We start from the raw sequence: 115,343 nt of genomic DNA on the forward strand, positions 1-115,343 counted from the left end.
AGCGAACCAGTCCCGAGCGAACCAGTCCCGAGCGAACCAGTCCCGAGCGAACCGGCCCCGAGCGCCCCTTCTGCATGCGTACCGGCTGCATGCGTACCGGCTGCATGCGTACCGGCTGCATGCGTACCGGCTGCATTCGAGTCAGTTCCCTGAAGCCCGAATCCCTCCGAGCCGGTCGTCTGCCGCCCAGTTGTCTGCGGCCCGGTCTCCTGCAGTGAGGTTCCCCGGGCGGCACGGATTTCCTCGGCCTGGCGCTGGCGCCGCAGTTGGGCCCGCGTCGGGTACGGACGGGATTCCTGGGCCGCCGTCACCGGGTCCGGACGAGCCTCGCCCCGAGGCTCCAGTGCCCGGCCCGCCTCAATCGGCTCCGGCGCGACCGACTTGGAAGAGCCCGGTCCGGAAGCGAATGACCCGCCCTGAACCGTTGGCGTCCAAACCTGCTCCGGCTGAACCGGCTCGACCCGAGCCTCCTGGGCCCAGGCCGCTTCCGTCGGCTCCGGCACACCCGGACCCGATGTGGCCGACCCACCCGGAGCCGCACCACTCTGAGCCTGCTCGGTCCAGACCGGATCGGACAGAACCGATTCGCCTCGCGGTTCCGGGACCCAGGCCCCCTCGGCCGGCTCCGACGCAGTTGGTCCGGAAGAGCTCGGACCGCTCTGAACCGGTGCGGCCCAGCTCTGCTCCGGCTGGACCGACCCGGTCTGCGACCCTGTGTCCCAGGCTGCTCCTATCAGTTCGGGCGCAACCGGTTCGGGTGCGACCCGTCGACCTCGGCCCGGTTTCTGCTGCACCGGTTCCTGCTGAATTGGCTCGGTCCGGGGCTCCTGGGCCCAGGCTGCCTCCGCCGACTCCGGCGAGAGCGGTGCCGACGTGAGGGGGGCCGTCCAGACCGGCGCGGGCGGTCCGGACGTGAGCGGATCAGCCCAGACCGGCTCCGACAGAACCGGCTGGTCCTGAAATCCCTTGTCCTGAAGTGCTCCCACGGCCTCCGCCGCAGATGGTCCGGACGCGACCGGATCAGCCCAGACTGGCTCCGACAGAACCGGCTCGTTCTGGAATGCCTCGTCCCAGAATGCTCCCACCGGTTCCGGCGCGACCGGTCCAGATGCGGCGCTCCGGCCCTGAACGGGTTCCTGCTGAGCCGGGTCGTCGTGAGCCGTCTCGTACTGGACCGGCTCGACCAGGACCGGCTCGACCAGGATCGACTCGACCGGAATCGGCTCGCTCCGGTTCGGCCCCTGCTGGTTCGGCCCGAGTTGGTTGGCTTCCGGCTGGGCCGGATCCTGCTGGGCCGAATCCGAATAGGTTTGGTTCTGCTGGATTGCTTCGCCCACAGGCAGTCCCGGACCTTCTACCACCGGGACGGAGGCCGTGATCGGGTCGAAGAAGGTTTTCGATTCTCCGTCCCGGTGTCCCCGGCGCCGCGGCTCCGGAACTGGTGGCATCTCGAAAGTCTCTGCCCTGACTGGGTACTCGATCGGGGCATTGGCACCGAACGGTTCGTCCAGCGACAGCGGGCCGGCCAAGGTCACCGGCTCAGGCAGTTCTTGCACCGGGATCTCCGGACGGGTCTCGCGGTCGTCCTCCAGCGACGCCCGGTCGGCATATCCCTGCCGCCCTATGTAATCGGGCAGGTCGGTGTGGTCATCGTAGAACGAGTATTCGTCCTGGTCGGGCACCACCACCGAAGGGAGAGGGGCCTCGTCCGTAATTTTGATCTGTGAAACCGTGCCCGGCACAAAGGTGCCCTCGGGCAGCCCGACCGTGATGAGCACGCCACCGCCGACGGCCTGGGCCAACTGCACCGTGCAGGGCACCTGCCGGGCGAGCCGGCCGGCCACGAAGAGTCCTAGACCGAGCGAGCCGATCTCGGCGGTCGAAATACTGGGATCGCTCAGGCTGCGGTTGGCCGTCTCCAGATCGGCGGCGGAGAAGCCGGGGCCGGAGTCTTCGATCAGCACCCGCACCAGGTCGGCGCCGGGCTGGGCCTCCGCCTGGACCCGCACCTGCACGCCACCGGCCGGGAACGCATAGCCCGTGGCATTATCGAGCAGCTCCGAGAACAGGTGCACGAGGGGCAGAGCGAGGTGGGGGCGCACGCCGTGGTCCACCTCCGCCGACACAGTGACGCGGGAGCCGTTCTCGATCTCACTCACCGTCACGGCGAGCACCTCGGAAAGCGTGGTGGCACCGGGAATCCGGCGGTCCGGATCCTCGCCGGCCATGACCATGAGAGACTCGCCGTTGCGGCGCAACCGCATGGCCAGCTGTTCCAGCCGCGAAATGGCAGCCACCCGGTCCGGATCATTGCCGGCATCGCTGACGGCCAGCTGGTCGAGACCGGCCAGCTGACGGGCAACCAGCGTCTGGTTCCGGCGCGCCACCTCGACCAGCAGTCTGGTGGGCGGACCGGATGTGGCGGTCGCGGAGGAGTTCTCCGGGGCGGGCTCGGGCCTGAGGTCGGCCGAGGGGTCGGGCCTGGCCGGCAGCTCGGAGCGGGGATCCCACCCGGTGGCGAGGGCAGGTTCGCCGAAGGGCTGGGTGAAGGGTCCGGTGGAAGATTCCGGCAGCGCCGGGTCGGGCAGGGGGTCGTAGCCGAAGACGGTCGCCGGCGCATCGGGCTCCGGCGTCGTGGCCAGGGGCTCGGCCGGGGGCATGACCGTTCTCGGCAGCCTGGACTCGAAGTACGGCACCTCCACCGGCGCCGGACCACGGGTCAGCCCGGGCCCGAGGGTCAGGGTGAGGAGCGTCAGCACCAGGCAGAGGCCGAGGATCGCGAGGAGGACAGTGCGCGCGGTGCCGTCGTTCGCCATGGCCACGCCCAGGGCACAGACCACGTCGAGTACGAGGACCGGCAGCGCGAGTAGTCCGAGCAGCCGTCGTTCACCGGTGTGGGGCACCGTGAGAGTTTCGGCGCGGGCGGGCCGGTGATTAAGTCGCAGCGCAATCGCCATTCGATCACGCACCGCGGTGGGACGATCACCCGCCACGCGCAGAACGCTCATGCTCAGCTCCACGATCCGGAGCACCTGCGGCCGTATCGTCCTACTTCATGAAGGCCGTGGTCATCACCGAGTTCGGCGAGCCCGACGTGCTCCGCGTCCAGGACGTCCCCGATCCCACCGTGCGGGCGGGCGAAGTGCTCATCGATGTCGCCGCCGCCGGCGTGAACCGGGCCGATCTTCTGCAGCGGGCCGGCCATTACCCGCCCCCGGAGGGTTCCCCGGAGTGGCCCGGCATGGAGGTCAGCGGAACGATCAGTGCGGTCGGGGCCGACGTCGACCACTGGACGCCCGGCGACCAGGTGTGCGCCCTGCTGACCGGCGGTGGCTACGCCGAGCGCGTGGTGGTGCCGCAGGGGCAGGTCCTGCCGGTTCCGAAAGACGTCGACCTGATCGACGCGGCCGCGCTGCCCGAGGTCACGGCCACGGTGTGGAGCAACGTCTTCATGGCGGCGGGCCTGCGGCCGGGCGAGGTGCTGCTCATCCACGGCGGCAGCAGCGGCATCGGCACCATGGCGATCCAGCTGGCCACGCAGATCGGCGCGAAGGTGGCGGTGACCTGCGGCACGCAGGAGAAGCTCGATCGCTGCCGGGATCTGGGCGCGGAGATCCTCATCAACTACCGCGAGCAGGACTTCGTCGAGGCCGTGGCCGAAGCGACGGGTGGCCACGGCGCCAACGTCGTGCTCGACAACATGGGCGCCTCCTACCTGTCACGCAACCTGCGATCCCTGGCCTACGGTGGCCGCATCGTCGTGATCGGCATGCAGGGCGGGGCGAAGACTGAGCTCAACTTGAACCACCTGATGTCCCGCCGGGCCGCCCTGATCGCCACCACGCTGCGCGCGCGGCCGGCCGACGAAAAGGAAGCGATCATGGCGAGCGTCGGTCAGCACGTGTGGCCCCTGCTCAGTTCGGGTGTGGTGAAGCCGGTGATCCACACCCGGCTGCCGATGACCGAGGCAGCGCAGGCGCACCGGATCATGGCGGGCTCGCAGCACGTCGGGAAGATCCTGCTGACCACCTGACAGCGAGTGGTTGCCATAGCGAACTGCGACCACGGGACAATCCTCACCCCTCACTTTCCGTAGCTAAAGTTGAAGGCTGAACAGTTTCTCTGTGCAGCTATGACCGAGCTCACTTAACAGCGAGTTAGGGCTCTTCATCGGCCGAGCGGACGATCCGGACCAGAACCGAGCGGTGGAGATCCGGCCCGTCGGAGGCCGAACGCCTCGCGCGGGACCCTCCGGCAGGGCACGATGGAGGAATGACCAGCCAGCCGCACCCGTCTGCCGATACAGGGGACGTAACCGACATGTCCGACTCGGACCTGGACGAATCGGCCGGTTTTCCGGACGAGCGGGTCGTCGTGGTCACGGCGGAGGGCATGGCGGTCACCGGGCCGAGCAACCGCGAGACCAACCCTGCGAACCAGATCGAGCAACCCGCCAAGGTCATGCGGATCGGCAGCATGATCAAGCAGTTGCTGGAGGAGGTGCGCAGCGCTCCCCTCGACGAGGCCGGCCGCGCGCGCCTCGCCGGCATCCACGAGCGGTCGCTGAAGGAGCTGGAAGACGGCCTGGCCCCCGAGCTCGTCGAGGAGCTCCGCTCGATCGTTCTGCCGTTCGACAGCAGCACCACCCCGACCGATGCCGAGCTCCGCATCGCCCAGGCCCAGCTCGTCGGCTGGCTGGAGGGGCTGTTCCACGGCATCCAGACCGTGCTCTTCGCCCAGCAGATGGCGGCCCGTACGCAGCTCGAGCAGATGCGCCGGGCCCTGCCGGGCGGCCCCGGCCAGGTGGCACCCGAGGGCCTGCCGGGCGCTCAGCAGGCCGGCCCCGGCGGCACCGGTCAGTACCTGTAGACGATCAGGGTCGGCCGGCAGACAGGGAACGAAGGAATCGCCGTGAGGATGCTCGACTGGATCCGGACGCCGGTCATCGGCACGGCCCCCCTCGGTCACGGTGTGTGGCGCCGCGTGCACGATCGGTTCGCACGAGGTGTGCGTCGGTACCGGGCGGTCATCGACGTCGTGCCTTCGCGCCCGGTCCGCATGGAACTCGCCGAGATCGGTGAAGACCTCGACGAGATCCTCGAACTCGTACGGGAGGCCTGTGAGCACGCCCAGGCGGCCGCGCCCAGTGAGGGTCCCGACGTCCCGGTCGGCCCCGGCGACGTCTATCTCGACGTGCACCGCCGCCTCGCCCGCGCCGCCACGCTGTGCGGCCGGGCATCGGAGTCGGCGATGATGACGCGCGTCGCGGTGCGCATGAAAGACGCGGACGGGGTGCGCGACCACATCGACGCCGCGCGCCGCACGGTGAAGCAGGTGCGCGAGATGGTCGAGGGCGCGGTTATCTAGCGCTTGCTCTGGTTCCGGGCCTCACGCCGGGAGCGGGGCTGGGCCGGTGGCCGCTCCTGGGCGTCGTAACCGTCGAAGAACGGGTGGTACACCTCTTCGGCGTCCGGTTCCGAGATCAGCGAGGGCTGACCGTAGGCCGGGGTGGCGTGCCGGGCCATACCGGTCGGCGGGGTGCGGCGCGGCACCGCGTTCGGGCCGGTGACAGCCCGGATGGCCCCGGTGATCGGGTCTTCCACCGGGAACGGCCGGGACGGTGCGGGCTGGACCGGCTGAACGGGCCGGGACGGCTGAACGGGCCGGGTCGGCTGGACCGGCTGCGGCTGAGCTCGCTGGACGGGTTGCGGCCGGGCGCGCTGCACCGGCTGGGTAGCCGGGACGGTACGGATCGGCTGGGAGGGCTGGGTCGGCTGGATCGGTGCGGGCGCCCGGACCGGATCCGTCCTCGGGAAGCCGGCGATGGCTCCCGTGATCGGGTCAGCCGCCCGCGGCGTGCTGGAGACTTCCTGCTCCTCCAGAACCAGCGCGAGCGTGGGGCAGGCCGCGACCGCCCGCTTGGCGTTCGACTGCACGCCCCGGGTCACGGCCCGGTCGGCCAGGATCGGGTAACCCCACTCGTCCAGCGTGATCAGCTCAGGAACGAGCTCGGCGCACAGGCCGTGGCCCTTGCAGGCCGGCCAGTCCACGCTGAGCCGTCGTTCCGCTGCCATACCGGGAAATCTACCTGCCGACCTTGTGGTCCAGGCCGGTCAGCAGGGCCTCGATCACCTGAGCGACCCCGTCCTGATCACACGGCGGTGCCTGGCGTGACGCAGCGGCAATCGCGTCGGGGTGCCCCCCGGCCATGGCGTATCCGGTTCCGGCCCAGGTCAGCATGGGAATGTCGTTGGGCATGTCGCCGAACGCGATCACCTCGTCGGCCTGCACCCCCAGTTCACCGGCGAGCCAGGCCAGGGCCGTTGCCTTGGTCACTCCGGGGGCCGAGATCTCGAGCATGTGGGCGAGGGGGTCGGAGTGCACCACCTCGGCCAGGTCGCCGAGGGCGCTCCGGGCCAGCACCAGCAGCTCGTCGGAGTCCAGCTCGCCGTAGTGCTCGGCCGCCTGCTTGCACAGCACCTTCACCACGGTCGGGGAATCGAGCAGCAACTGGTCCAGCGGAGCCGCCCGGGCCTCCTGGGCCGCCGGGTGCACAGCCACGTAGCCGGGCTCACGGCGGTAGCCGTTCAGGGTCTCCAGGGCGAACGCCGCACTTGGGATCGCCTCCCGCAGACGCCGGGTCACCTGCACGACCGTGGGCAGGGTCAGGGCCCGGCTGCTGACCACGGTGCCGGTGGCCAGGTTCAGCACCACCGCGCCGTTACCGCACAGGGCCAGGCCCTGGTGGCCGGTCATTTCGACGATCGGCTCCATCCAGCGCGGCGGCCGGCCGGTCACGAACACCACGTGCACACCCAGCCGCTCACAGGCGGTCAGCGCGGCCAGGGTCCGTGACGAGATCCGGCCGTCCTTACGCACGATCGTGCCGTCGAGATCGCACGCAACCATTCGCATGCGCACATCCTGCCTTGCCCGGCCGGGTGCGCGAACGTCGAGGCGGGGCCACATCGTCCGATGGCTGGATCCGGGGACCCATGGCCTACCGTTCTGGCCATGAACGGCGTGGACGGCGTGACTGGCCCGGAAGACCCCGACGGTTTCGAGGGCTCGGAGATCCTGGAAGGCATGGAAGCCCTGGAGGCTCTCGAAGGCCTGATGGGTCTGGAGAAGGAACGCGAGGTGACCGTCTGGGCCGAGGGCACGCTCACGGTCACGGCCACCCTGGAAGAGGGCTCGCTGGTGATCCTGGGGGAGGACACCGACGCGGCCGGCCTCTTCGGGGAAGACGTGTCGCAGTACGAATACGGCATCACCGTGGCGCCGAGCGACGTGCCCGCCGTACTCGACGCGCTGGACGTGGCCGAGGGCGTCGACGTGCTCGACGCGCTGGTGCTGCGCGGGGAGGACCTGGTGAAGATCGGCGAGGCGGGCTGGCTCGAAAGCATTGGCGTGCAGGCCGAGTTCTGGTCACGCATCAGCTGAGACCCTTGCGGTCAAGGGGAAGCGCCGGGCGGGCACGACATCCTTCGCCACGCCGCCCGGCGCCGAGGCCACCGGCACCGGGCCGGATCCGCAGGGCCCGGTCCTCGCCTCGCCGGACACCCCCGCGGCGTCCCGGCCGGTACCCAAGCTAGGCGCCGACCGATCGGCCGGCACGCCCCACCTTCCGGGGACATCAGTCGTCCCGGAAACCCTCACCGTCGTGCAGCAGACCGTCCTCCACCGCGCGCCGGTGCAGGGCGATCTTCGTCCGGGCCTCACGTCCGGCGTGGGCGTACTTCTCGCGCACCCGGGTGAGGTAGGTCTTGGCCGTTTCAACCGAGATGTCCAGCTGCCGGGCAACGGTTTTCAGCGGTAGACCGGAGGCGTAGAGCACCAGCGCACGGCGTTCCTGCGGGCTCAGGGCGGGACCGGGCTCACCGCGCTCGTCGGCCACGAGCATCGCCGCCAGGGCCGGGGTCACATGCCCCTCACCTCGTGCGGCCGCCCGCACCGCATGGGCCATCTCGTCAGCGTTCTCGCTCTTCGGCACGTATCCCAGGGCCCCGGCCGAGACGCACTCACGCACCCGGCGGGGGTCGGAGAAGGTGCTGACCACCACCACGGCCACACCCGCCGCCGACAGCTCGACGATCTTGGCGCTGGCCGGCACGTCGTCGCCCAGGTCGATGTCGAGCAGCACCACGTCCACCGGGAACCGGGGATGCCGCACCAGTTCCCGGAACTCGGTGACGGCGATGACCACGTCCAGGTCGTCGGCCCGCGTGGTCAGCCAGGTGGTGAGCCCGTCCAGCATCAGCCGGTGGTCGTCCACGATGGCGACGCGGGTGCGCCGCACCGGGTGCTGCCGTGGGATCGGCGGGAGACCGGCGAGTTCCAGCCGGTCCCGGTGCTTCACGTGGAGCTCTCCGCGGCCTGCCGCCTGGCCTTCTCTCAGCCGTCCCACCTGATCGCGCTCGTCCACCCCGCCCTCACACCCTCCCGTTAATCCCGGCCCGTCCTGCCGAGCTGACCGGTGACCTGAGCCCATCATGCCGAGTGGGACGCATGGTTCCGGCCGGCCAGATCGGGAGAGTCTGTGCACGACCGGCCGGTTCAACGCTGCGTGGGGATACCGGATCGGGAGCGCCCGGACAGATGGGGTCAGATGGCCGACGTGCTCACCCAGCGGTGAACGCCGCTACGCATCTGCCGACGGGAGAGGCCCCCGAACATGCGATGGAGTCACTGTTGGCCGCCACGCCTGAGGCGACGACGCCCCGTCCCGGTAGTGTTCCCCTGATCGTCGTCATCGCTGTCGTGCTCGGCCGTGGCCCGAACCGGCCGTCTACCTGCTGGTCATCACCGGTCAGGAGATGTCCGTGGCCGACGTTCCCCCGGTGACCCCCACTCGATCGCCAGGGACCGGGCCGCGAACCGGCTCGTCATCGTGCTGCGCGGCGACTTCGACCTGCCCACGGCCAAGACCTACGCCAGTGAGCTGAGTGCGGCCTTCCGGGAGAACAAGCCGGGCTGGAAGGCCATCTGCGACATGAGCCGGCTGGGCGCCACCACGGTTACACCACCACCAAGCCGGAGGCCGTGGCCATCCTGGCCGAACAGCACTGACAGAGCCCCAATTGAGGACGACCACGGCAGCTGCCGTGGTCGTCCTCAATTGGGGGTTTCAGTTCAGAGCCGACAGCTCGACGTCGGTGAGCAGACGCGAGCGGATCAGGAAGCGCACACCGTGCGGAGCCTCCAACGAGAATCCCGCCCCGCGGCCGGGAACCACGTCGATGGTGAGATGGGTGTGCTTCCAGTACTCGAACTGGTGACGGGACATCCAGACCGGGATCTTCTCCGCGTCGAGGGGAAGCTCCGCCAGCAGTACGTCGCTGTCGCCGGTGATGAAATCGCCCAGTGGGTAACACATCGGGGAACTGCCGTCGCAGCAGCCGCCGGACTGGTGGAACATCAGCGGGCCGTGCTGCTCGCGCAGGGTGTGCAGCATCTGGACCGCGGCCGGGGTGAAGGCCACCCGAGTGTGCGGGTCGTCTTTTCCCCCATCGGCCAGTTCGGCCTCTACCGAGGCACTTTCAGTCATGTCCGCCACCTCCTTGAGCCAGTGTCACCCCGGAACCGGCTGCCGACCATCCCACGTGGACATGGCCGGCAGCCGTTCCGCCCCGGGCGCGGGTCCGCAGTCCCGCGCCCCAGCACCCCGGTCCGGCCCAGCCCGGTCCGGGGTGCGCGTCTCGTCGATCAGAAGAAGCCCTGCTTGTCCGGCGAGTAGCTGACCAGCATGTTCTTCGTCTGCTGGTAGTGGTCGAGCATCATCTTGTGGTTCTCGCGGCCGATGCCCGAGCCCTTGTAGCCACCGAACGCCGCGGCGGCCGGATAGGCGTGGTAGTTGTTCGTCCACACCCGGCCCGCCTGGATGCCGCGCCCGAATCGGTAGGCGGTGTTGATGTCTCGCGACCAGACACCGGCGCCGAGGCCGTACAGCGTGTCGTTGGCGATCTTCAGCGCCTCGTCCTGGCTGTCGAACTTCGTCACCGAGACCACCGGCCCGAAGATCTCCTCCTGGAAGATCCGCATCGAGTTGTCGCCGGTGAAGATCGTCGGCGTCACGTAGTAGCCCCCGGACAGCTCACCGCCCAGATCGGCCCGCGTGCCCCCGGTGACCAGCGTGGCGCCCTCGGCCTTGCCGATCTCGAAGTAGGACAGGATCTTCTCGAGCTGGTCGTTACTGGCCTGGGCCCCGATCATGGTTTCGGTGTCCAGCGGGTTGCCGGCCACGATCGCCTGGGTGCGCTCGGTGGCGTCGGCCAGGAACGAGTCGTAGATGCTCGACTGGATCAGCCCGCGCGAGGGGCAGGTGCAGACCTCGCCGGAGTTCAGCGCGAACATGGTGAAGCCCTCGAGCGCCTTGTCGTAGAAGGCGTCGTTCTGGGCGGCGACGTCCTCGAAGAAGATGTTCGGGCTCTTGCCGCCCAGCTCCAGGGTCACCGGGATGATGTTCTGGCTGGCGTACTGCATGATCAGCCGGCCGGTCGTGGTCTCCCCGGTGAAGGCGATCTTGCTGATCCGGGAGCTGGAGGCCAGCGGCTTGCCGGCCTCCACGCCGAACCCGTTGACGATGTTGAGCACGCCGTCCGGCAGCAGGTCACCGACCAGGTCGATCCAGTGCATGATCGACGCCGGGGTCTGTTCGGCCGGCTTGAGTACCACCGCGTTTCCGGCGGCCAGCGCGGGCGCGAGCTTCCAGACGGCCATGAGCAGCGGGAAGTTCCACGGGATGATCTGCCCGACCACGCCCAGCGGCTCGTGGAAGTGGTAGGCCACGGTGTCTTCGTCGAGCTGGCTGATCGAGCCTTCCTGGGACCGGATCGCACCGGCGAAGTAGCGGAAGTGGTCGATGGCCAGCGGCAGGTCGGCGGCCAGCGACTCCCGGATCGGCTTTCCGTTGTCCCAGGTCTCGGCGACGGCGAGCGCCTCGAGGTTCTGTTCCATCCGGTCGGCGATCTTGTTCAGGATGTTCGCGCGCTCGGCGGCCGAGGTGCGGCCCCAGGCCGGAGCGGCGGCGTGTGCGGCGTCGAGGGCGAGCTCGATGTCCTCGGCGGTTCCGCGGGCGATCTCGCAGAAGATCTTTCCGTTGACGGGGCTGGGGTTCTCGAAGTACTGACCCTTGACCGGGGCGACGCGGCGGCCACCGATCCAGTTGTCGTAGCGCGAGGCGTAAGTGGTGGGGCTGCCCGGCTGGCCGGGCGCTGCGATGACAGCCATGGATACCTCCGTCACTTCTTCGGGCCGTCGTTGGACCGAAGCTGGGGCCGACGCTAGGTGGCGGGAGGTTGCAGCAACGTTGCGGACTGACGTTGTCTTCGGGCTTCCGGGAACGGGCCCTAGCTCAATCGGCCGAGTCGGGCCCGGGCGAGCACCAGGCGGGGGGATCCGGCCGGCAGGATCCGGACCAGGGTCTGCCAGGCCGCGGCGTCGTCGCTGCCCTCGGGCAGGTGCACCCAGCGTTCCAGTACCGCGGCGCTGCCCGAGGCGAGCACGGCCTCTCGCACCTCGCAGACAAATTCGTCGGTCATGGAACGGATTCCGGGGGCGTCCGAGCCAGGGAGGGGGCTGCCGGTGAACTGTTGCAGGGCCTGCTGCACCCGGCCTTCGGCGAGGGCCTCGCGCACCTGGGCGATATCGGTCTGGATCGGCAGGTTCAGCCGGTAGGGGCGGGACGAGAGCAGGGACGGGCCGAGAACCCTTCGCAACCGGTTGATCTCGGCCCGCACGGTGATCAGGTGCTCACCCTCGTCGTGCAGGGCGACGTCGATGGCCTGGGCGGAGAGGCCGTGGGGAGCGCTGGCCAGCAGCCAGACCAGCTCGGTGTGGCGTCGGGAGAGGTCGACGCTGCGGCCGTCGAACTCGAGCGTGCCGGCCTCGGCGCCCAGCAGTCTCAGGGTGGCGGCGGGTTTTCGGGGCGCCGGCATAACGGCGACCGGGGTGGTACGCAGTTGCAGCCCGGCCTCCACCGCGGCGGCGCAGGCCCGCACCAGGGCCAGGGTGCGAGGTCCGGCGACGTCCGGGCCGCCGGTCAGGTCGATGACGCCGAGCAGGTCACCGGTCAGCGGGTGGTGCACCGGCGCGGCCACACAACTCCACGACTGCACGCCCAGACCGAAGTGCTCGCCCGCGCTGATCTGTACCGGGCGCCCGAGGGCCAGCGCGGTGCCGGGGGCGTTGGTGCCCGCGGCCCGTTCGCTCCACAGTGATCCCTCGACGAACTGCATGTTCTCGGCCCGGCTGCGCAGGCGGTGGTGACCTTCCACCCACAGCAGCCGGCCGAGGGCATCACCCACGGCCACGATGTGACCGGCCTCGTCCGCGTCCTCGGTGAGCAGCCGCCGGATCAGCGGCATCATCGCGGCGAGCGGATGGTTGGCGCGGTAGTCGGCGAGCTCGTTCTCGGGCATGTCGACAGGCGCGGCCTCGGTCTGCGGATCGACACCGAGGGCGAGCGAACGACGCCAGCTGTCGGCGACGACCGGCCGGATCAGGTCCGGCAGCGGTGAGGTGGGGGCGGCGAGGAAGTTCTCGTGGACCGCCGCCAGCGCTCCGATCCGCTTCATCGAGGACATGTCGCCGATAGTAAGTGAGCTATCTCACCAGCGCATCAGCCTGGTCAGGACATTTTCCCGTAGCGCGCCGACCGGTGCTCAGGTCTCTTGGGTCCGGGGGATCTCGGCCCGGGTGAGCACCCGGTCGACGAGGCCGTAGTCGGCCGCCTCGGAGGCCGTGAACCAGCGGTCGCGGTCGGCGTCGGCCTCGATCCGCTCCAGCGGCTGGCCGGAGTGCTCGGCGGTGAGCCGGGCGAGCTGCTGCTTCATCTTGATCATCTGCTCGGCCTGAATCCGGATGTCGGTGGCCGAACCCCCGACGCCTCCGTGCGGCTGATGCATCATCACCCGGGAGTGCGGCAGGGCGAACCGCTTGCCCTTGGCCCCCGACGTGAGCAGGAACTGCCCCATCGACGCGGCCATCCCCATCACCGTGGTGGAGACGTCGCAGCTGATGAACTGCATGGTGTCGTAGATGGCCATGCCGGCGTCGACGGATCCGCCGGGAGAGTTGATGTAGAGCGAGATGTCGCGATCGGGGTCCTGGGCCGCGAGCAGCAGCAGGGACGAGCAGATCTGGTTGGCGTTCTCGTCGCGCACCTCGGATCCGAGCAGGACGATCCGCTCGCTGAGCAGGCGGGTGAGTACCTGGGCGGTGCCGGGCACGGTGGCGGTTTCATCGGTCATGCCATCACCGTCGGCCCATCCGGTGCCCGGCTTCCAGCGATTCGGCCGCGGGGAGATCTGCTGCGGGCAGACGGGCCGGAACTCAATCCGGGAGCCGTTGCGCCGTAGGCTTGGGGGCAACCGCCTGAGGAGGGGTGCCATGCTGTTGCGAGGCCTGATCGGGACCGTTCTGCGCCGGATCCGGCTCGGCCAGGAGCGCACCCTGCGCGACGTCGCCGAGGCCGCCCGGGTGTCCGTGCCCTACCTGTCCGAGGTGGAACGCGGCCGCAAGGAGGCCTCGTCCGAGTTGCTCGCGTCGATCTGCGGGGCGCTGGGCCTGGACCTGATGGATCTGCTGGCCGAGGTCCGGTTCGAGCTGGAGACCGAGCGTCTCGCCGAGCTGGCGTCGCAGCCGCGCGCCATCGGGTTCTCCGCGCTCTCCCAGACCGAGCTGGCCCCGCGTCCTTCGTTGTCGGGGTCGGGTGGGGCAGTTCTGCATTCGGTCTCGATGGTGGCTGCCTGACATATTGAAGACGCGTGGTCACGGTGTGGCGGCGCGGTCCAGATCGTCGAACTGTCGCCGTAGCTGGTGGTACCAGGCCCGGCGGCGGGGGTTCTCGCCGTCGACCGGGGGCAGGCCCAGGGCCAGGATGGGATCGGTCACCGCGTAGGTGGCACGGTAGGCCAGCAGGCTGGTCGCCACGTCCATCCAGGCCCGGGTGTCCTGGGCCGCGGGCATCGGGCCGAGCACCGACGTGAACCAGCTGGGCAGCAGGGCCCCGCCGCCCACGGCGTCGGCGATCCGCACGCGTAACCGGTTCTGCAACGCCGACCAGGCCTGTTCCCCCTCGGTCACCACGTCGGCCACCGCCACCTGGTTCTCCTCGTCGGCGGCGAGCAGCTCGGCGGCCTCCAGCGCCGGGGCGGCCAGGTCACGCATGCGGGTGCGGGTCTCGGTCATCCCCGTCACCGCGATCTCGAACTCCTCCGCGGCCGCGACGTGCTGCGGCGCCTCGCGGTGGGAGTCGGCCAGCACCTCCGAGGTCGCGAGCACCACGTCGCGGTGATGAGCGTGCTGCCGCAGGGCCGCGGCGTGGGCGGCGACGGCGGCCTCCAGTGAGGAACGGCCGGCCGCTTGCAGCAGCCCGGCCTTGGCCAGGTGACCCTCCTCGGCGATCAGGGCCAGTTCCAGCTCGCGCCGGTCCAGGGCGTCCAGCTCGACCTCGGGAACCTCGGCCTGCAGGCGGATGTTGCGCTCCAGCCATTCCACCCGGGCGTTCAGCCGTTTCACCAGCGCAGCCAGGTCTTGCGCCGCGAGTTGTGCCTCCAGCGAGCGCCTTTCGACCCGCTGCAGGGTGCTGTTCACCTCGTCCAGCGACGAGGTGAGGGTGCCGAGGCGGTGGGGCAGGCCGGAGATCGCCTCACCCAGGTCTTCGACGTCGTGGCGCAGCTGCACCACCGCGTGATGGAGCTCGGTGTCGGGTGCGGAGCGGGGCTTGATCACGGCCATGATGTCAGCGAAACCTCCTGGGCAGGGCCCCGATCCGGACCGGTGTCTGCTGGGCGTGCCAGATTCCCGCGGCCATGGCGACCATGCCGAGGAACACGACGAACGCCGGTAGGTGGGCCGCCGCGCAGAACGCCGTCAGCAGGGCTCCGGCCGCGACCACCACCGCGCCGGGCCGCAATGTCTGGTGCCGGTCGCCCGGCGGGTGCACGGGCATCCGCAGCAGCAGCCAGGCCGCTCCGGCGCCGGCGATGCCGGGTAGTACCCACCAGCGCGGCAACTCGGTCACCAGGGGGCCGGCCAGCAGCGACAGGGCGACGGCCGCGACCACCAGGCCCGACCAGCGCACGATCAGCAGGCTCTGGCGGCGGGGCCCGGCGTCGAGCAGCAACGGCAGGCGGCGCTCGTAGCTGATCAGCTCGCGGGTGGCCTCGATGACGGCATCCGTCGCGTCCTGGAGGCTGGGTCTGGGGTCGGGGGTTTCTTCTCCGGCCCGGTCGTGCAGCAGCCGGGGGCCGCTGTCCCCGCTCACGCCGTGCCGGGGGCGGCGGTGGTGGCGGGAGCCGCCTTCCAGCAGGTCACCGGACTCGGCGTGGCGCAGATCGTCGTCCTGCGCGGGGTTGTCCTCGTACGCGCCGTCGCCGTCCGGCCAGTCGTCCTCGTCCCCCACGCCCGCCTCGACGAGGCGGGCGTCGGTGAGGTCGATGCCGTCGGTGAGGTCGATCTCGTGGACCTCGTCGGCCGGGTCCTCGGCGTCCGGTTCCAGCTGCTCTTCCTGCGGGTCCGGCCCGACCCGCACGCCCTGGCTGATCGCGCGCAGATCGGCGAGCCGATCGTGGATGCGCGCCTGCAGGACCGCGACCTGCTCCTCCGGGTCAACCCCCATGACACCGACGGTAGCCACCGCGAAGCGCAAAGTCAGCCAGTGACCACCACGGCGTACTGACCGATTCCAAGAAGTCGTCCACCGTCGACGAAGCTGTCCTTGAGCATCAGGCTCGTCACCCGGCCGTCGGCCGGGTCGAACTCGATGTCTTTCACCTTGCCCAGCGGATGACCGTGCTCGGTCAGCACCCGCCGCTTCAGCACGTCGAGCTTCTTGCCCGAGCGGGTTTTCAGCTCTTCCGGCGGCTCGGCCAGACGCTCCGCCGAGTTCACGGTGAGCGCGTCGGGGCCCAGGCCGGCCAGTGCGCCCCACAGCAGCACGCTGCCCGGACCCGCGCTCTTGCGGATCCGGAAACCCACCACCGTGCGCGAGACCGGATCGATGATCGGGGCCTCGACCCGGCCCACCGTGGTGGCGGTGGAGGTGTCCATCACCGGGTTTCCCGAGATGTCGCTGAACCTGATCACTGCGGCGGCTCCCCGGTGGTCTGTGCTTCGGTACGTCCCTCGACCGGCCCCTCAGCCGGTGCTTCGGCCGGTACTTCGGCCGGGCGGACGGCGTGCGGGCCCAGGCGGGCCCGGAACTCCTCCACCGCCGCACCGAAGCCGGCCAGGTCGTCCCGGATGAAGTCGATGGCGGTGTCGGGCAGGATCAGCGCCTCGCCCGAGACCGAGAGCGCGTCGGGCAGCGGTACGAACTGCCGGCGCGGCGCTGTCTTGTCGCTCGGCTGGATCTCGTAACCGACCGCGTCCGTGCTCTTCTCGTTGACCGAAAGCACCACGTCGGTGACCGTGCCGAGGCTGCGGCCGCCCTGCGTGAGCACGACCGAGCCGAGCACGACGCCGCCTGCTCCCTCCAGTTCGCCGTCGAAGGCGCGCTGGTCGGCGAGGTGGCTCTCGTCCACGATCATCACCGCGGCCGGGCCCAGACCGTGCACGTTGGCCCAGGGCAGCGTCTTCTTCAACGGCCCGGCGAACATGCCCCGGCCGTTCAGGGTGAAGCCCGCCAGCTCACCGGACAGCGACGAGTAGACAACGTCTTTGATCTGAGCGATGTCGTCACCGGCCAGCGTGACCACGGGTCGCTTCACCAGGTCGGCGGCGCGCAGCAATACGCTCACGACCGGCCTCCCGGCGGGTTCCCGGGCCGGGTGCCGCGCGAACGCTGCGCCAGCACGCTTCCCTTACGCCTTCTGGCTTGGATGCCGTAGAAGACCGCCGTCAGCAGCACCAGCACCCCCAGAACCAGCACGAGCCACTGCCATACGTCCACGGCGAACTCCTATCTCACCGGCGCAAACACGCCATGGACCCATGCTGGCGTGATCCGTTCGTCCCGGCATCCCGAAGAGCCGGCTCAGCTGTTGATCCCGCCGTCGGAACAGAGCAGCTGCCCGTTGATCCACTCACCGCCGGGCGAGCAGAGGAACGAGACCAGCGAGGCCGTGTCCCCGGGCTGCCCGAGGCGCCCCGCCGGCGTCTTGGCCGTCAGGTCGTGCCGCAGCTCGTGGCTCATCCAGCCGGTGTCGATCGGCCCCGGATTGATCACGTTCGCGGTGAGCCGCAGGTGAGCCAGCTCGCGAGCCGCGGCCAGCACGATGCGGTCCAGCGCACCTTTACTCGCCCCGTAAGGCAGGTTGAACGTGGTGTGATCGCTCGTCAGGGCAATGATGCGGGCGCTGCCGTCGGGCCGTTCCATCCGCTGGGCGAATTCGCGCACCAGCAGCCACGACGACCGGGTGTTCACCGCGAAGTGCCGGTCGAAGCTCTCCACGCTCGTGCTCAGCAGATCGGAGTCCACCGATTCGGCATGGCACATCATCAGGACCGTGACCGGGCCCATCCGCTCGTTCACGGCATCGAAGACGTCTCCCGGAGTGCCGGGCAGGCTGAGGTCCGCCTCCACCGCCAGCGTGCGCGCCCCCGCCGCCCGCAGTTTCTCCCCGAGACGCTCGACGTCCGCGGTTTGCCTTCCCCAGGGCATCCGCTCGTCGTAGGGCGACCAGTGGGTGGTCGCCACGTCGAAGCCGTCCGTGGCCAGCCGCACCGCGATGCCCGCCGCGATCCCGGCGAGCCGTCCCGCCCCGGTGACCAGGGCAACCGGCCGCTCGTGCGCGTCGCCGGACCCTGCGTCCCCGGGCGTTCCCTCGTCCTCCGTCACGAAACCACCTCCACCACGATCCTGTCCGTGGTCGCGGGAGGTGGCGAGCGAATTAACGCTCGAGCAGCTTCTCCAGCACGTCGGCCAGCCCGTCCTCTTCCACCGTGCCGGTGACCACATCGGCGTGCGGCTTCACGTCGTCCGTCGCATTACCCATGGCCACCGCCTTGCCGGCCCAGCCGAACATCTCGATGTCGTTGCGGCCGTCGCCCACTGCGAGCGTGGCGTCGGCGTCCACCGCCAGGCGACCGCGGATCACCTCCAGGGCACTGGCCTTGCTGACACTGTTCGGGGCCAGGTCGAGCCAGGCCGACCAGCCCACGGCGTAATTCACGCCGTTCAGCCCGATCGAGCGGGTCAGCTCCAGGAAGTCGTCGGACGTGTGCTCGGGACTGCGCACCACCACCCGGCACGCGTTCTCTGCGCAGAGTTCCTCGAACGTGGCCACCCGCGTGTACGGGCCCTCCAGCTCACCGGGCGGGAAAGGAGCCGTGAGCAGGAACTCCCCGGAGCCGTTCTCCAGGGCGTAGAGAGCCGTGGGCAGGTGCTCGCGCAGCAGGGTGAGCACGCTGGACGGGTCGAAGGTCACCGTGTCGGACACCTCGTAACCACCGGGTGCCATCGGGTCGAGGCGAAGGGTCACGGAGCCGTTGCTGCAGACCGCCCAGCCGTTGACCAGACCCAGTCGATCGAGCACGGGAACGGTCTCGTACAGCGAACGCCCCGTCGCGATCACCACGTGCACACCCAGGTCGGCGACCGCGCGCACGCTCTCCCGGACGCGGTCGGTCAGACGCTGGTCGTGGTCCAGGATCGTGCCGTCGATATCCAGCGCCACCAGCTTCGGAGCCCAGATGTCGGCTGGATCGGTTCGGGGACGGTTCTCAATAACGTGGTCTGTCATCCGCAGAGTTTACGCGCCCTCAGGTTACGGTCCGGGGTCGATTGATGACCATGCCAGACAAGCGCAACGTAAACAGCGTGTCTCGTCACCCCGCGTCTGGGCGGGCCCACGCTCGATCCCCGGCTAACGTGCACATCATGTCGATCAGCAGCGATGTCCTCAGGGACGTCGTTCTCATCGCCGTTCTCGTGATCGCCGTGGTGGTTCTCATCACGCTGGTCCTGACCCGGCGGCGTCTGCTCTTCCGGAGCCGTCCCACCGAGAACCTGGACGGTGCCAGCGAAGCCCCCCGGGCGGCCGTGGTCGTGCACGGCAAGAAGGTGGACGACCACGATGCCCGCCGGAGGCAGATCGAGGTGCTCTCCGGGCGTCTGGGCTGGCGGGCGCCGGTCTGGCTGGAGACCACCATCGAGGATCCGGGGCGGGGCCAGACCCGCAAGGCCGTGGCCGACGGGGCCTCGGTCGTCATCGCCTTCGGTGGCGACGGCACCACCCGCGTCGTCGCCGGATCGCTCGCCGGTACCAACGTCCCGATGGGTCTGCTCCCCGCCGGCACCGGCAACCTGCTGGCCCGCAACCTGGGCGTCCCGCCGAACCGACTGGAGTCGTCCCTCCACATCGCGCTCACCGGACGGAACCGCACCATCGACATCGGCCACGTCGAGATGGCTGATGCCCCCGGCGCCCCGCCCCGCGAGGAGAGCTTCCTGGTGATGTCCGGCCTCGGCTTCGACGCCGAGGTCATGGCCACCACCGCCCCCGAGCTGAAGAAGAAGATCGGCTGGGGTGCCTACGTGATCGCCGGCGCCGGGCGCCTGCGAGGCCGCCGCACCCCCGTCACCATGCGGGTCGACGACGGCCCCGTCCAGCAGCGCAAGATCCGCGCCGTGGTGGTCGGCAACGTCGGCATGCTCCAGGGCGGCATCCAGCTCATGCCCGGAGCGCTCCCCGACGACGGCTGGCTCGACGTCGTGGTCGTCTCCCCCCGCGGCATGACCGGCTGGCTGCCCGTGGTCGGCGCCGTACTGACCCGCCGCAACCACGCCACGGTCGAGCACTTCCGCTGCCGCACGATCGAGATCCACGCCGACAAACCCATGTTCGCCCAGCTCGACGGCGACCCGGCCGGCAAGGCCCAGTCTCTCAAGGCCTGGGTGGACCCACTGGCCCTGATCGTGCGGGTCCCGGGTTAGAAGCAGCCCATTGAGGACGCGCGTCCCCCACTCCCAGCGCAACCCGGGGTCAGTGGGGGTGGCCAATGAGGGACGCCCGCCCCTCACCTCCCAGCCTCCCAGCCTCCCAGCGCGTGATCGTGTGCACTTGTTGCGGGCAGGCCGCAAAGAGTGCACGCGTTGACGAGGTAGCCGGCGGGACCAGTCGCTGTCGGCCGGCGCAGTGGCCATGAACGTTTCACCGGCTGCCCCCTTCACCCCTTCGTTCGTGATCATGCAATCCCCCAGCCCTCACTGAGCCCAGCCTCATGCGGGTTTCGGCTGTCGACTGCGCGCAAGATCCAGCCCCGCTCACGCCGAGGAGCCGCCCCCGCCCATGCGCAGGTAAGCCACGCCCGGGGCCGAGCCATAGGCCCCCACCTGCGTGTGGAAGTGCGCTGCGCGCTGGGTCAGGCGCTGGGTCAGCTGCGCGCGGAGCTCAGTTCTCCCTCTGAGGTCGGCTCGCTGCCCTCGGCCGGCAACTGCTGTTTTCGGGCGACGAGGAGCCACAGGGCCAGGAGGCTCAGGACGGCCCACCAGCTGTACGAGTTCTGGACGATGCGGGCGACGGCGTTGGGGACCTCGTTGCCGGCCAGCAGGTTCGCGCCCCACCAGGGCATGCGGATCCACAGCAGGACGGCACCGACGAAGGCCACTGCGGCGCGACGCAGGTCACGGCCGTCGCCCAGCAGGGCCCCGATGACCACGACACCCCAGTGCATGTGGTGCACCCAGGAGACCGGCGAGATCAGGTAGGCCGCCATCCCGACGACCGCGACCACGGCCACGGGCTCACCGAGCCGATCGAAGCGGCGGGCGAGGGGTAACGCCGCGACCAGTACCGCGACCACGAGCAGCAGGTTGACCGCCGTGAAGGCCAGGCTGCCTTCGGGCGGGCCGATGCGCAGCAGCACACCGCGCAGCGACTGGTTGGACGTGCCGCCGTTCGGGCCGAGCCGCCCGGGGTCGAGCAGGGCGTCGGTCCAGTAGGTGGCCGAGGCCGGGGGCAGCAGGAACCAGGACACGATGGTGACCAGGGCAGCCGTACCGACCGAAGTGGCGAGCACCTTCCAGCGCCGGGCCACGGCCCAGTACAGCCAGAACACCCCGGGTGTCAGCTTCACCGCGGCGGCGAGCGCCACGCCCACGCCGCTGCCCCCGGCCCAGGAGCCGTCGACCCGCGACCGACGGGTGACGTCCCACAGGCAGAGGGCCACGATCACCGCGTTGACCTGGCCGAACCGCACCCCGTCGGAGACCGGCAGGAGCCACACGCCGCCAGCGGCCAGCACGCCCTGCGCCAGACCGGCGCGGTGGCCGAAGCGGCTCAGGAAGAGCCGGAAGGCGATACCCACCGTCCACCACAGCAGCGCGCACTGCAGCACCGTCCAGATCCAGCCCACCACCGAGAACGGGGCGATGAGCAGGGGCAGGGCGGTGAAGGCCGCGAACGGCGGGTAGGTGAAGGGCAGGAACTGCGGCTGCACCGTGCGCACGTCGTAGAGGGGGAAACCGGTGACGATCGCCCGGGCACCCTCGCGGTACACCTCAAGGTCGACCTGCCAGTTCTCCCGGGGGTAACTGACCAGGTAGTGCCAGGCCAGGGGGAGGGCCGAGGCAGCCAGCACCAGGAGCCCCAGCACCAGCCAGGGCCCTTGTCTGCGCAGCGATCCAGCCGTGTTCACGGAAGAGATTGTGACCTGCCCCTCCGACATTCTCCGCACCCGCCTGTTCAGAGGCCTTTCCCGACCGTTCCATCCAAGATCATCTTTCCGGGAGGGTGCGGGGGTGATCCGGACAAGCCTGTCGGTGGGGGCCCATACAGTTGCCCGGGTGAGATTCGGACTGCGGACACGGTGGGCTGCCCTCGGCGTACTCGGAACGGTGATCGCCGGGGCGGCGTCCACCGGCACCATGGCGTCGGCGACAGCGGCCGTCGCGACCGACCCCGCCTCGACCAGCACTGCCACCACCGACACGGCCGTGACCGGCCCCGTCGTCCTGCTCGGCACCGGCGGCCTGCGCTGGAACGATGTCACCGCCGAGCAGCCCGCTCTGCAGAACCTTCTCGACACCGGCTCCAGCGGCTGGCTGGCCGTCCGCAGCATCCGTTCCACCACCTGCCCCACCGACGGCTGGCTGGCCGTCTCGGCCGGGGCCCGGGCCGGTGACGCCGACGTCGCCAGGAACCAGCCGCTCTGCCGCGACCCCGAGCTGACGGTCACCGATCCGGGTGAGGCCGCCGGCGTCACCGGGTGGCGCCGGTACGTGCAGCAGGCGGCGAACGACGACTACGACGCGCAGCTCGGCCTTCTCGGCGACACCCTGGCCGCGGCCGGCAAGAAAACCGCCGCGGTCGGTGCCGGGGCGGCGATCGCCCTGGCCGGCCAGGACGGCCAGGCTCCGCACGTGTGGGCAGGCGGTGCGGGCAATGCTTCCGGCACCGGCGATCCGAAGGCCCTGGCCTCGGACGTCGACTCGGCGCTCGCGACCGGTCCGGACCTGCTGGCCGTCGACCTCGGCACGATCGTCGACCCGGCCCAGCAGAATGACAAGTGGCCCGCGCTGACGGGTAGTTACGGCGCCTCCCGCGCCGATCAGGTCGCCGCGCTGGAACTGCGGCTCGAAGCGGTGCTGGCCGAACTGCCCACTGCGGCAACGGTCTACGTCGCCTCGCTGGCCGACTCCGGCACCAAGTCGGAGCTGCGGCTGCTCGCCGCCAGCGGCTCGGTGCCGGGTGGGGGCACCTACGCCGACTCGCTGCTCGGCAGTTCCTCGACGCGGCAGGACGGCCTGGCCCAGACCACCGACCTGTTCCCGACGCTGGTCTCCGCGCTCGGGGTGACCGCCCCCGACTCGGTGGTCGGCTCGGTGGTGCGCCCCGCCGCAACGGGAATGAGCGACGGCGACCGCAACCGCAAACTGCTCGACCTCGACGAGGCCGGCACCGCGGTGAACCCGATCGTGCCCTACTTCTTCATGGGCCTGATCATCGCCCAGGTGCTGCTCTACCTGGTGGTCACGCTCGTGCTCCGCAGAAGGTCGCGGAGCCCGGAAGAGGCCCTCGTCGCCTCCCGCCGGGTGCTGCTGCTGCGCTGGTTGCGCCGGGTCGCCGTGGTGTTCTCGTGCGTGCCCGCGGCCACCTTTCTGGCCAACCTGGTGCCGTGGTGGCGCTACGAGCACGCGGGCCTGGCGCTGACCGGCGCGGTCGTCCTGTTCGTCGTCCCGATGGCACTGATCGCCAATCTCGGTCCGTGGCGGCACACCCTGCTCGGCCCGATGGGCGCGGTCGGCGGCATGACGATGCTGGTGCTCGGCGCCGACGTGATGACCGGCTCGCACCTGCAACTGTCCAGCATGATGGGCCTGCGGGCCGTGGTGGCCGGCCGCTTCTACGGCTTCGGCAACCCGGCGTTCTCGGTGTTCGCCACCGGCGCCCTGCTGCTCGCCGTCGCCGTCGCCGACACCCTGGTGCGCCGGGGCCGGTCCCTGGCGGCCGCCGCGGCCATCGCCGTCGTCGGGAGCGCCGCCACGATCATCGACGGTATGCCGGGCTGGGGCAGCGACTTCGGCGGGCCACCCGCGATCATCCCGGCCTTCGCCGTGCTGGCTCTGCTGGCCTACGGCATCAAGGTCAACTGGCGCCGCGCCCTGATCATCACCGGCGGCACCGTCGCGGTGATCATTCTGCTCTGCGTGCTCGACTGGCTGCGGGGCCCGGACGACCGCACCCACCTCGGCCGTTTCGTGCAGACCGTGATCGACGGCGACGCGTGGCCGGTGCTCCGGCGCAAGGCCACCCAGAACCTGCGCATCCTGTTCGGCTCGTACCTGAGCGCCCTGCTGCCGGTCGCGGTGGCCTTCGTGGTACTGGTGCTGGCCCGGCCGGTCTCCTGGGGCGTGCGGCCGCTGCAGGTGGCTTACGATCGCTCGCCGGTCCTGCGCTCAGGCATCATCGCCTTCGGCGTGATGATGCTGATCGGGTTCGCGATGAACGACTCCGGATCCTCGATCCCGGCCGTCGCCGCCACCGTGGCCCTCCCCTTGCTCATCGCCGCCAGCGTGCGAGCCCTCGAGCTGGCCGACACCGACCCTCCGGTCCAGCCCACCGAGACCACATCGGAGCCGGAGCCCAGCAGAGGTTAGTCGGCCACGGTCGGCCACGGTCGGCCACGGTCGGCCACGGTCGGGTGACTTCCGTGCGCCCCGATCGCACGGAAGTCACCCGATCATGGATGTGGGCCCGGGCGGGCGCCGGTCCGGTTCAGGTCAGGTCACCGCGCCATGGCGTGTCGCGGCGCCGCTACCGTGATGAGGTGCCCGGCCACGGCCTGGGAGGGTGCCGGGTGGGCCCGTTCTCTGGACCGTCCCCAGGTCGGATGCCGTCGGACGCGGCCAGATGTGGTCAGCCGAAAGCTGGATGCCCCGCGGCGGCATGGGACAAACGCGCAGCGGGTAAGCATCGGTCCGCCGTACCGACCTGGGTGCGATGGCGCCGGGATCAGACAAGCGTCATCGTTCATGATCATGCAGCCCCCGACCCGGCCGGGAAGGAACCCATCCCGCCGGGACACTTGGCATGATCACGAACGGACGAAGAGGAAGGTCAGGGCTGGCCGTTCTTGGTTGCCCGCCGCTTCCTGGGGAGCGGGGCGGGCACCGCTTTCTGAACGTTCGATCTCTGGGCAGCCGTGGTCTGGGTCGTCTTCCTGGCTGCCACGGTCTTCCTGGCGCCCACGGTCTTCTTCGCGGTCACAGCCTTCTCGGCCGTCGTAGCCTTTTCGGCCTTGCCAGCAGCCGGAGCCTTGCGAGCCGCCGGAGCCTTGCGAGCGACCGGAGCCTTGCGAGCGACCGGCGCCTTGGCCGCCGTCTTCTCCGCGGGCGCCTTACGCGGGGCCGGAGCCTTCGCTGCCGCCTTCTCCGCGGGCGCCTTACGCGGGGCCGGAGCCTTCGCTGCCGCCTTCTCCGCGGGCGCCTTACGCGGGGCCGGAGCCTTCGCCGTCTTCCTGGCCGCCGGCGCCTTACGCGGTGTGGGAGGCGCGACCACCTGCTCGGCCGGCTTCTTCGCCGCGGACGCCTTGCGCGGGGCAGGGGCCTTGGCCGTCTTCTTCGCCGCTGAGGCCTTGCGCTGGGCCGGGGCCCTCACGGCCCTCTTTGCCGTGGAAGCCTTGGTGACCTCGGTGGCTGCGGGTACCGCCTCGTCCTCAATTCGGTTTCCGCCCCGCCAGAACGTCAGAGTCGCCCCGCTGGCCTGCTCGACGAACAGGCCACCGTTCGCGGCCTGGGAGTTCAGCAGCTCACGCAGTTCCGCCTCGAACTCGGTGAACCGGTCACCGAAGAGGTGCGGCGCGGAGTACGAGAGCGAGAACACCGACGCGATCACCTCGTTCACTGTGCGTACCCGCGTCATTGCGTAGGGCACCTCGACGACCGTGGGCGAGCCGAAACCGGCCGCGGCGAAAATCTCCCGCTCGGTGCCGAACGCCTCGGTGGGACGCACGCCCTGCCCTGCCCTCAGGTCCTCGCCCAGGTAGCGTGCCACGAGCGAGCGCACCTCTTCCCACGGCGGCTGCGGAAAACGCAGGGAGGTACGCGGGGCGGCACCGGTGCCCCTGTCGGTGATGGCGCCGAGATGTACCACCGCGCCGCCGGGTTCGAGCATCCCGGCGACCGCCCGGGCCACCGTCTCCTGATCGAGCCAGTGGAACGACAGGGCGAAAGTAATGGCCCGGAACCGGCCGAGGTCGGCGGGCAGCTCTTCCGCACGCATTTCACGCCATGAAACCGACTGCATCCGCGAAGATTTGGAAGCGAGGCGACCGGCCTCGATCATCCCGGGATCCGCGTCCACACCGATGACCTCGCCGAAATACCTGGCCAGAGGCAGGGTCAGCGAGCCCGGACCGCAACCGACGTCGAGCAGGCGCCCGGTGCCGTCCAGAGCAAGGTTTTCCCGGATCGCCTGCACCACACCCGGCGGGTACGGCATACGCCCCGCCGAGTAGTAGTCGGCACTGCCGGAGTAGAGCGACGGATCCCATTGCCACACGGTCATTCCTGCAATCTCATCATTCAGCTGAACCGACGTCGAATTTGCCCACTGGTGACGCAGAGCGGCCGTGCTCGACGTCGTCCATCGTTGACTGCCCTTCTGAACGCCGGAATTCTTTCCAGCGCAAGCAGGTCCAGGCCAACACCGTCACTACGACGGCAAGTTCCAGCCAGGGCGCCACGGACCGGCGGAAGCCCAGGGTGATCGCTTCCACCGGTTCGGACATCCCGACGACCCGGCCCGGAACATAGGCCACTACCAGCACGAACAACCGGGCGAGCAGGGCCCCGTCGAGCAGGGTCGGTGTGAGCAGCGCCAGTGGTGCCCACACCATGCTGTCGTACCACGGCAACGAATAAGGCGTCGTCAACAGCCAGCCGACGCCGAGTGCCAGGGCCGCTCGCGCCATCGAGGCAGTCTCCGCGCCACCCGAAGCGCCACCCGAAGCGCCACCCGAAGCGCCGGCCGGGTAATCAGCCGGGATTCCGGTCGGCACCTCCCGCATCCGACGCAGCAGGAGCAGCACGAGAACAGCCCCCAGGCCCATCGCGACCGGCCCGATCACGTCCCGCAGACCGCTCCCGAACACCGGGTCGAGCTCGTTGGTGAGCAACCTCCAGGGCGAGGCCAGCGAGACCTGACGACTGGCCTCGTGCAGCCGGTCGTAGGTGTGAGGGCCACTCCACAGGTGGGCCGGTACCAGCACGGCCAGACCGGCGAGCGCCATCACCCCCAGGTGCCGGGCGAGCTGGGGCAACGGCCGGTGCCGCAGGCCCCAGAGGATGGCCAGGGCGAACAGCCCGATCGTGACCTTGCTGCCGACCGCCGCCCCGATGAGCAGCCCGGCCCAGACCGGACGGGTGGACGCCAGGGCGAGGGCCCCGATCGCGAAGGCGACGGCGATCACGTCGAGATGGCCGCCGAGCACGACCTGACCCAGCAGCAGCGGGTTGAGGGTCCAGAGGACCCAGGTGCGGGCCCGGGCCTGCGGGTTCCCACGGGTCAGCCGGTCGAGGGTGAGGGCGACGGCGAGGAAGGCCAGACCGCAGATGATCTGCCAGAACCAGACGGTGAGCCGCAGAGAGCCGTCCCCGGCCCAGGCGGCCAGAACCTGGGCGGCGGTCGAGACCGGCCCGTAGACGCTGGGGGTGTGCTGCCAGGGCGGCTGGATCGCCCCGGCGACCGGGTCGGTGCCACCGCGCCAGGTGCCCGGGTCGACCACGTAGGGATCGTCACCGGCGGCGGCGATGCGGCCGTAGGCCAGGTAGGAGAGGTGGTCGGCGGAGCCGAGCGGCGGCAGCACGGTGAGCAGGAGCACGGCGGCGCCGGCCGCGACCAGGACCGCGCGGGGTGACAGCCAGGTCAGGCCGGAGCGGACCGCGAGCAGCCCGGCCCGGATCGCGACCGCGCCGAGCCCGGCGGCGATCGCCAGGACCACGCTGACGAGGCCGGAGCCCGGGTGCAGTCCGAGGTCCCAGGACGGGTACCAGGTGGCCGGGCCCAGGCCCGGGACGGCGGCCGAGTCGCCGGCCACGGCGACTCCGGCCGGCAGCAGTACGGACAGAACACCCGCACAGCAGAAGACCAGCCCCGGGGGCGGCCGTCGCCGCGTGGATGACACGAGGCAATCGAATCAAACCCGGCCGCGCAAAACTGCCTTTGGGCCGGTCCAGGTCGAAGCCGACCGGAGGAATTGACGGAAAGTTCAGCTCGGCGTGGCGGAACGCACACGCCCGATCACCCGCCGAGAGCTTTGCGGGCCAATCGGGATGCCGGGCGGAAGATCTTGTTGATCACCGGTATCCGGCGGGTGCGGCGTTCCAGCAGGGCCAGGCCGACATCGCGGTACTGACCGGCGCGGTGCAACTGACCGCGGAGGTCAGATCCCGTGACCCGGTGGTGTAGTTCGCAGGGCACCTCGATCACCCGGTAGCCCGCCCGGAGCACGTCGATGGTCAGGCCGGTCTCGACCCCCCAGCCGATCGCCAGGGGCAGGGCGGAGTCGAAGGCCGCGCGGTTGATGCAGCGCGTGCCGGAGAGCGGCTGGGTCGGCGTCCACCCGGTGGCCTGCCGGATGCCCTTGCGGGCCAGGCGCACGACCTTGCCACTGCCCCCGCCCGACGTGGCCTGGGGCGGGATCAGGGAGATGGTCATGTCGGCCTCACCGGCGAGCACCGGCTCGACGATGGTCGACGTCGCGGCCGCGCTGGCCCCGAGGTCGGCGTCGATGAACAGCAGGGCACGTGGCTCGTTACTGGGAACGGCGGCGTCGAGCACCGCGGCCCGGGCCGCACCGGTCTCCATGGCCGCGGCCTTGCCCTGATTGACCTCGTGGCTGACCACCTGCGCCCCGGCTCTGACCGCGATCGCCGCGGTTCTGTCGACCGAGCCGTCGTCCACCACAATGACCAGATCGGCGCCGGGGAGCGCGAGCGCTGCCTCCACGGTCGCGGCGATCCGGTCGGCCTCATCCTTGGCCGGAATGATGACGGCGAGGCCACCAGGCACTGTCACGTCTGCCACGCCTCCAGAGGCTATGGGGTGCACCAGGCCGGAGGGAATCCGGACGATGAAGCTCACACCGTCCGGATTCCCTCGCGATCAGCTGGGATCAGCGCAGGGTGACCTGGCGGGACACCACGCCCGCCCGGGCACGGCGCTCGTCGGCGGTCAGCGGCTCGGTGCGGGCCATGGCCTCACGCAGCCGCTCGGAGAAGGCCACGATCGGCTTCTCCAGCTCTTCCGGCTCGGTGTCGTCGGCGAGGTCCCAGACCGGCACGATCAGGCCGCAGGCCCGGAACGAGCCGACGTACTTGGTCTCCGGCAGCAGCGCCGACTCACCCGCGGCGTGCAGGCGGGCGATGCCGTCGAGCACCTGGGTCTCGTCGTCCGGCAGCACCCAGCGCAGGTGGCGGCGAGCACCCATCTGCACCCAGTAGGCGGCCTCGACCGAGGTCAGGCGCCTGGTCGGCACGGCGGCACCGTTGGCCTGCTCCAGCGACTCGCGGACCTCCGGGGTGAGCTCGTTGTCCTGGGCGAACCAGAAGTCGAAACCCTCGTGCACCGTGACGTCGAAGCCGCCGGAGAGGTCGAGCACGTCCTGCAGACGCGGGCCCGGGCCGGGCAGGTCGCTCTCGGCGACCGGGTTGCCGGCCTCCAGCTCCCGCGCCTTCAGCAGGGCGGCGGCCAGGTCACGGCTGGCGTCGCCGGAGCCTCCGCCGGTCTGCAGCCCGAGCAGCACCGTGCCGTCGGCGCGGTGCAGTGCCGGCCAGGCCATCGGCAGGATCGAGGCGACGGTGACGGTGCCACCGCCGAACTCCTCCTGCACCGGCACGACCGCGGTCGCCGCCGGCACGATCTCACGCAGGGCGACCCAGTCACATTCCCCGGCCAGGCCCTCGAAGGGGCGCACGGCCACTTTCATCGCTTCGATCCGGGCTGCGCGCCCGTGACACGCCTTGTACCGCTTGCCCGACCCGCACGGGCAGTCCTCGCGACCACCGACGACCGGAATGTCACCGTCGATGACGGTGGTGGCGGCGGATCCGGTTCGGCGCTGCTTCTTTCCCATGACCGGCGAGCCTAGCGATCCGTGGTGGCGATCAGGTCGTCTAAGCAAAGCTAGCTATGAAACTAGACAGCCGTAGACACGTTCATCGACCACCAACTGAATGATGGACGCCAACCCGCTCACCTCGTCCGGACGCCCGGTGCACCGCCCCCGTCCGGATGCGCGAAGATGCTCCGCCGGCTCAAGCGCAAGATCACTGGGAGAAGATCGTGAACGGCTTGCACGACCACTGGGTCGAGATGCCGGAATGGACACCGGGACGCGAACTCTGGGCGTTCTACCTGACCTTCGCCGAAGCGACCGACCTGCACGCGCGGATCGCCCACGACCAGGCCGCCCTGGCCCGGGTGCCCGGGCTGGACATGATCCCGCGGGCCCGGCTGCACCTGAGCGTTCAGGGCATCGCCTTCCGCGACCTGGTGCACGACGCCGAGATCGAGCGGCTGTCCCGGACCGTGGCCGCGGCGGTGGCCGGACGCCGGCTGCCCCGCCTGTACGCAGGTCCCGCGATGAACGACTACGACGCCGTCGGGCTCCCGGTCCACCCGGCGCAAGACCTGGTGGCCCTGCGCGACCTGATTCGCCTGACCGCAGCCGACCTGATCGGTGCCGAGCGGATCTACCAGCTGCCGGAGTCCGAGGGCGGGTTCATCCCGCACATCAGCATCGCCTATGCCGACCAGGAGATCTCCGGCGCCGATCTGGCCGCCGGGCTGGAGCGGACCAGCCCGGAGATGACCGCGATCGACGCCGGCCACCTCTCGCTGGTCGCCCTGCGCCGGGCGAACAAAGCCTGGTCGTGGGAGCGCGAGGCCCGTCTGCCGTTCGCCCAGCCCAGTCCGGTGCCGGTGAGCTAGGCCGGGACCAGCATCGAGGCGAGGGTCTTCCTGGTCTCGGCGGGCTTGTTGGTGATCAGCACCGAGGCCCCCGCGTCCAGGCAGACCCGGATCTGCTCGGGGGTGTCGACCGTCCACACGTGCAGCTCACGCCCCCGGGCCCGGATCCGCTCACCGAAGCGCGGGTTGAGCGCCAGCATCTCCACGTCGGGCGCGATGGCCACCCCGGCGGGCACCTGGCCGTCGATCATCGCCACCGGCATCCGGCGTTCCACCAGGTAGACCAGCGGAAGAGTCGGGGCCAGCGCGTGCATGCGGCGCACGGCGAGAGCGCTGAAGCTCATCATCCGCACCGGGGAGGGCTTCTCCGGCGTGTGCCGGTCCCAGCCGAACTCCTGCAGCAACCGGGCCAGCTTGCGCTCGACCAGGCCGCCGTAGCGGGTGGGGTGCTTGGTCTCGACCGCGATCTGGACCGGCCGGTCGAGGTCGGCGACCACCGAGAACAGCTTGCGCAGGGTCAGGAGGTGCGACCGGTCCGAGGTGTCCACCACGTCCGGGACCTCGGTGCCGTAGTCACCGTGCTCCTGCGAGAGCTTCTTCCAGGATCCCCAGTCCAGGCCCTCGAGCTGCGCGAGCTCGAGGGTGGAGACGATCCCGGTGCCATTGGAGGTCCGGTTCACGGTGCGGTCGTGCACACACACGAGGTGGCCGTCGGCGGTGAGCCGAATATCGCATTCGAGCGCGTCGGCACCTGCCTCGATGGCCTGGAGATAGGCCGCGAGCGTGTGCTCGGGCTCTCGATCACTCGCGCCACGATGTGCGACGACCTGGGGCCGTAGCGAAGTCACGCAACAAATTTGCCACAAGATCGGGCTTTGCGGGGGGCGGAACCGGGCGGGTTCCCAGATGCACAGGAACTGATCGCCGCCCGTTTGCCGGATGGTCGAACTCTGTAACACCGGCGTTCCCGGCCGGTCTCGCGACCGGCCGGGAACCACCGACGTGGTGAGGTGCTACCGCAAGAAGATCAGGCCTTCTTGTTGGCCTCGATCTCGAGGACGAGCTTGACCTTGTCCGAGATCAGGAAGCCGCCGGTCTCCAGGGCGGTGTTCCAGCTGATGCCCCAGTCGCTGCGGTTGATCGTCGCGGTGCCGTCGAAGCCGGCCTTCTGCGTGCCCCACGGGTCGGCGGCGAGGCCGTTGAACTCCCACTTGATCTCGACGGGCTTGGCCACGCCCTTGATCGTCAGGTCGCCGACCAGGACCAGGTCGTCGCCGTCCAGCTTGGCCGAGGTGCTCTTGAACGTGATCTTCGGGTTGTTGTCCGCGTCCCAGAAGTCGGCCGAGCGCAGGTGGCCGTCACGCTGCTCGTTGCCGGTCACGATGCTGGTCGCGTCGATCTCCAGGTCGGCGCTGGAGGCCTCCGGGTTGGCGGCGTCGATGGTCGCGGTGCCGGAGAAGGTGGCGAAGTGGCCACGGGTCGTGGAGACCATGGCGTGCTTCACGGCGAAGCCGATGGTGCTGTGGCCCGGGTCGATCTCCCAGGTGCCGGTCAGCTCAGCGGGGAAGTTGCTCATCGGAAATACCTCACAGGTCGTCGGTTCGATCGGAGTGGAGCGGCGGTGCTGGTTGAACCCTAGATGATTCAACGTTCATCTAACTACTCCACCACGGAGAAATTCCCGCACTTGGCCGAACGGTCAGGTGAAGGACACGTCGCGGACGCGCCGGAACCGATCACGCGCAAGGATCTACCCATGACCGTCGCTCCTGTGCGTCCGCCGTCCTCCCCCCGGCTGGCCGGCTCGGCCGAGGCCGATGAGCGCCGCCGGGTAGCCCTGCGCCGGATGAAGACCGTCGCCACCACGTTGCTGGTGATCGCCGCGGTGATCTACGTGGCCACGCTCAAGCAGGACGGGGTGCTCGGCTTCGTCAATGCCGCGGCGGAAGCAGCCATGGTCGGCGCTCTGGCCGACTGGTTCGCGGTCACGGCTCTGTTCCGGCACCCCCTGGGCCTGCCGATCCCCCACACCGCGCTGATCCCGACACGCAAGGATCAGATCGGCGAGAGCCTGCAGGAATTCGTGGCCGACAATTTTCTCTCCGAAGAGATCGTTCGGGAGAAAGTCGGCCAGGCTGAAGTCACCCGGCGGATCGGGGCCTGGCTCGCCGAGCGGGAACACGCCGAGCGGGTGGGCGCTGAGCTGGCGACGGCCGGGCACGGCGTGCTCAGCGTGCTGCGCGACGACGACGTGGCGGCGATGCTCGAGCAGGTCGTGGTGCCGCGCGCCGCCGACATCCCGGTGAGCCCGCTGGCCGGTGGCCTGCTCGACGGGATCCTCGACGACGGCGCCCACCGCCGGCTGGTCGACCTGCTGGTGGACGAGGGCCGCTCCTGGCTGGAGATCAACCAGGAACGAATCATGCTGCTGGTCACCGAACAGGCGCCGGGCTGGACCCCGCAGTGGGTGGACAACCGCATCGCCCGCCGCGTCTACGACGAGATGTACCGCTGGCTCAGCGAGATCTCCGCCGACCAGCAGCACCCGGCCCGCCAGGCTCTGGACGACCTGCTGCGCCGGCTGGCCCGCGACCTGCGCTCCGACCCCGGGACCCAGGCCCGGTTCGAGGCGATCAAGATCCGCCTGCTCGAGCACCCGGAGCTACGCAAGGCCACGATCGCGCTCTGGTCGACCGTGCGCCGCATGCTGCTCGAGGCCCTCGCCGACCCGGTCGGTGAGCTGCGCCGCCGCATCGTCGACGCGCTGGCCGACCTCGGCGTGCGCCTCTCCACCGACCGGGAGCTCCAGGCCCGCCTCGACACCTACGCGCAGGACGTCGTCGGCTACGTCGTCCGCAATTACGCGGACGAACTGGCCACGGTGATCAGCGAGACCGTGAAGCGGTGGGACGCGGTCGACGCCTCACGGCGCATCGAACTCCACGTGGGCCGCGACCTCCAGTTCATCCGGATCAACGGCACGGTGGTCGGTGCCCTGGCCGGCGTGGCGATTCACACCTTCACCATCCTGATCTCGTAAAGCAGCTAAAGCAGCTAAAGCAGCTAAAGCAGCTAAAGCAGCTGCACCACACCACTCCCGATCGACGCATAACCCGCAGCCACCACCCGGGAGGTCTGGACCGCGTCCTCTGCTGTGGTGGGAGCCGTTGCCTCACCGGCTATCTCACGCAACAAGGCACGCATCGGCCCGGCGAAGGCGTGCGGCGTCCAGCGGGTGCTCACCGGATAGGGCAGCCAGCCGTCGGTGGGCAGCACGCGACTGCTGAACTCCAGGGTGACGGGCTCGGCCCGCAGGTCGACGCGGATCGAGCCTTGTGCACCGTCGATGCGCATCCGGGCCCACCGGTCGCCGGTGGTGTTCTCGTGGTCGACGGCCACCAGGGCCCGGGCTCCGGAGGCGAAGGTCATGGTGGTGGTCGTGCGAGTCTCTCCGGTCACGCTCTGGCCCGGGCGGCGGCCGGCCACGCAGTACACCGTGGACGGGCTCCCGAGCAGCGCGCGCACGGTGTCGAAGTAGTGGACCGAGTGGTACATCAGGTCGAGCTGAGGGGACTGCGCCAGCCCCGGCCGGTCCGGCCAGTCGGTCCTGCCGCTCACGTCGACCGTGACGGCCGTGACCTCTCCGATCCAGCCCGCCTCGGCGATCGCCCGGGCCGCGGCCATGCCCTCGCTGTACCGCATCTGGTGATTGACCACGAGCGACCGGCCGGCGACGCGCGCGGCAGCGGCCAGGTCGACGGCCTCGGCGTGCACCAGCGCCAGGGGATTCTGGGCCAGCACGTGCTTGCCCGCGGCCAGGGCGGCCCGCACGATCGGCGGCTGCTCAGTCGGCAGGACGGCGACATCCACCACCTCGATGGTGTCGTCGGCGAGAACATCCTCGAGCGTGAGGACGCGCCTCAGCCCGAACGCTGCCCGCGCGGCATCCGCGCGGGCCGGGTCCCGATCGCAGATACCCACCACCGGCAGCCCGGCCGCGGCATAGGCGGGCAGATGCCCCGCCCGGACCACGGCCCCGGCGCCGATCACGGCGATGCGCCGGTGCAGACGCCCGGGGATGGAGAGGTCACAGGCCTGGGCGATCGGCTGGAGCAGGTCGATCAACGCGGATCTCCACTTCACTGAGTGCTACTCGGCTGCCTGCCTGCGCAGGTACCGACCGAAATGTGGCACAGTGAAGGAGATTCGGCCACGTTCTCCGGAATAGATGAGGCCCTTCTTGATCAGTGAATCACGAGCGGGTGACAGGGACTGGGGTTTTCGGCCCAGCAGCAGGGCGATCTCGGAGGTCGCCACCCCCGCGTCACCCATCGACAGACTGGACGGCAGGTCGGCGGAGACCTCGGCCATGGCCCGCAGGTACTCCCGCTCGGACGGGGTGGCGCGCTCGTAGCGGGAGCCGAAGAAGCCCACCGCCAGCTCGGCCTCCGCCTCCGGGGCCGCCACCTTCACGTCGTCGACGGTGATCGGGGTGCGCGGGGCGACGTCCCAGGTCACCTTGCCGTAGGCCTGGATGAAGTACGGGTACCCGGCGGTGACCTCGTACATCTGGGCCAGGGCCTCTTCGGTGAAGTCGGCGCCCTCTTCCTGGGCGGGTGGACGAAGCGCCTGGGCGGCCGCCTGCGGGTCGAGTCGGTCGATCCGCACGTATTTGAAGAGCCTCTCGGAATAAGACTTGCTGGCCGAGAGCACGGCGGGAATGTGCGGCAGACCGGCGCCCACCACGACCAGCGGCAGACCCTGCTGACCGAGCTCGTGGCAGGCGGCGCACAGGGCGGAGACGTCTTCGGGCAGCAGATCCTGCATCTCGTCGATGAACACCGCGATCCCACGACCGGCCCCGGCGGCCACCCCGGCAATATCGGAAAACAGTTCCACCAGGTCGATCTCGATATCGCCGGAATCAGCCCGACCGGTGACGGCGGGCACGTCGATGCCGGGCTGCCAGCGATCCCGCAATGCCGTGCGACCCTTGGCCGGCGGGGCCGGTTCTTTCATGGCGAAGGATTTCAGAATGCCCAGCACGTGGTTCGTATCGTCTTTGTTGGCGGGCGAGAGCTCCCGCACGGCCTGGTGCAGGGCGGCGGCCAGGGGGCGGCGCAGCGGGGTGTCGGGCCGGGCCTCCAGCTTGCCGGTGCCCCAGCGCCGTCGCACCGCCGCCGAGCGCAGGGCGTTGAGCAGCACGGTCTTACCCACCCCGCGCAGGCCGAGCAGCACCAGGCTGCGCTCGGGCCGGCCTCGGCTGATCCGTTCCAGCACCACGTCGAAGCTTTCCAGCTCGGCGTCACGACCGGCCAGCTCGGGAGGACGCTGACCCGCGCCAGGGGCATAGGGATTACGCACCGGATCCACGATCCGAGCGTATCCAGCTGTCTAGGTCAATTCCTAGAACAAGCAATAGCGTTTTATGGGTATTTTGAAAGGAGATGCCGTAATCTCGGGCGATGGGGCGGGGACAGGGCACCATTTCCGACGGCGTGCGGGGCGCGATCCTGGCCCTGATCATCGGCATTCTTCTATTTGCCGGCAACGACACGCTTCTCGCGCTCGTCGCCGGGCTCGCGCCGCTGGCCTTCACCGGCCGGGAGAACCGCCAGAACCGCACCGGCACCGACGAACTCGAGGAATTTCGCGAGCGGCTCCACGTGATCCAGTCCGATGCCTGGCGCCGTCGGCGCCCCGGCCGCCGGGTGGCCGCCGACGACTGGTGGGGCATCGCCGACGTGCCGGTGCCCCTGCTGAAGGAACGCACCGACACCCTGCCCCCGGAACCCCCGGCGGCGCGGGACCGCAAGAACCCGGTGCGGCTGCCGAAGTTCTTCCGCTCGATCCCGAAAATCGTTCCGGGACAACCGAAGATTCTGGAAGACGCCGAACCGTACGACTTCGAGGAGTTCGAGCCGGAGAGCGTGCGACCGGTGCTGGAGGCCCTGGCCGGGGGCCGGTACAACCTCGTGCTCCGCGGGCCCCAGAACTCGGCCAAGACGGGAACGCTGCTCGGTTTCGTGCTCGCCGCGCAGCAGATGCGCAACGAGGACCGCAGTTTTCCGCTGGCGATCCGGGTGAGCCTGGCCGGCTGGGAAGACCACTGGCGCGAGCACCCGACCGGGCCGGACTCCCAGCCCGGCCTCATCGACTGGATCAAGGTGCGGTTCCGCGACGACTACCCCGGTCTCCTGGAGCACGGCGCACCGGCCGACGACCTGCTCGATGCCCTCTGGCGGGACGACAGCCGGGCGGGCGGCAACACCGTCGTCCTGTTCGTCGACGACATCGACCGGATCCGGAACAGCTCCGTGCGCGACCGGATCATCGCGGAACTCGGCACCCGCACGGCGCTGCTCACGCACGCGGAGGATGCCGATCCGGACTTCTGGCCCGGCCGCTGGGTGACGCTCGACCTGACCCGGCCGACCCTGGCGTACGCCCGGGCGGTGCTCCCGGGAGAGGTGTCCCAGGTACCCCGGCGTATCTACGAGAGTCCCCGGCTGCTGCGTACTCTCCGGAGTGCCTACCCGAAGTCCGAGGACCTCGGGCAACGCCTGGAGACCCTGAACGAGAAAGACCAGGAGAGACCCGCGAGAAGCCGGTACAACGGCGGGGCCGTGGACGAGTTCTGGAAGGGACTGATCCACGAGGGCTGGGAGGCCCGCCCCCAGCCGGCCGGCCCCCGGGACCAGACCTGGCACGCCCGCCTCGGGCACGGCCTGGCCGCCGTCGGCCGCCCGGTGATCCACTGGTTCACCATCCGGTGGTTCATCACCTCACCGCCCCCACCGGCCCGCCGGAGCGCCGAGTCACCGGCCGTCCGCACGCTGAAGTGGGTCGCCCGGGCCGGCCTGTTCGAGAACACCCGGTTCGCCTGGTGGGAGGTTCCCCGCCGGGCGGCCCAGGAGCCCGGGACGGCCACGCCCCAGCGCCTCTGGACCGCGAGCATCGACAAGGGCCGGCCGTTCCGGGGCGGCCTGCGGATCCAGGCCTGGCGGGCGGGGTCCGGCCGGCCGCTGATCACCGCCGCCTACCGGCGACTGCTGTGGCGACGCGCGCTGTCGGCGACGGCCTGGGCGATCGGCACCTTCCTGGCCGGTCTGCTCGTCATCGCTGCCTGCCTGTGGCTCGGGCTGGTGCAGGGCTACGACCGGGCCAGCCACGGACTCCAGGGAGCCGGCGTCCTGACCTGGTCCGACGTCGCGCAGTGGGACTGGCACTCACGCCATGCGCCACTCACCAATCCCCTCTACCTCTCCGCGTCCGTGCTGTTCGTCGTGGTCCTGACCGTGTTCGGGCTGGCCCGGTTCGGCGACGAGTTCGAGCACAGCGACGGCGGCCGGCCGCAGATCATCCGGCCGCGCCTGCCCGGGGGCCGGCAACTGCGCGAGATCGCCCGGCTGATCCCCCGGCCCAGCGCCGTTCTCCTGGTTCTCGGGATCGTCTCGGCCGTGGTGCTCCAGGTGATGAACTCCGGCCTCAGCGAACAACTCTGGACCGGAACGACCTTCTCGGCGCTGTTCGTCTCCCTGCTCGCCTGGCTGCACTGGTGCTCGCAGGAGGGCGACAACCTAACCCCCACAGATACTTTCGCCAGCGACCGGAGATCCACCCGAGTGGTGGCCAGCACCCTGGGGATCGCCATGGTCGCGAGCTCCACCACGCTGGCCTGGTGGTTCACCTCGCCCGGCCACGTGCCCACGCTCGGCCAGTGCCTGTGGATCAGTGGCGCCGCCGCCGTGTCCGTCGGCCTGGCCCGCGGCTTCCACCTCGGCGCGGGCATGATCGCGCCCATCCTCTTCCCCCTGCGCGAGGGATTCGGCATCGGCTACGCGCACCGGATGCGGATGCTGGAGATCAGCCTGCGGCGCATCGACGACCGGCGGGCCGCGTACGACGCCGCACTGGCCCGGCGGGCCCAGGACCCCGACCCCTCGGAGGCGGCGGACGCCGCCCGGCGGGAGCTGGCGCCCCTGACCGTCATCTCCGCGTTCGACCTGAACCAGCGGGCCTCGTGGGACGACGAACGCCACCGCGGCCTGGTCCTGCGGCACGTGGGCTCACTGATCCGGCTGCGCGACGTGACCCTGGAGCGGTACCTGGCCCCGGAGGGGAAGGCCCCGGAAACCACGCGTCCCCGCACCTCCCGGTGGCGGCAGGCGATCATCTTCGTCTCCCTCCTGACGGCCGTTCTCAGCCTGACCGGGACCGCGGCGGTGGTGGTTCCGCGAGCCCTCTGCGCACCCTTCCAAGACACCTTCCAGAACCCGGTGCGGTCACTGAACACCGTGCCCACCGCACAGACCTGGCTGGAGAACGGCCAGTGCGTCGGCTTCGACACCCTGGTCGGAGACGGCAACCAGTTCGACAGCACGATCGAGCCCAACGGCGCCCCGGAGGCCGAGCGCGACGAGATCCTGGCCCGCATCCAGAAGCAGAACGCCGCGATCCCGTCCTCCCAGCGGGCGGTGAACGTGCTGTTCCTCGCGCCCCTGAGTCGCACCCCGGAGAGCAAGTCCATCAATGCGCTCTACCAGTTGCGCGGGGCCCAGGCCGCCCAGTCCGACATCAATGCGGCCGGGTCGGTGTACGTCCGGCTCACGATCGCCAACGTCGGTGAGGACTTCACCTCCGGCCCCGCGGTCGTGCAGATGATCGACCGCCAGTTCCCGTCCGATCCCCGTGACCCCAACTCGATCAAGGCCGTGATCGGGATCGCCCAGAGCCGGGCCGCGGCCCGGGAGGCCCTTGCCCAGTTCGACGACGTCACGATCGTCGCCAGCAGCGTGAACGGCAACGGCATGCGGCACGGGCTGGTCAAGGGTCAGGACGTGGACCTGGGGCAGTACTTCGTCAGTGTCGCCCCCAGCAATCTCGACGTGGCCCGGGCCCTGCTGTCGGCACCGGCCCTGGACTGGGCCGGGAAGGCTCTCGGGCCGAAGGGTTCCGGCCCGGCCCAGCGGCCGCTGAAAATCATTCTCGACGACCGGGACACCTTCTTCAGCAACGATCTGGCCAGCTCCCTCGAGTACGTGGGCGAGACCCAGGACACCGCGGGCTTCGCCCGGCCGATCCGGGTACCCCTGCGGGAGACCGCCTCCGACCGCCAGTACGACGATCTGGCCCAGGACCTGTGTTCTCCCGAGAATGCCCAGACGGTCTGGCTCTTCGCCGGGCGCGGCAACCAGCTGGCGCGGCTCGGTGAGTCGATCGGGAAAGGCTGTACGAACACCCCGACGATCCTCGCGGGCCCGGGATCGCTCAGCGCCATTCAGGCCACCACCCCGAAAACCATCGGCTACCTGGCCAAGACACGCTTCTACTCCCTCGTCGCCCAGGTGTCGGGCAAGATCGAGCAGGGGACGACGTGGTCGGCCGGGGTGGCCCGCCGCGGCGACGAGGCCACCGGCTGGGCGGCTCTGGTCGAGGCCTACCGCCGGGTGGCCCCCTCCGACATTTCCGGGTGCCCGGATCCGGTGAGTGAGGTACCCCAGATCAGCGTCAGCATTCCCGGCGATCCGGACCGGGACGGGCACAACACCCTGCAAGCCAGCCCCTGCACCCCGGAGCCCACACCGATCTACCTGTGCCCGGTGCTGGCCAAGGCACCGGTCGCCACCTTGTCCGGGGGGAAGAACGACTGCCTGGAAGCCCCTACGGCAAAGCCTGACGCAGCGTCCCCGGCCCCATGACCAGCGCTTCTTCGGGCAACCGGGCCCGCAGGCCCCGGTCGGCGGTGGCCACCAGCGGGATCCCGCCCTCGGCGACAATCTGCTCGGCCACCACGACGATCGTGCTGTCCCCGTCGGCAGTGGCCCGGATCACCTCGACCGGCTCCGGACCGGTCGCCCCCTTGGCCTTGCCCTCGACGACGGCGAGAATGCGCCTGACCGAAACGCTTTCGCCCTGCACGGAGAGGTCGGTCACCGAGGCCAGCTCGCCCAGCAGCCGGGTGGCCGCGCCGAGCCGGTCGCGCCACCAGCCGTCCGGCCGGCTCCCCATCACGTTGGCCACGTCGACGAGGAGCACCACCTCGTCAGTCATCACACAGCGCCCGGGCGGTGGAGAGGATGCGCAGTTGCGTCAGTTCCACGAACTGTGCCGCCGGGCCGGACGGGAGCGGACTGTCTTTCGCCGTCACCCGGGCCAGCCGGCCGTCGAACCCGGCCTCCAGCACGCCGGTCACCAGGGCCTCGGAAACTCCTCCGCTGCGTCTGGTCTCGTCCACGATCAACAGATTCCCGGTGGCCGAAGCGGCGGCGATCACATCGTCCATCGGTAGAGGAGCCAGCCACCGCAGATCGACCACCCGGCAACCGATGCCCTCACCCTCCAGCTCGGCCGCCGCGCGCAGCGCCAGGCGCAGGCCGTTTCCGTAGGCCGCGATGGTGAGGTCGTTGCCGGAGCCGTGCACCACGGCCCGGCCGATCGGGGCGTGCAGCGAACCCCACTCCGACGGCGGCGCGTACGGCGCCAGCCAGGCGTCGTCGCCCTCGACGGTCAGATGCCGCAGGTGGTACAGCGCAACCGGTTCCAGCATCACGCTGACCGTGCCGTCGGCCTCGGCCGCCGCCAGGCAGGTGCGCAGCAGGGCCGGGGCCTGGGCCGGATGGGCCGGGCAGGCGATGACCAGACCGGGGATGTCGCGCAGACCGCCCAGGGCGTTGTCCACGGCGACCGCTCCACCGAACCCGTCCTGGAAGCCGAGACCGGGCGCGCGCAGCACCATCGGGTTGCGGTAGGCACCGTTGGAACTGAAGGCCAGCGTGGCCACCTCGGCCCGCAGCAGTTCCTGCGCGGCGTGCAGGTCGTCGAGGCCGAGCTCGACGATCGGCAGCTGACCACTGACCGCGGCACCCATCGCCAGCCCGAGGATCGACGCACCGTGCGGTGCGGTGTCGGTGACCTGCGCCGGGCCCAGTCGTGTCTGCAGCCCCCGGGTCACCCCGTGCACGCCGCCGGCCCGGGCCACGTCACGACCCATCACCACCACCCCGGGATGCGCGATCGCGGCATCGAGCAGGGTGCGGTTGATCGACTCGGCCAGGGTGAGCGGGCCCTCCTTCTCGGGCAGCCGGTTCTCGAAGGCGGCGGCCCGCCGGTCGGCCGCGGGCTCACGGGCCGCGGCCATCCCGACCACGGCCGGGCGCCGCGGGGAGAGCGGTGCCATCACCTCGGCCGAGCTCCCGGGCCGGGCCCGGTGCGTGGCGTCTTCCAGCGCGGAGGCCACCCGGTCACGCAGGATCAGCAGCCGGTCGGCGACCTGTTCCCCGGTCATCACGCCGTGACGCACCAGCGCGGTCATCGTGGCCACGAGCGGGTCGCGCTGCCGGTCTTCGGCAATGCGCTCGTCACGGCGGTAGAGCTTCTCGTCGTCGGCCCCGCTGTGCCCACCGATCCGGACACACGACAGATGCAGCAACACGGGACGCCGGTGCGCACGGGCCGTCTCGACCGCGCGGCGCGCGGTCGAGAACAGGGTGGCGGCGTCGCCCGCGGTGTCGGCGTGGAAGTACCGCAGCCCTTCGCGGTTACTCAAGGACGCGTGGATCCAGCCGGGTGGGCCGGAGGTGGAGTAGCCCAGTGAGTTGTCTTCGCAGACCAGCAGCAGCGGCAGCGGCACACCCTGTTTCGAGGCCCAGCAGGCGGTGTTGATCACACCTAGGGCCGTGCCGTGCCCGGCGGTGCCGTCACCGAAACTGGCCACCGCCACGGCGTCGCTGGGCCAGTTCAGCCGGCCCCCGACGATGCGCGCCCGGTCTCGGGGCTGGCGGCCGATCGCCCAGGCCAGGCCGAGGGCCCGGGGCAGGTGGCCGGCGGTCGTCGTGGGAGACGGCAGCACGGCGACGTCCGGGTGCGCGGGGGTCGGGCGGCGTCCACCGCCCGCGGGCTGGTCGACACTGCCGGCCAGGCCCCGCGCGACCGCGGCGATGCCGTCGTCCAGACCGGCCGACGCCAGCCGGGCCAGGTAGAACGCGGTCGAACGGTAGTGCGGGAGCACCGGGTCGTTGCTGCGCAACGCCATGGCCACGGCGGCGTTGCCCTCGTGCCCGGCCGAGGCCACGGTGAAACTGCCGAGCCCGGCGGCGGCCATCCGGCGGGCGGCCACGTCGAGCCATCGACTCGCGGCCTGGGCCTCGAACAGGTCGGCCAGGTCGGCGCGCAGGGCCTCGACCGGCGCCTCGTCATCGGTGCCGTCGACGGGAACGATCACGTCGTCGTCCGCCGGCTCGACCGGCTTCACCTCGTCGAGGGGGATCAGCGACGAGAGACCTTCCAGCACCGCTCCCAGGTGGTCCACGAGTTCAGCCCCCGGCCCGGGTTCCCCCAGGTCGGTGACCGTCCTCAGTGGACCTTCCTCAGCGGACCGTGGGTGCTTCACCGGTGTCGCTCACCATCTCGCGGCCCGCCGCCTGCCAGGCCCCCATACCGCCGCTGACGTTGACCGCCTCGAAACCGTTCTGCTCGAGCCAGGCGACGGCGCGCGCGGAGCGGCCGCCGGACCGGCAGATCACGTACACATCGCCCTCGGGCAGGTCGCCCGTACGGGCGGGGAGCTCCATCAGCGGGATGTGCACAGCCCCGCTGATGTGCCCGGCCTGCCATTCGTCGGGCTCACGCACATCGACGATCGCGGCTTCGGCGGGTACCTGGGTGGCGTCCACCGAGGGGACCTGCGACGGGAACATCGGTTACCTCCTGAGGGCACCGGAGGAAGTGCCCGGCATCGATCGGGTCCGTTCATCCTCTCAGGTGGGAAGCACCGATCGGCACGCCACCGGCGGCCTGTCGGCGGGGCGTCGGAGCCGGTTCCCGGCAGAACGGCCTTGATATCCGGGCAAACCCGGAATCCGGAAACCCGGGGAACCCCACCGTCACCAACCGCGTCCAAAAGCAGACGTACAGCTGACACGCCACCGAACCTTTCCGGCAGACCGCGCGAGGCTCACGCACGAAAGGATGCGACCGTGGACCACCAGCGAACCGCCCGCCCGAACATCACCGACCGGCGCCGACCCCGGCCCGGCCCCCTTCTCCTGGCCGCTCTGCTCGCCCTGGTCGCCGTTCTGGCGACCGGGTGCGCCTCCGACTCCGACAGCGGCACCGTGACCCCGCAGGATGCGCCCGGTCCGGCCACCGACCTCACGATCAAGGTGACGGACGGCAAGACCACGACCTGGAGCCTGACCTGCGACCCCGCCGGTGGCGACCACCCGGACGCGTCGGCGGCCTGCGCGACCCTGGAGAAGAGCGGTACCCAGGCCCTGGGCACCCCCGCGACCGACCAGATGTGCACGCAGATCTTCGGTGGCGAGCAGACCGCCACGATCACGGGTACCTGGAAGGGCAAGGCCGTCAACGCGTCGCTGAGCCGGAAGGACGGCTGCGAGGTGGCCCGCTGGGACCAGCTCGATCCGCTGCTCCCGAAAACCTCCGGCGCACAGGCCCGATAAGCAACCCTTAGCCCCTTCCACCCCTTGACCAACTTCCGAACCTGTTCGAAAAGGGGCGTTTTCGAACAGGTTCGGAGGGCATATGGTTTCCACACCATGGGGTCGTCGGCGACCGTCAAGCCGCGACGATTCACCAGGGGCGGCCGGCACACACGTGCCGGCCGTACACCAGCTCAGTGGGGGCACCATGTCCAGGTCTCGTGCGGCCTGCGGGCTTGTCGCGGCCGCAGCGGTTTCCGGTCTTCTCGTAGCGGTTCCGGCGTCCTCGTCGGTCGCCGCGGCGACCGACTGCCCGACGGCGTTCCCCACCGCCGACGCGGTCGACGGCGTGACCGGCACCGGGTACACGGTCGAACGAGGCACTGATACCGACGAGTTCACGGCCACGGTCCTGGGCCGGGTCAGCAACGGCATCGCCCCCGGCGTCGACATGATCATGGCTGAGGTCGACTCCCCGGCCCTCGAACGGGCCGGCGGGGTCTGGGCGGGCATGTCCGGCTCACCCGTCTACGCCTCCGACGGCCGGCTGATCGGATCGGTCTCCTACGGCCTGGCCGCATCGTCGAAGATCGCGGGTATCACCCCGGCAGAAGACCTGCTCGCCCTGAACGCCACCGGCGGAGCCGCGAAGGTCAAGGTCTCCGGCTTCCGGGCCGCGCGCCTCGCCCAGACCGGCAAGGTGTCGAAGGCCCTGGCGAGCGAGGGTTTCGAACGCCTTCCGGTGCCGGTGAGCGGTTCCGGCCTGGCCCGGAAGAACACCGGCCGGTTCCTCAGGAGCATCAGCCGCACCAGCGGTATGGCCGTGCAGCCGGGCGGCGCCTCGATCAGTGTGAAGGCCACGTCGTCGCCGAGTGAGATCTTCGCCGGGTCGAATTACGTGGCGGCCCTGTCGTACGGCGACGTCTCCCTCTCCGGCCTGGGCACCACCACCTACGTCTGCGACGGCACCGCGATCGCGTTCGGCCATCCCTTCCTCAACGCGGGCCGGGCGGAGTACGGCGTGCACCCGGCGACCGCTGTCTACGTGCAGGCCGATCCGGTGAACGGCCCGTTCAAGGTGGGCAATCCGGGAGGCGTGGTGGGCACGGTCACCCGCGACGGCACGATCGGCCTGCGCAGCACGCTCGGGCAGGCTCCCCAGCACCAGTTCCCGATCACCACGTCACTGAAGAACGAGGACGGCAAGACCGTCACCGGCCAGACCGTGGGCGTGTACCAGCCCTACGCCGCCGACATCGCGGCCCTGCACCTGCAGAGCGCGATCGTGAAGGCCAACGGCTCGCAGGGTGCGGGCTCGGCCGCGGTCAGGATCACCGTGAAGGGCACCCGGGCCGGCGGAAAACCCTTCACCCTGAGCCACAGTGACCACTTCGCCGACACTCTCGATGTCAGTTTCACCGCGGCCGACAGCATCTACTACATGCTCACGCAGTTGCTCGGGCAGTCGTACGAAGACGTCAGCATCACCAGCATCTCGGTGACGGGGTCGGTCGCGACCACCGTGAAGCAGTACCGCGTCACCCAGCTCGAGGTGAAGAAGCACGGCACGTGGCAGATGCTGAAGGGCATGCAGAAGGTGACCGCCGGCGGCACGATTCCGCTGCGCGCCACGCTCACCGCCTATCGCAGCACCCAGACCGTGACGGTACCGCTCACCGTCGCCGTACCGAAGAACAGCCGCGGCTATGTCGGCACTCTCACCCTCTCCGACGGTCTGTCCGCCACCACGCCGGACCAGGAACCGAATTCCCTCACCTCCCTGATGGAGCAGATCAACGCCACACCCCCGAACGATGCCGTGGTGAGCCGGATCGATCTGGACACCCCGACCGGTGGACTGGTGAGCAGCGTGCGCAGGACGACACTGCCGGGAGCCGTGAGCACCTACCTCAAGATGGTGCCGGTAACCATCAAATGACCGAATAGTTGATGACGAAGGGCCCCGTTCTTTTCGGACGGGGCCCTTTTTCATCGAGACATGACCGAAAGGAGTGTTCCCTTGCCGCTTTCTGGGGCCTTAGAGTTATCGACGCAACTGGGGGGTTGCAGCACCGCGCTTGCGCGGGCGGCCCTTCAGGCCTGCCCGGCACAGTGGTGCCGGGCAGCTCTCGGACAAGTGGGGGCTCCATGTCCATTCCTCGCATCAACTCCCGGGCGGCCTGCGGTGTCATCACGACCGCGGCCGTCTCCGCTCTCCTGGTAGCGCTTCCGGCCGGAACCTCTTCGGCCGCGCCGACGTTGCCGGACAACTGCCCGACGGCACTGCCCACCGACCAGGCGGTCGACGGGGTCGCCGGTACCGGCTATACGGTCGAGAAGGGCACCAAGGCAGACGCGTTCACCGCCAAGGTGCTGGGCCGGGTGACCGACGGCATCGCGCCCGGCATCGACATGATCATGGCCGACCTCGACTCGCCCGCCCTGGAGCGTGCGGGCGGCGTGTGGGCCGGCATGTCCGGGTCGCCGGTGTACACCGCGGACGGCAAGCTGATCGGGTCGGTCTCGTACGGCCTGGTGACGCCCTCGAACATCGCGGGCATCACGCCGGCCGAAGACCTGCTCGCCCTGCGCAACGACCCCTCGAACGCCCGGCGGGCAGCGACCCGGGCGAACGCGAAGATCGCCGTGCCGGGCCCGGTGGCCGAGCGGATCGCCAAGACCGGTGAGGCCACGAAGGTCACGGCCGGTAAGGGCTTCCAGCGCCTGGCGGTGCCGATCAGCGCCTCCGGCCTGGCCCCGAAGAACACCCAGAACTTCCTCAAGGACGTCACCAAGGACAGCGGCATGGCTGTCCGGGCGAGTGCGGGCAAGTCGAAGTCCGGGGTGAAGTCGTCGCCCAGTGAGATCACCGCCGGCTCGAACTACGCGGCGGCCTTCTCGTACGGCGACGTCTCGCTCTTCGCCCTGGGCACCACCACCTACGTCTGCGACGACACCGCTGTCGCGTTCGGCCACCCGTTCCTCTCGGTCGGCCCGTCGGACTACAGCGCGCACCCGGCCGAGGCCGTCTACGTGCAGCCCGACCCGGTCTGGGGCCCGTTCAAGGTGGGTAACCCCGGCGGCCCGGTCGGCACGGTCACCTGGGACGGCACCAGCGGCATCCGCAGTACCCTCGGCCAGAACCCGGAACACGAGTACCCGGTGACCACTTCACTGGTCAACGACCAGGGCAAGACCGTCACCGGCAGCACCACGGGCGTCTACCAGCCGTGGGCCGCCGACGTCGCGGCGCTGCACCTGCAGGCCGCGGTGGTGAAGGCGCTCGGCGCGCAGTCGCAGGGCTCGTCCGAGGTGAAGATCACCGTGAAGGGTACCCGCGGCGACGGCAAGAAGTTCAAGATCACCCACGACGACTACTTCTCCGACAACTACGACATCAGCTACGCGACCGCCGACAGCCTGTACTACCTTCTGTACCCGCTGGTTTCGCAGCCGTTCGAAGAAGTGAACATCACCGGCGTGAAGGTCACCGGCAAGGTGTCGACGGCCGTCAAGCAGTACCGGGTGAGTAGCGTTCAGACCAAGGAGAAGGGCAAGTGGATCCCGCTGAAGGACGTGACCGGCGTCGCGCCCAACGGCAGCATCCCGGTGCGGGCCACGCTCAGCGGCTACCGCAACGGTGACACCGTCACGATTCCGCTCACGGTCTCCGTGCCGAACGGAACCAGTGGCTACACCGGCACTCTCACCGTCTCGGACGGTCGCAGCGTCTCCAGCGAGTACAAGGAGCCGAACTCGCTCGACGAGCTGCTGACCCAGCTGAACCAGACCCCCTCGGGCAACCAGCTGGTGAGCCAGGTCGATCTGGACTCGCCGGAGGGTACGAAGGTGACCAGTAAGCGCGACGCCGAGGTCAACGGCGCCATCGCCTACTACTCCACCCAGGTGGCCGTCACCGTGAAGTAGAACCCCGCAGGGAGGCCCCGTTCCGGACCGGAGCGGGGCCTCTCGCTATTTCAGCAGGCGGGACATCCGGCGGTCGGCGAGGATCTTGCCGCCGGTCTGGCAGGTGGCGCAGTACTGCAGGGACGAGTCGGCGAACGACACCTCGCGCACCACGTCACCGCAAACCGGGCACTTCTCCCCGGTCCGCGCATGCACGGCCAGGCCTGCGCGCTTGGCATCTTTCAGTTCCTTGGCGGGCTTGCCCGCCGCGGCGGCGATCGCCGTGCGCAGCGTGTTCTGCAGTGCCTCGTACAGCGCGGTGACCTGATCGTCGCTCAGCTTGGCGGCCATCGCGAAGGGCGACATCTTCGCGGCGTGCAGCACCTCGTCGCTGTAGGCGTTGCCCACCCCGGCGATCACGCTCTGATCCCGCAGCAGCCCCTTGACCTGCTGGTTGCGGCCGAGGATCAGGGCGAACACGTCACGGGTGAAGGCCTCGTCGAGCGGATCGGGCCCGAGGGTGTGAATGCCGGGCACCTCGTCCGGCGTGCGCACCACGTAGATGGCCAGCCGTTTGCGGGTACCGGCCTCGCTCAGGTCGAAGCCGGGTGTGGACTCGTCGTCCGGATCGTCGAGGTTCGGCGTGAAGCGCACCCGCAGGGCCAGCGGGCTCTTGCCGGGCTTCAGCATCGCCTTGGGCGCGGTGTCGCTCCAGCGCAGCCATCCGGCCCGGGCCAGGTGAAAGATCAGGTGCAGCCCGTCGACGTCGAGATCGAGAAACTTGCCGTGCCGGTTCACCCCGGTCACGGTGAGCCCACCCAGCGCGGTGGGTGGCGGGTCGTAGGTCTTCAGGGCGCTGATCGCACCGATCTCCACACCGTTCACGGCACGCCCCACCAGCCGTTCCCGCAGGAATCCGGCGAGGGCCTCGACCTCCGGCAGCTCAGGCACGTGATCCAGTCTGCATCGACGCACCCCCCGCTGTCGCCCCAACCCTCTCCGTGATCAGGCAAAGTGCCCCCGGCTCAGGACGGCAGCCGGCCTGGGCAGATGAGAACTCTCTCATCCGGCTCTCATCTGCTCTCCCCCTCGCGCCGCGAGGGTGGCTGTCATGCGCCCACGTCACTTGCTCCTGCCCGTCGGCCTGCTGGGCGCGGGAGGTCTGGCCGTGGTCGCGTTCGCAGCTTCGGCATCCGCCTCCGGTGACACCGACGGCCTGAACACCGACCTGGGCCCGGCCGTGGTCGCGAGCCTCGACGCCTCCGCCGACCCGACCCCGGCCAACGGCAACGTCACGCCGGTCAGCACGCCCTCGGCCACCTCTTCCCCGGATGACGACGACTCCGACGACGGCGACGATCACGCCGACAAGGTGGGGGTGGCGGAGCCCCAGAGCGTGGCGGACGATGACGGTGAGAACGAACCCGACGAGAACGAGCCGGACGAGGACGACCCCGATGAGGACGAGCCGGACGACGACGAACCCGACGAGGACGAAGACGGCCCGGACGACGGCGACGATGATGGACGATGACCGCTGTGACCTCGCTGTTTCCCGACCCGCGCCGCGGTTCGGCCTGGCGTCCCACGATCGGGGTACGCACCCGCATCCTGGCCACCGTGCTCGTGCTGACGGCGCTGGGCATGCTCGGGGCGGGCATCACGATCGTGCTCATGCAGCGCGCCTCCCTGAATGAACGGGTGAACGAGGCGCTGAGCACCGAGGTGCAGGAGTTCCGCGACATCGCCGAGCCGGGCAGCGGCGTCCCCACCGACCCGTCCACGGGCAAGCCGTTCACGTCCGTCGGGGCCCTTCTGCAGTCGGCTCTTCAGAAACAGGCTCCCGACCGGGACGAGACGTTCCTGACCATGGTGGGAGGTCGTCCTCAATTCGTGCCCTCCAGCGAGCGCTTCGTGAACCTGGAGGAAGAGCCGGCGCTGGTGGCCGCCGTGGCGGCCCTGCCGGTGGACGCACCGGTGCGGTTGCGGGAGATCGACACCCGGGCCGGGCGGATCCGTTACGCGGCCGTGCAGGTGTCGGTGGGTGGCGAGAGCACGGTGGGCAGCTACGTGATCGCCCAGTCGCTGGAACGCAATCGCCAGGAGGTCACCCAGATGGCGCAGCGTTTCGCTGTGGTGTCGCTGGTCTCGCTGATCGTGGTCGGAGTGGTGGGCTGGCTGGTCGCCGGGCGGTTGCTGCGGCCCCTGCGTCATCTGCGCACCACCGCCGAGCGGATCTCGCACAACGACCTCACGGAGCGCATCGAGGTCACCGGCACGGATGACATCAGCGAGATCGCGGTGACGTTCAACCGCATGCTCGACCGTCTGGAGCACGCGTTCCGGACCCAGCAGGAGTTCCTGGACGATGCCGGGCACGAGCTGAAGACGCCGATCACGATCATCCGGGGGCATCTGGAGCTGATGGCCGCGAACGACCCGGCCGACGTCGAGGAGACCCGTGCGCTGGTACTGGACGAGCTCGACCGGATGGCCCGGCTGGTGCAGGACCTGATCCTGCTGGCCCAGACGAAACGTCCCGACTTCGTCCGCCGGGAACCGGTCGCCGTGGACGAGCTGATGACCGATGTGCTGGAGAAGGCCGTGGGGCTGGCCGAGCGGGAGTGGCGGCTGGACGAGCAGACGCCGGCCTGGATCGACGCCGACCCCCAGCGCATCACCCAGGGACTGCTCCAACTGGCTCACAACGCGGTGAAGTACACGACCCCTGGTCAGGTGATCGCCTTCGGCAGCCGGGCCGAGGGCCGGACGGTGCATCTGTGGGTGCGCGACAGCGGGCCCGGGGTTTCAGCAAAGGACGCGGAACGCATCTTCGAGCGGTTCGGTCGCGGTGGTGACGCGCGCCGGATGGAGGGCTCCGGACTGGGTCTGTCCATCGTCGGCGCGATCGCCGCGGCTCACGAGGGCTCGGTGGCGCTGACCTCGCCGCCGGGTGAACCCGGCGCGGTGTTCACCCTGACCGTCCCCCGGGCGCCGGTTCCGGCGTCCGCCCAGACCATTCCCCTCGTACAGGAGGTGCCGTGAACCGGATCCTGGTGGCGGAGGACGAGGACCGCATCGCCTCGTTCGTCTCGAAAGGCCTGCGTGCGGCCGGCTTCACCCCGACGGTGGTCGATGACGGCGTCAGCGCGCTGGATTATGCGAGCAGTGGTGAATTCGACCTGCTGGTGCTGGACATCGGCCTGCCCGGTCTGGACGGGTTCGAGGTGCTCAAGCGCCTGCGGGCGAATCGGAGCACGCTGCCGGTGATCATTCTGACCGCGCGGCAGTCGATCACCGACACCGTGGCCGGCCTGGAGGGAGGGGCGGACGACTACATGTCCAAGCCGTTCCGGTTCGAGGAACTACTGGCCCGCATCCGGTTGCGCCTGCGGGAGGATCCGCGCGAGCCCGAGCTCACCGTGCTCACGCACGGCGCGCTGGCGCTCGACCTGCGCAGCCGCCGGGCCGCGGTCGAGGGTAGGACAGTTGAATTGTCCGCACGTGAGTTCGCGCTGGCCGAGACCTTTGTCCGACATCCTGGACAAGTACTCAGCCGGGAACAGCTACTCAGTCACGTATGGGGTTACGACTTCGACCCGGGCTCGAACGTGGTCGATGTCTATGTGCGTTACCTGCGCAAGAAGCTCGGCGTGCAGTGGTTCGAGACCGTGCGGGGCATGGGATACCGACTCGTCGAGGTGGCCTGATCATGGCGCTGGACATGCTGACCGGACCGGATGCGGGCGAGCTGCTGGAAGCGGCCCTCTCCACCGCGGGCGGGCACCTGGAAGACTGGCGGGTCACCCAGGTCGATCATCGAGGTGAGGTCACCACGGTCGCCTATCAGGCGACGGTCCAGTGGCCGTCGGGGCGTACGGACGACGTGCTCGGCGCATCTTCTCTCGCACCGGAGGACGAACCGCCTCAGGTACCGGGAGCCCTCACCCTCTCGGACGGCGAGAACCGGGTCTGCGTGTGGCGTCTGCCCGACGATCCGGGCCTGCCCGGCCTGACCACGGCGATGCAGGCTCCCGCCCTGACCGAACTGCTGCGCTCGTTCGGGATCAACCCCGGCGGCCTGCGCACCGATCTGGTCTCCTACCGCCCGAAACGCCGCGCGGTGATCCGGATCAGCGCGGCCGGCGGGGTGATCTACGCCAAAGTGCTGCCGCCCGGCGACGTCGAGGCCCTCCACCGGCGTCACGAAATGCTCTACAGAGCCGGAGTTCCCGTACCCCACAGCCTGGGCTGGACCGGTGACGGGCTGCTGGTGCTGGAGAACCTGCCGGGCACCCCGCTGCGCCGCCGCCTGACGTCGGCCGAGGCTGCCCTGCCCGACCCGCACGACGTGCTGTCGGTGCTGGACCGCCTGCCCACAGCGGTGCTCGGCCTGAACCGGCGCCGGCCCTGGAGCCGTCGAGCCCCGCAGTACGCCGAACTGATCGGCCACGCCCTGCCCACCGAGGCCGAGCGGGCCCGGCAACTGGCCCTCGTCGTCGCCGCCGGCCTGAAAGACACTGACCTGGGCTCTGATCCGACGCACGGCGACTTCTACGAGGCCCAGCTGACGGTCGATCACGCGGGCCGCATCGTCGGCCTGCTCGACGTGGACACGGTCGGGCCCGGCTGCCGTGCCGACGACCTGGCCACCGCCCTGGCCCACTGCGAGGCCCTGGCCCTGAGCTCCCCCCGCCACGCCGACCGCTCGTACGCCATGTCCCGGCTCTGGGGGCCGGTCTTCGAGCAGCGGGTCGACGCCGACCAGCTCCGGCTGCGCACGGCCGGTGTCCTGATGAGCCTGGCCACCGGCCCGCACCGGGTACAGCGCCCGCAATGGCAGTCCGCCACCACCCGCCTGCTCGACCGGATGGAAGGCATCCTCCAGAACCGCTCCTGAAACATGAGAGCCCTTTCACCCGGCTCTCCTGAAGGCCTCACCTGCACTCGGGAAAGTAGTTCTCACAAGGACATCCGAGAGCAGCGGAGGGAAACATCATGAAGGTCCGGAAGAACTGGGTCATCGTCGGAACCGCGGCCGTGCTGGGCGTGAGCGCCGCCACCGCGGGCGCCGCGATGGCCGAGAGCACCCCCGACCTGAAGGACCGCGCCCAGGTGACCACCAGCGCGACCCAGCCGGCCACGGCCGACCCGAGCACGACGTCCTCCAACCAGGATGCCGACGCTCTCGACACGGCCAACACCAGCAACACCGCCGACACCCCGAACGACCAGGACAACACCCCGAACACCCCCAACGACGTTGACACCTCGAACGACACCAACACGGCCAACGACGTCAACACCCCGAACACCCCGAACACCCCGAACACCCCGAACACCCCGAACGACTGACACCCCCCAAACCCCGCCGTGATCATGCAAAACCTCCCCGGAGTTCTAGAACTGTAAGGCTAAGAGTTCTAGAACTCCGGGGAGGTTTTGCATGATCACGAAGGAGTGGGCGGGGAGATAGCGGTGGGTGGACGGTTCCGGCGACTGGTCATCGACTAGCCTCACGGGCGAGGAAACGCGTCCCGCGCTGTCAGGAGGAGTCATGCCACACGACCGGGCCGGATCGCCGGCTCTGCCGGAAGATCTGATCGACGTCGCACACGTCGTGACCAGCTACTACACGATTACGCCCGACCCGTCCGAGGCCGGGCAGAAGGTCTCCTTCGGCACTTCCGGGCACCGCGGCAGCAGTCTGAGCGGCTCGTTCAACGAAGCGCACATCGTGGCCACCACGCAGGCCATCTGCGATTACCGCACCGGGCAGAACATCGCCGGGCCGCTGTTCATCGGCCGCGACACGCACGCTCTCTCCGAGCCGGCCTGGGCGAGTGCGCTGGAGGTGCTGGCCGCCAACGGCGTCCGCACGCTCATCGACGACCGCAACGGCTACACGCCCACCCCGGCCGTGTCGCACGCGATCCTCACCTACAACCGGGGCCGGGCCACCGACGACTCCGGCCGGGCCGACGGCATTGTCGTCACGCCGTCCCACAACCCGCCCGCCGACGGTGGTTTCAAGTACAACCCGCCGCACGGCGGCCCCGCCGACACCGACGCCACCGGCTGGATCGCGAACCGCGCCAATGAGCTTCTGGTTGCGAAACTATCCGGGGTGAAGCGCATTCCGTTCGACCGGGCGGTGAAGGCGGAGACCACCGGCACGTACGACTTCCTCGGCACCTACGTCGACGACCTGCCGAACATCCTCGACCTGGATGCGATCCGCGAGCACGGGCTGCACATCGGCGCCGACCCGCTGGGCGGTGCGGCGGTGGCCTACTGGGGCGAGATCGCACAGCGGCACGGGCTCCACCTCGACGTGGTGAACCCGCTGGTCGACTCCACCTTCCGGTTCATGACGCTGGACTGGGACGGCAAGATCCGGATGGACTGCTCGTCACCGTCGGCGATGGCCTCGCTGATCGGCGCGAAAGACCAGTACGACCTGGCCACGGGCAACGACGCGGACTCCGACCGGCACGGCATCGTCACGCCGGACGGCGGGCTGATGAACCCGAACCACTACCTCGCGGTGGCGATCAGCTACCTGTTCGGATCGCGCACGGGATGGTCCACTGACGCCGGCATCGGCAAGACCCTGGTGTCGTCGTCGATGATCGACCGGGTGGCCGCCGACCTGGGCCGCAAGCTCGTCGAGGTGCCGGTCGGCTTCAAGTGGTTCGTGCCGGGCCTGCTCGACGGATCCGTCGGGTTCGGCGGCGAGGAATCGGCGGGCGCGTCGTTCCTGCGCAAGGACGGCACCGCCTGGACCACCGACAAGGACGGCATTCTGCTCGCCCTGCTGGCCAGCGAGATCACCGTGAAGACCGGTAAGACGCCGAGCCAGTTGTACGCGGAGCTGGTGGAGAAGCACGGTGACCCGGTGTACGCGCGCATCGACGCCCCTGCGAGCCGGGAACAGAAAGCCGTTCTGGCCAAGTTGTCGCCGGAGCAGGTCACCGCCACCGAGCTGGCCGGCGAACCGATCACGGCGACGCTCACCGCGGCGCCGGGCAATGGCGCGGCGATCGGCGGCCTCAAGGTCACCACCGAGAGCGCCTGGTTCGCCGCGCGCCCCTCCGGTACCGAGGACGTGTACAAGATCTACGCCGAGTCCTACCGAGGCCCCGAGCACCTCGCTCAGGTGCAGCAGGCAGCGAAGGACCTGGTGTCAGAGGTCCTTTAGAGAACTAGCGAGAACCAGGCAGAAGATGACGTCGATCCAGACCACGGTCACCCCCGTCCTGTCCACCTCCGCCGTTGCCCCGGTGATCTCCCTGGTCCGGGGCGCTCAGGCGCACCGGATCGCGGTGGACAGACTGCTGGCCTCGTACCGGGCGATCCCGGCCGGGCAGCGCGTGCGGCTGGCCAAACGCACGTCCAACCTGTTCCGCGACCGAGCCGTGGGCACCACCACGGGGCTGGACGTGTCGGGTCTGGACGGCGTCATCTCCGTCGACACCAAAGCGCGCACCGCCGACGTCCAGGCGATGTGCACCTACGAGACGCTGGTGGCGGCCACGTTGCCGTACGGCCTGATGCCCACGGTCGTGCCCCAGCTCAAGACGATCACCCTGGGCGGGGCGGTGACCGGGCTGGGCATCGAGTCGGCCTCGTTCCGCAACGGCCTGCCGCACGAGGCGGTGGTGGAGCTGGACATCCTCACCGGCGACGGCAGCCTGGTCACGGCCCGGCCCGAGGGTGAGCACTCCGACCTCTACTTCGGTTTCCCCAACTCCTACGGCACGCTCGGCTACGCCACCCGGCTGCGCATCGAGCTGGAGCCGGTGAAGCCGGCCGTCGCCCTGCGCCACGTGCGCTTCGGTGACCTGGACGAACTGGCGGCGGCGATCGGCACGGTCAGCACCTCGCGGGAGTGGGAGGGCACCGAGGTCGATTTCCTCGACGGCGTGGTCTTCTCGGCCACCGAGGCCTACCTCACACTGGGCACCTGGACCGACGACCTGACCGACCTCAGCGACTACACCGGTCAGCACACCTTCTACCGCTCGATCCAGTACCGCTCGATCGACAAGCTGACGATCCACGACTACCTGTGGCGCTGGGACAGCGACTGGTTCTGGTGCTCGGCGGCGTTCGGCGCGCAGAACCCGAAGGTGCGCAAGTACTGGCCGGCCAAGTACCGGCGCAGCGATGTCTTCCACAAACTGGTCGGGCTGGAGACGAAGTACGGTTTTGTCGCCAAACTGGACTCCTGGCGCGGTAAGCCTGCCCGCGAACGGGTGATCCAGGACGTTGAACTGCCCGTGACGCGCACCGCGGATTTCCTGCGCTGGTACCTCGATCACGTTCCGATGACCCCGGTGTGGCTGTGCCCGCTGCGTCTGCGGGTATCCGGCCCGGCCGGCACCCCCGAACCGGGCTCGCAGCCCTGGACGCTCTACCCGCTCCGGGCCGGCGAGACCTACGTCAACGCCGGCTTCTGGGGCACCGTGGCGATCGAGCCGGGCCGGGCCGACGGCGACAAGAACCGTGAGATCGAGGCCGCGGTGGCCCAATTCGATGGACACAAGTCGCTGTACTCGGACGCCTTCTATGACGAGGCGACCTTCTGGGCGGCCTACGGCGGCGAGAACTACCCCGCTCTCAAGCAGCGGTACGACGGTGACGGACGGCTGCTCGACCTTTACGCAAAGGTCGTCGGACGGCGCTAGAGGTGTAATACCCGTCCGCGACGCTCAGCACATTCACATCACAGCCAGTGCATAAAACGGTCAAAGTAGTTGCATGCGGGATCATTACTACTTGTGCTTGAGGCAACTAGTACCTCAATCTAAGAGAGCTCGATGTAACTAAAAGTGATTCGAGCTCCGTCTCGCCATGATCGTTAGGACGACTTACGATTCGATCGTCGCGGGAGATTAGTCACGAGGAGATCCAGTTGAGCTTCTTACCGATCCTGGGCCGAATGGACGACGACGCCCAGCCCCTTCTTCTGGCGGACATCTTCGACGTGCTCCTCATGGAGCCCTCACCAGTGCGCTTCGTCGCTTACGACGGTAGCGCGACCGGTCCGGCCAACGCCGAGATCACCGTCTCGATCAACACCCCGCGCGCCGTGGCCTACATGGCCACCGCCCCCGGATCGCTCGGCATGGCCCGTGCGTACATCACCGGTGACGCTCAGATCACCGGTATCCACCCGGGAAATCCTTACCCTCTGTTAGCTGCCATGGATCAGCTCCAGTGGCGACGGCCCGACGTCCGCACCGCTCTGCGGATCGCCCGCAGCCTGGGCATGAAGCGGCTCGTTCCGCCGCCGCCCCCGCCGCAGGAGGCCCTGCCGGACTGGCGTCGCGCGCTGGAAGGCCTGCGCCACTCCAAACACCGTGACGCCGAGGCCATCCACCACCACTACGACGTCTCCAACACGTTCTACGAGATGCTGCTCGGCGAGTCGATGACGTACACGTGCGCCTGCTACCCGCACGAGAACGCGACGCTCGAAGAGGCCCAGGACAACAAGTACGACCTGGTCGCCCGCAAGCTCGGCCTGAAGCCGGGCATGCGCCTGCTGGACGTCGGCTGTGGCTGGGGCGGCATGGTGCGTCACGCGGCCAAGCACTACGGCGTGCAGGTGCTGGGTGTGACCCTCTCCGCCGAGCAGGCCGAGTGGGCGCAGCAGGAGATCAAGCGACAGGGCCTGGAAGACCTGGCCGAGGTGCGGTTCAGCGACTACCGCGACGTGATCGAGGGCGACTTCGACGCGATCAGCTCGATCGGCCTCACCGAGCACATCGGCGTGGGCAACTACCCGGCTTACTTCGACTTCCTGGGCAGCAAGCTGCGGCCGGGCGGACGGTTGCTGAACCACAGCATCACGCGGCCCGACAACATCCACGTGCCCCGCGTCCGGGGTGGCTTCATCGACCGCTACATCTTCCCGGACGGTGAGCTGACCGGCGCCGGCGGCCTGATCGTCGCGCTGCAGAATTCCGGCCTGGAGATGCGGCACGAGGAGAGCCTGCGCGAGCACTACGCGCGTACCTGCGCAGCCTGGTGCGAGAACCTGGTCGCGAACTGGGACGCCGCGGTCGCCGAGGTGGGCGAGGCGACGGCCAAGATCTGGGGCCTGTACCTGGCCGGTTCCAGCCTGGGCTTCGACAAGCGTCAGATCGAGTTGCACCAGGTGCTCGCCGTGAAGCCGGACGAGCGGGGCCGCTCGACCATGCCGCTGCGGCCCGACTGGGGCGTCTGACCCTTCCGGGGCCCTCTGGGACCACGGTCCGTGGGGTGCGACCGCACCCCACGGACGACTCCGGACGGGGCGGAGAGTGGTCACGAAAGACGTTGCGTATCTTGAGGTTCGGCCGAAAGGGTGAAGTCCGGATACGCACTGGTGGTGGGGATGGCCCGATCGGGGCAGCCAGTTCTCAACTGTTGGCCACACCCGGCCGATAGGAAACGACGGAGCCGCAAGCCCAGCGGTCGAGCAGCAATCTGGATGGCCGCAGCCCCGGCCCCCCGGAAACGGAGCGATCGTGCATGTGGCCCGCCAGGCGATCAATGACGCCAACGGCCACCTCTACGGTTATGAGCTGCTGTTCCGCAGCACAGCCGGGGCAACCTTCGCGGATCTGGACACCGACCGGGCGACCACCCAGACGATCCTGGCCGCCTTCGCCGAGTTCGGGGCGGACGAGCTGCTCGGTGGCAAGCCCGGTTTCATCAATCTGACCCGGAGCTTCCTGGTCGGTGATCTTCCGCTGCCGTTCGCCCCCGAGGCCGCCGTGCTGGAGATCGTGGAGACCATCCACATCGACCGTGAGGTCGTGATCGGCGCGCTCAAGCTCGCGACCCAGGGCTACCGTCTGGCCCTGGACGACTTCGTCTGGAGCGAGGAGGCCGAGCCGCTGCTCGCGGTGGCCGACATCGTCAAGGTCGACGTCCTGGCGATGACCTGGGACGAAGTGCTCTTCACGGTGGAGAAGTGCCGCAAGCACGACGTCCGTCTCCTGGCCGAGAAGGTCGAGGACGCGCAGATGTACGAGCGCTGTCTCGCCGAGGGCTTCGAGCTGTTCCAGGGCTATTACCTGGGCCGGCCGGAGACCATGTCGATCGAGACGCTCTCCCCCGGCCAGCAACTGGCCCTTCAGCTGATCGGGCGGCTGAGCGACCCGAACGCCACCACCGAGGAGATCGAGCGGGCCGTCCGGCGTGACCCCGCCATGGTCTACCGGTTGCTGCGGATCGCGAACTCCGCCGCGGCCGGTTCCACCCGGCAGGTCTCCTCGATCCGCGACGCCCTGGTGATGGTCGGCCTGAGCCGGCTGCGGGCTTGGCTGATCCTGATCGCGCTGGCTCCCGACCAGGCCAGTCAGACCGCGATGGTCGTGGCGCTGACCCGGGCCCGCACCTGCGAGCGGGTGGCTGAGATAGGCCATGTCATCGCCCCGGACACCGCTTTCACCGCCGGTCTGCTCGACGGTATCGCCGAGGGGCTGGGCCTGCCCTCGTCCGACCTGCTGGACCGGATGCCGATGCTGACCCCGGAGCTCTCCGCGGCGCTCACCGGCGACGCGAAAAATCCCCTGCGCCGGGTGCTGGCATCGGTGCGGGCTTACGAGCACAAGGATCTCGTGGGGGCCCGGCGTGGTCCGGTGCCGCTGCAGACCATGGCCGAGGCCTACCTTCAGGCGCTGGCCTGGACCACCGAGACCACGCGCTACACGAACATCCGGGAACGCACGCCCCGGCCTGTCTGACATCCGAGGTCGGGCAGACCGGCACGGACGGCGATGTCGGTCCCGGATCAGGCGGCGTACTCATCAGCTCGGAGTGGTCGAGCGCGGCCCGGGTGAGAGCAGCGTTCTGCTTCAGTTCCACATCGCAGCCGGCGGCCGAGCGCTTATGGTTCACCAGCTTGATGACGTCGTTGGCGAGAGTGGTGTCGCCACTCGCCTCTCCGTTGCCATCAGAGGACGACGTGGTCGCCTCAGCGAGGTCAGTCGGCGCGGTGAGGTCAGTCGGCACGGTGAGGTCAGTCGGCACGGTGAGGTCCGGTTCCGGCGGCTCGGTGGTCAGGTCGGCCGAGGACGTGGTGGTCCCGTCCGGTTCGGGGCGACAGTTGGTGCGTCCACCGTTGGTGCTTCCATCCTTGAGGCGAAAGCAAACTGGAGCCGGGCGCCCCGCCCGTCTTCACGACGGAGCGGGATCGCCCGGAGCTTCAGTACCGGTCAGGCGGGGTTCGTGGTGACCACGAGCTCGACCGGGATGTTGTTACGCGTGGCGTTCGAGTACGGGCACACCTGGTGCGCGGTCTCGACGATGGACTCGGCCGTGGCCTGGTCCAGCGCGGGGAAGTTGACCTTCAGGGTGACCTCGAGCGCGAAGCCGCCCTGGCCGTTGGAGCCGATGCCGACCTCGGCCGTCACCGAGGAACCGGTGGTGTCGGCCTTCTGCTTGCCGGCGACCAGGCGAGCCGCGCCGTGGAAGCAGGCCGCGTAGCCGGCTGCGAAGAGCTGCTCGGGGTTGGTCTTCTCGCCACCCGGGCCACCCATCTCCTTCGGCACGGCCAGGTCGAGGTCGATGACCCCGTCGGTCGAGGTGGTGTGCCCGCCACGCCCGTCACCAGTAGCGGTAGCAACAGCGGTGTACACAGCGGCCATGGCAGGTGCCTCCAAGAAATCGGACCGATCGTTCTGTCGTGTTGAACTCTCTCGCGGGACCCGCTGATCTGTCAAGACGGAACGATCGGTCCGATAGACTGATGTCATGGCAACGACCGAGACGGACTCCGTCAGACCCTCTAAGGCACGCGAGCGCCTGCTGCGGACCGCCTCGGCGCTCTTTTACACCGAAGGCATCCATGAGGTAGGTGTCGACCGCATCCTCAACGAGGCTGAGGTCACCCGTTCGACCTTCTACCGGCATTTCCCCGGCAAAGAAGATCTGGTGGTCAACTACATCCACTCGGTCGACAACTCCATCCGCTCTCACGTCGATGGCACCGCGCCGGAATCTCTGCTCGCGGCCCTGATCGACGAGCACGCCGAGCAGATCTGCAAACCGGGGTTCCGCGGCTGCGCCTTCATCAACGCCGCGGCCGAGTATCCCGACCAGGCCAGTCCCGTGCGCGTGGCGATCGAGGAGCACCGGTCGTGGATGCTGGGGGCGGCCACCGAGGCGTTCCGACGGGCCGGTCACCATGCGCCCGACCGGGCCGGGCGCCGGTTCATGCTGTTGCGTGACGGTGCGATGGTGTCCGGGTACCTGCACGACCCGGAATCCGCCCGCACCACGCTGCGCGAGGGCATTGACGATCTGCTGGAAGACGGCCGGTCGAGTTCCTGACAGCCCCCGGGCTTGTCACAATGCAGGTTGGCACACAGACCTAGGGAGCCAGGTGGGCGAGCGGAGCGAGGTGGTCCTCGACCGCACCCGGCGGCTGCTCACGTTCCTGGCCGCCGCCGCGCGTGAACTGACCGTGCGACCGGTGCGTGACGTGTTCAGGCACGACGGCCCGGTGCCCCTCCTTCCCTCGGACATTCCGCGGCACCCCCTGGTGCGACTGGGCCCGGCCAAGCACCGCGCCCACTGGCTCGAGGTGCGCAAAGTGCCCCAGCCGGCCGAGGCTCCCACGCCTCCGGCCCACCTGATCCACTATTTCGGCACCAGCCGTGCCGAGCTGCCCACCCGTGAGAAGTGGGACAGCCCGAGCACAGGTGAAAACCCGCTCGAAAATGGCGCTTCCGGCCGGTCCGCACCACAGTCGAGCCAGGGCAGGCAACAGTCGGGCCAGGGCAGGCACAAGTCCGGCGAGCCCGCACAGTTCACCGGCCCCGACCTGTTCGACGCGCCCACCCGGCCGCTGTCCCCCGACTCGTTCACCGATGCCGGCCCGAGCACCCAGCCCGCTACATCCACACGACCCGACGCGTCCACCCGACTCTTTGCGCCCGGCCCGTCCGCAGACTATGGCCCGGCCAACCCGCCCAACGCGTCCACCGAACCCGGCCTGACCAACCTGCCCGACGCGTCGTCCACCAAGCCCCTCTCACCCACCGACCCCGGCCGGCACGACCCGCCCACCCCGGTCGGTGAGCCGAAGACCCTCGTCGTGGCAGACGTCCCCCATCTGGGTCCGGCGGCCCCGCCCGAGGCGCACGCCTGGCTAGAGAACACCTGGCGACCCTGGGCCGAGGCCACGGCGGCCACCCGTCAGGCCCGTGAGCTGTACGAACGCCTCTTCACCCTGCAGCTTGAGGCCGAACGCGCCCAGAGCACCCACGAACTGGTGTGGGGTCACTCGGTGCTGTCGTGGGACGTGCAGGGCGAGAAGATTCGGCATCCGTTGCTGCTGACCGGCGCCCTGATCGAGCTCGACGCCGCCAGCGGCGCGCTGCGGGTGCTGCCCGACGGCCCTCCTGAGCTACAGCTCTCCCCGCTGGAAGGGCTCGATCTGCCGGCACTCGGCGAGCTGAACAAGCTCACCCAGCAGGTGGCGGCCGAGCCGTTCGACGCCTGGGATCCGGCGGTGCGTCGTCAGCTACACGAAAGCCTGCTGGCGCCAATGCCTTTGGATGCTTCAACGGTAGACGGGCCCAGGATTGCCGACCCTGTAACAGTTCCCGTCGTCACTGATACCTGGGTACTGTTCCTGCGCCGACGTCCCACCCGGCACGAACGGTTCTACCTGCAACTGGCCGAACGACTGCGCGACGACTCGGTGCTACCGCAGGCCCTGGCGGCCGTGGTGGCAGACGACGAGGAGCTACAGTCGGCCCAGGCCGAGCTGGGCCAGTCGCCCGACGACGAGACCTGGCGGCCGATCGGCGAGCGCCTGCTCATGCCGTTGCCGGCCAACGCGGAGCAGGAGCGCATCGCCCGGCAGCTGGCCCGCGAGCGCGGTGTCACGGTGCAGGGGCCGCCCGGTACGGGTAAGAGCCACACCATCGCCAACTTGGTGAGTCATCTTCTGGCGCATGGCAAACGGGTGCTGGTGACGGCGCAGAACGAGCAGGCGCTGACGGTGCTGCGCGACAAGATTCCCGAAGAGCTGCGGGATCTGTCGATTGCGGTGCTGGGCTCGTCGAGTGAGTCGATGGAGCAGTTGCGGGGTTCGGCGCAGGCGGTGCAGGACATTGCGTCGCAGATCGATGTGGATTTCGAGGCGGCGGCGATCGTCCGGCTGGAGGCCGAGCTCGACCGGGTGCGCGAGCAGCTGCGGGGCATCGAGCTGGCGGTGCTCGAGGCTCTGAGCACAGAAGATGCCGAGTGGGAGCTGCCGTCGGGGCCGGCGAAGGCGCCCGAGGTGGCGCGCTGGCTCACCGAGCACGAACCCGGACTGGGCCTGATTCCCGACGAGCTGCCGGTCGACGCGATCTCGCCGCTGTCACCGGCCGATCTGGCCCGGCTCTTCGACCTGAGCGAGCGGCTCACGCCCACCGACTCCCATGCGCTGCGCACGGCCCGGCCGCGCGGCGATCTGCCCACGCCCACCCAGCTCGTGTCGCTGACCAGCCGCCTCGACCAGCTGCGGCAGGACGTGGCCGATCTGGAGCAGTCGGGGGTCGACGTGGAGGCTCTCGATCGCGTGGCGCCTGAGCAGTTGATGCAGTTGCGGTCAATGGTAGACGCATCAACTGCGCGGTTGGGTGCGCTGGAAAGTCCCTGGCTGGTGAAGATCCGCGCTGATGTGCGGCATTCGGCCGAGACCGCGCGGACCTGGGCCGGTCAGGCCGAGCAGCTGCGCCGGCGCACCGGTACGGCCGCGCAGTTGCAGCGTGGGCTGTTCGGTCACGAGATCGAGCTGCCGGCCGGCGATACCCACGAGCAACGCCGCCTGCTGCCCGAGCTCGGTCAGAGATTCGCTGCGGGCAAGGGACTTCCGCGCTTCGGCGGGGGTGACCTGAAGGAGTTGCACGGGCAGGCCCGGATCGACGGGCGGGCTCTGCGCACGCCGGAAGACACCCAGCTGGCCCTGACCCAGCTGGAGCTGACCGACGAGCGCGCCGCGATCCGTCGCATGCTCGCCCAGCTGGCGCAGCAGGCCCCGGTGGAGACGCCCCCGGACGACCACGACTTCGTCCATCGTTCGACTATTCTCGCCGAGCAGCTGACACAGGCTCTGACCTGGGAGACCTCGGAACTGCCCGCTCTGCTCGACCGCTTGCGCCCGGTGGTGCCGCAGGTCGGACCGGCCCTGACCTCGGCGGATCTGCAGGCGCTGGGCCGGTTGCTGGCTGCGGCCGGGGCCCGGCAGGAAGAGCGCAAGGCGACGGCCGAGCTGGAGACGCTGGCCGTGGAACTACGTCGGGGCACGGAAGCTCCGGCCGCGTCGCCGCTCTGGAACACCCTGCGCACGGCCCTGGATCAGCGCGACTGGGGCAACTGGGGCGTCACGCTCGACGAGGTGTCGCGGCTGGCCGGGCTGGAGCCGATCGCCGCGCAGCAGCGTGAACTGGCCGAGCGGCTGGCGGTGGTGGCACCGGGCTGGGCGGCGGCGATCGTGGGCACCAGCGCCGATCCGGAGGTGGTCGGTCTCGCCGCGCAGACGACGGCGGTCTGGCACTGGCGCATCACCGCGACCTGGCTCGACGCGTTGCTGCGGGCCGGTGACCTGGCCCATCTTCAGGCGCAGGTGATCTCGTTGCAGCAGCGTGAGCAGGCGCTGGTGCTTCAGCGGGCCCGGCGGGGTGCGGGACTCGGCCTCAAGCGCAACCTGCGTGACCTGAACCGGCGGGCCCTGGCCTCGTGGCTGCGGGCCCTGGGCAAACGCGGGAAGGGCACGGGCAAGTACGCACCGCACTGGGAGAGCGAGGCGCGCCGGTTCATGCCGAGCGCGATGGGCGCCGTGCCGGTGTGGATCATGCCGGTGCACCGGGTGATCGAGAACTTCGACCCACTGGTCACGGAGCCGTTCGACGTGGTCATCGTGGACGAGTCCAGCCAGTGCGACCTGCTCTCGGTCGGGGTGCTGGCGCTGGGCGCGAAGGCCGTGGTGGTCGGTGACGACCAGCAGACCAGCCCGGCCGCGGTGGGCGTGAATCAGGAACGCATCATTCAGCTGCAGAACTCGCACCTGCCCGACGTCGGGGTGAAGAGCCTGCTCACGGTCGACCAGAGCCTGTACGCGCTGTCCGAGCTGATCTTCCCCAGCACGATCCTGCTGCGTGAGCACTTCCGCTGTGTGCCGGAGATCATCGAGTTCTCCAACCGCTACTACGACGGCGACATCCTGCCGCTGCGTGAGCCCTCCACCGCCGCGATCGGCGCGCCCCTGCGTCTGGTGCGGGTCTCGGACGGCGCCACGACCGGCTCGGCGAGCGGCGACAAGATCAACCGGGCCGAGGCGCGCGCACTGGTGGAACAGGTTCTCGCCTGCCATCACGACGACGCCTACGAGGGCATGACGTTCGGCGTGGTCACGTTGCAGGGTTCGGCCCAGGCCCCGCTGATCGAGAACCTGCTGCGAGACCGCCTGGGCCCGGAGGCTTTCGCCGAGCGGCGGCTGCGGGTGGGCAACCCTCCGGCGTTCCAGGGCGACGAGCGCAACGTGGTCTTCATCAGCGTGGTGGCCGACGACGCGACCTGGGCGGCCACGAAGAACGCCGACAAGCAGCGCATCAACGTCGCGGCCTCCCGCGCGCAAGACCAGCTCTGGGTGTTCCACACGGTCGAGCCGGGCCGACTGCACGCCGACGACCAGCGCCGGGCCCTGCTGGAGTACGTGCGCGACGCGGGTTCCCGCCCCCCGGTCACGGTGGGGCTGGAGGAACGCGTCGAGTCCGACTTCGAGCTGGCCGTGCTCCGGGAGCTGCTCAAGGGCGGTTACGAGGTGCAGGTGCAGCACCGGGTCGGGCGCTACCGCATCGATCTGGTGGTGGTCGGGCAGCACGCGCGCCTGGCCATCGAGTGCGACGGCGACCGCTATCACGGCGCCGACCGCTGGGAGGCCGACATCCGGCGCCAGCGTCAGCTCGAGCGCCTGGGCTGGACGTTCTGGCGAATCCGGGCCTCCGAGTTCTACCGCGAGCGCGCCGAGACCGTCGCCACGCTGATCGAGCGCCTGGACAAACTCGGGGTGTTGCCCCGCGCCCGATGGGAGGCGCCGGCGTCCACCATTGCGGTGGTCACGGCACCAATTGACGACGAAGCGGTCACGGTGGACGAGGTGGCTGCGGTGGACGAGGTGGCCACCGTGGACGAGGTGGCTGCGGTGGATCTGGCTGAGGTCGACGCCGACACGCTCTTCGAGATGCCGGACCGCGGCTAGATCAACCTACTCTCTTGTGAAGTCACGGCTGCCGGAAACCGGCCCAGGGGTTGTAGTCGGCGAGAAGGCCTTCCTGAGGCGGGCGTTCGGCCTCGGGTACGTGCTGCAAGTTGATCCGGATCCGGTACCAGAGCGAGCTGCGGCCACGCATGCCGTCGACGAGGATGTCGGCCGGCTCGAGCTGGGCGGCAACGGCCGGGTACTTCTGCTTCCAGACCTCGAGCCATTCCAGGGCCTCGGGCCTGGTCTTGGTCTTCGCCACCTCGATCAGCGGCATCGACGACTGGCGGCGCCCCTCACCCTTCGGCGGTTTCTCGGCCGGACCCAGTTCCTTCGCCCGGGCCAGTAACGAATCGACCGTGCCCACGGCGGTTTCAATGCCTACCCAGGGATCGCCCAGCTCGGCGAAGCGCGGGAGCACGGTGGCGAGGGTGAGTTCTACCATGCGGCAGTGCTCGACCTCGTCCCAGAGCAGCGGGGTGGAGACCCGGGCGTCGGGCACCGCCCGCACCGAGTAGGCCGAGGCCGTGGTGCGGTCCTTGGCCATCTGGTTGAAGTCGACGAACACGACCGAGCCGCGTTCTTCCTTCCACCACTTCGAGGTAGCGAGCTCAGGCACGCGGTTCTCGACCTCTCGGGCCACGGTCTCGGCGGCGAGGCGAAGGTCTTTGTACGGACGGGTCGGCTCCACCCGCGCGTAGATGTGGATCCCGCGCGAGCCGGAGGTTTTGGGCCAGCTGGTGAGCCCGTGGCCGGCCAGCACCTGCCGCACGACGAACGCCACCTCCACCACCTGCGGCCACTCCACACCGGGCATCGGGTCGAGATCGATGCGCAGTTCGTCGGGGCGGTCGAGATCTTCCGCCAGCACCGGATGCGGGTTCAGGTCGATGCAGCCGAGGTTGACCACCCAGGCCAGGCCGGCGGCGTCGCGGATCACGGCCTCCTGCGCGGAACGACCCGAGGCGTACTTCAGCTCGGCGACCTCGACGAACTCCGGGCGGTTGGCGGGCGCCCGCTTCTGGAAGAACGCTTCCTGATCGATGCCCTTGACGAAGCGCTTGAGCACCATCGGCCGGCCGGACACTCCCCGCAGCGCGCCCTCCGCCACAGCCACGTAGTACTGGACCAGGTCGAGCTTGGTGACGCCCACCCCGCCACCGGGCCGCCGGGCCTCGGGAAAAACCATCTTGTCCGGATGGGTCACCGTCACCTCACGCCCGGCGACCTCGAGAACCGTCCCCTTGTCAGCCATTCACCCAGGCTAGATCGAGCACAGCGTCAGGGCCGGGAACACAGAGCGAGAACTGGAGAGGAGATGCGTCCTCTATCTGTGGTTTTGTGATGGTAGTCGTGCGGATTATCCGACGCAGATTTGACTTCTCCGAATGCGTAGCGGAAAAGCCGCATTCACTCCGGTGGCGGATGCACCTGACCGGCGAAAGCTCCTACCGTCCGGACATGCCCACATTCCTCGATGTGCTGCCGCGCAACGTGGCGGCCGAGCGTGCCCGTCGCGGGTGGCTGCAGAAAGACCTGGCACAGCGTCTCGGCTGGGGCGGCACCAAGGTGTCCGAACTGGAGACCGGCGCGCGCCGGGTACAGATCGACGAGCTGGGCCCGCTCTGCAAGGCGCTGGGCGTGCCACTGTGGAAGCTCGCGGAGGGCACCGACGCCGCGGAGCTCGAGGCGCTGGGTCTCACACCACCACGCTGAGATGCTGCGACGCCGTTCGCACCTCGATCTGCTGACCCCAGCCCACCTGTAGCCGGTCCGACTCCAGGCCGTCGCCGAACACCACCAGGTCGGCCTCCGCCACGACCGGCAGCACATCGCCCCGGGCCAGCGACCCCTGGGTCTGCGTGGTGCCGGTGAACGGTGACGGCCAGGCCTCGCGCACGAACCAGGCCAGCGATTCATCCAGTGGGCCGGGCAGTTCCGGCACCTGCGCCCGATCGCGGGCGAGTGACGCGCACCAGCCGGTCGAGCCGGTCCCGGTGCCGACCAGGATGCCGGACGACGACTGCCGCTCACCCCGCAGCCGGTAGCGCGCGGACTGATGGCCGGCGTCACCCAGGTACAGCTCGTTGAGGGCCCGCAGCCTCTGGCCGTCGTCCAGCACCGCCTCCACCATCGTCCTCTGCTCGATCCTTGCCCTCCCGACCGTCACCCGGCCCAGCAGATCCCCGCTGACCGCGGCCGAATGCCGCACGAGCACACCCGGATTCAGGCCGGGTTCAGGATCCACGCCGATCACCGGCTGCCCGTCGAGGTACTTGGCCACGTTCGCCACCAGGCCGTCCTGACCGACGGCGACCACGACGTCCTCCGGATCGAACCGCAGCCGGGGCAGATCGGCCCGCTCCACCGACGCCCGCCGCCAGCCACCCGGGATACCGGCCTCGACCTGGCGCAACGCCTCGTGCAGGGCGTCGTGCCGGTCCTGCACCGGCTGGAGGTCACGGCCCCGCGAGCGCAGGAAGAACTCCGCCTGGCCACGGGTGCTGTGCCGTTCCAGGAGCAGGTCGAGTTCGCTGCGCCGGTGCACCAGGACGGCGCGGGGAGCGATCATCGGTCGGCCAGCGCCGCCAGCGCGCTGGTGATCGCGTCGGGTGTCAGCGTCAGGCTGCCGATCTGCGGCAGGTGCGCGGCGGCCTCGCGGGCGGCCAGGGCGAGCAGCACGTTGCGGTCGATGTCGGCGTAGACGGCCATCTTCGCGGCCTCGGTCTCGGCCTCCGCCGCGCCGACCAGACGCGTGGTCTCGGCCCGGGCGTCGGCCAGGGCCTTGGTCTGCTCGGCCTTGGCCTGGGTCTCGATCCGGCCGGCGGCCGCGGCCTCGGTGGCACGGCGCCGCTCGTTCGCGCCCCGCTGCGTGACCAGCTGCTCCTCGCGGGTGGCCAGCTCGATCTGCGACTGCAGCTCGTTCTCGCTGATCGCCCGTTCCCGCTCGACGGCCAGGGCCCGGCGCTCGTAGGTGGCCTTGTCGGCGTCCTGCTGCACCTGCTCACGGGCCGGAGTCTGCAGGGCGCGCTCGACATCGGCCTCCGGGCGCAGGGCCACCACTCGCACGTCGACCACCTCGACACCGGTCTGGGCGAGCCGGTCGTCCTGGTGCAGACCCTGCGCGATGCGGTCGCGAGTAGCTGCCATCCCCCTGGTCAGAGCCTGGTTCAGCGAGAATCCGGCGAGCAGGTCGAGCGCATGCTGCTGGGATGCCTCCGTCAGCATCTGGGCGATCTGCTCCAGCGGGCGACCGCGCCACTTGCCGTTCTTCAGCTCCAGACCGAAGTCGAGGCGGCGGGCCGCCAGGTCCGGATCGGCCATCCGGTAGGCGACGGTGGCCTGCACGGTGACGTCCTGGAAGTCGGCCGTCCGGGCGTGGAAGAGCAGGCCCAGCTCACGGTCGTCGATCGGCACCTCGCTCAGGGCGGCGCTCAGGGGGCGGAACCAGAAGGCCTGCCCGGGGCCGGAGTGCACGGTGCGCCCGCGGCTGACATGCACGAGATGATCGGTCGTGCCGCTGCGTACGTGCCAGACGAAGGGGTAACGCCGAATCTCAGCCACAGTCCGCTCCTTTATCGTCACTTTGACGTCTTCTCTCGAGATGACGGTAGCCCCACCCTTTGTTATCGTCAACTCGACGAAAGATGCCCTGCTTTGAAAGGAAGGACCCAGCGCCGTGTCCAGCAAACAGGGTTACGACCCGTCCAAGTACCCGCCGGTGGCCGTGACGGTGGACATCGTTCTGCTGACCATTCGCGACGACAGCCTCGAGGCCCTGCTGGTGCGGCGCGGACAGGAGCCGTTCAAGGGCAGCTACGCGCTGCCGGGTGGTTTCGTGCGCCCCGACGAGACGCTGGCCGACGCCGCTGCCCGGGAGCTCGAGGAAGAGACCGGCGCCCGGGGCATGCACCTGGAGCAGCTGGGCACGTACGGGGATCCGGGCCGCGACCCGAGGATGCGGGTGGTCAGTGCTGCCTACCTGGCCCTTATCCCGAACCCGCCCGAGGTCACCGGCGGCAGTGACGCCGAAGTGGCCGAATGGGTGCCCATCGCCACGTTCCTCGACGCCTCCCTGCCCGAGTCCCCGTCGCTGCTGGCCTTCGACCACCGCAAGATCCTGCGTGACGGCGTCGAGCGGGCCCGGGCCAAGCTTGAGTACAGCGGCCTGGCCACGGCTTTCTGCGGCACCGAGTTCACCGTCGGCGAGCTGCGCCGGGTCTACGAGATCGTCTGGGGCGTCGACCTGGACGCCCGCAACTTCCACCGTAAGGTCACCGGCACCCTGGGCTTCCTGGAACCGACCGGCGAGATGACCACCCGCGGCGGGGGGCGGCCGGCGCAGCTGTTCCGCCGGGGCGCGACCCAGACCCTGAACCCGCCGATCCTGCGGCCGACGCCGAGCGTGGTGTAGCTGCTAACGATAGTGCAGACACCCTGCTAATGGGATGACAGATTGCCTGCTAACGGAATCGTAGGGTCTTCCTAGGGGCCCTGTTCGAGTCACTCATCGCCCTGCAACTGCGGGTCTTCAGTCAGGCCGCGGAGGCGCGCCCACACCACCTGCGTACCAGGAATGGCGACCACGAGGTCGATTTCATCCTTCAGTGCCCCGACCAACGCGTGGTCGCTGTCGAGGTGAAACTCGGTGCCAGCGTGACCGATGCCCATGTTCGTCACCTGCGCTGGCTTCGCACCCAGATCGGCGATGATCTGATCAATGCCGTCGTGATCAATACCGGCCCGCACGCCTACCGCAGGCCGGACGGGATCGCGGTGATCCCGGCCGCCCTTCTGGGCCCGTGACCTCGCCCCACCTTGTCCGTGATCCAAGAGGCATGGGTGCGGCCATGAACTGGCTGCGACACTGGGGGCGTGCAGGTACGCGTGCTGGGGCCGTTGATGATCGAGGCCGAGGGCGAGCCCGTCGATATCGGCGGTGCCCGTCTGCGATCGCTGCTGGTCAGGCTTAGTGCGGACGCGGGGGCCTGGGTTCCGGTCAGCCGGCTGGTGCAGTCGCTGTGGCTGGAAGATCCGCCGGCGGACGAGGTCAACGCCCTGCAGTCGCTGGTCTCCCGGTTGCGGCGGGCGCTGCCCCGGCCAGACCTGATCGAGTCCGGGCCCGCGGGGTACCGGCTGGTCATCACCAAGGACGACGTCGACGCGCTGGCCTTCGAGAACCTGGTGGGGCAGGGGCGGCGCACGGCCGGGCCGCCGGAGACGGTCGAGATGCTGGGGCAGGCTCTGGACCTGTGGCGCGGCGCTCCCCTGGCCGAGGTCGCCGACGCGCCCTACGCCCAGGCCTGGACCGAGCGGCTGGAACGACTGCGGCTCACCGCGATCGACGAACGCGCTGCGGCCCTGCTCACCCTGGGCCGCGCGGGCGAGCCGGTGACCGAGCTGGAAGAGGTCATCGCCGCGCACCCGCTGCGCGAGCGCACCCACGAACTGCTGATCCGGGCCCTCGCGGCCGGGGGGCGACAGGGTGAGGCGCTGGCTGTGTACGAACGGCTGCGCCGGGCGATGGCCGACGAACTCGGCCTGGATCCGCCCGCCGCGCTGCAGGAACTGCAGGGCCAGGTGCTGAGGGACGATGCCGCCCTGCGTTCGGTGGTGTCCCCCACCGACCCCGAACCGCCGGCGGACATCGTCCGCCGCACCAATTTGCGCGTCCCCCTGACCACGTTCGTCGGCCGGGAGGCCGAGCTCGCCGGGATCACCGAGCAACTGGGCCGCACCCGCCTCGTCACCCTGGTCGGCACCGGTGGGGCCGGAAAGACCCGGCTGGTCAGCGAAGTTGCGAGCCGTCTGGCCGATCGCGACGGCGTGTGGATGATCGAGCTGGCGCCGGTGACCGACCCGGACGATGTGGCCTCCACAGTGCTGGGCGGCATCGGGTCGATCGACCGGTCCCAGCTCGACACCACACTGCAGCAGCCGCCGCTACGCGACGTGCGCACCCGGCTGGTCGAGAGTCTGGCCCCGCACGACGCCGTGATCGTGCTCGACAACTGTGAGCACCTGATCGAGGCCAGCGCCGAGGTGGCCGAGTTCCTGCTGGCCCGCTGCCCCAGGCTGACTGTGCTGGCGACCAGCCGGGAGCCCCTCGGCATCGTCGGGGAGTCGATCTGGCCGGTGCGCCCGCTCGCCACCGCGGCCGAGGACTCGCCCGCGGTGCAGCTGTTCGCCGACCGGGCCGCCCTGGTCCGACCCGGTTTCACGATGACCGACGAGAACGCCGGGGCGGTGCGGGAGATCTGCCGGCGCCTCGACGGTCTGCCGCTGGCCATCGAGCTGGCCGCGGCCCGGCTGCGCACGCTGAACCCGGAGGCCCTGGCCGCCCGGCTGGACAACCGGTTCCGGCTGCTCACGGGCGGCAACCGCACCGCGATGCCGCGACACCAGACGCTGCGCGCGGTGGTGGCCTGGAGCTGGGAACTGCTGCCGGACGCGGAGAGAGACCTGATCGAGCGGCTGTCGGTGTTCGGCGGTGGGGCCACCGCCGAGACCGCCTCAATCGTCTGCGGCGGTGCCGAAATCGGATCCGGAACAACGGATTTTGATGAGGAAACGATTGCCGACCTGCTGCTCTCCCTGGCCGAGAAGTCGCTGCTGGTGGTGGCCTCGGGAAACGATCCACAACCGCGCTACCGGCTGCTGGAGACCATCCGCGAGTACGCGCTGGAGAAGCTCTCGGAGCGTGGCGGGATAGCGACGATGCGCCGGGCCCACGCCACCTACTTCCTGAAGCTCGCCGAGACCGCCGACCCCTATCTGCGAGGCCGCGACCAGCTGTTCTGGCTGGACCGGATCACCTCCGAGCGCGACAACCTGCTCGCCTCCATGAGATTCGCCGTGGAGACGGAGAACGCGGACCACGCGGTGCGGCTGGCCGCTGCGCTCGGCTGGTACTGGGCCGTGACCAGCCGCCACGAGGAGTCCGGGGACTGGGCCAAACAGGCTCTGCGGGTACCGGGCGAGAGCAGCCCCGAGCCATTGCTGGTCGTAACCGTACTGGCCGCGCTGAGTACCGCGATGAGCGGCAAGGATCTACCGGGCGAACATGACCTCGCCCAGATCGACTCACTCCTGCAGCAGGTGAACGTGCTCGGCGGGCATCCCCTGCTGACGTTCATCGAGCCGGCCCTGGCCGAGCTGCGGCACGACTCCGAGGCCAGCCGGGCCGCGGTGGCACGCAACCTTCACCACACCGATCCGTGGGCCCGCGCCATGCTCCGGCTGATGGTCGCCATGCTGGCCGAGAACGAGGGCGATTTCGAGCGCTGCCGGGAGCACATCCCGCAGGCGCTGGCCATGTTCGAGGAGATCGGCGACCGGTGGGGCATCGCCACCGCGAGCAGCCAGCTGGCCGAGATCATGCGGGTCGACGGCGAACTCGACCGGGCGATCGAGCTGTTCACCCGGGCCCGGCAGCTGATGATCGAGCTGCACGCCACCGACGACGAGGCCCAGGCCCTGGTCTGGATCGCCCGGATCCGTCAGGAGAAGGGTGACCTGGAGGGCGCCCGGCGCGACCTCGAGGTGGCCCGGCGAATGGCCTCGGAAACCAGCTCGTGGATGGCCCATGCGTTCGCCATCTCGGGCGCGGCGTCACTCGCGGCGGCCGAGGGCAATCTTGGGGAGGCCCGGCGACTGGCCGAAAAGGCCATCACCGAAAACGGTTCGAGGCCACGCATCATGCCCCAGATGCACGCGATGATGCTCAGCGAGCTGATGGTGTACGAACTGCGCGACAACGCTCTCGACGTGGCCTCGACCCGGCTGGCCCTGGTCGTCCAGCTGGCCCTGGACAGCCAGGACCTACCGGTCGCCGCCCGGGTGGGGGTCACCGTCGCCGAATACCTCCTGACCGTCGGCCGGCCCGTCGAGGCCGCCGGGCTCCTGGGCGCCTGCGCCCAGATGCGTGGTCACGACGGCTTCCGCGACCCGGACATCGCCCGGCTCACCGCGAGGATCAAGGCCGCGCTGACCCCGGAGGAGTTCACCACCTGCTTCGACGCCGGCCGCGCCCTCGACCGGGAGGGCGCCGTCGCCCTGCTCAAGGCGACCACGCCGGAAGCCGCCGGACCCGATCGGGGCCCAGCGGCGTCCTCCATCTGAACTCACGTGCGGGAGCGGTACATCCGCACCGCCAGGGGTGCGAAGACCGCCATGATGGCGACCGACCAGGGCACCGGCTCAGTGATCGCACCAACCAACTACCGATCGGCGAACCGCGTTACCAGGAAGGGTAATTCGGCGATGCTTACACCGTGAGTACCCTCGCTGGACCGGGGAACACCACACACCGATTGGGCCGGCTGACGTCGTGGGCCGTGAGCTGGAAACCCATATTCCGCCTCACCGCCGTCAAACACCCTCCATTTCGAAGCAAGCAAACCGCCCTGAGCCATGCTCTCAGCGCCCCAAAGCTCTTCGGCGAAACAACGGTGAGAGTCTGGGCGCGACCCGCTCAGAACGATCGATCCCTCCAGGCCACAACCCCCACCTTCGCGACTAGCCCCGATCCGAGACTCAAAGATCAGCCTATATACCACCCCATGGCCCTCAAGGGGTACATTTAGATAAATGTTACCGAATACACAACGTTGACGAAACAGTTACCTTTCGTTATCTTTCAGGACATCTGGACTCACAGGGAGTTCAAATGGTTAGGAATACGATGAAATTCGCAAAGATTGCCCTTGTCGCGTTCGCCCTACTCGGGATGGACCTGATTTTCGCACAGGGAGCCCAGGCCGCTGCTTGTGGAACCGTTAAGGACGTATCTCTGTCCGGCTCCAAGGGGCATTGGACGGTGACCTGTTCGGGCGGCAAGAAGACCGTAAAGGGCTGGGTCGAAGACACCAAAGCGGACGGCGATTGCCCCCACGTCACTGCGTACTTCCAGTTCGAGAATAGCTCCTACTCCATTGATCGGGACGCTAAGGCGTGCCCGAAGGGCGACCGGACCACATTCAACTGGACCGAGACTGCGGACTACGTCACCGTCTTCCAGTACGGCAGCTGAGATTCCACTCTGTGGCCTGCTGGAACCGGCCACAAACCAGTGGCCATCGGCAAATGAGGGCTATCCAGGCGGTCGGGCTCTCGACCCTGGACAGGTGACGGCGGATGGTGACCTGAAGGCCTCAGTCGATGGCATGGCCAAATCTGCAACCTTGCGTGGATTGGCGATCAGGAAAATTTCTTCGCCTCGATCACCAACCTGGTGATCGAGGCGAAGAAATCGATGTCGAGTCTGTTAGCACTGCCACGATTCTTTCTTGATCAGTGCATCTTGGCTTTCAGGCAGCTGTTCATATCAGCCCATCGAGACTGGACTTACCAAAAGAACTCACGTGCGGGAGCGGTACATCCGCACCGCCAGGGGTGCGAAGACCGCCATGATGGCGACCGACCAGCCCAGCGACCACAGCACCGGCTCGGTGATCGCGCCGCCGACCATCAGGCCGCGGCAGGCCTCGGTCAGGTGGGTGATCGGGTTGACCTTGACCCACGCCTGGAGCCAGCCGGGCATGGTGTTCACCGGCACGAACATCGACGAACCGAAGGTCAGCGGGAACATCACCAGGAAGCCGATGCCCTGCACGGTGCCGGAATTGCGCACGGTGGTGCCGAGGAACACGGACACCCAGGTCAGCGAGAAGGCGAAGAACAGCACCAGTAGACAGGCCGCGAGCGCCTGCAGAGCGTTGGTCTCCACCCGGAAACCGATGGCGTAGCCGAAGCCCAGCAGCACGGCGATCGAGGTGACGAAGCGGACGACGTCGCCGAGTACCGCGCCGACCAGCGGGGCCGAGCGGGGGATCGGCAGGCTGCGGAACCGGTCGAACACGCCCTTGCCCATGTCGGTGTTCAGGTTCACGCCGATCGCCAGGGTGGCGAACAGCACGGTCTGCACCATCAGGGCGGGCAGGACGAACTGTAGGTAGGCGTGCTGCGAGCCGGAGATCGCGCCGCCGAACAGGTAGACGAACAGCACGGTGAAGATGATCGGCTGGACGGTGACGTCGATCAGCTGTTCCGGGGTGCGCCGGATCTTCGTGATCGACCGGCCGGCCAGGATCAGCGAGTGCCGGATCAGCGGGAACGGTTTGGCGGGGGTGTCGGAGGTGGGCGCGGCGGGAACGTCCGGCGCCTCAGTCATCAGGGTGGTGGTGCTGCTCATGCCGCACTCTCCTGTTCGATCTGCTCGCGGGAGCCGGTGAGGCTGAAGAAGACCTCGTCCAGGCTGGGAAGTCGCAGGGACAGTTCGGTGACGGCGATGCCGGCGTCGTCGAGGCGGCGCACCACCGTGGTCATCGCGCTGTCGTCGTCCACGGGCACGCTGAGCACGCCGCGGGCGGGGGAATCGATGTTCTTGCCGGTGGATACCTGTGACAGCAGGCCGCGCACGGTGTCGAGGTGTGCCGGGTCGGCCGGTCGCACCACCAGGGTCTGGCCGCCGACGACGCGCTTGAGTTCGGCCGGGGTGCCGTGGGCGATGACCCGGCCGTGGTCGATGACGGTGATGTCGTCGGCGAGCGCGTCGGCCTCTTCCAGGTACTGCGTGGTGAGCAGCACGGTGGTGCCGTCCGCGACGAGGTTGCGCACCAGACGCCAGACGTCGTCGCGCTTGGCCGGGTCGAGGCCGGTGGTGGGCTCGTCGAGGTAGATGACCGACGGGCGGCCGACCAGGCTGGCGGCGAGGTCCAGCCGGCGGCGCATGCCGCCGGAGTAGTGCTTGGCCACGCGGTCGGCGGCTTCGGTCAGGTCGAACTGACCGAGCAGGTGCCGGGCCCGGGCGAGAGCGTCGCGCTTGGAGAGATCGAGCAGCCGGCCGATGAGCACCAGATTCTCGGTGCCGGTGAGGTCTTCGTCGACGGACGCGTACTGGCCGGTGAGGCCGATCTGGCGGCGCACCTGGGGCGCCTGGTGGACGACGTCCAGTCCGGCCACGGTGGCGCGCCCCTCGTCGGGGCGCAGCAGGGTGGCGAGGATCCGAACCGCTGTGGTCTTACCGGCTCCGTTGGGTCCGAGAACACCGAGGACAGTGCCCTCGGGAGCCGCCAGATCGACCCCGGCCAGGGCGGTCGTGGCGCCGAAGCGCTTGACCAGTCCCTCGGCCTCGAAGGCGTATGCCATGGGTGGACTCCTTGGATGAGTACTGAGCCGTGCTCTTTGACTCGTCCAAGGTGCCGGGGCGCGCTGTCACGGCGCGCACGTGCCGCTGTCAGCGGCTATCGATCGCTGTCAGACGTCTCCGAAGCCACTGAAGTCACCGTCGCCGCCCCCGAACATGTCAAAGCCGTTGTCGCCGGCCTCGCCGAGTTCTTGCTGGCCCTGGTCGACCTGCTGGCCGACCTGGTCGCCCTGCTGGGTGAAGTCGTCGGCCGCGGCCTCGTAGCCCTCCTGGAACTCGCTGCCGTCGAAGCCGTCGAACATGGCATCGGCGATCGCGGTGCCGACGAAGGCACCGGCCACACCGGCGAGCAGGCCACCGGCGATCATGCCGCCCATGCCCATACCGCCGCCGCCCATACCGCCACCCAGGCCGGGTCGGTTGAAGCTGCGCTCCAGGGTGCCCGGGCTGCGCATCTCGGCGCGGGTGGCCATCCGGGCCAGGGAACGCGGGTCGTCGCTCGTGGCGCGCTCGTGCGGCGGAACTTCTTCGGAGAGACCGGCCAGCACCATGCGCCGCTGGTCGGGCGACAGTTTCGCGAAGGCCTCGGCGTGCGCCTCCTCGATGCGCTCGGGCGGCGCGGTCTTCAGCATGTAGCGGTAGCGGGCGATCGCGGCCTGGTCGGCCTGCGCGTCGCTGCCGGGCTCAGCGCCCGGGCGGCCGACCGCCGGCGGGAAACCGCCTGGGTGCTGGTAGCCACCCTGGTTGCCCTGATGACCCTGGTTGCTCGGTGACCCCCAGGACGGCTGTTGCTGCTGCTGACCGCCCCAACTCTGGCCGGGTGCCTGCTGATAGCCCTGCTGGTCCTTGTCACGACCCAGCAGCCTGTCCAGAAACCCCACGACAGGTCACACTCCCTCGGTAGCGATCGTCACTGACAGGGTTCAACGAGTGCTGCTGGGGGCAGGTTCCGCCGGTGTGCTCAGCGGTTCGACTTTCTCCATCTGGGTCACGGCCCGGCCGAACACCTCACCCGCAACGGCCTGCAACCCGACGAAGGCAACCACGAAGGCGACCACCACGCCACCGGCGATGAGGCCGTACTCGACCGCGGACGATCCACGGTCGTCAGGGTGCTTCACCTGCCCGACCCTACGGGGTCGTTCTCACCCGGTCGCTGACTAGTGCACATCGTCTGCGGAAAACCCGGGAAACTAGGTGGGTGGTGAGCAGAGGGCGGGTCGGTGCCGGGGCGGTGCCGACCGCTTGCCCGAGGGCACAGCCGGTCACCCGATGACGACGCTCGGGAAACGGAAGGCCCGGGGCGCCTTCTTCACACCCGCCCCCATCGCCCGGTACGTCACCCGGTGGGCCCTGCGCGGCAGCGGTGGCCGCGTGCTCGAGCCGTCGTCCGGGGAGGCCGCCTTTTTGCTCGCGGCTGCCGAGTTCGGTGGTCCCGAATGGTTTTTGGACGGGGTTGAGCTTCATCCTGAATCTGCCCAGTCCGCTCGGTCGGCTTTGGAGGCCACCGGAATCCGGGCCACCGTCACCACGGCCGACTTCTTCACCCTCGATCCGACCGGCGACTACGACGCAGTGATCGGGAACCCGCCGTACGTGCGGTACCACGACTTCACCGGCTCCGACCGGGCGCGAGCCCAGGCCGCGGCCCGGCGCGCCGGGGTCTCCCTGAGCGGGCTGGCCTCGTCGTGGGCCGCGTTCACCGTGCACGCCTCGCGGTTCCTGCGGCCCGGCGGGCGACTCGGGCTGGTGCTGCCGGCCGAGCTGCTCAGCGTGAACTACGCGGCGCCGGTGCGGCGGTACCTGCTGGAGAACTTCGCCCGGGTGCGGCTGGTGGCCTTCACCGAACGCGTCTTTCCCGGGGTCGTGGCGGAGATCGTGCTGGTCCTGGCCGACGGTTTCCACAGCCCCGGGATCTCCGGCCGACTGGAGACACTGCAGGTCCGCAACGCCGCAGCACTGGAGGAGCTGCCCGCCGAGCCGGTGTTCGAGTCGTTCACCGTGCCCTCGCCCGACCTCAAATGGACCCCGGCCCTGATCCCGGCCGAACCCCTGCGCGCCTTCGACCAGTTGCTGCGCGGCCCGGAGTTCAGCGTGCTCGACGACTGGGGCCGGGTCTCGCTCGGCATCGTGACCGGCAACAACAGTTTCTTCGCCCTCACCCTCGACGAGGCCGCCGCCCGCGGCCTGGGCCCCGCCGACCTGCTCCCGCTCTCCCCTCCCGGCAGTTCACATCTGCGCGGGCTGGACTTCAGCGCCGACGCCCTCCGGGAACTCGGCGAGAACGGCTCGGCCGTGAAGCTTTTCCGCCCCGCCGACCGGCGCTCCCCGGCTGCGGCCGCGTACGTGCGGGCCGGTGAGTCGATGGGCGTGGACGAGGCCTACAAGTGCCGCATCCGCACCCCGTGGTGGCAGGTACGGCTGGCGCCCCCGCCCGACCTGCTGCTGACCTACATGAACGCCGACGCACCCCGGCTGGTCACGAACTCGGCCCGGGCCCACCACCTGAACTCGGTGCACGGGGTGCATCTCCACCGCCCCGACCCCTCGGGTCTGCTTCCCCTCGCCGCCCTCGGCTCGGTCACCCTGCTCGGCGCCGAGACGGTCGGAAGGTCTTACGGCGGAGGACTTCTCAAGCTTGAGCCCAGTGAGGCCAAGCAACTGCCACTGCCCTCACCACATCTGCTGCAGGCGGCGGCCCCGGCCCTGCTCGAGATCCGGCCGGCCGTCGCCACGGCCCTGAGCCGATTCCGGCTGGCCGACGCCGTGAGCCTGGTCGACGAGGCTCTGCTCACCCGCACCCTGGGCCTGGCCCCCGAAACCGTGACCCACCTCCGCGCAGCCCACGCCCACCTGCAGAAACGCCGCCAGGACCGAGCCCGCACCCGCTTCTGAGGCGGTCGAGCCCGCGCCCTTCTCCGAAGAAACGCGGCCACCCCTTGAGCACGACCATTCCCCTGTTCGCGAAGGCGCCCCACCGCACTTTCGGGGTGGAAGAGAGGGTCAGAACTTGACCAGGCCGTGTTGGTGGGCGAAGACCACGATCTGCACGCGGTCGCGCAGGGTCAGCTTGCGCAGGATCGAGCCGACGTGGGTCTTCACGGTCGATTCGCTGGCGAAGATCAGGCCGGCGATCTCGGTGTTGGACAGGCCTCGGGCCACCGCGTCGAAGACCTCGCGCTCCTTGTCGGTGAGCGCCAGGTAGGCGGGCGGGATCGGGGCGGCCTCCCGGAACTGGGTCTCCAGCAGCGTGGACAGGTCGCTCGGGGCGAGCACCGCATTGCCTGCGTGCACCGTGCGGATCGCGTCGCGCAGCATCAGCGGGGTGGTGTCTTTCAGCAGGAAACCGCTGGCGCCGTAACGGATCGCCCGGGCCGCCCGGTCGTCCAGGTTGAAGGTGGTCAGCACCACCACCCGCACCGGACGGTCCCGGCGGGCCACCCGTTCGGGCTGGAAGATCTGCCGGGTGGCCTCGACGCCGTCCATCTCGGGCATCCGGATGTCCATCAGCACCACGTCGGGTTGCAGTTCGTCGACGAGCCGCACGGCCTCCAGGCCGTCACCGGCCGAGCCGACCACGGTCATACCCGGCTGCGCGTTGATGATCACCTGCACACCGGCCCGGAACAGCTCCTGATCGTCGACCAGGAGCACGCGGATGTCCGGCGGGCTCTCTTCGCTCATCGCCCGCTCACGGGGATCCAGGCAGTCACGGTGAAAATCGGTCCTTCCGGTTCGTCGCGCGTTCGGACATCGAGCTTGCCACCTACGCTCTCCACCCGGCGACGCATCCCGCCGAGCCCCTGCCCGCCCGGGCTCGGCGCGTCCCCGGCCGGCAGCACATCCAGCGGCTGGGTGTCCGCGATCCGCCGGGCCGCGGCGTTGCGCACCTCGATACGCAGATCATGTGCGAAGGGACCTTCCGGCCAATGTCTCTCGACGTGCACCGGACGATCGCGGCGGCCGTGCTTGATGGCGTTCGTGAGCATCTCCTGCACCACCCGGTGGGCGACCACCTCCAGCTCGGGCGGCAGCGGTCGCACCGGGCCGACCTCGTTGACGATCACCTCGTGCCCGCTGGAACGGACCCCCGCGACGAGCTCCCGGAACGAGCCCGCCGACGCCACCACGACGGCCTGCTGAGCGCCGGCCAGCACCTGCCGAATGTCTTGCAGCGACGACCGGGCCGACGTGGCGATCGTGACCATGGTCTGTTTCAGCACCACCGGATCGTCGTCGAGGAACTGCGCCGACTCGGCCTGAGCCAGGATCACCGCCAGCGAGTGCCCCACCACGTCGTGCACGTCGGCGGCCAGCCGGGCCTGTTCCTCGCGCAGCGCCGCGATCTCCCGGGCCTGCTCACTCTCGCGCTGGGCCAGCTCGTTCTCGCGCTGGGCCCGGGCGGCGTCGGCCTCGGCCACCTCGAGTGACGCCTCCGAGGCGCTCGCCCGCACCGCGAGCCGGGCGACCAGGCCGATCAGCCAGGGCACCAGCAGCAGAGCCAGCACGAAGGCCGCCGACATCATCCGCCACGACACGCCCAGGACATCGGCAGCCTGTGAGAGCGGCACCCCGCCGGAGAGCAGGGACAGCGCCTGCGGGCCGATGTTGGCCATGAAGACGATGCCGCCGATCACGGCTGCGGGAATCGACAGCATGCTGGCCCAGAGCGTGGCCGTGCTGCCCCAGCGAGCCATCGCGAAAGCGATGTAGACGACCGAGAACTGGACCAGCATGATGCTGAGCCCGTTCGAGAACTGCAGCAGCCCGACCACCCAGACCGTGCCGAGCGCGACCGAGGGCCAGTGCCGGGCCACGGCGACGGCGAGCGCCATGCCGAACACCAGCACGATCAGTTGCAGGCGGCCGATCGCGTACCAGCTGGCGAGGACGGTCTCGGCCAGGCCGCCGAACCACACCAGCAGACCGGCAAACGCATCGGCACCCCACGTGCGCAACCATCGCTGCGCCGTGCGCGTGATCTGGGGCCGGTCGGGGGCCGGCCGGTTCACCGATCCACCACTCGTCGATCCACCACTCGTCAGGCCACCGCTCATCGGGCCACCGCCGGCATCCGTTCGCCCGGTTCGGTCAGCGGCAGGCGCAGCCACCCCAGGGCGAACGCGGCGATGACGGGACCTCCGACCAGATAGGTGAGCACGTTACTGCGTAACGTAAGCAAAACACGCCCCCGGGCGCTCATGGCCGACGACCCGCCGTCAGAGCGTCACACACCAGCAGATCCACCAGCTCGACATAGGGCAGACCGTCGGCGGCGAACATTTTCGGTGCCTGCGACTGCTCGGTGAACCCCGGCGCGGTGTTCACCTCGTTGAGCACCGGCCCCTGCGCGGTGAGGAAGAAGTCGACGCGCGCCACACCCGAGCAGCCGAGCGCGTCGTACATCGCGAGCGCGGCCTCTTCCAGTGCCTTCCTCTCCTGAGCGCCCAGATCGGCCGGGACGAGCAACTCGGCGCTGCCGTCGTACTTCGTCGAGTGGTCGAAAATATCTTTCTGTATGAGTATTTCGAGCGGCGGTGCGATCAGGCGGGAGCCGTCGGGGCGCCCGAGCACGGCCACGTCGATCTCCCGGCCGCTGATCGGTTCCTCCACCAGCACGCGATCGCCGAGTGCGAGAGCGGCGTCGAGGGAGGCCGGTAGCTGTTCCTCGTCCATAATCAGTGAAACCCCGTGACTGGACCCCGCCGACACCGGCTTGACCACCACCGGACCGGTGAAAACATATGAGCTGGATGTTTTTCGGGTCAGCAGCCAACCCGGCGCCACCGGAATACCGATGGCCTGGGCCACGAGTTTCGTGACCCATTTGTCCATGGCCACCGCACCCGCCCCCACCCCCGACCCGACGTAGGGCACCTGGGCGAGATCACAGAGTGCAGCCAGGGTTCCGTCTTCCCCATGGGCACCGTGCAGCATCGGCACCACCACCTCGCAGCTCCCGATCACCTGCACCGCGCCGGCCAGGCCGATGGGGCGCAACTCCCCGTCGCGCCAGGTGCCCGACCGGTCGACGGTCAGGGCGACCACCTCGTAACCGGCTGCCACCAGAGCATTCCGGACGCCGGCGGCCGAGGCCAGGGAGACTTCGTGCTCGCTGTTCTGCCCACCGCCGATCACAGCTACCCGCGCGCTCATGACCGTCCTCCGGACCGGGCGCGAGCCAGACGGGGGCCCAGGCCGGTCATTATCTCGTGCTCGATAGTTCCTGCCCAGGATGCCCATTCGGCCACCGTCGGCTCTCCGGCGGCGCCGGGCCCGAACACCGTCACGACGTCGCCCATGCGCGCGCCCTCTTCTCCCAGATCGATCACGGCCATGTCCATCGAGATCTTCCCCACCAACGGCCGCCGCACGCCCCGCACGAGCACCTGCGCCCGGTTCGAGGCGCTACGGGGAAGCCCGTCGGCATACCCGACGCCGATAAGCCCGAGCTGGGTTGTCGTCGGGGCGGTCCAGGTCTGCCCGTAGCCCACGGCGGTACCGGCACCGACGCGGCGAAGGCCGATCAGGGGTGCGGTCAGAGTCAGGGTGGGCCGCATCCGGCCCGCACCTGAGGGGTCGATTCCGAACAGGCCGGCCCCGACCCGGACCGTCGTGTGGTGACTCAGGGGGTCGTTCAGGGTGGCGGCAGTGGCCGCCAGGTGCCGGTGCGCGGGATCGAGCCCGGCGTCCCGGGCCACCCGCACGCCCCAGTCGAAGGTCGCCCGACCGATCGTGCTGGACGCGTCGCCCGGTACATCCGCGCAGCTCAGATGGCCCATCAGGCCGGCCACCCGAACCAGGCCGAGCTGCTCGGCCCGCCGTGCCGCCGCGCACAGAGCGGGCCAGAGAGCGGGCTCGGCGCCGTCGCGGGCCATGCCGCAGTCCAGGTGCAGGTGCACGGTGGCGCCCGGGGCCAGAGTGGCTATGGCGGCCAGGTGCTCCAGGCTCGGAACCGCCAGTTCCACGCCCACCCGCACGGCCCGCGCCCAGTCCGCATCCACCGGATTGAGCCAGCTCAGCACGGGTGCGTAGACCCGCTCGGCGCGCAGGGCCAGGGCCTCGGCCAGGCTGGTGACACCCAGCCGGGTCGCACCGTGGGCCAGCGCGGTGCGGGCGACCTGGGCGGCACCGTGCCCGAACGCATCCGCCTTCACCACGGCCATCACCTCGCCCTGGGTGATCCGGCTGAGGTGGCGGGTGTTCGCCCCCACGGCCGACAGGTCCACGGTGAGGGTGGGACGGGACGCGAGACTGGTCCCGCTGCCCTTTTCTGCCTTGGGAACGGGGAAGAAAGGTGCATGATCGCCCGCGAGCACCGATGCACTCATGCTGCACCGGCCGGACCGTAGAGAGCGCTCGGGGCGCCGGTGGTCAGGGCCCAGTAACGATCGCCGTACGACCAGTGCCACCACTCGGTCGGGTAGTTCACCAGCCCGACCCCGTTCAGGGCGGCTGCCATCAGCCGTCGATTGGCCCTGGCCTGCGGAGAGATCCACGGAGAGTCGAAGAAACAGGCTCCGCGCGACTCCTCGGGAGTCGCGTCCACCGGGGTGCCGAGATCGAGAGCGACGCCCGCTTCGTCCACCAGTGAAAGATCGACCGCGGCCCCCGCGACGTGCGGGGCCACCACGAGCGGCGCCACGAACCGGGCCACCAGATCGGGCAGGTCGTGCTCGGTCGCGCCGGGATGGGCCGCGCGGACCTGCGCCGTGTACGTCTCGATGATCGCCCGTTGCCGCTGCGGTGAGCGGTGCCCCTCGACCACGCGCAGGTGCAGGCCCCGGGGCAGGAGGGACTGCGCCCGGAGCAACCGGGTCGCCAGTCCCGCGCGCACCGCGGCCCGGGCCGGGCCGAAGGCCTCCGGAAGTTCGACCAGCGGTTCGCCGGTCTCGCGCAGCGGCACCGCGGCGACCCGGGGGTCAGAGAGAAGGATCGTCACGATGAACAACGTTCGTCCGCCGGCCCCTCCGGCACCTCCACCTGAGGTATCACCTGCCGGTACCCGTGGAGGAGAGTTCAGACCCGGGGATGACGCGCCGCCTGCGCCTCGCGGACGACCATCGACGTCATGATCCCGATGACTGCGGGCGAGATCGCTCTAATCTGTGACGGTGAGGTCTACGGCGACCCGAGCCGGACGGTGACCGGTGAGGCCTACCTGGACAATCGTGCCCCGGTGCCGGGCGGGCTGTTCGTGGCTCTGGCCGGGACTCGCTCCGACGGTCACGACCACGCGGAGGGCGCGCACGTCGTGCTCGGCTCCCGGCCCACCACCACAACCACGGTGGTCGTGGCCGATCCGGTGGTGGCCCTGGGCCGGCTGGCCCGGCACGTGGTGCGGCAGGTGCGCCCCCGGGTGATCGCCCTGACCGGATCGCACGGCAAGACCGGGACGAAAGATTTTATCGCGGGGCTGCTCCCCGGCGCCGTCACCACCGTCGGCAACCTGAACAACGAGCTGGGCGTGCCGCTGACCTGTCTGCGGGTCGGTGACACGACCGATCGACTGGTGCTGGAGATGGGCGCGCGGGGTGTCGGGCAGCTGTCCTGGCTGACCTCGATCGCCCGGCCCGACATCGCGGCGGTGCTCAACGTCGGCAGTGCCCACATCGGCCGTTTCGGCTCGGCGCAGCTGATCGCCCGGGCCAAGGGTGAGCTGATCGAGGCACTGCCGGCCGACGGCCTGGCGGTGCTGAACGCCGACGACACCCGGGTGATGGTCATGGCCCCGCGCACCCCGGCAACGGTGCGGACCTTCGGCCGGCGTGGGGACGTGACCTGGCGCCATCTCGAACTCGATCCCCTGGGCCGGCCGTCGTTCGAGCTCGCCCTCGACGGCGGCTGGTTCCCGGTGACCCTGCACCGCAGCGGTGACCACCAGGTGTCCAACGCCGCCGCGGCAGCCACGATGGCACTGGCCGCCGGGGAATCACCCCACGACATCGCGGACCGGCTGGGGCGGGTCGGCCCCACCCCGCACCGGCTGGAACCGAAGGAACGCGTCGACGGACTGCTGGTGCTGGACGACACCTACAACTCCAATCCCGACGCCGCCCTGGCCGCGCTGGCCTGCCTGGACCGGATCGGCCGGCGCCGGGCGGGCCGGACCGTGGCGGTACTGGGCGAGATGCACGAACTGGGACCGCACTCCGCCGATTCTCACCGTCAGGTCGGGGCATTGACCGGGATCTTCGGTGTGGACGCCGTGCTCGCGGTGGGTAGCGCGGCTCTCCCGGTGGCGGCCGAGTCGGGTGGGGTGCACGTGCCCGACCGCGCCGCCGCGCTCGACTGGCTGCAGGCCAACCTCACGGCCGATGACGTGGTGCTGGTCAAGGGCTCTCGTGCGGGGGCGCTCGATCTTCTGGTCGACGAATTGCTCGGCTCGGTGCCGTCCGGCCCGCGGCGGGCTGCCCCTTCACCTTCCCTGGTCAGGTGACCGACACGCCCGGGCCCTCGTCGGCGGGCACCCATTTATTTGCGGACGTCCATGGGCACCGGTGCGGGCGGGCGTCCACCATGGGTTTCTCTCACCGACCGCACGCGGGTGACCCACTTCCGAAGCCCTTGATCGTTCGCGATCCGCGGGTGACGTTGCTCTCGCAGGGTTCCGATCGGGGCAAACCAAAAAAAGCCCCCGGGATGTCCCGGAAGCCTTCTTGGTGTTACTGGGTGGTGCGCGAGGGGGGAGTTGAACCCCCACGCCCTTTCGGGCACACGGACCTGAACCGTGCGCGTCTGCCTATTCCGCCACTCGCGCTTGCTGCGAGTAGAACGCTAGCACGATTTGGGGGTGCCCCCTGACCCATCCCTCAGCCACCGGACCCACTGTCCGGGAGGAGCCGGGCATCTGGGGATAATCGGTGACGATCTCCGGTCCCCGTCTCATCCACGGGGTGCACCGGCTCGCGGATACGCTGGGAGGTGACCGGACCCGTGCCACGGATCACGGTGTGCCCCTCAGGCGTTGTCCCCGAGGCGGGCGCATCGGGCGTCCCAGGTACCGGGCCGGTCGTGCTGTGACCGTGACTGCGGCAGGATCTGTGAGGATCAGCAGTCAGCCACCGGACCGGGAGGAGGTAGCCGTGGGAATGTTCGACCGGATGGAGAAGGGCATCGAGCGCGCCGTCAACGGCGCCTTCGCCAAGGCCTTCAGAAGTGAGGTGCAGCCGGTCGAGATCGCCAGCGCCCTCCGCCGCGAGATCGACGACCGGGCCACCGTGGTCGCCCGCGGTCGCACCCTGGCGCCGAACACCTTCGTGGTGGAACTCGGCGCCGGAGACCACGAGCGTCTCGGCGAGTGGGAAGACACGCTCGGCGACGAGCTGCGCGACGTGGTCGCGGAGCACGCCGGCAACCAGGAGTACTCGTTCGTCGGGCCGATCACGGTCCGCTTCGAAGAGGCCCAGGATCTCGACACCGGCCTGTTCCGGGTCCGCAGCACCACCACCCGCGGCACCCGGCCCCAGCAGGCCCACCCGCAGCAGCAGGCGCTCTCCCGCGCCCCGCAGCAGCAGCAGCAGCAACACCAGCCCGGCCAGGGCTACGGGCAGCCCCCCGCCCAGCAACAGCAGCCCGACCACCCCTCCCTGGTGGTCGACGGCCGGGTCTACCCGATCACCGCACCGGTCACCGTGATCGGCCGCGGCACTGAGGCCGACGTGATCGTCGACGACATCGGTGTGTCCAGGCGGCACGCCGAGGTCCGCGTCGAACACGGCCGGCTGATCGCGGCCGACCTCGGATCAACGAACGGCACGTACGTCGACGGCGAACGCATCAACACCGCCGAGGTCGTCGACGGCAGCCAGATCAAGATCGGCCGCAGCACCCTCGTCATCCGCTTCGGATCATGGTGATGAAACCGCGATGAGCGAGCTCACGCTGACCCTGCTACGGCTGGGATTCCTTGCACTTCTCTGGCTACTGGTGCTGTCGGTCGTGGCGGTCATGCGCCGCGACCTGTTCAACAGCCCCCGGATGAGCCGCCGACCAGCCACGGCCGGAGTTCCGGCCATGTCGGGTGGTGGTGGCAGATCCCAGCCACAGCAGCAGGAATCGCCACCACTCCCGACGACACTGGTCGTGACGGCGGGATCACTCAAAGGCACGACGATTCCCCTGGGTCAGGCTCCGATCCTGATCGGGCGCACACCGGAAAGCACGCTGGTGCTGGACGACGACTACGCGTCGGGTCGCCATGCACGGCTGTCATTGCGGCACGGCGTCTGGATGGTCGAAGATCTCGGGTCAACCAACGGGACCTTCTTGGGACGCAACCGCGTTCAGGACCCGGTACCGATCGCCCCCGGAGCCCAGATCCGGATCGGGCGTACCGTCCTCGAGCTGCGGAGGTAGGACATGGCGATCGCGTTGCGGTACGCGGCGCGCTCCGATGTCGGCCTGGTCCGGTCCAACAACCAGGACTCCGGCTTCGCCGGGCCCAGCCTGCTGATCATTGCGGACGGTATGGGCGGACACGCGGGCGGTGACATCGCGTCGTCCCTGGCCATCGGCGAGATGGCGCCCCTGAACGACATGGAGCACGGACTCGACGCCGCGCTGGACGAACTGCAGGAGTCACTGCGGCACGTCCAGCACGAGCTCGAGGCACGGGTGGGCGAGGAACCGGCACTGTCCGGCATGGGCACGACGGTCACGGCGATCCTGCGGGTCGGCAACGGCCGGCTGGGTCTCGCGCACATCGGCGACTCACGGGCCTACGTGCTGCACAACGGCCGGCTCGACCAGATCACGCGCGACCACACGTTCGTCCAGCGGTTGGTGGACGACGGGCGGATCACGCTGGCCGAGGCCGAGCAGCATCCCCAGCGTTCGGTGCTGATGCGGGTGCTGAGCGATGTCATGGACGACGTCGACCCCGACCTGACCATGCTCGAGGCCCGGGTCGGCGACCGGTACCTGCTCTGCTCCGACGGTCTCTCCGGCGTGGTCAGCTTCGAGACCATCGAAGAGACCCTGGCTTTCGGTAAAGACCCGGCCAGCACCTGCGACCAGCTCGTGCAGCTGGCCCTGCGCAGCGGTGCGCCCGACAACGTCACCTGCATCGTGGCCGACGTCGTCGACTCCGTCAGCTCGCCCGTGAGCATCGAGCCGGTGGTCGTCGGGGCCGCCTCTCTTCATCCCCAGCCGCGGATCGGATTCGGCGGATCCGCGGCTGAACGAGCCGCCGAACTGACGTCGACTGCTCCGATCCCGGTCGTGCGTGACTACGACCACCCGGCCGAGCAGCTCTACCAGAACGGCTACGGCGACCAGTACCAGGACGAGTACCAGGGCCGGTACCGCGACCAGTACAGCGACGGCGGCGGTTACGGCGACCAGTACGACCAGTACGAAGACGGCTCCCGCGACTCCCCCGACGAAGAGCCGCCGGGTGAACGCACCCGCGGAGGCCGGGCCCGCAAGGACTCGCCGAGACGCGGCCTGCGCATCGGTCTGTTCACGCTGGTTCTGGTGATCCTGGTGGCCGGCGGTGGGTACGGGGCCTACCACTGGAGCCAGGGGCGGTACTTCGTGGGCGCCGAGGCCGGCACGGTGGCCATCTTCAAAGGCCTGCCGCAGTCACTCGGGCCGATCGACCTCAGCAGCGTCACCTCGCTGGCACCGGACGTGCCGGTGAGCGGGCTGTCGAAGGCGAGCCAGAAGCGCGTGCGCGACGGCATCTCGGCCGACGACCAGGCTGCGGCGGAGACCACGGTGGGCAAACTGCGCACCGAGGTCGTGTGCCGGGCGGCGGCCAGTGCCTCCGAGGAGACGCCGACGACCACGCCCACTCCTGAGACCACGACGACCAAGGCTGCCGGCAAGACGACGACCAAGAAGTCCGGCGCGGCCGACGGGGCGAGCGCGCAGGGCGACGCGGAGATCGAGCAGGCGGGGGCCACCTCCGGCACCCCGACCACGGCACCGACAACTTCACCGACGACCACCCCGTCCACGGGTGGTGGATCCACGGCGGACTGCGGAGAGAGCAACTGATGGCGTCCGCGAGAACAGCCTCACCGCGTACCGGGCGTAACCTCGAGGCGGTCTTGATCGCGGTGGCGATCGGCCTGGCGATCGGTGCCTATGCACTGGTCGGCTTAGGAGTGAACGATGCTCTGCCTCCAGGCATGCTGGGCTACGGCGCTGGCCTGGGCGCTCTGGCCTTGGTGTTGCACTTGGCCGTGCGCCGGTTCGCTCCATACGCCGACCCGACCCTGCTGCCGATGGCGATGCTGCTCAACGGTCTTGGGTTGGTCATGATTCACCGCATCGACCTGGGTCTGGGTAAAAGTTTCACCGAGTCTGCGGCTTTCCGTCAGCTGATGTGGTCGGCGCTGGGGGTGGTCGCGGCCACCGTGATCATCATTTGGCTACACGATCACCGGGTGCTGAGCCGATTCACGTATATCGCGATGGCTGCCGGCATGGTCTTGCTGTTGCTGCCGCTGGTGCCGTTCATCGGCAAGAACATCAATGGTGCACGGATCTGGATCGGTCTCGGCGGATTCTCGTTCCAGCCTGGTGAGATCGCGAAGATCGCGCTAACTATTTTCTTCGCTGGCTACCTCGTGACCGCCCGGGACTCGCTGTCGCTGGTCGGCCGCAAAGTGCTGTGGATGCAGCTACCTCGGGCCAAAGACCTAGGACCATTGCTCGCGGCCTGGGGCGTTACCTTGGCGGTGCTGGTGTTTGAGCGCGACCTGGGTACCTCCTTATTGTTCTTCGGAATGTTCGTGGGACTGCTCTACATCGCCACCGAGCGAGTCAGCTGGGTCGTCCTCGGCCTGCTGCTGTTCGTCGGAGGTGCCCTCGCGGCCTGGCAGCTCTTCGCGCACGTGCAGGCTCGTGTCGACTTCTGGCTGCATCCGTTCCGCGACGACATTCTTCCCTACAGCACCCAGATCGTTCAGGGCGTGTTCGGCATGGCCAGCGGAGGCCTGATCGGAACAGGTCTGGGCGAGGGCTCGCCATGGCGTGTTCTTTACTCCGCCAGCGATATGATCTTCGCTTCATTGGGCGAGGAAATGGGCCTGACCGGTCTGTTCGCGCTCCTGCTGGTCTACGCGTTGATTGTGGAGCGTGGCCTACGCACAGCCATCGGAGCCCGTGACGGCTTCGGCAAGCTCCTGGCCGCAGGCCTGTCGCTCACCTTGGCTCTGCAGGTCTTCGTCGTCGTCGGCGGTGTCACCCGGGTGATCCCGCTTACTGGTCTGACCTTGCCGTTCATGGCAGCTGGCGGATCGTCGCTTCTGGCGAACTGGATGATCATCGCCATCCTGCTGCGCATCTCGGACTCGGCCCGGCGGCCGGCCCCCGAGGCGGATGGTCCATTGTTCGATCTTCCGGTCGATGAGATTCCGCCAGAGCTTCAAGACGGCTCAAACTCTCAAGGCGACGATCGGGACCAGTACGGGTCGGGGAACGATCAGGAGACGGTGGTGGTCCGGTGAACAGCCCGATCCGCAGGCTTGCCGCGGTGGTGACCCTGCTCTTCGCCTCGCTCTTCATCAGCGTGACGTATATCCAGGTGGTGTCCGCCAAGGAATTGGAAGAAAAACCGACCAATATCCGCACGCTGTACAAGGAACGCAGTCGTGAGCGCGGCAACATCATGGTCGGTAATAAGGCTGTAGCTACCTCAGAGCCGAGTGACGATTTATATCAGTACCTGCGCAAATACAACAGCGCTGCGATGTACGCACCGATCACAGGTTTCTACTCGGTCGTCAACGGCGCTTTCGGTCTGGAAAGCGCGGAGAACGACTATCTATCCGGGTCATCTGACGAACTGTTCATCCGGAATCTCGGCGGCTTGCTGACGGGCGAGCAGGCCCAGGGGGCCACTATCGAGACCACAATCAACGCAAAGGCGCAAAAAGCAGCCTGGGACGCACTTGGCGACCAGGACGGTGCTGCGATTGCACTCGACCCAGAAACCGGCGACATTCTGACGATGGTCAGTAAGCCGTCTTACAACCCGAACAACCTGGCTACGCACGATATTGACAAGGCCAAGGCTAGTTACAAGAAACTCAATGCTGACGAGCTGGAACCCCTTCTCAACCGCACCATCCGCCAGCTGTACGCGCCGGGATCGACGTTCAAGATCATTACGTCGGCGGCGGCGCTGTCGAACGGCTGGAGCGCGGACTCCACCGCCAACCTCACCGGCGTTGCCCGGCTGGACCTGCCGGAAACCACGGCAACCCTGCCGAACGACGACGGCTTGCCCTGTGCCGGTGGCACGCCGACGCTTCGTCAGGCGCTCGAGAAGTCGTGCAACACCACCTACGGCCAGCTGGGCATGGACCTGGGCCAGGAGACGCTGTCCGAGCAGGCCGCCAAGTTCGGCTTCGGACAGGCCCTTACCGTGCCGCAGACCGTGGTCAAGAGCGTGTTCCCGAGCGACCTGAACAAGCCGCAGCTGGCGCAGTCGGCGATCGGCCAGTTCTCCGTGCGGGCCACACCTCTGCAGGTGGCCATGCTGTCGGCCGGCGTGGTCAACGGTGGGGTCGTCATGCGGCCCAACCTGGTCGCGAAGGTGACCAGCGCGGATGGCAAGACGGTCTCCGAGCCCAGCCCGGAGGAGTTCTCCGAGGCGGTCACCCCCGAGGTGGCGGACTCGCTGAAGTCCATGATGGTCTCGGTCGTGACGGACGGCACCGGTCGCCCGGCTCAGATCAGCGGCATCACGGTCGGCGGTAAGACCGGTACCGCTCAGACCGCCGAAGGCCAGAACCCGGACGTATGGTTCACCTGTTTCGGAGAGAAGGACGGCAAGAAGATCGCCGTCGCGGTCGTCGTCGAAGACGGCGGAAGGCTCGGTAGCGAAGCCTTCGGTAGTACGGTCGCCGCACCGATCGCCAAGGCTGTGATGGAGGCGGTGCTGTCGTGATCACCAGTGTTGGTCAGAGGCTCGGTGAGCGCTACGTCCTGCGTGAGCGCATTGCCGTGGGCGGCATGGGCGAGGTCTGGGCCGCTGTCGACGAGGTGCTGAACCGGCCGATCGCGGTGAAGGTGCTGCGTACCGACCTGGCTCCGGACGCGAACTTCCAGGCCCGGTTCCGGGCCGAGGCCCGTACCGCAGCAGCCCTGAGCCACGGCGGGATCGCCGCGGTCTACGACTACGGCGAGGCTCTCGGCTCGGCGTACCTGGTGATGGAGCTCGTGCCGGGTGACCCGCTGTCGGCGATGATCGCCGACGAGGGTGCGCTGGGCACCGAACGCACCCTGTCGATCGTGTCCCAGGCCGCACGCGCGCTGCACGCGGCGCACCGGCACGGCGTGATCCACCGGGACATCAAACCGGCGAACCTGATGATCACCCCGGAGCTGCGGGTCAAGGTCACCGACTTCGGTATCGCCCGGCCTCGCGACCACGAGCCGCTGACGGCCACCGGCCAGGTGATGGGCACCGCTCACTACCTGGCTCCGGAGCTGGCGCGCGGTGAGACCGCGTCGCCGCTGTCCGATGTCTACGCGCTCGGCGTGGTGGCGTACGAATGCCTCACCGGATGGCGCCCGTTCGAGGGTGACAACCAGGTCGCCGTCGCCACGGCCCATCTGCAGGACGAGCCGCCGCCGCTCCCGGAGACCATCCCGGCGCCGGTGCGGCAGATCGTCATGTCGGCCATGGCAAAGAACCCGGCCAAGCGTCCCCAGGGTGCGAACGCGCTGGCCTCGCTCATGGAAGACGTGCGTCTGCGGGGTCTGGCGGGTGGCCGCCCGGCCACTCCCGACTCCGACCCACTGGGCCTGATCCCGGGCGAGCCCGAGTCCTGGGACACGAACACCGCCCCCCACGGCCAGACCGGCCAGACCGGTCCGGCCCAGCAGGGCGGCCGCCGGAACGCGGCGATCGACCGGGCCACCGGACCGGGTGGTCAGGGCGGCCAGAGCGGCCCGAACGGTCAGGGTCCTTCCCGGCAGTCGGTGTGGGAATCGCGCAACCAGCGCCGCGAGCAGGAGAGTCAGCCACCGGCCGGCCCCGGCTACGCCCAGGAGCAGCAGGATTACGGCCACCGCCGTGACCCCGGCCGCCAGCAGCCGCCCCAGCCGGGTGGCTACCCGCCGCAGGGCCAGCAGCAGGGCTACGACCGGGACAATTTCTTCGACGAGGGCTACGACGACGGCCGTCGGGGCCGGGGCGACCAGCGTCCGCCGTACGGTGGTGGCGCCCAGGGCTACGACCAGCCTGACCCCCGCTACGACCGGAACGACCGACAGGATCGGGACCGGGACGACGACGATCCGTTCTCGTCACTGGGCCAGGGCGGGGGCTACCCCTCACGAGCATCGGTGCGGGGCACGACCCGTTCCCGGGCCGGCCACGACAACTCCTCGTCGGGGCGCGGCGGACGACGGCTGAGCATGCCGCTGGCCGCACTGCTTGCACTGTTGGTGATCGTGGTGGTGGTAGTGCTCTGGAGCCATCGGAGTGACGCTGCAACTCGTTCATTGGACACGGCCGGATTGCGATCCGGTCACGCCACCTCCTTCGTGACCCCCGGAAGCAACATGTCCGTGGTCACGAACGTCGGGATCAGAGGATGATGAACGCGGCCAGGACGACGCGAGGATGGAACCGGTGAACGACAACGTGCGGGTGCTCGGCAACCGCTACGAGATCGGCGACCTGATCGGTCGCGGTGGCATGGCGGAGGTGCACGCCGGCCGGGACGCCCGCCTCGGCCGTACCGTCGCGATCAAGCTGCTGCGTACCGATCTGGCGCGGGATGCGACGTTCCAGGCTCGGTTCCGGCGCGAGGCACAGTCCTCTGCCGCCCTGAACCATCCCTCCATCGTCGCGGTCTACGACACCGGCGAGGAGTCGATCGTCGAGGCCAGCGGCGCGGTGGTGAACCTGCCGTACATCGTCATGGAGATCGTCGAGGGCCGCACCCTGCGTGAGGTGCTCGGCGAGGGTCACCACCTCGACGTCGACGCTGCCCTGGAGATCACCACGGGCGTGCTGGCGGCGCTGGAGTACAGCCACCGCATCGGCATCGTGCACCGGGACATCAAGCCGGCCAACGTGATGCTGACCCCGGTCGGTGACGTGAAGGTGATGGACTTCGGCATCGCCCGGGCCATGGCCGACTCGTCCTCCCAGATGACGCAGACGCAGGCCGTCATCGGCACCGCGCAGTACCTCTCCCCCGAGCAGGCGCGCGGCGAGCAGGTCGACACCCGCAGCGACCTCTACTCCGCGGGCTGTCTGCTCTACGAACTTCTCACCGGGCGTCCGCCGTTCATGGGCGACTCCCCGGTGTCGGTGGCCTACCAGCACGTGCGGGAGCAGCCCATCCCGCCGAGCCACGTGGTTGCCGGTATCCCCGAGGCCGTCGACCGGATCGTGCTGCACTCCCTGGCCAAGGGCCGGGACGAGCGCTACCAGACGGCTCAGGACTTCCGCGCCGACGTCGAGGCCGCCCGCGGTGGGCGTCAGATCTACGCGCCGGCCCCGGCGATGACCGGGTCCAACTCCACCACGCAGTTCATGCCCGCGGCCGACGGTACCCGGGCCATGTCCCCGGTGCCCGGCAACGCGGCGCAGGGCGCGGCGATGTACGGCGACCAGGCCACCACGGTCGGCGGTCAGCAGTACGACCCGTTCCAGCAGCAACAACAAGACGACTACGGCCGCCGCTCCCAGGAGCCGGAACCGAGCAACCGCAAGCCCCTGATGATCGGGGCCGCGGTGCTGGCGGTCATCGTGGTGCTGCTGCTGGTGATGAACTCGCTAGGTGTGTTCAGCAGCGACAAGGGTGCCGACGGTGGCGACACAACCTCGGGTCTCATCGCCATCCCCAAGGTCATCGACAAGGATCAGGCGATCGCCAAGAGCGATCTCGTGGCCGCAGGCTTCGACGCCGGAAACATTAAGACCAAGTCGAAGAAGACCACGGACGCGGACAAGTACGGCAAGGTCATGGAGGTCGATCCCAACGAGGGGGAAGAGGCGGCCAAGGACGCCACCATCACCCTCACGATCGGCAAGAAGCCTGACTCCGTCACCGTGCCCAGCTTGATCGGTAAGTCTCTGAGCAGTGCCAAGTCTCTCTTGACCGCCGAGAAGCTGACCAGCACTTCGAGCGAGACGAAAAATTCCACTTCGACCACGGCTGGTGTGGTGGTCAGCAGCGATCCGGCCTCAGGTGACAGCGTGGATCCGGGTACGGAGGTGAAGCTGCTGATCTCCTCGGCGATGGTGACGGTGCCGGACAACCTGATCGGCATGTCGTACCAGGAAGCCAAGAAGGCCCTGGCCAACGTCGGGCTCAAGGCATCGAGCCGTTCAACCGTGTCCAGCGGGAGCACACCGGGCACCGTGCTGGATTCCTCGTACCAGAGCGGCTTCACGGTGACCCGCGGTGCCACGGTGGCCCTGAGCGTGGCCAAGGCCCCCACCACAACCACCACAACCACCGCTCCCTCGGAAGAGCCCAGCGAGACCACGGCTCCGACCGAGACGGCCGACCCGACAGAATCGGCTGCCCCGACCCAGACCACCACGGAGGGCACCGGCGACGGCGGAGATGACGGGGACGAAGACTCAGCCCCGTAAGCACCACCACGACGAAGGCCCCCTGGAATCTTCCAGGGGGCCTTCGTCGTATCTGGGGCGAGTCAGCGACGCACCAGCGGAGCCATCCCGGCCGACCGCTCCACCGCATCACGGTCGCCGCAAACTTCCAGCCAGTTGGCGAGCAGCCGATGCCCACCCTGGGTCAGCACACTCTCGGGATGGAACTGCACACCGTAGAGCGGCAGCTCCCGGTGCTGCAGAGCCATCACCACACCTCCGGCCGTGCGCCCGGTGACCTCGAGCTCGGCCGGCACGGTGTCGGCCACGACTGCCAGCGAGTGATAGCGGGTGGCCGTGAACGGCTCCGGAAGACCCTCGAGCACGCCCACGCCGTCGTGCTCCACCTCGCTGGTCTTACCGTGCATCAGCTCAGTAGCGTGCGTCACGGTGGCCCCGAAGGCTTCTCCGAGGGCCTGGTGCCCCAGGCACACGCCGATCATCGGCTGCTTGGTCCCGGCGCAATGCAGCACCATCTCCGGACTGACTCCGGCATCCTTCGGGGCACCCGGACCAGGTGACAGGAGAACCCCGTCGTACCCGTCCGCGTCCTCAATTCTCACCTCGTCGTTCCGCCGCACCTCGCACTGCGCGCCGAGCTGGGCCAGGTAACCGGCGATCGTGTAGACGAAGCTGTCGTAGTTGTCGACGACGAGCACTCTGACGGGCTTCAACTCATGACTCCTGGTCGGTCTCGGTGGCATCGGGAGAAGTCGGTGTGGGGGTCGCGGAACCCGCCACCCGGGCATGGCTGAGGCTGAGCGACCCCTGGTAGGCGGGAAAGCTCAGGTCGTGGGAGGTCTTCACATCCCACCCGAGCCGCAGCGAGGCCACGTACTGCAGGTAGATGCCGATCTGGGGAGACGCGTCGACGGCGGCGCGCAGCTTGCCGATGTCACCGATCGCGGTGATCTTGTAGGGCGGTGAGTAGACCCGCCCCTGAAGGATCAGCGTGTTGCCGACGCAGCGCACGGCACTGGTGGAGATCACCCGCTGATCCATGAGCATCATCGACTCGGCGCCGCCGGCCCACAGCGCGTTCACCACGGCCTGCACGTCTTGCTGGTGAACCACCAGGTCGTTGGGACCGGCCTGGGCGGGCACCGAGGAGTCGCGCGGTGCGTCGTCCAAAGTAATGGTCAGCCCGGGCCCGGTGACCGCCACCAACCCGGCCTCGGCCTCCACCCCGACCGAGCCCTTCTCCAGGTCGCGGATCGTGCGGTCGGTGACCGCAGCCGCCGCGGTGTCGGCCTTGACCTGCTCGTTCAGCGCGGCGACGCGCTGGCTCTGCTCCTGCACGCGCTCGTTCTCGTCTTCGAGCAGGTCGGCCAGGTCGGCCCGCTGCGAGCGCAGCTGGGTGCCGTGCGAGGTGTGAGCACTGGTGGTGAACAGCAGACCGGCCGTGACCAGCACGACGCCGACGCCGACCGTGCCGGTGCGGGTGTGCCGGGGAGCCCGGACGACCGGCGTGGCGGTGCCTCCGAGGGGGATGTGGGGGTTCGCGCGCGGACGTGCCTGGCCGTTCTCAACTGGATCGTCCGATGCGGGTGCCACAGCACTACGCTAGAGGAAGTGGCCGCACGCCCGCCGGTGTGTGGCCGTCAGCTGAAGCCGTACCTGTCCCCGGAGGAGTCCGTCGATGCCCGAGTCCAAGCAGAGGAACAAGGGTGGGTACGAAGCCCCCCGCGCTAAGACTGCGGTCCAGAAGCCCAATGGGCGGTTCTTCGCGCCCATCATGGTCGGCTTCCTGATCCTCGGTCTGGCCTGGATCGTGGCCTACTACCTGACCACGGGTGACTACCCGGTACCCAACATCAACGACTGGAACCTGGTGATCGGCATCGGGATCGCGCTGTGCGGTTTTGGCATGCTCACCCGCTGGCGCTAGTTCCACAGGAATTACACCGGTGGAACTTGTCCCCAGAGTTTTCCACAGCTGTGAATAACTGAAGCGGCCGCCGCGTCCTGGTGTGAAAACCGGGACACGGCGGACCGAATCGGGCTTGAAGCCCCCAGAAGTGCCTGATCCCAACCAATCAGGCCGGGCTACGCTCGGGCTCATGGAGCCTTCCCAGACCTGGCCCGCGGTGGTTTTCGACATCGGCGGCGTTCTCACCACCTCTGAGGGTGGCGTGCCCGAGCTGTCGCGGGTGATCGGGGTGGAGCCGGAGCGCTTCGCCGGTCCTTACTGGGAGTACCGGACCGATTACGACCGTGGCACGCTGCCCACCGAGTACTGGCCTCTGGTCGCCGCCGAGCTCGGCCTGACGTGGTCGGACGAGGAGCTCGAGCGCATCGATCTGTTCGACGCCCGGCGCTGGTCGGATCTCGCACCTGGGCGCACCGAGTTACTCACAGCCCTGCAGACCGGTGGCGTGACGACCGCGCTGCTCTCGAACGCGCCCTCGTCGATGGCGCGGGTGGTGAAGGCGTCCGGCTGGTCGGCCGGGTTCGACCACCGGATCTTTTCCTGCGACCTGGGCCTGATCAAGCCCGACGCGAAGATCTACCAGGCGGTGGAAGACACTCTCGGCCGACCGGGCGAGCAGCTGGTGTTCTTCGACGACCGGCCGCCGAACATCGAGGCGGCTCGGGAACGGGGCTGGCAGGCCCATCTGTGGACAGGCCCGGAAGCCTGTTGCGAGGTGCTCATCAGTCTGGGCCTGCCGACCCCTTAGAGCAGCAGCCCTTCCGGAACCATGCTGATCTTGATCGCATAGGCCGCGGCGAGAACCACGACCACCGCGACCACGCCGCCGGCCTGCACGGCCGTGCGGTTGGCCCGCGGCGCGTACGCCAGCACGGCCGCCGTGACCACACCCGTCACCAGGCCGCCGAGGTGGGCCTGCCAGGCGATGTTGGGCAGGAGCAGCCCGATGACGAAGTTGATGCCGATCATCGCGACGATCTGCGTGGCGTCGCGGTTCAACCGCCGCTGCACCACGAAGAACGCGCCGAACAGGCCGAACACCGCACCCGAGGCACCCACCGTGGTGGTCACCCAGGAACCGGTGACGTTCGGGGTGGCGAGCACCAGTGAGGCGATGGAGCCGCCCAGGGCGCTGACCAGGTAGAGCGCCGCGAACCGGACCCGGCCGAACATCTGCTCCAGGTACGGCCCGGTGATCCACAGGGCGTACATGTTGAAGAGGATGTGCAGCGGGCTGGTGGAGTGCAGGAACGCCGCGGTGATGAGCCGCCAGGGCTCGGACTCCGACAGCGGGGGGAAGAACGCGAAGTCGCTGGTGATCTGTGAGTTCGACAGCTGCAACAGCCAGGCGACGACGCACAGGCCGATGATCGTCATTGTCACCAGGGGCCGGCCACCGGGGGTCAGCGTCGCCCCGAACGGCGTGCGGGCCGTGCGCAGGCCCTTGTTCTGGTTACGCACGCAGTCCACGCACTGCACACCGACGGCCGCCGGACGCTGGCACTCCGGGCAGACCGGCCGCTCGCAACGCTGGCACCGGACGTAGGACACGCGGTCCGGGTGGCGCGGACAGACCGGTTCCCCGGCCGCCGCACCACCCGTGGAGGGCTGAGTGGTCACCCGCGTGTGATGGTGACCCGCTCGATCACGACGTCCTTCTCGGGACGGTCACGACGATCGACCGGGGTGTTGGAGATGCTGTCCACGACATCACGGCTGGCCTGGTCAGCGACCTGGCCGAAGATCGTGTGCTTGCCCTGGAGGTGGGTCGGGGTGCTCGTGGTGACGAAGAACTGCGAGCCGTTGGTGCCCCGGCCGCCGCGGACGCCGGCGTTCGCCATGGCCAGCAGGTAGGGCTGGGTGAACGTGAGCTCCGGGTGGATCTCGTCGTCGAAGTTGTAGCCCGGGCCACCGGTGCCGGTGCCGGTCGGGTCTCCACCCTGGATCATGAACCCCGCGATGACGCGGTGGAAGATGATGCCGTCGTAGAAGTTCTTGCCGTTGTTCGGCCCTTCCTGGGTGCCCTCCGCCAGCTCGACGAAGTTACGCACCGTCTTGGGGGCGTGGTTCGGGAAGAGCTGAATGCGGATCATGCCGTGGTTCGTGAGCATGTCGGCGTACAGGTTTGACGGAAGCTGCTCGGTCAACGGGTGATTCCCCTTCAGGATGTGCGGATGTCGCTCGATGCTGACGAAGTCTGTCACGGACCGGCGGGCGCCACCGGTTCCGTTCGCCCTGCGCGGACACACCAGCACTCGCCACGTCTTTCCCAACGGCCGAAGGCGCTGGATCGATCCCTGGGATGGCACCTCGACTTGGTACTCCACGGTAAAGATCACATAGTGGATCTGAAGATGGAGCTCGGGTGGCATATTGCTCAGATCGCGGAACGATGGGGGCCGACGCGGCGCACCCAGTGCCTCGGCGAGTGGGCCGCATGAACAGGGAGGACGATGCCGTGAGTTCGCGAAGGAAGAGGGCCAACGCCAAGAGCGAGGCCCAGGCACAGCTGCGATCAGCACTGGACAGCGCTGCTGCCAACGCCCGCACCGGCGGGGCCATCGTCGCCGAGCGGGTGACTCCCGCCGCGATCGCGACGAAGGACCGGGTAGCGGTCGTAACGAAGGACCACGTGGTTCCGGCGGTGCGCAATGCCGCTGACCACGCCGGTCCGGCGCTGGAGAAGGGCTACGCACAGGCCCGGGAGAAGGCCGCCCCGGTCGTTGCCCACGGGCGCGACAAGTTCGTCGACGACCTGCTGCCGAAGCTGGCCGAGGCCGTTGCCGCAGCGTCGGCCGCCGCGATCGCCGCGCGTGACAACGCCGTGGAGACCGCGCAGGACCGCGCCACCTACGCGGTGGAGCAGCTGCCGAGGAACAAGAAGGCGCTGAAGAAGGCCCGTCGCCGTCAGCGTCGCCGCCGTTTCCTGCTCTTCTCGGTGATCGCGGCCGCCGCCGGTGGCGCAGCCGTGGCCTGGAAGAAGAGCAACGAGAACAAAGATCCGTGGACGCCCGATCCGGGTGTCGCCACGGTCAACGGCGCCGCCAACGGCACTCCGCTCACCACCACCCCGGTGGTGCCGCCGGAAGAGCCCGATTCAGACAAGATCATCGGCGACCCGATCGTGGGAGACCCGCGCTCCGACCGCTGAGAAGCCTGAATTACGGACGTCCTGGTCACCTATCGAGGCGACCAGGACGTCCGTCGTTTGCTTTGGGGACGCACGCCGGCGTGGCTCCCGGTCCCGGCAATCCCAACCAAACCTTCGCCGTGATCATGCGAACTTTCCCCGCCGATCAAGCGGACCCCCACCCAGCACCCTGGCCAGCAATTGCTCGGCCCGGGCGAAATGCTTCTCAGCCCGGTCGATCGCACCCAGCCCCAGCGCCAGCCGCCCGAGATACGTCGCGACCGGCCCCAGGTAGACCATCCCGCTACCCGCGCCCGCCAGTTCGTCCTGCGCCGGAAGTAACTGTGCATAGGCTCTTCTCATGGTCGGCTCGTCCCCGTCCCGCAGGGCGACGACGGCCTGCAGACAGGTACGGGCCTCGAGGAGCAGGTCCCGAGGAGACGAGGCCGGGGCCGGACCGTCGCCCAGCAGCGCCCCGACCCAGGGTTGATAAGGTCCGAAATCCTCAGCCTGAAAGCCTTTTCCTTCCCCACCGTGCACCCGGTCGAGACACAACAGGGCCAGAGGCACGATCCCGCTCTCCAGACCGGGCATGCCGGAGCCGGGCAGAGTCGCCGCCGCTGTGAGATAGGCCTCGCGGGCGTCCTCGGCCGAGCCGGTAACGGCTGTACGAAGCGCCGTGAACCAGGTCGTGAACACCCCGACCAACGGGATCCCGTACTGCTCGGCCAGGACATCCGCCGAGAGCGCGTGACGCTCGGCAGCCCTCAGATCGGCCAGCGCCGCGTACGACTGGATGAGGATGAGGTGGCCCAGGACCTCCACCGTCGGAAGACCGGCAGGCTGAGCTGCGGCGATCTCCAGAAGCTCGTGCCCGATCAGCGCCCGCTCAGGAGCCAGCCCGGCCCGGGCGAAGGTCTGCATGAACCGGCCGTTGAGCGCGAGCGCCAGCAGGTTCGGGTCGTCGAGGTCGCGGGCCAGACGCTCGGCCTCGTGCGCGGCCTCCATCCCGCGCGGCCCGGAGTCCGCCCTCCGTTCCAGGGCGATGGTCACCAGCAGACGGGCACGCTCGTGGAGGTGTTCCTCGTCCTCTGCTTGGAGCCCTGCCAACGCGCGCTCAGCCGACTCGACCAGAAAACCCGACAACTCCTCATCATCGTTGGCGGTCCAGATCGCAGGAACGTCAAAAGCGCCCACCACCTGCGCGAACAGCAGCGGATCGGCAAGCTCGGCGGCGGCCCGCACCGCCTCACCCCGGTACTGCCGGGCCTGCGCGAGCTCCCCGGTGACCGCGAGCGCCCGCACCAGCCCCATCAGCGCCTCGAGCCGCTGGCGGCGGCCGTCCGGGCCGGTCGAGGTCGGGTCCTGCCCCCGGATCGCCGCCCGCCACAGACTGCTCCCGGAAACTTCTCTCGCTACGGGCTTTTCCAGATGCCCGGCGTGAGCGAGAACATCCGACTCCAGTTGCCGCAGGGCGTCACCGGGTTCCACCCCGAGTTGCTCGACCAGCGTCTGCCGGGCCCGGCGCAGCGCCGCCAGCGCATCTCCCTGACGCCCGGTCCGGTACAGCGCGAGTGCCAAGAGCTGCCATCCGTCTTCCCGTAACGGGTAGCGCTCGACGTGCGCCTCAAGGTCGGGAACGAGGGCGGCGGCCCGGCCCAGTTCCAGCGCGGCCCCGGCCCGGCATTCCACGGCCAGTGACCGCAACTCGTCCAGACGGTGGGCCTCGGCCCGGGCCCAGGACTGGTCGCCGAACTCCGCATAAGCCGGTCCACGCCACCTGTTCAGAGCACGTTCCAGCTGGTCATGAGCCTGAAGCGGCTGCCCGGCGGCGAGCTGGCGTTGCCCCTGTTCCAGACCCTGGGCGAAGTCCCAGGCATCGACAGCGGGAGCCCGCAAGGCATATCCGGGCGCCTGGGTGACGAGCAGTGACGACGCCGCACGCGGCGGGCGGTCAGGTTCCAGCGCCTTGCGCAGCGCCCCGACGAAGGTCTGCACCGAGCCCAGCGCCCCGTCGGGCGGGTCGTCCCAGAGATCGTCGATCAGCCACTGCACCGGCACCACCCGAGGCGCCGCGATCAGCAGCCGCGCCAGCACCGCCCGATGCCGGGGCCCACCGACCCTGACCTCGCGCCCGTGGTCCATGACCTCGAGCGGCCCCAGCACCCCGAATCGCAACACCCCCCGACTCTAGGTTTCACCCGGGGAAGGTTTGCATGATCACGACCAATCTCCTGTTCGTGATCATGCAAACTTGCCCCGGCACTTCGCCGCTACTGATTGGTTGCTGATTCGCCCCACCCACCCTGATCCGCATGACAGAGATTCCTGGTTTCGACTACCACCGGATCGAGGGTGCCGAAGGAGTGCACCTGAACGTGGCCGTAGGCGGTGACGGCCCCGCCGCCGTCCTGCTGCACGGCTTCCCGCAGACTCACCTCTGCTGGCGCGACGTCGCCGTCGAACTGGCCCAGGAGCACACCGTCATCGTCCCTGACCTGCGCGGATACGGGGACAGCGACAAGCCGGACGACACCGGCGAGACCTACTCCAAGCGCGTCATGGCCGCGGACGTGGTGGCCGTGGCGAAGAACCTGGGCTTCGACCGATTCGCGCTGGCCGGGCACGACCGGGGCGCGCTGGTCGCGATCCGGGCGGCGCTCGACCACCCGCAGACCGTGACCCACCTGGCCTCGCTCGACGTCTTCACCACGCTGGACATGTGGGACGTGATGGCCGGACGCGCCGCCGCCGTGGGCTTCCACCTCTACCTGATGGCCCAGCCGCCCGGTCTGCCCGAACTCATGATCAACACCGTCCCGGACGAATTCTTCGGCCACTTCCTCGACATCTGGGCCAACGGCCCGCTGGAGCACCGCGAGATCTACCTGGAGAAGTCGCGCGCCGCCGTGACCTCGATCGTCGCCGACTACCGGGCGTCCGCCGGCATCGACGTCGATCACGACCAGGCCGACCGCGACGCCGGGAACCACCTGCGCATGCCGGTCACCGTGCTGCAGCAGGACTGGGGCCAGGCCATGACCGGTCAGGCCGTTGAACGCTGGCAGGCCTGGGCCCCCGACCTCGAGCACCGCACGGTCAACTGCGGGCACTTCATGGCCGAGGAAGACCCGACCACGATCACCCAGGCTCTGAAAGACCTCCTGAAGCGCTAGCCACCACCAAATTCCCCGTGATCATGCAAAACCTCCCCGGCGTTCTAGAACTCTACGGCTCACAGTTCTAGAACGCTGGGGAGGTTTTGCATGATCACGAACAAAGAAAGGGGGAGGTCGTCAGACGGCTAGGTCGCTGGAACCGCCCAGGTTCCCGATCATCCGCCGCAATGTGTTGATGGTGGTGACGTAGTCCTCCGTGCTGACCCCGTCGCAGGTCTCGGCGTGGGCGCCGGCGTTGCGTTCGCGGGCGCGCGCCAGGCCCTCCTCGCCGGTTGCCGTCAACACGAAACCGGGCTCCTCGAGCAGCCATCCGCGCTCGATCAGGTCGTCGAACACGTCTTCCAGCTCGACGCCCAGATCGTCGTAGGGCTGGAGCTTGTCGGCGAGCTCGGCGCGGGTCCAGGTGCCCGGGGAGCCCGCGACGTGGTTCAGCGTCCACCAGTGCGGCTGGGTGAGCTGCTCGGAGGCCAGCTCGGCGCGCAGGCGCCCGACGACCGCCCGGTAGGCGGCCCCGCTCCAGTAGCCGATGGGCTGGGCCGCCACCTGATCGTCCGGGTACTCGTTCATCGTCATGGCGGCCACCGTACGAAGTCGAGGTCAAACAGCAGTAACAGAGGACGCCTCGGTCGCCTGCGGCGCGGGGGTCACCGGGTCGGGGTGGATGGTGGCAAGTAGGACGCGCAGCACGCCGACCCAGGTCAGGGCGGCGCCGCCCATGTGAACGACGACCACCACCCAGGGCAGGCCGTCGAGGCTCTGGTACAGGCCGATCATCATCTGCGCGACCAGCACGCCGAGCAGGATCAGGCCCCGCTGGAAAGTCTTACGGTCGCCGGCCCGGTGCGCGGCGACGGCACAGACTGCCGCCAGCCCGAGCACCAGCACGCCCAGCAGCCCGTGGATCCAGGCCATGGCGGCCCAGTCGATCTGGATGCGGTGCACTTCGCTGGAGTCACCCGGGTGCGGTCCCGATCCGGTGGTCAGCGTGCCCGCCACCACCAGGAACCCGGCCACGACGACCAGGACCCAGGCCAGTTTCGTGCGCAGTGGACGCGTCGGGTCGGGTGCCGGCGCCGGAAGCACCACGGTGCCGTCGGCGGCCTGCGAGGTGCTCGGAACGTCGTTCGGCGTGAGCACCGCCCGCCGCCCGTACCGCGGGCCGGGACCACTGACCGTGCGCCGGTTCCATTCCTCGAAGGCGTGGCTGTGGGCGAAGTCGTAGCTCAGCGCCGTCGTGGTCAGCAGCAGCGTGGCGGCGCAGAAGTGCACGGCCACCAGGTACGGGTTCAGGCCCGTCCACACCGTGATCCCACCGAGCACGGCGTTCAGCACGATGATGAAGAACTGCGACCAGGTGGTGCGCACCAGCCAGCGGTTCGGCACCTTCTGGAACCGCGCCGTGATGATCGCCAGCCCGACCGCGACCGAGATGACGAAGGTCAGCATCCGGTTGGTGAACTCGATGGCCCCGTGGATACCCATCTCGGCCGGCACCACCAGGGAGTCGTCCGTGCACTTGGGCCAGGTCGTGCAGCCCAGGCCCGAGCCCGTCAGCCGGACGATCCCGCCGGTCAGGATGATCCCGATGCTGCAGACCAGGGCGAAGGTGGTGGCCCAGCGCACCGTCCGGGGGTTCAGCCGGATGAAGGGCTCGAGCAGGCCGAACGGCGTACGCATGAGCCCGAGTCTGTCATGTCGCCCAGCGTGACCCACCGTTGGTCCGGCCGAGGACGAGCAGGTCGGGACGAACGGCGGAGCGTTCCGGGACGAAGGTCAGATCCCGGGCCGGCCGAGATCGGGGAAGACTGGCGCCAGGTCGGAATCCGGGTCGGTCTTCATGTCGTGCCGGGGTCGCATCTGCCTGGGAATCAGGCCGCTGCGTGGGGTGAGCATGGGAACCTCACCGGATTCCGGCCCCTGAACCCGCTGCTGGGGTACCGGCGGAACGGGTGCCGGCGCCGGGGCGGACGTGACCTTCGCATCGCCCACGGCATGTGCCTCCCCGCCGCTGAGATTCACCACGATCACCCCGAGAATGATCAGCAGCAGCCCGCCGATGCGCGGAAGGGTGATGGTCTCACCGAACATCACCACGGCGAGAAGCGTGATGGCCGCCGTGCCCACCGCCGACCAGAGCGCGTAGACCAGGCCCACATCAAGGGTTTTCAACGCAAAGCCAAGAAGACCGAAACAGCCGATGTACCCCACCACCACGATCAGGCTCGGCCAGAACCGGGTAAATCCATCAGCCGTTTTCAGGCTGATCGTCGCCGTAATCTCCAGAACGATAGCTCCCGCCAGAGCCAGCCACGCCACGAAAATCCCCCACATCCGCCCGCTTGATCAACAGCTTGAACTGTATAGCGAAATTGACTGTGGAGTAGGCGAACCCGGTTTTAATGCGCCGAGATTCCCTTGATCCGAAGGAGATTCCACGAAAGGACGATGCCACACCGTCATCCGTCTACCCGATGTCCGGGCCACAGCACTCTCACAGTTTTCACAGCGGCCACATAAGTAATTCGCACAGCAGGCTTTCAGACTTCCTTGCCGATCACCCCAGCTCCCGCCCCGAGGATCAATCACGACCGGATCACCCGAGGAACTCCAGGAGGAGCCATGGCCATCACCGACATCGTCGTGCCTGGGCTGCGCCGGAACCACCTGCCCGAGCAGCCGCTCGTCGGCGGCAGCTCCGCCGGCACCACGGCGGCCTGGCCGGCCTGGGGAACCACCGCGTCCGTCACCGTCGACGACCCGGCCGCCCTGACCGTGGCCCGCCGCATCGTCTCCCGGCAGATCGCGGCCGCCGAGAAGGCCGCCGCCCGATTCCGTTCCGACGCCGAACTGCACAAGCTGTACCGGGCCGGGGGACGTCCGGTGACCGTCAGCCCGCTGCTCGCCGAACTGGTCGCCGCCTCCCTGGCAGTGGCGATGCGCACCGACGGCGACATCGACCCCACGGTGGGCGCGGCGCTGAACGCGGTCGCCGCAGCCGGCCGTGACCGCTCCCACCTGCCGGTCTGCGGTTCCCGCCCGACCGGTGGCCGCCCCGCGGCGGGCTGGGAGCAGGTCCGGCTGGAGGGCCGCAAGCTCCAGGTCCCGGCCGGCACCACGCTCGACCTGAGCGCCACCGCCAAGGCCGCCGTCTGCGACATGGCGGCCGCCCGGGTGCGCGAGCGCGTCGACGCCGGGGTGCTGGTGCGGCTCGGCGGCAACGTCGCCTCGGCCGGCCCGGCCCCGGAGCAGGGCTGGAAGGTACTGATCGAAGACCGGGACGGCGACCTCACCACCCAGGTCCACCTGCCCGCCGGCGCGGCCCTGAGCACGTCGCGGATCGCGGTCCTGCCCGAGCGGCACCGCAACTCCCGGGTGACCCACATGATCGACCCCCGCACCGGCGAGATTCCCCTGCCGGTCTGGCGCATGGTCAGCGCCATCGGCTTCACCTGTCTCGAGGCCTCGACCTACTCCACCGCTTCCCTGGTCCGCGGCACCCGGGCCCGCTCCTGGCTCACCCAGCTCTGGGTCCCCGCCCGGCTGATCACGGTGGCCGACGACGAACTGCTCTCCGGCAACTGGGCCGCCCACGCAACGCCCCCCAACCTCCCGTGATCATGCAAAACCTCCCCAGCGTTCTAGAACTCTTCCCCGCCCGACAGACCCCGAAGGACAACCGATGACAGCCACCCTGGACAGCCAGACCGGCTCCGGGCCCCGGACCGATCCACCTCCCTTGAGCCGGGCCGACAACGCCAAGGGCACCCGCGGCCTGGGCCGGCGCATCGTCCGGGGCCGCGAGCAGGACCCGGCCTGGGTCCGCCCGGCCCTCCTCGCCCTGCTCGTCTCCACGGCCTTCCTCTACATGTGGGGCCTGGGCGCGTCCGGCTGGGCGAACTCCTTCTACTCCGCCGCCGTACAGGCCGGGTCGAAGAGCTGGGAGGCGTTCTTCTTCGGCTCCTCCGACGCCGCGAACGCGATCACGGTGGACAAGCCCCCGCTGGCGCTGTGGCCGATGGCCCTGTCGGTGCGGATCTTCGGCCTGAGCTCGTGGAGCATCCTGCTCCCCCAGGCCGTGATGGGTGTGGCCTCGGTCGGTCTGCTCTTCACCATCGTCCGGCGTCACTTCGGTGCCGGGGCCGGGCTGCTCGCCGGGGCCGTGCTGGCCACCACGCCGGTGGCCACGCTGATGTTCCGGTTCAACAATCCGGACGCCCTGCTCGTGCTGCTGATGATCGCCAGCGTCTACTTCGTGCTGCGCGCGATCGAGCACGCGAAGATGCGCTGGCTGCTCCTGGCCGGCGTGATGATCGGCCTGGGCTTCCTGACCAAGCAGTTGCAGGCCCTGCTCGTGGTGCCGGCGCTGGGCCTGACCTACCTGTGGGCCGCGCCGACCACCTTCCTGAAGCGGATCGGCCACCTGCTGGCCGCATTCGCCGCGATGATCGTCTCGGCCGGCTGGTGGATCGCGGCCGTCGAACTGTGGCCCGCCGACTCGCGTCCGTACATCGGTGGCTCGCAGAACAACTCGATCCTGGAACTCACCTTCGGCTACAACGGTCTGGGCCGGCTCACCGGTAACGAGACCGGAAGCGTCGGCAGCAACGGCAACTGGGGCGAGACCGGCATCACCCGGCTCTTCACCACCGAGTTCGCCAGCCAGATCGGCTGGCTGATGCCGGCCGCGTTCATCCTGCTCGTCACCGGCCTCATCGCCACCCGGAAACTGCCACGCACCAGCGCTGTTCGTGCCCAGTTCATCGTCTGGGGAGGCTGGCTGGTCATCACCTTCCTGACCTTCAGCATGATGCAGGGCATCTTCCACTCCTACTACACCGTGGCCCTGGCCCCGGCCATCGCCGCGCTCGTCGGCATCGGCACGGCCGCGCTCTGGAAGACCCGCTCGGTCATCGGCACCTTCGCTCTGGCCGGCACCGTGCTGGTCACCGCGCTGTGGTCGTACACGCTCCTGGCCAACAGCTCCGACTGGCACCCGTGGATCCGCGTGGTCGTACTGATCACCGGTCTGCTCGCGACCGCGGGCCTGGCGGCCTCCAGCTGGCTCGCCGTGCGGCTGCAGAGCGTCACCCGCAAGCGCGTCATGCTCGGTATCGGCGCTCTCGCCCTGATCTCGGGCCTGCTCGGGCCGGCCGCGTACTCGCTGAACACGGCGGCCACGGCTCATACCGGGTCGATCCCCACGGCCGGTCCGAGCACCGGGATGGGTGGCATGGGCGGAGGTGGCGGCATGCGGGGCGGCGGTGCTGGCGGCCCGGGCGGTCAGTCCCAGAACGGCACCGGCCAGTCGCAGGGCGGCACCACCCAGTCGCAAGGCGGCACCACCCAGGGCGGCACCACCCAGTCCCAGGGGGGAACCACCACCCAGGGCCAGGGCGGCTTCGGCGGCGGAACCGGTGGAGGCATGGGCGGTGGTGGCGGCATGGGCGGCCTGCTCAACGCCACCACCCCGAGCGACGAGATGGTGGCGGCGCTACAGGCCAACGCTGACGACTACACCTGGGTCGCGGCCACGGTCGGATCGAACAACGCCTCCGGCTATCAGCTGGCCAGTGAAGAGCCGGTGATGGCGATCGGCGGCTTCAACGGTACCGACCCGGCCCCGACGCTCGACGAGTTCAAGGCCTACGTGGCCGCGGGGAAGATCCACTACTTCATCCCCGGCAGCACGATGAGCGGCAGCAGCTCCAGCGGCAGTGACGCCGCCACGGAGATCACCGAGTGGGTCGAGGCGAACTACGCCACGACCACGATCGACGGCACCACGGTCTACGACCTCACACAGGCGGCGACCTCCACCAGCTGACCGGTTCGCTTCATCTCGGGGCGGACCGTGTCTGATCTCGGCCAGTTATCTGGCTGTGATCAGACACGGTCCGCCCTTTGAAACGTTCTTGAACGGTTCCGGAACGATTTCTGGCACGAATAACCAACCCCGCCCGAAAGGGAATCCGCCGACGACCGACGTGATCTGCGTCCCCCATTCATCGCCGCCGTGATCGCCCATTGAAAGACACTCCAAAAGACATCCGCATCTCGGCTCTGACCTGCAAAAAAGTAGCCCAATCGCTCCAAATGATGATCTTTCCTGAGGCCGACCAAAGCATTGTGCCGAGCGCCGAATCACCCCTTCCGGGACGAAAGGCAGGAGGCGCCCGGCGTTATTCATGCCGTAGCCTCACTCGCGTTTAAACGCTTGCCGAGACGCCAGGGAGAATTGTGGGCACGCTGGAGCAGATCTTCTACACCGGCATCATGATCAGCGGCGCGATCGCGACCGGGCAGCTCGCCTGGCTGGGCACCGACAAGGTGATCGAGAAGCTCGGCACCGAGCCCCGGCACTGGCTGGAGAACAAACGCCGCAGCCAGAGCTAATCAGTGGCCCGGCGTCGGTTCCACCGACCTCGGTCCGATCAAGCAGGCCATCGGCCTGAACCCCTCCGGCGAGCACCTCACCTGTCATGTCTGCCGACAGGAGTACGAGCGTCCCGACATGGCCGCCTGCCAGACCCACGACGCCGATGTCTGTTCGCTGTGCCTGAGCACCGACAAGGTGTCCGACCACGTTCTTCTCGCTCAAATCCCTGATTGAGGACGAAGCTGAGCTCCCTTCGCGGGGTGGGCACCGGGGTGTTTCCGGCGAAGCGGGTTCTAACGAAGCGGGCGTAGGCCCTCGATCAGGGGCGTCGTCGGACGGCCGATGAGCCCGGACAGGTCGGTGGTGGCCTCGGCAAGGGCGCCCTGGGCAATGTCGGCGTCGAGAGTGGTGACGAACCGAATGAGGTGCGGGTCGAGGCCGGCACCCGTGAGAGCCGCGATGTGGGATTCCCGGTCGAGCTGCACGAGCTCAACCGGGCGACCCAGCACCTCACCCATCACGGTCGCGAGATCGGCAAAAATCCAGGCCACGTCGCCGGAGAGCTCGTAGACGCGTCCGTCGTGGTCACCACCGGCCAGCACGATCGCGGCGGCCTCGGCGTAGTCCGCGCGGGAGGCCGAGGCGACCCGGCCGGAACCGGCACTGCTGAAAAGCTTTCCGGTCGCCTCCGCGTTCTTCAGGTGGGCCCCGTAGTTCTCGTGGTACCAGTTGTTGCGCAGGATCGAATAGGCCAGACCCGAGGCCCGGATGAGGTTTTCGGTCGCCGCGTGGTCGGGCGCGACCAGGAGCACGGTGTCGTCGGCGTGCGGCGCCGAGGTGTAGGCGATGAAGCCGACCCCGGCCTGCTGCGCCGCGGTGACGACGGAGCCGTGCAGGGCCACGCGTTCGCCGGACTCAGGACCCGAGATCAGGAGAAGCCGGTCGACACCGTCCAGAGCGGTGACCAGGGCGGGAACGTCACCGTAGGAGGCGACGCGCACACCCACGCCCAGGTCAGCGAGTGCCTTGGCGCGATCGGCGTCGCGGACCACGACGACGATGTCGGACGCGGGTGTGCCCCGGGTGAGGAGGGCGTCGACGACGAGGGAGCCCAGGGCTCCGGTGGCGCCGGTGAGAGCGATGCTCATGATGGTCCTTCGGGTTTTCAGAGCCTCCCGGTGAGGCACTGAGAACCACGCTAATAGCCTGAGGATATTAGGTTCCTCAAAGATACTATTGGACAGTGACCACGCCTTCGCTCGAGCGCCCCTTCGGTTCCGGTGCCGACGGGTTCCAGCCCTGCCCGATCACCCCGGTGATCGAGATCCTGTTCAGCCGGTGGACCACTCCGATCCTCTGGTCGCTTCACCACGAGGGTCCGTTGCGGTTCAACGAGATCCGGGAGCGGCTGACCGGGGTGACGCCGAAAGTTCTCACGCAGCGGCTCCGCCAGCTCGAACGCGACGGGCTGATCACCCGCGAGCAGTTCCCGGAGGTGCCGCCGCGGGTCGAGTACTCCATCACCGAGCTGGGTCTGTCGCTCAGCCCGGCGTTCGGCGTCCTCGGGTCCTGGGCCGACGAGAACCTGTCCCTGGTCGCGCATGCCCGCGAGCGTTACGACGGGTCGGGGCGACCCCGACCCTCGTGACGCCCACAGGCGTCCACCATTTGACCGATACGCTGCCTTCTCGTGACCTTGCGCGTGCTGGTGGCCGACGATCAGGAGCTGGTGAGAACGGGGTACGCGACGATTCTGTCGGCGCAGCCCGACATGGAGGTCGTGGGGGAGGCCGGCGACGGTCGCGCCGCGGTGAACCTGTCGCTGGAGCTGAAACCGGACGTCGTGGTGATGGATGTGCGGATGCCCGTGCTCGACGGCATCAGCGCCACCCGCGAGCTGGCCGGGCCCGGCATCGAGAATCCGGCGAAGGTACTGGTCGTGACCACGTTCCAGCTGGATGAGTACGTCTACGAGGCGTTGCGGGCGGGTGCCAGCGGGTTCCTGCTGAAGGATGCTCCGCCCAGAGAGTTGCTGAACGGTATCCGGGTCATCGCCTCCGGTGAGTCGCTGCTGGCCCCGGCCATCACGCGGCGGCTGGTGGGGAAGTTCGGCGAGCGCCTGCGGCCGACCACGGCTGTGCCGGCTGTGCTGGGGGCGCTGACCCCGCGCGAGGTCGAGGTGCTCAAGCTGATCGCCGAGGGCATGTCCAACGTGGAGATCGCCGAGGCCATGGTGGTCAGCCGGGAGACCGTGAAGACGCACGTCTCGCGCATCCTGACCAAGCTCGACCTGCGCGACCGGGTGCAGGCCGTGGTGTTCGCGCACCGCAATGGTCTGGTGAACGCCGGCTCGTAGGGGTATCCCCCACGAGAGCTACTCCAGGTGCGCTCTGTGGCGTGACGACCCAGAAGCTTCCGAAATCTAGATTTTTGATGTGACCAGGAGGCCACAGCAGACACCTAGCAGGAGGCTCCGATGTTCGCTCAGCAGCTTCGTAAGACCCCGGTCCGACTGGTCGTCCTGGCGGTCGGCTTCCTGGCCGTGAACGCTCTCTTCATCGGTCCGCTCTCCGCGTTGGTCAAGCAGGGCAACCCGCTCGTGTCGCTGCTGACGCTGGTGCTGGGCGTTGCCGCAGCCTTCGCCGAGGTGTGGCTCTACCGCTGGGTGATCCGGAAGGTCGAGCACCGCGAGGCCACCGAGCTCGCCTCGGTCGACGTCGCCGCCCTGCGCCGCGGCACCCTGCTCGGCATCGGCATGTTCTCCGTGGTGATGCTGCTAATCACGATCTTCGGCGGCTATGACTCGCTGAGCTGGGGTTCGTTCTTCTCGGTCTTCGCCACCGCCGGCATGATGGCCGCCGTCGCCGTGATCGAGGAGATCATCTTCCGCGGCATCCTGTTCCGCCTGCTGGAGCAGATGACCGGCACCCTCGGCGCGATGATCGGCTCGGCCGTGGTCTTCGGTGGCCTGCACCTGATCAACGACCCAACCGCCTTCTGGGGCGCCCTGGCCATCGCGATCCAGGGTGGTCTGATGCTGGCCGCCTGCTACGCCGTGACCCGCTCGCTGTGGCTGCCGATCGGTCTGCACTTCGGCTGGAACTTCGCTGAGTCCGGCATCTTCGGCACCACGGTCTCCGGCTCCAGCAACAGCGGTAGCGGCCTCTTCCACAGCGTGCTCGACGGCCCGACCCTGATCTCCGGTGGTGACTTCGGCCCCGAGGCCACCATCTTCGCAGTCCTGGTCTGCAGCACCCTCACCCTGCACTTCGTGCGGAAGATGACGAGCCTCTCGAAGACCGAGGCCCAGGAACTCGCCGTCGCCTGACCCTCCCGCTCCACACCGCTTACGGTGGCATTAAGGCCTCAGGGCCGAGATGCCACCGCAGCGTTTTGTCTACAGGTTCCGCTCCGTGTAAACCCTGAGCGCGTCCCTCACGTACTCCGCATACGGAGTCGCGTCGACTCCGGGCGGCGCGTAGCTCTTCGCGAAACATGGATCGGCCACGTACATCTCGCCGATCCCGATGACGTAGTCCCGGCTCGGCGCGGCCGTGATCCCCAGCCACTCGACCTGCCGGCGGGCAATCTCCTGGGCGACCGCCCCGTCCACTGCTTCCTGATCATCGTGGGCCCGGGCGAAATCCCTGGCGATGTCGCGCATCTGCTGCCGGAACGGCGCCTTCTGCCCGTCGTCGAGCGACCGCCACCACCGGTCCCCCTTCTCGTAAACCTCCGGCCCCCACTGCTGCGTGACCTCGCCCCGGTACTGCGTGTGGTCGAACCCGTCGAGCACTTCCTCGGCCATGAGCGCCTCCCCTCCCCCGAGCTTGCGAATGGTCGTGCGGATCGACCGCACCTGCCGCCCGATGCGATCTTGTTCCTGCGCAAGCATTTCCAGATGCTCACGCAAGGCCGCCACCATGTCGGCCGACTCGTCCAGAGCCTCTTTGATCGCCGGCAGCCCAACCCCGTGCTCCCGCAGCAACAGAATCCGCTGCAACCGGACCAGCCCCCGCTGGTCGTACCAG

At 69.1% G+C, this 115,343-nt stretch carries 98 protein-coding genes, 1 tRNA gene and 1 pseudogene (1 of these 100 running past the window's edge); 48 read left to right on the forward strand and 52 right to left on the reverse strand.

Features of this window, described 5'->3' with window-relative positions; genetic code table 11:
- Positions 1–3,008: sensor histidine kinase (locus LR393_RS10010; RefSeq protein WP_231483307.1), on the reverse strand; the 3,008-nt coding region annotated here is incomplete at its 3' end.
- A 47-nt stretch (positions 3,009–3,055) separates the two neighbouring features.
- Here LR393_RS10010 and LR393_RS10015 point away from each other — a divergent pair.
- The 3 genes from LR393_RS10015 (at position 3,056) to LR393_RS10025 (ending at position 5,367) form a co-directional block, all read left to right on the forward strand.
- The gene (locus tag LR393_RS10015; protein ID WP_231483308.1) at positions 3,056–4,033 is read left to right on the forward strand and encodes an NAD(P)H-quinone oxidoreductase; all 978 of its coding nucleotides are present in this window, start codon (positions 3,056–3,058) and stop codon (positions 4,031–4,033) included.
- A gap of 287 nt (positions 4,034–4,320) precedes the next feature.
- Positions 4,321–4,869: a bacterial proteasome activator family protein gene (locus LR393_RS10020; RefSeq protein ID WP_269326990.1), complete on the forward strand. Its 549-nt coding sequence runs from the start codon at positions 4,321–4,323 to the stop codon at positions 4,867–4,869.
- Positions 4,870–4,911: 42 nt separating this feature from the next.
- Entirely contained in the window at positions 4,912–5,367 is a 456-nt protein-coding gene (locus LR393_RS10025; protein ID WP_231483309.1) for a hypothetical protein, read from the forward strand.
- Here the strand turns inward: LR393_RS10025 and LR393_RS10030 are convergent.
- Positions 5,364–6,074 (reverse strand): ferredoxin, encoded by a 711-nt coding sequence (locus LR393_RS10030; RefSeq protein ID WP_231483310.1) that lies wholly within the window; start codon positions 6,072–6,074, stop codon positions 5,364–5,366. The genes LR393_RS10025 and LR393_RS10030 overlap by 4 nt on opposite strands.
- A 10-nt stretch (positions 6,075–6,084) precedes the next feature.
- Positions 6,085–6,915, reverse strand: coding sequence for an HAD family hydrolase (locus tag LR393_RS10035; protein ID WP_231483311.1), 831 nt, complete (start codon positions 6,913–6,915; stop codon positions 6,085–6,087).
- A gap of 99 nt (positions 6,916–7,014) precedes the next feature.
- On the opposite strand from LR393_RS10035, the gene LR393_RS10040 reads away from it, so the two are divergent.
- Positions 7,015–7,443, forward strand: a complete 429-nt coding sequence (locus LR393_RS10040) for a hypothetical protein (RefSeq protein WP_231483312.1) — start codon at positions 7,015–7,017, stop codon at positions 7,441–7,443.
- 193 nt (positions 7,444–7,636) lie between these two features.
- Here LR393_RS10040 and LR393_RS10045 read toward each other — a convergent pair whose 3' ends face one another.
- The 5 genes from LR393_RS10045 to LR393_RS10065 form a co-directional block, all read right to left on the reverse strand.
- Complete coding sequence (locus tag LR393_RS10045; protein WP_231483313.1) at positions 7,637–8,359, reverse strand: response regulator transcription factor; 723 nt, start codon at positions 8,357–8,359, stop codon at positions 7,637–7,639.
- Between the two features lie 768 nt (positions 8,360–9,127).
- Positions 9,128–9,454 (reverse strand): DUF779 domain-containing protein, encoded by a 327-nt coding sequence (locus LR393_RS10050; protein WP_345718706.1) that lies wholly within the window; start codon positions 9,452–9,454, stop codon positions 9,128–9,130.
- Positions 9,455–9,705: 251 nt separating this feature from the next.
- Positions 9,706–11,229 carry an aldehyde dehydrogenase gene (gene adh / locus LR393_RS10055; RefSeq protein ID WP_269326991.1) on the reverse strand — a complete coding sequence of 508 codons (1,524 nt, stop codon included), beginning with the start codon at positions 11,227–11,229 and terminating at the stop codon, positions 9,706–9,708.
- A gap of 119 nt (positions 11,230–11,348) precedes the next feature.
- A complete protein-coding gene (locus tag LR393_RS10060) occupies positions 11,349–12,584 on the reverse strand; it encodes a GAF domain-containing protein (RefSeq protein ID WP_231483319.1) in 1,236 nt (411 codons plus the stop codon).
- 78 nt (positions 12,585–12,662) lie between these two features.
- Positions 12,663–13,250 carry an ATP-dependent Clp protease proteolytic subunit gene (locus tag LR393_RS10065; RefSeq protein WP_231483322.1) on the reverse strand — a complete coding sequence of 196 codons (588 nt, stop codon included), beginning with the start codon at positions 13,248–13,250 and terminating at the stop codon, positions 12,663–12,665.
- Between the two features lie 139 nt (positions 13,251–13,389).
- On the opposite strand from LR393_RS10065, the pseudogene LR393_RS36965 reads away from it, so the two are divergent.
- A pseudogene (locus tag LR393_RS36965) lies at positions 13,390–13,608 on the forward strand (helix-turn-helix domain-containing protein); the annotation flags it as partial.
- A gap of 162 nt (positions 13,609–13,770) precedes the next feature.
- Here the strand turns inward: LR393_RS36965 and LR393_RS10075 are convergent.
- The 7 genes from LR393_RS10075 to LR393_RS10105 form a co-directional block, all read right to left on the reverse strand.
- On the reverse strand, positions 13,771–14,739 hold the full coding sequence (locus tag LR393_RS10075) for a hypothetical protein (RefSeq protein WP_231483325.1): 969 nt from the start codon (positions 14,737–14,739) through the stop codon (positions 13,771–13,773).
- Between the two features lie 4 nt (positions 14,740–14,743).
- Entirely contained in the window at positions 14,744–15,622 is an 879-nt protein-coding gene (locus LR393_RS10080; RefSeq protein ID WP_231483331.1) for a hypothetical protein, read from the reverse strand.
- A 32-nt stretch (positions 15,623–15,654) separates the two neighbouring features.
- Positions 15,655–16,089 (reverse strand): PRC-barrel domain-containing protein, encoded by a 435-nt coding sequence (locus tag LR393_RS10085; RefSeq protein WP_231483338.1) that lies wholly within the window; start codon positions 16,087–16,089, stop codon positions 15,655–15,657.
- Positions 16,086–16,742, reverse strand: a complete 657-nt coding sequence (locus LR393_RS10090; protein WP_231483340.1) for a PRC-barrel domain-containing protein — start codon at positions 16,740–16,742, stop codon at positions 16,086–16,088. Before LR393_RS10090 ends, LR393_RS10085 begins: the two co-directional genes overlap by 4 nt.
- Positions 16,739–16,894 carry a hypothetical protein gene (locus LR393_RS10095; protein ID WP_231483341.1) on the reverse strand — a complete coding sequence of 52 codons (156 nt, stop codon included), beginning with the start codon at positions 16,892–16,894 and terminating at the stop codon, positions 16,739–16,741. Before LR393_RS10095 ends, LR393_RS10090 begins: the two co-directional genes overlap by 4 nt.
- An 84-nt stretch (positions 16,895–16,978) precedes the next feature.
- Entirely contained in the window at positions 16,979–17,782 is an 804-nt protein-coding gene (locus LR393_RS10100; protein ID WP_231483343.1) for an SDR family oxidoreductase, read from the reverse strand.
- 52 nt (positions 17,783–17,834) lie between these two features.
- On the reverse strand, positions 17,835–18,686 hold the full coding sequence (locus LR393_RS10105) for an HAD family hydrolase (protein ID WP_231483349.1): 852 nt from the start codon (positions 18,684–18,686) through the stop codon (positions 17,835–17,837).
- Between the two features lie 137 nt (positions 18,687–18,823).
- Here LR393_RS10105 and LR393_RS10110 point away from each other — a divergent pair, with 137 nt between their 5' ends.
- The gene (locus LR393_RS10110; RefSeq protein WP_231483350.1) at positions 18,824–19,879 is read left to right on the forward strand and encodes a diacylglycerol/lipid kinase family protein; all 1,056 of its coding nucleotides are present in this window, start codon (positions 18,824–18,826) and stop codon (positions 19,877–19,879) included.
- A gap of 440 nt (positions 19,880–20,319) precedes the next feature.
- Here the strand turns inward: LR393_RS10110 and LR393_RS10115 are convergent, their stop codons facing one another.
- The gene (locus tag LR393_RS10115) at positions 20,320–21,582 is read right to left on the reverse strand and encodes a glycosyltransferase 87 family protein (protein WP_231483354.1); all 1,263 of its coding nucleotides are present in this window, start codon (positions 21,580–21,582) and stop codon (positions 20,320–20,322) included.
- Positions 21,583–21,730: 148 nt separating this feature from the next.
- On the opposite strand from LR393_RS10115, the gene LR393_RS10120 reads away from it, so the two are divergent.
- Positions 21,731–24,043, forward strand: a complete 2,313-nt coding sequence (locus tag LR393_RS10120; protein ID WP_231483836.1) for a hypothetical protein — start codon at positions 21,731–21,733, stop codon at positions 24,041–24,043.
- Positions 24,044–24,503: 460 nt separating this feature from the next.
- Here LR393_RS10120 and LR393_RS10125 read toward each other — a convergent pair whose 3' ends face one another.
- The 4 genes from LR393_RS10125 to LR393_RS10140 all read right to left on the reverse strand — a co-directional run bounded on the left by LR393_RS10125 (position 24,504) and on the right by LR393_RS10140 (position 29,520).
- Positions 24,504–25,946, reverse strand: coding sequence for a class I SAM-dependent methyltransferase (locus LR393_RS10125; RefSeq protein WP_231483356.1), 1,443 nt, complete (start codon positions 25,944–25,946; stop codon positions 24,504–24,506).
- Positions 25,947–25,965: 19 nt separating this feature from the next.
- Positions 25,966–27,570, reverse strand: coding sequence for a glycosyltransferase 87 family protein (locus LR393_RS10130; RefSeq protein WP_231483363.1), 1,605 nt, complete (start codon positions 27,568–27,570; stop codon positions 25,966–25,968).
- A gap of 116 nt (positions 27,571–27,686) precedes the next feature.
- A complete protein-coding gene (locus tag LR393_RS10135; protein WP_231483368.1) occupies positions 27,687–28,472 on the reverse strand; it encodes a glycosyltransferase family 2 protein in 786 nt (261 codons plus the stop codon).
- An 88-nt stretch (positions 28,473–28,560) separates the two neighbouring features.
- A complete protein-coding gene (locus tag LR393_RS10140; RefSeq protein WP_231483370.1) occupies positions 28,561–29,520 on the reverse strand; it encodes a DUF5926 family protein in 960 nt (319 codons plus the stop codon).
- A 209-nt stretch (positions 29,521–29,729) separates the two neighbouring features.
- Between LR393_RS10140 and LR393_RS10145 the strand changes: the two genes are divergently transcribed.
- Positions 29,730–30,377, forward strand: a complete 648-nt coding sequence (locus LR393_RS10145) for a 2'-5' RNA ligase family protein (RefSeq protein ID WP_231483377.1) — start codon at positions 29,730–29,732, stop codon at positions 30,375–30,377.
- On the opposite strand, the gene LR393_RS10150 is transcribed toward LR393_RS10145, so the two are convergent.
- Positions 30,374–31,204, reverse strand: a complete 831-nt coding sequence (locus LR393_RS10150) for a glycerophosphodiester phosphodiesterase (protein ID WP_231483378.1) — start codon at positions 31,202–31,204, stop codon at positions 30,374–30,376. The genes LR393_RS10145 and LR393_RS10150 overlap by 4 nt on opposite strands.
- Before the next feature lie 179 nt (positions 31,205–31,383).
- On the reverse strand, positions 31,384–31,932 hold the full coding sequence (locus LR393_RS10155; protein ID WP_231483380.1) for a YceI family protein: 549 nt from the start codon (positions 31,930–31,932) through the stop codon (positions 31,384–31,386).
- A gap of 180 nt (positions 31,933–32,112) precedes the next feature.
- On the opposite strand from LR393_RS10155, the gene LR393_RS10160 reads away from it, so the two are divergent.
- Positions 32,113–33,396, forward strand: a complete 1,284-nt coding sequence (locus LR393_RS10160) for a DUF445 domain-containing protein (protein ID WP_231483382.1) — start codon at positions 32,113–32,115, stop codon at positions 33,394–33,396.
- A gap of 32 nt (positions 33,397–33,428) precedes the next feature.
- On the opposite strand, the gene LR393_RS10165 is transcribed toward LR393_RS10160, so the two are convergent.
- Both LR393_RS10165 and LR393_RS10170 read right to left on the reverse strand, forming a co-directional pair.
- Positions 33,429–34,481: a Gfo/Idh/MocA family protein gene (locus tag LR393_RS10165; RefSeq protein WP_231483384.1), complete on the reverse strand. Its 1,053-nt coding sequence runs from the start codon at positions 34,479–34,481 to the stop codon at positions 33,429–33,431.
- A 24-nt stretch (positions 34,482–34,505) separates the two neighbouring features.
- On the reverse strand, positions 34,506–35,729 hold the full coding sequence (locus LR393_RS10170) for an ATP-binding protein (RefSeq protein ID WP_345718680.1): 1,224 nt from the start codon (positions 35,727–35,729) through the stop codon (positions 34,506–34,508).
- 92 nt (positions 35,730–35,821) lie between these two features.
- Between LR393_RS10170 and LR393_RS10175 the strand changes: the two genes are divergently transcribed.
- Positions 35,822–40,057: a type 1 periplasmic-binding domain-containing protein gene (locus tag LR393_RS10175; protein ID WP_231483396.1), complete on the forward strand. Its 4,236-nt coding sequence runs from the start codon at positions 35,822–35,824 to the stop codon at positions 40,055–40,057.
- On the opposite strand, the gene LR393_RS10180 is transcribed toward LR393_RS10175, so the two are convergent.
- From LR393_RS10180 to LR393_RS10190, 3 genes are read right to left on the reverse strand one after another with little or no spacing between them, the layout of a single operon-like run.
- Positions 40,020–40,409: a hypothetical protein gene (locus LR393_RS10180; RefSeq protein WP_231483402.1), complete on the reverse strand. Its 390-nt coding sequence runs from the start codon at positions 40,407–40,409 to the stop codon at positions 40,020–40,022. The two genes, LR393_RS10175 and LR393_RS10180, sit on opposite strands and share 38 nt — an antisense overlap.
- Complete coding sequence (locus tag LR393_RS10185) at positions 40,402–42,666, reverse strand: thiamine pyrophosphate-dependent enzyme (RefSeq protein WP_231483404.1); 2,265 nt, start codon at positions 42,664–42,666, stop codon at positions 40,402–40,404. The genes LR393_RS10180 and LR393_RS10185 overlap by 8 nt, the downstream gene beginning before the upstream one ends.
- A 58-nt stretch (positions 42,667–42,724) precedes the next feature.
- Positions 42,725–43,054 (reverse strand): rhodanese-like domain-containing protein, encoded by a 330-nt coding sequence (locus tag LR393_RS10190; protein ID WP_231483405.1) that lies wholly within the window; start codon positions 43,052–43,054, stop codon positions 42,725–42,727.
- Positions 43,055–43,333: 279 nt separating this feature from the next.
- Here LR393_RS10190 and LR393_RS10195 point away from each other — a divergent pair, with 279 nt between their 5' ends.
- The 3 genes from LR393_RS10195 (at position 43,334) to LR393_RS10205 (ending at position 47,725) form a co-directional block, all read left to right on the forward strand.
- Complete coding sequence (locus LR393_RS10195) at positions 43,334–43,819, forward strand: SSI family serine proteinase inhibitor (protein ID WP_231483406.1); 486 nt, start codon at positions 43,334–43,336, stop codon at positions 43,817–43,819.
- Between the two features lie 187 nt (positions 43,820–44,006).
- Positions 44,007–45,737: a SpoIVB peptidase S55 domain-containing protein gene (locus LR393_RS10200; RefSeq protein WP_231483408.1), complete on the forward strand. Its 1,731-nt coding sequence runs from the start codon at positions 44,007–44,009 to the stop codon at positions 45,735–45,737.
- A gap of 209 nt (positions 45,738–45,946) precedes the next feature.
- Positions 45,947–47,725: a SpoIVB peptidase S55 domain-containing protein gene (locus LR393_RS10205; protein ID WP_231483410.1), complete on the forward strand. Its 1,779-nt coding sequence runs from the start codon at positions 45,947–45,949 to the stop codon at positions 47,723–47,725.
- Between the two features lie 45 nt (positions 47,726–47,770).
- Here LR393_RS10205 and LR393_RS10210 read toward each other — a convergent pair whose 3' ends face one another.
- A complete protein-coding gene (locus tag LR393_RS10210; RefSeq protein ID WP_231483415.1) occupies positions 47,771–48,655 on the reverse strand; it encodes an Fpg/Nei family DNA glycosylase in 885 nt (294 codons plus the stop codon).
- Positions 48,656–48,815: 160 nt separating this feature from the next.
- On the opposite strand from LR393_RS10210, the gene LR393_RS10215 reads away from it, so the two are divergent.
- The 9 genes from LR393_RS10215 (at position 48,816) to LR393_RS10255 (ending at position 59,445) form a co-directional block, all read left to right on the forward strand.
- On the forward strand, positions 48,816–49,238 hold the full coding sequence (locus LR393_RS10215) for a hypothetical protein (protein WP_231483416.1): 423 nt from the start codon (positions 48,816–48,818) through the stop codon (positions 49,236–49,238).
- Positions 49,235–50,749, forward strand: a complete 1,515-nt coding sequence (locus LR393_RS10220; protein WP_231483417.1) for a sensor histidine kinase — start codon at positions 49,235–49,237, stop codon at positions 50,747–50,749. Before LR393_RS10215 ends, LR393_RS10220 begins: the two co-directional genes overlap by 4 nt.
- On the forward strand, positions 50,746–51,414 hold the full coding sequence (locus LR393_RS10225) for a response regulator transcription factor (RefSeq protein WP_231483419.1): 669 nt from the start codon (positions 50,746–50,748) through the stop codon (positions 51,412–51,414). Before LR393_RS10220 ends, LR393_RS10225 begins: the two co-directional genes overlap by 4 nt.
- Before the next feature lie 2 nt (positions 51,415–51,416).
- Positions 51,417–52,604: an aminoglycoside phosphotransferase family protein gene (locus LR393_RS10230; protein ID WP_231483421.1), complete on the forward strand. Its 1,188-nt coding sequence runs from the start codon at positions 51,417–51,419 to the stop codon at positions 52,602–52,604.
- A 98-nt stretch (positions 52,605–52,702) separates the two neighbouring features.
- A complete protein-coding gene (locus LR393_RS10235; RefSeq protein ID WP_231483422.1) occupies positions 52,703–53,059 on the forward strand; it encodes a hypothetical protein in 357 nt (118 codons plus the stop codon).
- Positions 53,060–53,261: 202 nt separating this feature from the next.
- On the forward strand, positions 53,262–54,905 hold the full coding sequence (gene pgm / locus LR393_RS10240; RefSeq protein WP_231483424.1) for a phosphoglucomutase (alpha-D-glucose-1,6-bisphosphate-dependent): 1,644 nt from the start codon (positions 53,262–53,264) through the stop codon (positions 54,903–54,905).
- A gap of 25 nt (positions 54,906–54,930) precedes the next feature.
- Positions 54,931–56,394: an FAD-binding oxidoreductase gene (locus tag LR393_RS10245; protein ID WP_231483426.1), complete on the forward strand. Its 1,464-nt coding sequence runs from the start codon at positions 54,931–54,933 to the stop codon at positions 56,392–56,394.
- 254 nt (positions 56,395–56,648) lie between these two features.
- Positions 56,649–57,938 carry a class I SAM-dependent methyltransferase gene (locus tag LR393_RS10250; protein WP_407937306.1) on the forward strand — a complete coding sequence of 430 codons (1,290 nt, stop codon included), beginning with the start codon at positions 56,649–56,651 and terminating at the stop codon, positions 57,936–57,938.
- Positions 57,939–58,221: 283 nt separating this feature from the next.
- The gene (locus LR393_RS10255; protein WP_231483429.1) at positions 58,222–59,445 is read left to right on the forward strand and encodes an EAL and HDOD domain-containing protein; all 1,224 of its coding nucleotides are present in this window, start codon (positions 58,222–58,224) and stop codon (positions 59,443–59,445) included.
- Between the two features lie 471 nt (positions 59,446–59,916).
- Here LR393_RS10255 and LR393_RS10260 read toward each other — a convergent pair whose 3' ends face one another.
- The gene (locus LR393_RS10260; protein WP_231483435.1) at positions 59,917–60,348 is read right to left on the reverse strand and encodes an organic hydroperoxide resistance protein; all 432 of its coding nucleotides are present in this window, start codon (positions 60,346–60,348) and stop codon (positions 59,917–59,919) included.
- Between the two features lie 106 nt (positions 60,349–60,454).
- Between LR393_RS10260 and LR393_RS10265 the strand changes: the two genes are divergently transcribed.
- Together LR393_RS10265 and LR393_RS10270 are read left to right on the forward strand one after the other, a co-directional pair.
- A complete protein-coding gene (locus LR393_RS10265) occupies positions 60,455–61,033 on the forward strand; it encodes a TetR/AcrR family transcriptional regulator (protein WP_231483437.1) in 579 nt (192 codons plus the stop codon).
- Positions 61,034–61,085: 52 nt separating this feature from the next.
- Positions 61,086–65,957, forward strand: a complete 4,872-nt coding sequence (locus LR393_RS10270; RefSeq protein WP_231483439.1) for an AAA domain-containing protein — start codon at positions 61,086–61,088, stop codon at positions 65,955–65,957.
- A gap of 22 nt (positions 65,958–65,979) precedes the next feature.
- Here LR393_RS10270 and ligD read toward each other — a convergent pair whose 3' ends face one another.
- Entirely contained in the window at positions 65,980–67,212 is a 1,233-nt protein-coding gene (ligD, locus tag LR393_RS10275; protein ID WP_231483441.1) for a non-homologous end-joining DNA ligase, read from the reverse strand.
- A gap of 206 nt (positions 67,213–67,418) precedes the next feature.
- Between ligD and LR393_RS10280 the strand changes: the two genes are divergently transcribed.
- The gene (locus LR393_RS10280) at positions 67,419–67,673 is read left to right on the forward strand and encodes a helix-turn-helix domain-containing protein (protein ID WP_231483443.1); all 255 of its coding nucleotides are present in this window, start codon (positions 67,419–67,421) and stop codon (positions 67,671–67,673) included.
- On the opposite strand, the gene LR393_RS10285 is transcribed toward LR393_RS10280, so the two are convergent.
- Together LR393_RS10285 and LR393_RS10290 are read right to left on the reverse strand one after the other, a co-directional pair.
- On the reverse strand, positions 67,657–68,529 hold the full coding sequence (locus LR393_RS10285; protein WP_231483449.1) for an NAD(+)/NADH kinase: 873 nt from the start codon (positions 68,527–68,529) through the stop codon (positions 67,657–67,659). The genes LR393_RS10280 and LR393_RS10285 overlap by 17 nt on opposite strands.
- A complete protein-coding gene (locus LR393_RS10290; protein ID WP_231483450.1) occupies positions 68,526–69,521 on the reverse strand; it encodes an SPFH domain-containing protein in 996 nt (331 codons plus the stop codon). Before LR393_RS10290 ends, LR393_RS10285 begins: the two co-directional genes overlap by 4 nt.
- A 115-nt stretch (positions 69,522–69,636) precedes the next feature.
- Between LR393_RS10290 and LR393_RS10295 the strand changes: the two genes are divergently transcribed.
- From LR393_RS10295 to LR393_RS10310, 4 genes are all read left to right on the forward strand, one after another.
- Positions 69,637–70,371, forward strand: coding sequence for an NUDIX hydrolase (locus LR393_RS10295; protein ID WP_231483451.1), 735 nt, complete (start codon positions 69,637–69,639; stop codon positions 70,369–70,371).
- A 107-nt stretch (positions 70,372–70,478) separates the two neighbouring features.
- A complete protein-coding gene (locus LR393_RS36970; RefSeq protein ID WP_407937307.1) occupies positions 70,479–70,763 on the forward strand; it encodes a DUF4143 domain-containing protein in 285 nt (94 codons plus the stop codon).
- A gap of 69 nt (positions 70,764–70,832) precedes the next feature.
- Positions 70,833–74,078, forward strand: a complete 3,246-nt coding sequence (locus LR393_RS10305) for a BTAD domain-containing putative transcriptional regulator (protein WP_231483455.1) — start codon at positions 70,833–70,835, stop codon at positions 74,076–74,078.
- Between the two features lie 562 nt (positions 74,079–74,640).
- A complete protein-coding gene (locus LR393_RS10310) occupies positions 74,641–74,988 on the forward strand; it encodes a hypothetical protein (protein WP_231483457.1) in 348 nt (115 codons plus the stop codon).
- A 327-nt stretch (positions 74,989–75,315) separates the two neighbouring features.
- Here LR393_RS10310 and LR393_RS10315 read toward each other — a convergent pair whose 3' ends face one another.
- From LR393_RS10315 to LR393_RS10330, 4 genes are all read right to left on the reverse strand, one after another.
- The gene (locus LR393_RS10315; RefSeq protein ID WP_231483463.1) at positions 75,316–76,149 is read right to left on the reverse strand and encodes an ABC transporter permease; all 834 of its coding nucleotides are present in this window, start codon (positions 76,147–76,149) and stop codon (positions 75,316–75,318) included.
- On the reverse strand, positions 76,146–77,105 hold the full coding sequence (locus LR393_RS10320) for an ATP-binding cassette domain-containing protein (RefSeq protein WP_231483469.1): 960 nt from the start codon (positions 77,103–77,105) through the stop codon (positions 76,146–76,148). Before LR393_RS10320 ends, LR393_RS10315 begins: the two co-directional genes overlap by 4 nt.
- A gap of 108 nt (positions 77,106–77,213) precedes the next feature.
- Complete coding sequence (locus tag LR393_RS10325; RefSeq protein WP_231483471.1) at positions 77,214–77,984, reverse strand: hypothetical protein; 771 nt, start codon at positions 77,982–77,984, stop codon at positions 77,214–77,216.
- A 42-nt stretch (positions 77,985–78,026) separates the two neighbouring features.
- Positions 78,027–78,224, reverse strand: coding sequence for a hypothetical protein (locus LR393_RS10330; protein ID WP_231483473.1), 198 nt, complete (start codon positions 78,222–78,224; stop codon positions 78,027–78,029).
- A 151-nt stretch (positions 78,225–78,375) separates the two neighbouring features.
- Here LR393_RS10330 and LR393_RS10335 point away from each other — a divergent pair, with 151 nt between their 5' ends.
- Entirely contained in the window at positions 78,376–79,998 is a 1,623-nt protein-coding gene (locus LR393_RS10335) for an Eco57I restriction-modification methylase domain-containing protein (protein WP_231483502.1), read from the forward strand.
- A 108-nt stretch (positions 79,999–80,106) separates the two neighbouring features.
- On the opposite strand, the gene LR393_RS10340 is transcribed toward LR393_RS10335, so the two are convergent.
- The 5 genes from LR393_RS10340 to LR393_RS10360 all read right to left on the reverse strand — a co-directional run bounded on the left by LR393_RS10340 (position 80,107) and on the right by LR393_RS10360 (position 85,045).
- Positions 80,107–80,787, reverse strand: coding sequence for a response regulator (locus LR393_RS10340; protein WP_231483503.1), 681 nt, complete (start codon positions 80,785–80,787; stop codon positions 80,107–80,109).
- Positions 80,784–82,160: a sensor histidine kinase gene (locus tag LR393_RS10345; RefSeq protein WP_231483504.1), complete on the reverse strand. Its 1,377-nt coding sequence runs from the start codon at positions 82,158–82,160 to the stop codon at positions 80,784–80,786. The genes LR393_RS10340 and LR393_RS10345 overlap by 4 nt, the downstream gene beginning before the upstream one ends.
- Positions 82,161–82,302: 142 nt before the next feature.
- Positions 82,303–83,259 (reverse strand): D-alanine--D-alanine ligase family protein, encoded by a 957-nt coding sequence (locus LR393_RS10350; RefSeq protein WP_231483506.1) that lies wholly within the window; start codon positions 83,257–83,259, stop codon positions 82,303–82,305.
- Positions 83,256–84,434 (reverse strand): alanine racemase, encoded by a 1,179-nt coding sequence (gene alr, locus LR393_RS10355; RefSeq protein WP_231483507.1) that lies wholly within the window; start codon positions 84,432–84,434, stop codon positions 83,256–83,258. The genes LR393_RS10350 and alr overlap by 4 nt, the downstream gene beginning before the upstream one ends.
- A complete protein-coding gene (locus LR393_RS10360; protein WP_231483508.1) occupies positions 84,431–85,045 on the reverse strand; it encodes a M15 family metallopeptidase in 615 nt (204 codons plus the stop codon). Before LR393_RS10360 ends, alr begins: the two co-directional genes overlap by 4 nt.
- A 129-nt stretch (positions 85,046–85,174) precedes the next feature.
- Between LR393_RS10360 and LR393_RS10365 the strand changes: the two genes are divergently transcribed.
- The gene (locus tag LR393_RS10365; protein ID WP_231483510.1) at positions 85,175–86,542 is read left to right on the forward strand and encodes a UDP-N-acetylmuramoyl-tripeptide--D-alanyl-D-alanine ligase; all 1,368 of its coding nucleotides are present in this window, start codon (positions 85,175–85,177) and stop codon (positions 86,540–86,542) included.
- A gap of 234 nt (positions 86,543–86,776) precedes the next feature.
- Here LR393_RS10365 and LR393_RS10370 read toward each other — a convergent pair.
- A tRNA-Leu gene (locus LR393_RS10370) sits at positions 86,777–86,863 on the reverse strand.
- Between the two features lie 331 nt (positions 86,864–87,194).
- Between LR393_RS10370 and LR393_RS10375 the strand changes: the two genes are divergently transcribed.
- The 7 genes from LR393_RS10375 to pknB are packed head-to-tail and all read left to right on the forward strand — an operon-like array spanning position 87,195 to position 96,679.
- Positions 87,195–87,962 (forward strand): FhaA domain-containing protein, encoded by a 768-nt coding sequence (locus tag LR393_RS10375; RefSeq protein WP_231483827.1) that lies wholly within the window; start codon positions 87,195–87,197, stop codon positions 87,960–87,962.
- Positions 87,963–87,972: 10 nt separating this feature from the next.
- Positions 87,973–88,461 carry an FHA domain-containing protein FhaB/FipA gene (locus tag LR393_RS10380; RefSeq protein ID WP_231483512.1) on the forward strand — a complete coding sequence of 163 codons (489 nt, stop codon included), beginning with the start codon at positions 87,973–87,975 and terminating at the stop codon, positions 88,459–88,461.
- A gap of 3 nt (positions 88,462–88,464) precedes the next feature.
- On the forward strand, positions 88,465–90,105 hold the full coding sequence (locus LR393_RS35145; RefSeq protein ID WP_269326996.1) for a PP2C family protein-serine/threonine phosphatase: 1,641 nt from the start codon (positions 88,465–88,467) through the stop codon (positions 90,103–90,105).
- Positions 90,105–91,562, forward strand: a complete 1,458-nt coding sequence (locus tag LR393_RS10390) for an FtsW/RodA/SpoVE family cell cycle protein (RefSeq protein WP_345718679.1) — start codon at positions 90,105–90,107, stop codon at positions 91,560–91,562. Before LR393_RS35145 ends, LR393_RS10390 begins: the two co-directional genes overlap by 1 nt.
- Entirely contained in the window at positions 91,559–93,007 is a 1,449-nt protein-coding gene (locus LR393_RS10395) for a peptidoglycan D,D-transpeptidase FtsI family protein (protein ID WP_231483514.1), read from the forward strand. Before LR393_RS10390 ends, LR393_RS10395 begins: the two co-directional genes overlap by 4 nt.
- Complete coding sequence (locus LR393_RS10400; protein ID WP_231483523.1) at positions 93,004–94,665, forward strand: protein kinase domain-containing protein; 1,662 nt, start codon at positions 93,004–93,006, stop codon at positions 94,663–94,665. The genes LR393_RS10395 and LR393_RS10400 overlap by 4 nt, the downstream gene beginning before the upstream one ends.
- Positions 94,666–94,690: 25 nt before the next feature.
- The gene (gene pknB / locus LR393_RS10405; protein WP_269326998.1) at positions 94,691–96,679 is read left to right on the forward strand and encodes a Stk1 family PASTA domain-containing Ser/Thr kinase; all 1,989 of its coding nucleotides are present in this window, start codon (positions 94,691–94,693) and stop codon (positions 96,677–96,679) included.
- A 62-nt stretch (positions 96,680–96,741) separates the two neighbouring features.
- Here pknB and LR393_RS10410 read toward each other — a convergent pair whose 3' ends face one another.
- On the reverse strand, positions 96,742–97,371 hold the full coding sequence (locus tag LR393_RS10410; protein WP_231483525.1) for an aminodeoxychorismate/anthranilate synthase component II: 630 nt from the start codon (positions 97,369–97,371) through the stop codon (positions 96,742–96,744).
- Position 97,372: 1 nt separating this feature from the next.
- A complete protein-coding gene (locus LR393_RS36290; RefSeq protein ID WP_231483526.1) occupies positions 97,373–98,251 on the reverse strand; it encodes a DUF881 domain-containing protein in 879 nt (292 codons plus the stop codon).
- 85 nt (positions 98,252–98,336) lie between these two features.
- Here LR393_RS36290 and LR393_RS10420 point away from each other — a divergent pair, with 85 nt between their 5' ends.
- Together LR393_RS10420 and LR393_RS10425 are read left to right on the forward strand one after the other, a co-directional pair.
- Entirely contained in the window at positions 98,337–98,585 is a 249-nt protein-coding gene (locus LR393_RS10420; protein WP_231483527.1) for a cell division protein CrgA, read from the forward strand.
- A 172-nt stretch (positions 98,586–98,757) separates the two neighbouring features.
- The gene (locus tag LR393_RS10425) at positions 98,758–99,375 is read left to right on the forward strand and encodes an HAD family hydrolase (RefSeq protein WP_231483528.1); all 618 of its coding nucleotides are present in this window, start codon (positions 98,758–98,760) and stop codon (positions 99,373–99,375) included.
- On the opposite strand, the gene LR393_RS10430 is transcribed toward LR393_RS10425, so the two are convergent.
- The gene (locus LR393_RS10430) at positions 99,372–100,247 is read right to left on the reverse strand and encodes a rhomboid family intramembrane serine protease (RefSeq protein ID WP_231483529.1); all 876 of its coding nucleotides are present in this window, start codon (positions 100,245–100,247) and stop codon (positions 99,372–99,374) included. The two genes, LR393_RS10425 and LR393_RS10430, sit on opposite strands and share 4 nt — an antisense overlap.
- On the reverse strand, positions 100,244–100,738 hold the full coding sequence (locus tag LR393_RS10435; protein WP_231483829.1) for a peptidylprolyl isomerase: 495 nt from the start codon (positions 100,736–100,738) through the stop codon (positions 100,244–100,246). Before LR393_RS10435 ends, LR393_RS10430 begins: the two co-directional genes overlap by 4 nt.
- A 347-nt stretch (positions 100,739–101,085) precedes the next feature.
- On the opposite strand from LR393_RS10435, the gene LR393_RS10440 reads away from it, so the two are divergent.
- Complete coding sequence (locus tag LR393_RS10440) at positions 101,086–101,778, forward strand: hypothetical protein (RefSeq protein ID WP_231483535.1); 693 nt, start codon at positions 101,086–101,088, stop codon at positions 101,776–101,778.
- Between the two features lie 123 nt (positions 101,779–101,901).
- Here LR393_RS10440 and LR393_RS10445 read toward each other — a convergent pair whose 3' ends face one another.
- Complete coding sequence (locus LR393_RS10445) at positions 101,902–103,938, reverse strand: AfsR/SARP family transcriptional regulator (protein WP_231483536.1); 2,037 nt, start codon at positions 103,936–103,938, stop codon at positions 101,902–101,904.
- Between the two features lie 134 nt (positions 103,939–104,072).
- Between LR393_RS10445 and LR393_RS10450 the strand changes: the two genes are divergently transcribed.
- Positions 104,073–104,933: an alpha/beta fold hydrolase gene (locus LR393_RS10450; protein ID WP_231483537.1), complete on the forward strand. Its 861-nt coding sequence runs from the start codon at positions 104,073–104,075 to the stop codon at positions 104,931–104,933.
- A gap of 120 nt (positions 104,934–105,053) precedes the next feature.
- Here LR393_RS10450 and LR393_RS10455 read toward each other — a convergent pair whose 3' ends face one another.
- From LR393_RS10455 to LR393_RS10465, 3 genes are all read right to left on the reverse strand, one after another.
- Positions 105,054–105,509 (reverse strand): MarR family winged helix-turn-helix transcriptional regulator, encoded by a 456-nt coding sequence (locus LR393_RS10455; RefSeq protein WP_231483539.1) that lies wholly within the window; start codon positions 105,507–105,509, stop codon positions 105,054–105,056.
- 24 nt (positions 105,510–105,533) lie between these two features.
- Positions 105,534–106,613: a COX15/CtaA family protein gene (locus tag LR393_RS10460; protein ID WP_231483542.1), complete on the reverse strand. Its 1,080-nt coding sequence runs from the start codon at positions 106,611–106,613 to the stop codon at positions 105,534–105,536.
- A 96-nt stretch (positions 106,614–106,709) separates the two neighbouring features.
- Positions 106,710–107,252 (reverse strand): DMT family transporter, encoded by a 543-nt coding sequence (locus LR393_RS10465; protein WP_231483544.1) that lies wholly within the window; start codon positions 107,250–107,252, stop codon positions 106,710–106,712.
- 303 nt (positions 107,253–107,555) lie between these two features.
- Here LR393_RS10465 and LR393_RS10470 point away from each other — a divergent pair, with 303 nt between their 5' ends.
- The 3 genes from LR393_RS10470 (at position 107,556) to LR393_RS10480 (ending at position 111,329) form a co-directional block, all read left to right on the forward strand.
- Positions 107,556–108,551 carry an FAD:protein FMN transferase gene (locus tag LR393_RS10470; RefSeq protein WP_231483546.1) on the forward strand — a complete coding sequence of 332 codons (996 nt, stop codon included), beginning with the start codon at positions 107,556–107,558 and terminating at the stop codon, positions 108,549–108,551.
- A 64-nt stretch (positions 108,552–108,615) separates the two neighbouring features.
- Positions 108,616–110,760 carry an ArnT family glycosyltransferase gene (locus LR393_RS35155; RefSeq protein ID WP_269326999.1) on the forward strand — a complete coding sequence of 715 codons (2,145 nt, stop codon included), beginning with the start codon at positions 108,616–108,618 and terminating at the stop codon, positions 110,758–110,760.
- 413 nt (positions 110,761–111,173) lie between these two features.
- Positions 111,174–111,329 carry a hypothetical protein gene (locus LR393_RS10480; protein WP_231483548.1) on the forward strand — a complete coding sequence of 52 codons (156 nt, stop codon included), beginning with the start codon at positions 111,174–111,176 and terminating at the stop codon, positions 111,327–111,329.
- 276 nt (positions 111,330–111,605) lie between these two features.
- Here LR393_RS10480 and LR393_RS10485 read toward each other — a convergent pair whose 3' ends face one another.
- Complete coding sequence (locus tag LR393_RS10485) at positions 111,606–112,460, reverse strand: SDR family oxidoreductase (protein ID WP_231483551.1); 855 nt, start codon at positions 112,458–112,460, stop codon at positions 111,606–111,608.
- Between the two features lie 95 nt (positions 112,461–112,555).
- On the opposite strand from LR393_RS10485, the gene LR393_RS10490 reads away from it, so the two are divergent.
- The 3 genes from LR393_RS10490 (at position 112,556) to LR393_RS10500 (ending at position 114,640) form a co-directional block, all read left to right on the forward strand.
- Entirely contained in the window at positions 112,556–112,960 is a 405-nt protein-coding gene (locus tag LR393_RS10490) for a winged helix-turn-helix transcriptional regulator (protein WP_231483553.1), read from the forward strand.
- 42 nt (positions 112,961–113,002) lie between these two features.
- Positions 113,003–113,668 (forward strand): response regulator, encoded by a 666-nt coding sequence (locus LR393_RS10495; RefSeq protein WP_231483555.1) that lies wholly within the window; start codon positions 113,003–113,005, stop codon positions 113,666–113,668.
- A 120-nt stretch (positions 113,669–113,788) separates the two neighbouring features.
- Complete coding sequence (locus tag LR393_RS10500) at positions 113,789–114,640, forward strand: CPBP family intramembrane glutamic endopeptidase (protein ID WP_231483557.1); 852 nt, start codon at positions 113,789–113,791, stop codon at positions 114,638–114,640.
- Positions 114,641–114,709: 69 nt separating this feature from the next.
- On the opposite strand, the gene LR393_RS10505 is transcribed toward LR393_RS10500, so the two are convergent.
- Positions 114,710–115,343: the 3' portion of a MerR family transcriptional regulator gene (locus tag LR393_RS10505; RefSeq protein ID WP_231483558.1), read on the reverse strand. It continues 122 nt past the right edge of the window; the window shows 634 of its 756 coding nt (coding positions 123–756); its start codon lies beyond the right edge, outside the window — the gene reads right to left on this strand; the stop codon is at positions 114,710–114,712.

Origin of the sequence: Kineosporia mesophila (assembly GCF_021129235.1) — a bacterium.
Taxonomy (GTDB): Bacteria; Actinomycetota; Actinomycetes; order Actinomycetales; family Kineosporiaceae; genus Kineosporia; species Kineosporia mesophila.

Excerpts from the sequence above, each read along its gene's own strand:
- LR393_RS10015 (WP_231483308.1), top strand. The coding sequence starts at position 3,056 with ATGAAGGCCGTGGTCATCACCGAGTTCGGCGAGCCCGACGTGCTCCGC.
- LR393_RS10020 (WP_269326990.1), top strand. The coding sequence starts at position 4,321 with ATGTCCGACTCGGACCTGGACGAATCGGCCGGTTTTCCGGACGAGCGG.
- LR393_RS10030 (WP_231483310.1), bottom strand. The coding sequence starts at position 6,074 with ATGGCAGCGGAACGACGGCTCAGCGTGGACTGGCCGGCCTGCAAGGGC.
- LR393_RS10035 (WP_231483311.1), bottom strand. The coding sequence starts at position 6,915 with ATGCGAATGGTTGCGTGCGATCTCGACGGCACGATCGTGCGTAAGGAC.
- LR393_RS10040 (WP_231483312.1), top strand. The coding sequence starts at position 7,015 with ATGAACGGCGTGGACGGCGTGACTGGCCCGGAAGACCCCGACGGTTTC.
- LR393_RS10050 (WP_345718706.1), bottom strand. The coding sequence starts at position 9,454 with ATGCTGCACACCCTGCGCGAGCAGCACGGCCCGCTGATGTTCCACCAG.
- adh (WP_269326991.1), bottom strand. The coding sequence starts at position 11,229 with ATGGCTGTCATCGCAGCGCCCGGCCAGCCGGGCAGCCCCACCACTTAC.
- LR393_RS10060 (WP_231483319.1), bottom strand. The coding sequence starts at position 12,584 with ATGTCCTCGATGAAGCGGATCGGAGCGCTGGCGGCGGTCCACGAGAAC.
- LR393_RS10065 (WP_231483322.1), bottom strand. The coding sequence starts at position 13,250 with ATGACCGATGAAACCGCCACCGTGCCCGGCACCGCCCAGGTACTCACC.
- LR393_RS10075 (WP_231483325.1), bottom strand. The coding sequence starts at position 14,739 with ATGGCCGTGATCAAGCCCCGCTCCGCACCCGACACCGAGCTCCATCAC.
- LR393_RS10080 (WP_231483331.1), bottom strand. The coding sequence starts at position 15,622 with ATGGGGGTTGACCCGGAGGAGCAGGTCGCGGTCCTGCAGGCGCGCATC.
- LR393_RS10105 (WP_231483349.1), bottom strand. The coding sequence starts at position 18,686 with ATGACAGACCACGTTATTGAGAACCGTCCCCGAACCGATCCAGCCGAC.
- LR393_RS10110 (WP_231483350.1), top strand. The coding sequence starts at position 18,824 with ATGTCGATCAGCAGCGATGTCCTCAGGGACGTCGTTCTCATCGCCGTT.
- LR393_RS10140 (WP_231483370.1), bottom strand. The coding sequence starts at position 29,520 with ATGGGAAAGAAGCAGCGCCGAACCGGATCCGCCGCCACCACCGTCATC.
- LR393_RS10155 (WP_231483380.1), bottom strand. The coding sequence starts at position 31,932 with ATGAGCAACTTCCCCGCTGAGCTGACCGGCACCTGGGAGATCGACCCG.
- LR393_RS10160 (WP_231483382.1), top strand. The coding sequence starts at position 32,113 with ATGACCGTCGCTCCTGTGCGTCCGCCGTCCTCCCCCCGGCTGGCCGGC.
- LR393_RS10175 (WP_231483396.1), top strand. The coding sequence starts at position 35,822 with ATGGGGCGGGGACAGGGCACCATTTCCGACGGCGTGCGGGGCGCGATC.
- LR393_RS10180 (WP_231483402.1), bottom strand. The coding sequence starts at position 40,409 with ATGACTGACGAGGTGGTGCTCCTCGTCGACGTGGCCAACGTGATGGGG.
- LR393_RS10190 (WP_231483405.1), bottom strand. The coding sequence starts at position 43,054 with ATGTTCCCGTCGCAGGTCCCCTCGGTGGACGCCACCCAGGTACCCGCC.
- LR393_RS10200 (WP_231483408.1), top strand. The coding sequence starts at position 44,007 with ATGTCCAGGTCTCGTGCGGCCTGCGGGCTTGTCGCGGCCGCAGCGGTT.
- LR393_RS10205 (WP_231483410.1), top strand. The coding sequence starts at position 45,947 with ATGTCCATTCCTCGCATCAACTCCCGGGCGGCCTGCGGTGTCATCACG.
- LR393_RS10215 (WP_231483416.1), top strand. The coding sequence starts at position 48,816 with ATGCGCCCACGTCACTTGCTCCTGCCCGTCGGCCTGCTGGGCGCGGGA.
- LR393_RS10220 (WP_231483417.1), top strand. The coding sequence starts at position 49,235 with ATGACCGCTGTGACCTCGCTGTTTCCCGACCCGCGCCGCGGTTCGGCC.
- LR393_RS10230 (WP_231483421.1), top strand. The coding sequence starts at position 51,417 with ATGGCGCTGGACATGCTGACCGGACCGGATGCGGGCGAGCTGCTGGAA.
- LR393_RS10235 (WP_231483422.1), top strand. The coding sequence starts at position 52,703 with ATGAAGGTCCGGAAGAACTGGGTCATCGTCGGAACCGCGGCCGTGCTG.
- pgm (WP_231483424.1), top strand. The coding sequence starts at position 53,262 with ATGCCACACGACCGGGCCGGATCGCCGGCTCTGCCGGAAGATCTGATC.
- LR393_RS10245 (WP_231483426.1), top strand. The coding sequence starts at position 54,931 with ATGACGTCGATCCAGACCACGGTCACCCCCGTCCTGTCCACCTCCGCC.
- LR393_RS10250 (WP_407937306.1), top strand. The coding sequence starts at position 56,649 with ATGGACGACGACGCCCAGCCCCTTCTTCTGGCGGACATCTTCGACGTG.
- LR393_RS10260 (WP_231483435.1), bottom strand. The coding sequence starts at position 60,348 with ATGGCCGCTGTGTACACCGCTGTTGCTACCGCTACTGGTGACGGGCGT.
- LR393_RS10265 (WP_231483437.1), top strand. The coding sequence starts at position 60,455 with ATGGCAACGACCGAGACGGACTCCGTCAGACCCTCTAAGGCACGCGAG.
- ligD (WP_231483441.1), bottom strand. The coding sequence starts at position 67,212 with ATGGCTGACAAGGGGACGGTTCTCGAGGTCGCCGGGCGTGAGGTGACG.
- LR393_RS10280 (WP_231483443.1), top strand. The coding sequence starts at position 67,419 with ATGCCCACATTCCTCGATGTGCTGCCGCGCAACGTGGCGGCCGAGCGT.
- LR393_RS10285 (WP_231483449.1), bottom strand. The coding sequence starts at position 68,529 with ATGATCGCTCCCCGCGCCGTCCTGGTGCACCGGCGCAGCGAACTCGAC.
- LR393_RS10310 (WP_231483457.1), top strand. The coding sequence starts at position 74,641 with ATGAAATTCGCAAAGATTGCCCTTGTCGCGTTCGCCCTACTCGGGATG.
- LR393_RS10315 (WP_231483463.1), bottom strand. The coding sequence starts at position 76,149 with ATGAGCAGCACCACCACCCTGATGACTGAGGCGCCGGACGTTCCCGCC.
- LR393_RS10320 (WP_231483469.1), bottom strand. The coding sequence starts at position 77,105 with ATGGCATACGCCTTCGAGGCCGAGGGACTGGTCAAGCGCTTCGGCGCC.
- LR393_RS10335 (WP_231483502.1), top strand. The coding sequence starts at position 78,376 with ATGACGACGCTCGGGAAACGGAAGGCCCGGGGCGCCTTCTTCACACCC.
- LR393_RS10340 (WP_231483503.1), bottom strand. The coding sequence starts at position 80,787 with ATGAGCGAAGAGAGCCCGCCGGACATCCGCGTGCTCCTGGTCGACGAT.
- LR393_RS10345 (WP_231483504.1), bottom strand. The coding sequence starts at position 82,160 with ATGAGCGGTGGCCTGACGAGTGGTGGATCGACGAGTGGTGGATCGGTG.
- LR393_RS10350 (WP_231483506.1), bottom strand. The coding sequence starts at position 83,259 with ATGAGCGCGCGGGTAGCTGTGATCGGCGGTGGGCAGAACAGCGAGCAC.
- alr (WP_231483507.1), bottom strand. The coding sequence starts at position 84,434 with ATGAGTGCATCGGTGCTCGCGGGCGATCATGCACCTTTCTTCCCCGTT.
- LR393_RS10365 (WP_231483510.1), top strand. The coding sequence starts at position 85,175 with ATGATCCCGATGACTGCGGGCGAGATCGCTCTAATCTGTGACGGTGAG.
- LR393_RS10375 (WP_231483827.1), top strand. The coding sequence starts at position 87,195 with ATGTTCGACCGGATGGAGAAGGGCATCGAGCGCGCCGTCAACGGCGCC.
- LR393_RS10380 (WP_231483512.1), top strand. The coding sequence starts at position 87,973 with ATGAGCGAGCTCACGCTGACCCTGCTACGGCTGGGATTCCTTGCACTT.
- LR393_RS35145 (WP_269326996.1), top strand. The coding sequence starts at position 88,465 with ATGGCGATCGCGTTGCGGTACGCGGCGCGCTCCGATGTCGGCCTGGTC.
- LR393_RS10390 (WP_345718679.1), top strand. The coding sequence starts at position 90,105 with ATGGCGTCCGCGAGAACAGCCTCACCGCGTACCGGGCGTAACCTCGAG.
- pknB (WP_269326998.1), top strand. The coding sequence starts at position 94,691 with ATGGAACCGGTGAACGACAACGTGCGGGTGCTCGGCAACCGCTACGAG.
- LR393_RS10420 (WP_231483527.1), top strand. The coding sequence starts at position 98,337 with ATGCCCGAGTCCAAGCAGAGGAACAAGGGTGGGTACGAAGCCCCCCGC.
- LR393_RS10425 (WP_231483528.1), top strand. The coding sequence starts at position 98,758 with ATGGAGCCTTCCCAGACCTGGCCCGCGGTGGTTTTCGACATCGGCGGC.
- LR393_RS10435 (WP_231483829.1), bottom strand. The coding sequence starts at position 100,738 with ATGCTCACGAACCACGGCATGATCCGCATTCAGCTCTTCCCGAACCAC.
- LR393_RS10450 (WP_231483537.1), top strand. The coding sequence starts at position 104,073 with ATGACAGAGATTCCTGGTTTCGACTACCACCGGATCGAGGGTGCCGAA.
- LR393_RS10455 (WP_231483539.1), bottom strand. The coding sequence starts at position 105,509 with ATGACGATGAACGAGTACCCGGACGATCAGGTGGCGGCCCAGCCCATC.
- LR393_RS10460 (WP_231483542.1), bottom strand. The coding sequence starts at position 106,613 with ATGCGTACGCCGTTCGGCCTGCTCGAGCCCTTCATCCGGCTGAACCCC.
- LR393_RS10470 (WP_231483546.1), top strand. The coding sequence starts at position 107,556 with ATGGCCATCACCGACATCGTCGTGCCTGGGCTGCGCCGGAACCACCTG.
- LR393_RS35155 (WP_269326999.1), top strand. The coding sequence starts at position 108,616 with ATGACAGCCACCCTGGACAGCCAGACCGGCTCCGGGCCCCGGACCGAT.
- LR393_RS10485 (WP_231483551.1), bottom strand. The coding sequence starts at position 112,460 with ATGAGCATCGCTCTCACCGGCGCCACCGGAGCCCTGGGCTCCCTCGTC.
- LR393_RS10500 (WP_231483557.1), top strand. The coding sequence starts at position 113,789 with ATGTTCGCTCAGCAGCTTCGTAAGACCCCGGTCCGACTGGTCGTCCTG.